The sequence below is a fragment of the Rhizobium viscosum genome (assembly GCF_014873945.1).
In the GTDB taxonomy this organism is placed as follows: Bacteria; Pseudomonadota; Alphaproteobacteria; order Rhizobiales; family Rhizobiaceae; genus Rhizobium; species Rhizobium viscosum.
Genome location: NZ_JADBEC010000003.1, coordinates 109,870 through 220,991 on the forward strand (window position 1 = coordinate 109,870; position 111,122 = coordinate 220,991).

The 111,122-nt window shown below is 61.3% G+C and carries 111 protein-coding genes, 1 pseudogene and 1 riboswitch (2 of these 113 only partly in view); of the genes and pseudogenes, 59 read left to right on the forward strand and 53 right to left on the reverse strand.

Annotation, left to right across the window (positions count from 1 at the left end; all coding sequences use genetic code 11):
• Together H4W29_RS32570 and moaA are read right to left on the reverse strand one after the other, a co-directional pair.
• Positions 1-48, reverse strand: partial view of an SDR family NAD(P)-dependent oxidoreductase gene (locus tag H4W29_RS32570; RefSeq protein ID WP_210332486.1) — the beginning only. It extends 735 nt beyond the left edge of the window; 48 of the gene's 783 nt are visible here — the first part of the coding sequence; it begins with the start codon at positions 46-48; its stop codon lies off the left edge, out of view.
• A gap of 185 nt (positions 49-233) precedes the next feature.
• The gene (gene moaA / locus H4W29_RS32575) at positions 234-1,280 is read right to left on the reverse strand and encodes a GTP 3',8-cyclase MoaA (RefSeq protein ID WP_192732987.1); all 1,047 of its coding nucleotides are present in this window, start codon (positions 1,278-1,280) and stop codon (positions 234-236) included.
• Positions 1,281-1,416: 136 nt separating this feature from the next.
• Here moaA and H4W29_RS32580 point away from each other — a divergent pair, with 136 nt between their 5' ends.
• Positions 1,417-1,791 (forward strand): gamma-butyrobetaine hydroxylase family protein, encoded by a 375-nt coding sequence (locus H4W29_RS32580; RefSeq protein WP_192732988.1) that lies wholly within the window; start codon positions 1,417-1,419, stop codon positions 1,789-1,791.
• Positions 1,792-1,858: 67 nt separating this feature from the next.
• On the forward strand, positions 1,859-3,046 hold the full coding sequence (locus H4W29_RS32585; RefSeq protein WP_192732989.1) for a low temperature requirement protein A: 1,188 nt from the start codon (positions 1,859-1,861) through the stop codon (positions 3,044-3,046).
• Here H4W29_RS32585 and H4W29_RS32590 read toward each other — a convergent pair whose 3' ends face one another.
• Positions 3,047-3,514, reverse strand: coding sequence for a MarR family winged helix-turn-helix transcriptional regulator (locus H4W29_RS32590; RefSeq protein WP_192732990.1), 468 nt, complete (start codon positions 3,512-3,514; stop codon positions 3,047-3,049).
• Positions 3,515-3,559: 45 nt separating this feature from the next.
• Between H4W29_RS32590 and H4W29_RS32595 the strand changes: the two genes are divergently transcribed.
• Together H4W29_RS32595 and H4W29_RS32600 are read left to right on the forward strand one after the other, a co-directional pair.
• Positions 3,560-4,510 (forward strand): alpha/beta hydrolase, encoded by a 951-nt coding sequence (locus H4W29_RS32595; protein ID WP_192732991.1) that lies wholly within the window; start codon positions 3,560-3,562, stop codon positions 4,508-4,510.
• 33 nt (positions 4,511-4,543) lie between these two features.
• On the forward strand, positions 4,544-5,155 hold the full coding sequence (locus H4W29_RS32600; RefSeq protein WP_192732992.1) for a pyridoxamine 5'-phosphate oxidase family protein: 612 nt from the start codon (positions 4,544-4,546) through the stop codon (positions 5,153-5,155).
• Between the two features lie 42 nt (positions 5,156-5,197).
• On the opposite strand, the gene metG is transcribed toward H4W29_RS32600, so the two are convergent.
• On the reverse strand, positions 5,198-6,745 hold the full coding sequence (metG, locus tag H4W29_RS32605) for a methionine--tRNA ligase (protein ID WP_192732993.1): 1,548 nt from the start codon (positions 6,743-6,745) through the stop codon (positions 5,198-5,200).
• 258 nt (positions 6,746-7,003) lie between these two features.
• Here metG and H4W29_RS32610 point away from each other — a divergent pair, with 258 nt between their 5' ends.
• On the forward strand, positions 7,004-7,402 hold the full coding sequence (locus H4W29_RS32610) for a GFA family protein (protein WP_192732994.1): 399 nt from the start codon (positions 7,004-7,006) through the stop codon (positions 7,400-7,402).
• Between the two features lie 12 nt (positions 7,403-7,414).
• Here H4W29_RS32610 and H4W29_RS32615 read toward each other — a convergent pair whose 3' ends face one another.
• The gene (locus H4W29_RS32615) at positions 7,415-8,569 is read right to left on the reverse strand and encodes an ROK family transcriptional regulator (RefSeq protein ID WP_192732995.1); all 1,155 of its coding nucleotides are present in this window, start codon (positions 8,567-8,569) and stop codon (positions 7,415-7,417) included.
• A 190-nt stretch (positions 8,570-8,759) separates the two neighbouring features.
• On the opposite strand from H4W29_RS32615, the gene H4W29_RS32620 reads away from it, so the two are divergent.
• The 6 genes from H4W29_RS32620 (at position 8,760) to H4W29_RS32645 (ending at position 14,767) form a co-directional block, all read left to right on the forward strand.
• Entirely contained in the window at positions 8,760-10,070 is a 1,311-nt protein-coding gene (locus H4W29_RS32620; RefSeq protein ID WP_192732996.1) for an extracellular solute-binding protein, read from the forward strand.
• A gap of 61 nt (positions 10,071-10,131) precedes the next feature.
• Positions 10,132-11,022 (forward strand): carbohydrate ABC transporter permease, encoded by an 891-nt coding sequence (locus H4W29_RS32625; protein ID WP_192732997.1) that lies wholly within the window; start codon positions 10,132-10,134, stop codon positions 11,020-11,022.
• Between the two features lie 9 nt (positions 11,023-11,031).
• Positions 11,032-11,949 carry an ABC transporter permease subunit gene (locus H4W29_RS32630; RefSeq protein ID WP_192732998.1) on the forward strand — a complete coding sequence of 306 codons (918 nt, stop codon included), beginning with the start codon at positions 11,032-11,034 and terminating at the stop codon, positions 11,947-11,949.
• A 1-nt stretch (position 11,950) separates the two neighbouring features.
• Positions 11,951-13,048, forward strand: coding sequence for an ABC transporter ATP-binding protein (locus tag H4W29_RS32635; RefSeq protein ID WP_192732999.1), 1,098 nt, complete (start codon positions 11,951-11,953; stop codon positions 13,046-13,048).
• 11 nt (positions 13,049-13,059) lie between these two features.
• Positions 13,060-13,890, forward strand: coding sequence for a glycerophosphodiester phosphodiesterase family protein (locus tag H4W29_RS32640; protein ID WP_192733000.1), 831 nt, complete (start codon positions 13,060-13,062; stop codon positions 13,888-13,890).
• A gap of 16 nt (positions 13,891-13,906) precedes the next feature.
• Entirely contained in the window at positions 13,907-14,767 is an 861-nt protein-coding gene (locus H4W29_RS32645) for a glycerophosphodiester phosphodiesterase family protein (protein ID WP_192733001.1), read from the forward strand.
• Between the two features lie 54 nt (positions 14,768-14,821).
• On the opposite strand, the gene H4W29_RS32650 is transcribed toward H4W29_RS32645, so the two are convergent.
• Positions 14,822-15,220 carry a cupin domain-containing protein gene (locus H4W29_RS32650; protein ID WP_192733002.1) on the reverse strand — a complete coding sequence of 133 codons (399 nt, stop codon included), beginning with the start codon at positions 15,218-15,220 and terminating at the stop codon, positions 14,822-14,824.
• A gap of 131 nt (positions 15,221-15,351) precedes the next feature.
• Positions 15,352-16,212 carry an NmrA family NAD(P)-binding protein gene (locus H4W29_RS32655; RefSeq protein WP_192733003.1) on the reverse strand — a complete coding sequence of 287 codons (861 nt, stop codon included), beginning with the start codon at positions 16,210-16,212 and terminating at the stop codon, positions 15,352-15,354.
• A gap of 165 nt (positions 16,213-16,377) precedes the next feature.
• Here H4W29_RS32655 and cax point away from each other — a divergent pair, with 165 nt between their 5' ends.
• From cax to H4W29_RS32685, 6 genes are all read left to right on the forward strand, one after another.
• Complete coding sequence (gene cax, locus H4W29_RS32660) at positions 16,378-17,523, forward strand: calcium/proton exchanger (RefSeq protein WP_192733004.1); 1,146 nt, start codon at positions 16,378-16,380, stop codon at positions 17,521-17,523.
• Between the two features lie 69 nt (positions 17,524-17,592).
• The gene (locus H4W29_RS32665) at positions 17,593-17,973 is read left to right on the forward strand and encodes a potassium channel family protein (RefSeq protein ID WP_376776618.1); all 381 of its coding nucleotides are present in this window, start codon (positions 17,593-17,595) and stop codon (positions 17,971-17,973) included.
• Between the two features lie 89 nt (positions 17,974-18,062).
• Positions 18,063-18,392, forward strand: a complete 330-nt coding sequence (locus H4W29_RS32670; protein WP_192733005.1) for an ArsR/SmtB family transcription factor — start codon at positions 18,063-18,065, stop codon at positions 18,390-18,392.
• On the forward strand, positions 18,389-18,886 hold the full coding sequence (locus H4W29_RS32675) for an SRPBCC family protein (protein WP_192733006.1): 498 nt from the start codon (positions 18,389-18,391) through the stop codon (positions 18,884-18,886). The genes H4W29_RS32670 and H4W29_RS32675 overlap by 4 nt, the downstream gene beginning before the upstream one ends.
• A gap of 17 nt (positions 18,887-18,903) precedes the next feature.
• On the forward strand, positions 18,904-19,317 hold the full coding sequence (locus tag H4W29_RS32680) for a GFA family protein (protein ID WP_192733007.1): 414 nt from the start codon (positions 18,904-18,906) through the stop codon (positions 19,315-19,317).
• A 92-nt stretch (positions 19,318-19,409) separates the two neighbouring features.
• A complete protein-coding gene (locus tag H4W29_RS32685) occupies positions 19,410-19,946 on the forward strand; it encodes a 2'-5' RNA ligase family protein (protein WP_192733008.1) in 537 nt (178 codons plus the stop codon).
• A 14-nt stretch (positions 19,947-19,960) separates the two neighbouring features.
• On the opposite strand, the gene H4W29_RS32690 is transcribed toward H4W29_RS32685, so the two are convergent.
• On the reverse strand, positions 19,961-20,122 hold the full coding sequence (locus H4W29_RS32690) for a DUF1127 domain-containing protein (protein ID WP_192733009.1): 162 nt from the start codon (positions 20,120-20,122) through the stop codon (positions 19,961-19,963).
• A gap of 169 nt (positions 20,123-20,291) precedes the next feature.
• On the opposite strand from H4W29_RS32690, the gene H4W29_RS32695 reads away from it, so the two are divergent.
• Complete coding sequence (locus tag H4W29_RS32695; RefSeq protein ID WP_192733010.1) at positions 20,292-21,182, forward strand: LysR substrate-binding domain-containing protein; 891 nt, start codon at positions 20,292-20,294, stop codon at positions 21,180-21,182.
• A gap of 17 nt (positions 21,183-21,199) precedes the next feature.
• Here H4W29_RS32695 and H4W29_RS32700 read toward each other — a convergent pair whose 3' ends face one another.
• The gene (locus tag H4W29_RS32700) at positions 21,200-21,589 is read right to left on the reverse strand and encodes a YkvA family protein (protein ID WP_192733011.1); all 390 of its coding nucleotides are present in this window, start codon (positions 21,587-21,589) and stop codon (positions 21,200-21,202) included.
• Between the two features lie 166 nt (positions 21,590-21,755).
• Between H4W29_RS32700 and H4W29_RS32705 the strand changes: the two genes are divergently transcribed.
• Complete coding sequence (locus tag H4W29_RS32705) at positions 21,756-22,052, forward strand: hypothetical protein (RefSeq protein WP_192733012.1); 297 nt, start codon at positions 21,756-21,758, stop codon at positions 22,050-22,052.
• A gap of 90 nt (positions 22,053-22,142) precedes the next feature.
• On the opposite strand, the gene H4W29_RS32710 is transcribed toward H4W29_RS32705, so the two are convergent.
• The 4 genes from H4W29_RS32710 to H4W29_RS32725 form a co-directional block, all read right to left on the reverse strand.
• On the reverse strand, positions 22,143-22,292 hold the full coding sequence (locus H4W29_RS32710) for a hypothetical protein (protein ID WP_113308362.1): 150 nt from the start codon (positions 22,290-22,292) through the stop codon (positions 22,143-22,145).
• Positions 22,293-22,369: 77 nt separating this feature from the next.
• Positions 22,370-23,248, reverse strand: coding sequence for an NmrA family NAD(P)-binding protein (locus H4W29_RS32715; RefSeq protein WP_192733013.1), 879 nt, complete (start codon positions 23,246-23,248; stop codon positions 22,370-22,372).
• 63 nt (positions 23,249-23,311) lie between these two features.
• Positions 23,312-24,208 carry a helix-turn-helix transcriptional regulator gene (locus H4W29_RS32720; protein WP_192733014.1) on the reverse strand — a complete coding sequence of 299 codons (897 nt, stop codon included), beginning with the start codon at positions 24,206-24,208 and terminating at the stop codon, positions 23,312-23,314.
• Positions 24,209-24,299: 91 nt separating this feature from the next.
• Positions 24,300-25,853 carry an acetolactate synthase large subunit gene (locus H4W29_RS32725; protein WP_192733015.1) on the reverse strand — a complete coding sequence of 518 codons (1,554 nt, stop codon included), beginning with the start codon at positions 25,851-25,853 and terminating at the stop codon, positions 24,300-24,302.
• A gap of 154 nt (positions 25,854-26,007) precedes the next feature.
• On the opposite strand from H4W29_RS32725, the gene H4W29_RS32730 reads away from it, so the two are divergent.
• Complete coding sequence (locus H4W29_RS32730) at positions 26,008-27,231, forward strand: alpha/beta hydrolase family protein (RefSeq protein ID WP_192733016.1); 1,224 nt, start codon at positions 26,008-26,010, stop codon at positions 27,229-27,231.
• Here the strand turns inward: H4W29_RS32730 and H4W29_RS32735 are convergent.
• Positions 27,169-28,098 (reverse strand): LysR family transcriptional regulator, encoded by a 930-nt coding sequence (locus H4W29_RS32735; RefSeq protein ID WP_192733274.1) that lies wholly within the window; start codon positions 28,096-28,098, stop codon positions 27,169-27,171. The two genes, H4W29_RS32730 and H4W29_RS32735, sit on opposite strands and share 63 nt — an antisense overlap.
• Before the next feature lie 97 nt (positions 28,099-28,195).
• Here H4W29_RS32735 and H4W29_RS32740 point away from each other — a divergent pair, with 97 nt between their 5' ends.
• The gene (locus tag H4W29_RS32740) at positions 28,196-28,942 is read left to right on the forward strand and encodes a sulfite exporter TauE/SafE family protein (protein ID WP_192733017.1); all 747 of its coding nucleotides are present in this window, start codon (positions 28,196-28,198) and stop codon (positions 28,940-28,942) included.
• A gap of 10 nt (positions 28,943-28,952) precedes the next feature.
• Here H4W29_RS32740 and H4W29_RS32745 read toward each other — a convergent pair whose 3' ends face one another.
• A complete protein-coding gene (locus tag H4W29_RS32745; RefSeq protein ID WP_192733018.1) occupies positions 28,953-29,345 on the reverse strand; it encodes a RidA family protein in 393 nt (130 codons plus the stop codon).
• Between the two features lie 135 nt (positions 29,346-29,480).
• Between H4W29_RS32745 and H4W29_RS32750 the strand changes: the two genes are divergently transcribed.
• Together H4W29_RS32750 and H4W29_RS32755 are read left to right on the forward strand one after the other, a co-directional pair.
• Complete coding sequence (locus H4W29_RS32750; protein WP_210332488.1) at positions 29,481-30,374, forward strand: LysR substrate-binding domain-containing protein; 894 nt, start codon at positions 29,481-29,483, stop codon at positions 30,372-30,374.
• A 109-nt stretch (positions 30,375-30,483) separates the two neighbouring features.
• The gene (locus tag H4W29_RS32755; RefSeq protein ID WP_192733019.1) at positions 30,484-30,795 is read left to right on the forward strand and encodes a hypothetical protein; all 312 of its coding nucleotides are present in this window, start codon (positions 30,484-30,486) and stop codon (positions 30,793-30,795) included.
• A 163-nt stretch (positions 30,796-30,958) separates the two neighbouring features.
• Here the strand turns inward: H4W29_RS32755 and H4W29_RS32760 are convergent, their stop codons facing one another.
• Entirely contained in the window at positions 30,959-31,123 is a 165-nt protein-coding gene (locus H4W29_RS32760) for a hypothetical protein (RefSeq protein WP_192733020.1), read from the reverse strand.
• A 521-nt stretch (positions 31,124-31,644) separates the two neighbouring features.
• Between H4W29_RS32760 and H4W29_RS32765 the strand changes: the two genes are divergently transcribed.
• A complete protein-coding gene (locus H4W29_RS32765; RefSeq protein WP_192733021.1) occupies positions 31,645-31,842 on the forward strand; it encodes a hypothetical protein in 198 nt (65 codons plus the stop codon).
• A gap of 39 nt (positions 31,843-31,881) precedes the next feature.
• On the opposite strand, the gene H4W29_RS32770 is transcribed toward H4W29_RS32765, so the two are convergent.
• The 3 genes from H4W29_RS32770 to H4W29_RS32780 form a co-directional block, all read right to left on the reverse strand.
• Complete coding sequence (locus H4W29_RS32770) at positions 31,882-32,823, reverse strand: DUF2950 family protein (protein WP_192733022.1); 942 nt, start codon at positions 32,821-32,823, stop codon at positions 31,882-31,884.
• 34 nt (positions 32,824-32,857) lie between these two features.
• The gene (locus H4W29_RS32775) at positions 32,858-34,270 is read right to left on the reverse strand and encodes a DUF3300 domain-containing protein (RefSeq protein ID WP_192733023.1); all 1,413 of its coding nucleotides are present in this window, start codon (positions 34,268-34,270) and stop codon (positions 32,858-32,860) included.
• 201 nt (positions 34,271-34,471) lie between these two features.
• The gene (locus H4W29_RS32780) at positions 34,472-36,304 is read right to left on the reverse strand and encodes a chloride channel protein (protein ID WP_192733024.1); all 1,833 of its coding nucleotides are present in this window, start codon (positions 36,302-36,304) and stop codon (positions 34,472-34,474) included.
• An 85-nt stretch (positions 36,305-36,389) separates the two neighbouring features.
• Here H4W29_RS32780 and H4W29_RS32785 point away from each other — a divergent pair, with 85 nt between their 5' ends.
• The 4 genes from H4W29_RS32785 (at position 36,390) to H4W29_RS32800 (ending at position 40,739) form a co-directional block, all read left to right on the forward strand.
• Positions 36,390-36,836 carry a winged helix DNA-binding protein gene (locus H4W29_RS32785; RefSeq protein ID WP_192733025.1) on the forward strand — a complete coding sequence of 149 codons (447 nt, stop codon included), beginning with the start codon at positions 36,390-36,392 and terminating at the stop codon, positions 36,834-36,836.
• Positions 36,837-36,930: 94 nt separating this feature from the next.
• Complete coding sequence (locus tag H4W29_RS32790; protein ID WP_192733276.1) at positions 36,931-37,296, forward strand: MarR family winged helix-turn-helix transcriptional regulator; 366 nt, start codon at positions 36,931-36,933, stop codon at positions 37,294-37,296.
• Positions 37,297-37,524: 228 nt separating this feature from the next.
• Positions 37,525-39,189 (forward strand): arylsulfatase, encoded by a 1,665-nt coding sequence (locus H4W29_RS32795; RefSeq protein WP_192733026.1) that lies wholly within the window; start codon positions 37,525-37,527, stop codon positions 39,187-39,189.
• Between the two features lie 104 nt (positions 39,190-39,293).
• The gene (locus tag H4W29_RS32800; protein WP_246517649.1) at positions 39,294-40,739 is read left to right on the forward strand and encodes an MltF family protein; all 1,446 of its coding nucleotides are present in this window, start codon (positions 39,294-39,296) and stop codon (positions 40,737-40,739) included.
• A gap of 41 nt (positions 40,740-40,780) precedes the next feature.
• Here H4W29_RS32800 and H4W29_RS32805 read toward each other — a convergent pair whose 3' ends face one another.
• The 3 genes from H4W29_RS32805 to H4W29_RS32815 are packed head-to-tail and all read right to left on the reverse strand — an operon-like array spanning position 40,781 to position 42,620.
• Positions 40,781-41,590, reverse strand: coding sequence for a bestrophin-like domain (locus H4W29_RS32805; protein ID WP_246517650.1), 810 nt, complete (start codon positions 41,588-41,590; stop codon positions 40,781-40,783).
• 24 nt (positions 41,591-41,614) lie between these two features.
• Positions 41,615-42,193 carry an OmpA family protein gene (locus H4W29_RS32810; protein ID WP_192733028.1) on the reverse strand — a complete coding sequence of 193 codons (579 nt, stop codon included), beginning with the start codon at positions 42,191-42,193 and terminating at the stop codon, positions 41,615-41,617.
• Between the two features lie 4 nt (positions 42,194-42,197).
• Positions 42,198-42,620: a hypothetical protein gene (locus H4W29_RS32815; protein WP_192733029.1), complete on the reverse strand. Its 423-nt coding sequence runs from the start codon at positions 42,618-42,620 to the stop codon at positions 42,198-42,200.
• A 313-nt stretch (positions 42,621-42,933) separates the two neighbouring features.
• Here H4W29_RS32815 and H4W29_RS32820 point away from each other — a divergent pair, with 313 nt between their 5' ends.
• The gene (locus H4W29_RS32820; RefSeq protein WP_192733030.1) at positions 42,934-44,427 is read left to right on the forward strand and encodes a DUF1254 domain-containing protein; all 1,494 of its coding nucleotides are present in this window, start codon (positions 42,934-42,936) and stop codon (positions 44,425-44,427) included.
• Between the two features lie 71 nt (positions 44,428-44,498).
• Here the strand turns inward: H4W29_RS32820 and H4W29_RS32825 are convergent, their stop codons facing one another.
• Positions 44,499-45,134: a LysE family translocator gene (locus H4W29_RS32825; protein WP_192733031.1), complete on the reverse strand. Its 636-nt coding sequence runs from the start codon at positions 45,132-45,134 to the stop codon at positions 44,499-44,501.
• Between the two features lie 120 nt (positions 45,135-45,254).
• On the opposite strand from H4W29_RS32825, the pseudogene H4W29_RS32830 reads away from it, so the two are divergent.
• Both H4W29_RS32830 and chrA read left to right on the forward strand, forming a co-directional pair.
• Positions 45,255-45,656: pseudogene (locus H4W29_RS32830) on the forward strand (EamA family transporter); the annotation flags it as partial.
• 86 nt (positions 45,657-45,742) lie between these two features.
• Positions 45,743-46,954 carry a chromate efflux transporter gene (gene chrA, locus H4W29_RS32835; RefSeq protein WP_246517651.1) on the forward strand — a complete coding sequence of 404 codons (1,212 nt, stop codon included), beginning with the start codon at positions 45,743-45,745 and terminating at the stop codon, positions 46,952-46,954.
• 15 nt (positions 46,955-46,969) lie between these two features.
• Here the strand turns inward: chrA and H4W29_RS32840 are convergent, their stop codons facing one another.
• Positions 46,970-47,839, reverse strand: a complete 870-nt coding sequence (locus H4W29_RS32840; protein ID WP_246517654.1) for an acyl-CoA thioester hydrolase/BAAT C-terminal domain-containing protein — start codon at positions 47,837-47,839, stop codon at positions 46,970-46,972.
• 59 nt (positions 47,840-47,898) lie between these two features.
• On the opposite strand from H4W29_RS32840, the gene H4W29_RS32845 reads away from it, so the two are divergent.
• Positions 47,899-48,678 (forward strand): class I SAM-dependent methyltransferase, encoded by a 780-nt coding sequence (locus tag H4W29_RS32845; protein ID WP_192733033.1) that lies wholly within the window; start codon positions 47,899-47,901, stop codon positions 48,676-48,678.
• Positions 48,679-48,726: 48 nt separating this feature from the next.
• Here the strand turns inward: H4W29_RS32845 and H4W29_RS32850 are convergent, their stop codons facing one another.
• Together H4W29_RS32850 and H4W29_RS32855 are read right to left on the reverse strand one after the other, a co-directional pair.
• Entirely contained in the window at positions 48,727-49,539 is an 813-nt protein-coding gene (locus H4W29_RS32850; protein ID WP_192733034.1) for a class I SAM-dependent methyltransferase, read from the reverse strand.
• A 54-nt stretch (positions 49,540-49,593) separates the two neighbouring features.
• On the reverse strand, positions 49,594-50,325 hold the full coding sequence (locus H4W29_RS32855) for an ROK family protein (RefSeq protein WP_192733035.1): 732 nt from the start codon (positions 50,323-50,325) through the stop codon (positions 49,594-49,596).
• Positions 50,326-50,499: 174 nt separating this feature from the next.
• Here H4W29_RS32855 and H4W29_RS32860 point away from each other — a divergent pair, with 174 nt between their 5' ends.
• Together H4W29_RS32860 and H4W29_RS32865 are read left to right on the forward strand one after the other, a co-directional pair.
• Positions 50,500-52,923: a glucan 1,4-alpha-glucosidase gene (locus H4W29_RS32860; protein WP_192733036.1), complete on the forward strand. Its 2,424-nt coding sequence runs from the start codon at positions 50,500-50,502 to the stop codon at positions 52,921-52,923.
• Positions 52,924-53,049: 126 nt separating this feature from the next.
• Positions 53,050-53,703 (forward strand): LysE family translocator, encoded by a 654-nt coding sequence (locus H4W29_RS32865; RefSeq protein WP_192733037.1) that lies wholly within the window; start codon positions 53,050-53,052, stop codon positions 53,701-53,703.
• Positions 53,704-53,796: 93 nt separating this feature from the next.
• Here the strand turns inward: H4W29_RS32865 and H4W29_RS32870 are convergent, their stop codons facing one another.
• Positions 53,797-54,867, reverse strand: a complete 1,071-nt coding sequence (locus H4W29_RS32870; protein ID WP_192733038.1) for a GGDEF domain-containing protein — start codon at positions 54,865-54,867, stop codon at positions 53,797-53,799.
• 354 nt (positions 54,868-55,221) lie between these two features.
• Between H4W29_RS32870 and H4W29_RS32875 the strand changes: the two genes are divergently transcribed.
• Positions 55,222-55,458, forward strand: coding sequence for a hypothetical protein (locus H4W29_RS32875; protein ID WP_192733039.1), 237 nt, complete (start codon positions 55,222-55,224; stop codon positions 55,456-55,458).
• A 16-nt stretch (positions 55,459-55,474) separates the two neighbouring features.
• Here H4W29_RS32875 and H4W29_RS32880 read toward each other — a convergent pair whose 3' ends face one another.
• Together H4W29_RS32880 and fumC are read right to left on the reverse strand one after the other, a co-directional pair.
• On the reverse strand, positions 55,475-57,082 hold the full coding sequence (locus H4W29_RS32880) for a fumarate hydratase (RefSeq protein WP_192733040.1): 1,608 nt from the start codon (positions 57,080-57,082) through the stop codon (positions 55,475-55,477).
• A gap of 245 nt (positions 57,083-57,327) precedes the next feature.
• Positions 57,328-58,719, reverse strand: a complete 1,392-nt coding sequence (fumC, locus tag H4W29_RS32885) for a class II fumarate hydratase (RefSeq protein WP_192733041.1) — start codon at positions 58,717-58,719, stop codon at positions 57,328-57,330.
• A gap of 429 nt (positions 58,720-59,148) precedes the next feature.
• On the opposite strand from fumC, the gene H4W29_RS32890 reads away from it, so the two are divergent.
• Complete coding sequence (locus tag H4W29_RS32890) at positions 59,149-61,047, forward strand: L,D-transpeptidase family protein (RefSeq protein ID WP_192733042.1); 1,899 nt, start codon at positions 59,149-59,151, stop codon at positions 61,045-61,047.
• Positions 61,048-61,360: 313 nt separating this feature from the next.
• Here the strand turns inward: H4W29_RS32890 and H4W29_RS32895 are convergent, their stop codons facing one another.
• Entirely contained in the window at positions 61,361-62,083 is a 723-nt protein-coding gene (locus H4W29_RS32895; RefSeq protein WP_192733279.1) for an HAD family hydrolase, read from the reverse strand.
• A 188-nt stretch (positions 62,084-62,271) separates the two neighbouring features.
• Between H4W29_RS32895 and rpiA the strand changes: the two genes are divergently transcribed.
• From rpiA to gor, 3 genes are all read left to right on the forward strand, one after another.
• Positions 62,272-62,970: a ribose-5-phosphate isomerase RpiA gene (gene rpiA, locus H4W29_RS32900; protein WP_192733043.1), complete on the forward strand. Its 699-nt coding sequence runs from the start codon at positions 62,272-62,274 to the stop codon at positions 62,968-62,970.
• A 17-nt stretch (positions 62,971-62,987) separates the two neighbouring features.
• Positions 62,988-63,560, forward strand: a complete 573-nt coding sequence (locus tag H4W29_RS32905) for a DUF2059 domain-containing protein (protein ID WP_192733044.1) — start codon at positions 62,988-62,990, stop codon at positions 63,558-63,560.
• A gap of 108 nt (positions 63,561-63,668) precedes the next feature.
• Complete coding sequence (gene gor, locus H4W29_RS32910; protein ID WP_192733045.1) at positions 63,669-65,054, forward strand: glutathione-disulfide reductase; 1,386 nt, start codon at positions 63,669-63,671, stop codon at positions 65,052-65,054.
• A gap of 7 nt (positions 65,055-65,061) precedes the next feature.
• On the opposite strand, the gene H4W29_RS32915 is transcribed toward gor, so the two are convergent.
• Positions 65,062-66,345 (reverse strand): TadE/TadG family type IV pilus assembly protein, encoded by a 1,284-nt coding sequence (locus tag H4W29_RS32915; RefSeq protein ID WP_192733046.1) that lies wholly within the window; start codon positions 66,343-66,345, stop codon positions 65,062-65,064.
• 193 nt (positions 66,346-66,538) lie between these two features.
• On the opposite strand from H4W29_RS32915, the gene H4W29_RS32920 reads away from it, so the two are divergent.
• Positions 66,539-67,912 carry a class II 3-deoxy-7-phosphoheptulonate synthase gene (locus tag H4W29_RS32920; protein ID WP_192733280.1) on the forward strand — a complete coding sequence of 458 codons (1,374 nt, stop codon included), beginning with the start codon at positions 66,539-66,541 and terminating at the stop codon, positions 67,910-67,912.
• Between the two features lie 116 nt (positions 67,913-68,028).
• Here the strand turns inward: H4W29_RS32920 and H4W29_RS32925 are convergent, their stop codons facing one another.
• A complete protein-coding gene (locus H4W29_RS32925; protein ID WP_192733047.1) occupies positions 68,029-68,841 on the reverse strand; it encodes a hypothetical protein in 813 nt (270 codons plus the stop codon).
• A gap of 79 nt (positions 68,842-68,920) precedes the next feature.
• Between H4W29_RS32925 and H4W29_RS32930 the strand changes: the two genes are divergently transcribed.
• Positions 68,921-69,415, forward strand: coding sequence for an NUDIX hydrolase (locus H4W29_RS32930; RefSeq protein WP_192733048.1), 495 nt, complete (start codon positions 68,921-68,923; stop codon positions 69,413-69,415).
• A gap of 178 nt (positions 69,416-69,593) precedes the next feature.
• Complete coding sequence (tyrS, locus tag H4W29_RS32935) at positions 69,594-70,868, forward strand: tyrosine--tRNA ligase (protein WP_192733049.1); 1,275 nt, start codon at positions 69,594-69,596, stop codon at positions 70,866-70,868.
• 49 nt (positions 70,869-70,917) lie between these two features.
• Here tyrS and H4W29_RS32940 read toward each other — a convergent pair whose 3' ends face one another.
• Positions 70,918-71,676, reverse strand: a complete 759-nt coding sequence (locus H4W29_RS32940; RefSeq protein WP_192733050.1) for an NUDIX hydrolase — start codon at positions 71,674-71,676, stop codon at positions 70,918-70,920.
• Complete coding sequence (locus H4W29_RS32945; RefSeq protein WP_192733281.1) at positions 71,673-72,155, reverse strand: HIT family protein; 483 nt, start codon at positions 72,153-72,155, stop codon at positions 71,673-71,675. The genes H4W29_RS32940 and H4W29_RS32945 overlap by 4 nt, the downstream gene beginning before the upstream one ends.
• A gap of 93 nt (positions 72,156-72,248) precedes the next feature.
• On the opposite strand from H4W29_RS32945, the gene H4W29_RS32950 reads away from it, so the two are divergent.
• Complete coding sequence (locus tag H4W29_RS32950) at positions 72,249-72,698, forward strand: NUDIX hydrolase (RefSeq protein ID WP_192733051.1); 450 nt, start codon at positions 72,249-72,251, stop codon at positions 72,696-72,698.
• Between the two features lie 97 nt (positions 72,699-72,795).
• On the opposite strand, the gene H4W29_RS32955 is transcribed toward H4W29_RS32950, so the two are convergent.
• Positions 72,796-73,545: an aminoacyl--tRNA ligase-related protein gene (locus H4W29_RS32955; protein ID WP_192733052.1), complete on the reverse strand. Its 750-nt coding sequence runs from the start codon at positions 73,543-73,545 to the stop codon at positions 72,796-72,798.
• Positions 73,546-73,816: 271 nt separating this feature from the next.
• Between H4W29_RS32955 and H4W29_RS32960 the strand changes: the two genes are divergently transcribed.
• Positions 73,817-74,191, forward strand: a complete 375-nt coding sequence (locus H4W29_RS32960) for a nuclear transport factor 2 family protein (protein WP_192733053.1) — start codon at positions 73,817-73,819, stop codon at positions 74,189-74,191.
• 17 nt (positions 74,192-74,208) lie between these two features.
• Here H4W29_RS32960 and H4W29_RS32965 read toward each other — a convergent pair whose 3' ends face one another.
• Positions 74,209-75,945 carry a pilus assembly protein TadG-related protein gene (locus H4W29_RS32965; RefSeq protein WP_192733054.1) on the reverse strand — a complete coding sequence of 579 codons (1,737 nt, stop codon included), beginning with the start codon at positions 75,943-75,945 and terminating at the stop codon, positions 74,209-74,211.
• A gap of 1 nt (position 75,946) precedes the next feature.
• Positions 75,947-76,369: a TadE/TadG family type IV pilus assembly protein gene (locus H4W29_RS32970; RefSeq protein ID WP_192733055.1), complete on the reverse strand. Its 423-nt coding sequence runs from the start codon at positions 76,367-76,369 to the stop codon at positions 75,947-75,949.
• Between the two features lie 288 nt (positions 76,370-76,657).
• Between H4W29_RS32970 and H4W29_RS32975 the strand changes: the two genes are divergently transcribed.
• On the forward strand, positions 76,658-77,056 hold the full coding sequence (locus H4W29_RS32975) for a GFA family protein (protein WP_192733056.1): 399 nt from the start codon (positions 76,658-76,660) through the stop codon (positions 77,054-77,056).
• Between the two features lie 60 nt (positions 77,057-77,116).
• On the opposite strand, the gene H4W29_RS32980 is transcribed toward H4W29_RS32975, so the two are convergent.
• The 9 genes from H4W29_RS32980 to H4W29_RS33020 form a co-directional block, all read right to left on the reverse strand.
• Positions 77,117-78,058, reverse strand: a complete 942-nt coding sequence (locus H4W29_RS32980) for an MBL fold metallo-hydrolase (protein WP_192733057.1) — start codon at positions 78,056-78,058, stop codon at positions 77,117-77,119.
• A gap of 109 nt (positions 78,059-78,167) precedes the next feature.
• Positions 78,168-78,884: a glutamine amidotransferase gene (locus H4W29_RS32985; protein ID WP_192733058.1), complete on the reverse strand. Its 717-nt coding sequence runs from the start codon at positions 78,882-78,884 to the stop codon at positions 78,168-78,170.
• Positions 78,885-79,006: 122 nt separating this feature from the next.
• Complete coding sequence (locus tag H4W29_RS32990) at positions 79,007-79,837, reverse strand: alpha/beta fold hydrolase (protein WP_192733282.1); 831 nt, start codon at positions 79,835-79,837, stop codon at positions 79,007-79,009.
• Positions 79,838-80,234: 397 nt separating this feature from the next.
• Positions 80,235-81,026, reverse strand: a complete 792-nt coding sequence (locus tag H4W29_RS32995) for an aminoglycoside phosphotransferase family protein (RefSeq protein WP_192733059.1) — start codon at positions 81,024-81,026, stop codon at positions 80,235-80,237.
• A gap of 83 nt (positions 81,027-81,109) precedes the next feature.
• Positions 81,110-82,348: an MFS transporter gene (locus tag H4W29_RS33000; RefSeq protein WP_192733060.1), complete on the reverse strand. Its 1,239-nt coding sequence runs from the start codon at positions 82,346-82,348 to the stop codon at positions 81,110-81,112.
• Positions 82,345-82,983 (reverse strand): ArsR/SmtB family transcription factor, encoded by a 639-nt coding sequence (locus H4W29_RS33005; RefSeq protein ID WP_192733061.1) that lies wholly within the window; start codon positions 82,981-82,983, stop codon positions 82,345-82,347. Before H4W29_RS33005 ends, H4W29_RS33000 begins: the two co-directional genes overlap by 4 nt.
• Before the next feature lie 64 nt (positions 82,984-83,047).
• Complete coding sequence (locus H4W29_RS33010; protein ID WP_192733062.1) at positions 83,048-83,581, reverse strand: type 1 glutamine amidotransferase family protein; 534 nt, start codon at positions 83,579-83,581, stop codon at positions 83,048-83,050.
• An 82-nt stretch (positions 83,582-83,663) separates the two neighbouring features.
• Positions 83,664-86,396, reverse strand: a complete 2,733-nt coding sequence (locus H4W29_RS33015; RefSeq protein ID WP_192733063.1) for an ATP-binding protein — start codon at positions 86,394-86,396, stop codon at positions 83,664-83,666.
• A gap of 110 nt (positions 86,397-86,506) precedes the next feature.
• On the reverse strand, positions 86,507-87,046 hold the full coding sequence (locus H4W29_RS33020) for a DUF1003 domain-containing protein (protein WP_192733064.1): 540 nt from the start codon (positions 87,044-87,046) through the stop codon (positions 86,507-86,509).
• On the opposite strand from H4W29_RS33020, the gene H4W29_RS33025 reads away from it, so the two are divergent.
• From H4W29_RS33025 to H4W29_RS33035, 3 genes are read left to right on the forward strand one after another with little or no spacing between them, the layout of a single operon-like run.
• A complete protein-coding gene (locus H4W29_RS33025; protein WP_192733065.1) occupies positions 87,045-87,242 on the forward strand; it encodes a hypothetical protein in 198 nt (65 codons plus the stop codon). The genes H4W29_RS33020 and H4W29_RS33025 overlap by 2 nt on opposite strands.
• 5 nt (positions 87,243-87,247) lie before the next feature.
• Positions 87,248-88,927 carry an NAD+ synthase gene (locus H4W29_RS33030; protein ID WP_192733283.1) on the forward strand — a complete coding sequence of 560 codons (1,680 nt, stop codon included), beginning with the start codon at positions 87,248-87,250 and terminating at the stop codon, positions 88,925-88,927.
• 27 nt (positions 88,928-88,954) lie between these two features.
• Entirely contained in the window at positions 88,955-89,788 is an 834-nt protein-coding gene (locus H4W29_RS33035; RefSeq protein ID WP_192733066.1) for a TolB family protein, read from the forward strand.
• Positions 89,789-90,298: 510 nt separating this feature from the next.
• Here H4W29_RS33035 and H4W29_RS33040 read toward each other — a convergent pair.
• Positions 90,299-91,366, reverse strand: coding sequence for a 3-deoxy-7-phosphoheptulonate synthase (locus H4W29_RS33040; RefSeq protein ID WP_192733067.1), 1,068 nt, complete (start codon positions 91,364-91,366; stop codon positions 90,299-90,301).
• 429 nt (positions 91,367-91,795) lie between these two features.
• Positions 91,796-91,987: riboswitch (cobalamin riboswitch) on the forward strand.
• A gap of 42 nt (positions 91,988-92,029) precedes the next feature.
• Here H4W29_RS33040 and bluB point away from each other — a divergent pair.
• Entirely contained in the window at positions 92,030-92,731 is a 702-nt protein-coding gene (gene bluB / locus H4W29_RS33045) for a 5,6-dimethylbenzimidazole synthase (protein WP_192733068.1), read from the forward strand.
• Between the two features lie 17 nt (positions 92,732-92,748).
• On the opposite strand, the gene H4W29_RS33050 is transcribed toward bluB, so the two are convergent.
• Positions 92,749-94,293 (reverse strand): MFS transporter, encoded by a 1,545-nt coding sequence (locus H4W29_RS33050; RefSeq protein WP_192733069.1) that lies wholly within the window; start codon positions 94,291-94,293, stop codon positions 92,749-92,751.
• 124 nt (positions 94,294-94,417) lie between these two features.
• Between H4W29_RS33050 and H4W29_RS33055 the strand changes: the two genes are divergently transcribed.
• Positions 94,418-95,281: a LysR family transcriptional regulator gene (locus H4W29_RS33055; RefSeq protein ID WP_192733070.1), complete on the forward strand. Its 864-nt coding sequence runs from the start codon at positions 94,418-94,420 to the stop codon at positions 95,279-95,281.
• 29 nt (positions 95,282-95,310) lie between these two features.
• Here H4W29_RS33055 and H4W29_RS33060 read toward each other — a convergent pair whose 3' ends face one another.
• Entirely contained in the window at positions 95,311-96,396 is a 1,086-nt protein-coding gene (locus H4W29_RS33060) for a DUF2865 domain-containing protein (RefSeq protein WP_192733071.1), read from the reverse strand.
• A gap of 199 nt (positions 96,397-96,595) precedes the next feature.
• On the opposite strand from H4W29_RS33060, the gene H4W29_RS33065 reads away from it, so the two are divergent.
• Positions 96,596-97,129 (forward strand): ribonuclease H family protein, encoded by a 534-nt coding sequence (locus tag H4W29_RS33065; protein ID WP_192733072.1) that lies wholly within the window; start codon positions 96,596-96,598, stop codon positions 97,127-97,129.
• Between the two features lie 48 nt (positions 97,130-97,177).
• Here H4W29_RS33065 and H4W29_RS33070 read toward each other — a convergent pair whose 3' ends face one another.
• Positions 97,178-99,490 carry an NADP-dependent malic enzyme gene (locus tag H4W29_RS33070; RefSeq protein ID WP_192733073.1) on the reverse strand — a complete coding sequence of 771 codons (2,313 nt, stop codon included), beginning with the start codon at positions 99,488-99,490 and terminating at the stop codon, positions 97,178-97,180.
• A 234-nt stretch (positions 99,491-99,724) separates the two neighbouring features.
• Between H4W29_RS33070 and H4W29_RS33075 the strand changes: the two genes are divergently transcribed.
• The 3 genes from H4W29_RS33075 to H4W29_RS33085 all read left to right on the forward strand — a co-directional run bounded on the left by H4W29_RS33075 (position 99,725) and on the right by H4W29_RS33085 (position 103,650).
• A complete protein-coding gene (locus H4W29_RS33075; protein ID WP_192733074.1) occupies positions 99,725-101,164 on the forward strand; it encodes an FAD-binding oxidoreductase in 1,440 nt (479 codons plus the stop codon).
• Between the two features lie 263 nt (positions 101,165-101,427).
• A complete protein-coding gene (locus tag H4W29_RS33080) occupies positions 101,428-102,240 on the forward strand; it encodes a UDP-2,3-diacylglucosamine diphosphatase (RefSeq protein ID WP_192733284.1) in 813 nt (270 codons plus the stop codon).
• A gap of 189 nt (positions 102,241-102,429) precedes the next feature.
• Entirely contained in the window at positions 102,430-103,650 is a 1,221-nt protein-coding gene (locus H4W29_RS33085) for an MFS transporter (protein WP_192733075.1), read from the forward strand.
• Here H4W29_RS33085 and dgcA read toward each other — a convergent pair.
• Positions 103,602-104,585 (reverse strand): N-acetyl-D-Glu racemase DgcA, encoded by a 984-nt coding sequence (gene dgcA, locus H4W29_RS33090; RefSeq protein ID WP_192733076.1) that lies wholly within the window; start codon positions 104,583-104,585, stop codon positions 103,602-103,604. The two genes, H4W29_RS33085 and dgcA, sit on opposite strands and share 49 nt — an antisense overlap.
• 101 nt (positions 104,586-104,686) lie before the next feature.
• On the opposite strand from dgcA, the gene H4W29_RS33095 reads away from it, so the two are divergent.
• From H4W29_RS33095 to H4W29_RS33115, 5 genes are all read left to right on the forward strand, one after another.
• The gene (locus H4W29_RS33095; protein ID WP_192733077.1) at positions 104,687-105,856 is read left to right on the forward strand and encodes an MlaE family lipid ABC transporter permease subunit; all 1,170 of its coding nucleotides are present in this window, start codon (positions 104,687-104,689) and stop codon (positions 105,854-105,856) included.
• A gap of 1 nt (position 105,857) precedes the next feature.
• On the forward strand, positions 105,858-106,721 hold the full coding sequence (locus tag H4W29_RS33100; protein WP_192733078.1) for an ABC transporter ATP-binding protein: 864 nt from the start codon (positions 105,858-105,860) through the stop codon (positions 106,719-106,721).
• 9 nt (positions 106,722-106,730) lie between these two features.
• Positions 106,731-108,101 carry an MlaD family protein gene (locus H4W29_RS33105; RefSeq protein WP_192733079.1) on the forward strand — a complete coding sequence of 457 codons (1,371 nt, stop codon included), beginning with the start codon at positions 106,731-106,733 and terminating at the stop codon, positions 108,099-108,101.
• A gap of 79 nt (positions 108,102-108,180) precedes the next feature.
• On the forward strand, positions 108,181-108,795 hold the full coding sequence (locus H4W29_RS33110) for an ABC-type transport auxiliary lipoprotein family protein (protein ID WP_192733080.1): 615 nt from the start codon (positions 108,181-108,183) through the stop codon (positions 108,793-108,795).
• 34 nt (positions 108,796-108,829) lie between these two features.
• Positions 108,830-109,270, forward strand: coding sequence for a hypothetical protein (locus H4W29_RS33115; protein ID WP_192733081.1), 441 nt, complete (start codon positions 108,830-108,832; stop codon positions 109,268-109,270).
• A 62-nt stretch (positions 109,271-109,332) separates the two neighbouring features.
• On the opposite strand, the gene H4W29_RS33120 is transcribed toward H4W29_RS33115, so the two are convergent.
• Positions 109,333-110,199: a D-alanyl-D-alanine carboxypeptidase family protein gene (locus H4W29_RS33120; RefSeq protein ID WP_192733082.1), complete on the reverse strand. Its 867-nt coding sequence runs from the start codon at positions 110,197-110,199 to the stop codon at positions 109,333-109,335.
• 181 nt (positions 110,200-110,380) lie between these two features.
• A protein-coding gene (locus H4W29_RS33125) for an apolipoprotein A-IV repeat region-like domain-containing protein (protein WP_192733083.1) crosses the window boundary here: on the reverse strand, positions 110,381-111,122 show its end. It continues 6,206 nt past the right edge of the window; the window shows 742 of its 6,948 coding nt (coding positions 6,207-6,948); its start codon lies beyond the right edge, outside the window — the gene reads right to left on this strand; it ends in the stop codon at positions 110,381-110,383.

Sequence of the window (111,122 nt, forward strand, 5' to 3'; positions counted from 1 at the left end):
CTTGCCCTGCATTTCGGGATAACGTTTTGGGCCGGTGTCAGTGGGCATTCGGCGATTCCATGTTCACACAGTCATGGCATATGAGCGTGCCTTGCGGCTCACCGCAAGATCAGATGCTCGATGACTGAAGGGAGGGCGCCATGCCGCACCTGCCGGCCCTTCGCATGGCTTCGGGCGTTCGATCCTGCAATCGATTCACTGGATCGATTGCTGCTGCTTTGCAGCGCCGGATCTCACCCCCCAGTCACACTCATATGCCGGGCGACGGCGGGACGCTTGTGGGTGCGGTCGATGATGAAGTCGTGGCCCTTGGGCTTGCGGGTGATCGCCTCGTCGATCGCCGCATGGAGCAGGCCGTCGTCTTCGGTGGCGCGCAGTGCGGCGCGCAGGTCGGCGGCGTCGTTCTGGCCGAGGCACATGTAGAGCGTGCCGGTGCAGGTGAGGCGCACGCGGTTGCAGCTCTCGCAGAAATTATGGGTGAGCGGCGTGATGAAGCCGAGGCGGCCGCCGGTCTCCTCGACCCGGACATAGCGGGCAGGGCCGCCGGTCTGGTAATCGATATCGGTGAAGGTGAACTGTTGCGCCAGGTCGGCGCGCAACTGGGAGAGCGGCAGGTACTGGTCGGTACGGTCTTCCTCGATCTCGCCCATCGGCATGGTTTCGATGACGGTCAAATCCATGCCGCGGCCATGCGCGAAGCGCAGCATGTCGGGCATTTCCGCTTCGTTGAAATCCTTCAGCGCCACGGCATTGAGCTTGATCTTCAAGCCGGCCTTCTGGGCGGCATCGATGCCTTCCATCACCTTGGCGAAATCGCCCCAGCGGGTGATCCTGCGGAATTTTTCCGGATCGAGCGTGTCGAGCGAAACATTGATCCGGCGCACGCCGCAATCATAGAGCTCTTCGGCATGGCGGGCGAGCTGCGAGCCGTTGGTGGTAACCGTCAGTTCGTCGAGGCCGGAGCCGATCTGCTTTCCGAGCTGGCGCACCAGATGCATGATATTCTTGCGCACCAGCGGCTCGCCGCCGGTCAGGCGGATCTTGCGCACGCCCTTGGCGATGAAGGCGGAACAGAGCCGGTCGAGCTCTTCCAGCGTGAGCAGATCCTTCTTCGGCAGGAAGGTCATGTTTTCCGCCATGCAATAGGTGCAGCGGAAGTCACAGCGGTCGGTGACGGAGACACGCAGATAGGTGACCGCACGACCGAAAGGGTCGATAATCGGTGCTGCATCTGCCACCAGCGGCGAGGCATTGCCAATCGTTCCGACACTGCTGTTCACGTCTGTCTCCGTACTCGTTCCTATGTGTGCATATGCTATTGTGGCGTCAAGGGAAACAGGCCGCGGCATCAAGCGAATTTGAGCTTGCGCCGAAAAAGATCAGCGCCTACTCCTCGCAGAAGAAGAGGACAAAAGAATGAGCGATATCTGGCCGACCGAAATCAGGGTCTCGAAAGACCGCCAGAGGCTGGCGGTAAGCTTCAATGACGGGCAGAGCTTCGATCTCTCGGCCGAGCTTCTGCGCGTGCTGTCTCCTTCGGCCGAGGTGCAGGGGCATGGGCCGGGTCAGAAGGTCACGGTGCCGGGCAAGCGCAACGTCGCCATCATTTCCGTCATACCGACCGGCAATTATGCCGTGCGCATCGGTTTCGACGACATGCACGATACCGGCATCTACACATGGACCTATCTGCGCGAACTCGGCGAACGCGGCTTCGAGCTCTTCTCGGCCTATGAGGAAGAGCTGAAGGAAAAAGGGATGAGCCGTGAGGTGGCCGAACGGCCGCGGTAGAGCTTTTGCGCAGTTCCGGACGTAAAAGCTGGAATTGCTTTGGATTTCACCAGCTGCCGGGGGGCACATGACGCAAACGCATAACAAGAGCTGGCTGCGAGCCCACGGGCATACCGGCAGCAGGGTCACATTCCTGGAACTCTTCTTCGATCTCGTTTTCGTCTTTTCCGTCTCCCAGCTCTCCCACGCACTCTTTGCGCATTATACGCCGCTCGGCGCTATCGAAGCGGCGCTGATGATGTTTGCCGTCTGGTGGGTGTGGATCTTCACCGCCTGGGCGACGAACTGGCTCGATCCGGAGCGCATGCCGGTGCGCTCCATGCTGATCGCGCTGATGCTGCTCGGCCTCGTGCTGTCGGCTTCCATTCCCGAAGCCTTCGGCGAGAAGGGCCTGCTGTTTGCCTCAGCCTATGTGCTGATGCAGGTCGGCCGCTCGGCCTTTACCACCTATGCGATGCGGGCTTCCGGCCGTTCGGCAACGATCAATTTCGTGCGCATCACCACCTATTTTGCCGTTGCCGGCGTGTTCTGGATCGCGGGCGGCTTTCTGGAGCATGAGGCACGGCTGATCTGCTGGGTGATCGCGTTGCTTATCGAATATTCCGGGCCGGCTCTCGGTTTTGCAGTGCCCGGCCTCGGCAAATCCAGGACGGAGGAGTGGGACGTCTCTGGCGCCCATATGGCGGAGCGTTGTGCACTCTTCATCATCATCTGCCTGGGCGAAGCGATCCTCGTATCCGGCCGCACCTTTTCTGAAATGGAATTCTCGGTCATGACCGGTGTGGTCTTCCTGATCGGCTTTGTCGGCACGGTCGCGATGTGGTGGCTCTATTTCCGCTTCGGCCATCAGCGGGCGGCGCATCGAATCGAGCACGAGGATACGCCCGGAAGCCTCGCGCGGCAGGCCTTCACCTATGCGCATATACCGATCCTGGCCGGCATCATCGTGCATGCCGTGGCGGTGGAATTCATGTTCGAACATCCGCATGAGACCGGCAATCTCGCGGTCGCGGCCTCCGTCCTCGGCGGCTCGGACCTCTTCCTGATCGGCAATCTCTGGTTCAAGGGAGCAACCAGCGGCCGCCTGCCGCTCTCCCATCTCGCCGGCATCGTGATCCTGATCCTCTGCGCTTTCCTGGCACCCTTCATGCAGGTCTATGTGATGGGCATTCTGGCGGCGTTGGTGCTGATCATCGTCGCGGCCTGGGAGTACAAATCGCTAACGCGCGGGCCGGCTGGGCCGGCTCTGCACTAGCTAGTCCTCGTCGCGCAGATCCTGCAGCAACACGCCGATGATGCGCTCCATCGAATCGGCGGTTGCCATGCATTGCTCGATCGGCTCTGATGACAGCGTGCGTTCGATGAGGCCGGTCTGGATGGCCATGGCCTCTTCGGTCAGCTTGCGGCCCTCTGATGTCAGGTGCAGGCGCAGCACGCGCTTGTCGCGCTCGTCGTCGCGGCGCAGGATCAGGCCGCGCTTTTCCATCTGCGGCAGGAGCATGCTCATATTGGAGCGGCCGACGAGCAACTTGCGCGCCAGTTCCTGCTGCGAAATGCCTTCGAAGCGGTAGAGATTGATGAGGATATCGAGATGCGGCGGCTTGATATCGAGATCGGATAGCGCGCGCGCCAGAGACTGTTGCATGAGCTGGCAGGCGCGAGCCACCGCGATCCAGCTGCGAAAACGCGGGTGATCCCAGGGTAGGGATTGATTTTTGTTCATCGTTGTACTTTATTGTTCAGTGTTGAACATTATCGGATTCCCATCATGGCAAAATTTGTGCTGGAGGTCACGCGCCTCGGATTTTCGCTCATGCAAACCGTTTCCCCGCATCTTGCCGGCGAAGCGGCCTTCCGGCTGTTCTGTCGAACGCCGTCCGTCAAGCCGAAGGGCGGGAAGGCAAAGGCGGCGCATGCGGCGGGTGTTGCCAGGCTTGCAGGCGCGGAACGCTTCCTGTTGCCGGTCGAGGGCAGGCGCGCCCATGCCTACCGGCTGAATGGCGGGGCAATCGGGCGGCGCAAGCGTTACCTCGTCACGCATGGCTGGGGCTCCGGCATGACCTATATGGCCGATCTGGTGACGATGCTGGCCGATACCGGCGCGGAAGTGATCGGGCTCGATTTTCCCGGCCACGGTCGCGCTGGCGGACGCTTCCTGCATATGGGATTGGCGGTTAAGGCGATTGCGGCGGCGGAAGCGCGTTTCGGCCGCTTCGATGCCGTCATCGGCCATTCCTTCGGCGGCGCTGCGCTCATGGTCTCCGCCTCCGCCATACTGCCGGACGTAAAACCCGTTTCTGCCGAGCGCATGGTGCTGATCGGTTCGCCCAGCGAAATGCAATGGCTGTTTACCGATTTCGGCCGGATGCTGCGGCTGAAGCCGTCTGCGCAGGCGGCGCTCGAGAATGTCGTGCAGCGTATCACCGGTCGGAGACTTGAGGATTTCGACGCAGGAAAAACCGCCGCAGGCATCGGCAAGCCGGTGCTGGTCATCCATGCCGAGGACGACAAGGAGGTCAGCGCGGCCCATGCGCGGCGTTATGCGGCCTCTGGCGGGCAGGTGCGGTTGTCCTGGGCGAACGGTTTTGGCCACCGGCGCATCATCTCGGCCGCCCCTGTTCTTGGCAAAGTCGCGGCGTTTCTGGCTGAGGAAGATATCAAAAAACCTGCTGAGATCATTCCGATTTTTGAGCTTCCGGCACGCCGCGCATCGGTGTAGCGTCCGGCCGGTCGTCAATAGGACTGGGTAGCGATGAAGATCATCAGCACTATCGAAGAACTCAACGAAATCTATGGCGCGGGCCTGTCGCAGGCATCCGTCGACAAGGTGACGAAACGGCTGACACCGCTCTACCGCCATATGATCGAGATCTCGCCCTTTACGGCGCTTGCGACCGTCGGCCCGGAAGGGCTCGACTGTTCGCCGCGCGGCGATATCGGCGGCGTGGTGCGCATCATCGACGACACGACATTGCATCTTCCCGACTGGCGTGGCAACAACCGCGTCGATTCGCTTTCCAACATCGTACGTGATCCACGCCTGTCGCTGATGTTCCTCATTCCCGGCTCGAATACTGTAATGCGCATCAACGGCCGCGGCGTGGTGTCCAATGACGAGGCGCTGCTTGAGAGTTTCGAGATGGACGGCAAACATCCGCGCACCGTTGTCGTCATCAGCATCGTCGAGGTTTATTTCCAGTGCGCGCGTGCGGTGATGCGCGCCGAACTCTGGAATGCCGAGCATTTCGTTGACCCGGGCAGCCTGCCGACGCCCGGCCAGATGCTGAAAGATGCGACGGGTGATTTCGACCATGAGACTTATGATCGCGAGTGGCCGGTGCGGGCTACCAAGACGATGTGGTGAGGTGAGGGCGCCACCGGGTGGTGACGCCGGAACGGGCAGCCTTTATGCCGCCACCCTTCTCGGAAAGAGCACGGCGTCCGGAGCCGCTCTGACCTCGTCGACGACAAACGGCGCCCCATAGGCTTCGGATACCTCAAGCCCGAGCCTTGAATGCAGCACCGCAGCCGAGCGGGGCAGGAAGGGCAGGAGGCAGCGCGCAATCACCGCCAACCCGTAAATCTGCTCCGCGAGGCAACCACCAAGACGATCAACAGTCGCCCGCCTCTCTGCGGGCGTCAGCTCACCGGCTAGCGCCTTCGCATCCGCCCATGGAGCGCGTTTGGCAAAACGCCGGTTCGCATCGCCGACAAAGGCGAAGATATCGGCAAGGCCGACATGCAGCTCATAAGCATCGAAGGCCTCGGCTACTTTCGCTGGAAGACGCGCCGCCTCCTGCGTGAAATCACTCTCCTGCAACGGCGGAACGACTCCTCCGAAAGCTGAAGAGACGAGCGCCAGCACCCGGTTGGCGAGATTGCCGAGTTGGCCGCCGAGCTCTCCTGTCCAGACGGCTTCCAGACGCTCGGCCGAGAAGTCGCCATCATCGCCCGAGCGGATATGCCGGAGCAGGTAATAGCGCAGTGCATCCGGCGTACCATAGGCATCGACGACGCTATTGGGGTCGATGCCATTGCCGGCGGATTTGCCGATCTTTCTGCCGTCGACGGTGACATAGCCATGTACCAGGAGCGACGACGGCGGCGGCAGACCTGCCGAGAGCAGGATCGCCGGCCAATAGATGGCATGGAATTTCGAGATGCCCTTGCCGACGACGTGGATGCGCTCGCTGCTGACAGTCCAGTAGCGATCGAAGAGTTCCTCACCGGTGCCATAGCCGAGCCCGGTCAGATAGTTTGCCAGCGCATCGAACCAGACATAGACGACCTCATCGCTCTCAGGCACGGGAACACCCCACCCCCGCGCCCGTTCAGCGCTGCGCGAGACGCTGATATCCCCAAGGCCACGCCGCAGCAGCGCCAGGACCTCGTTGCGCCGATGAGCCGGAGCGATCTTCAGTTCGTCGCTCTCGATAAGGTGCAACAGCCGGTCGCCATAGCGGGACAGTCGGAAGAACCAGTTCTCTTCCCGGACGAGTTCGAGAGGGATGCCATGCTCCGGGCAGCGGCCGTCGACGAGGTCGGAGGGCTCGTAAAACTGCTCGCAGCCGACGCAATAGAGGCCTTCATAGGCTTTGCGATAGAGGTCGCCATTCTCAGCACAGGCATTCCACAAGGCATGCACGCAGGCGATATGCCTCGGGTCGCGCGAGGTACGCACGAATTCGTCGTTGGAAATATCGAGCCGCGTGCCGAGCCGCTCGAACCTGTCGGCATTGGCATTGACGAAATCCGCCACGGGAAGGCCGGCGGCTTCCGCCGAGCGGACATTCTTCAGGCTGTTGTCATCGGTGCCGCACTGAAACCGCACATCACGGCCAAGCAGGCGGAAGTGGCGCGCATAGGCATCGGCCTGCACGAGCTCGAGCGCAAAGCCCACATGCGGGGCGGCGTTCACATAGGGGATCGAAGTGGTGATATAGGTCCTGTTCATCGGTTGATCCTTTCGAGGGCTGGTTGCCCCGCGAGACGGATCGCCAAATGAAAAGACCGCCTCGAGGGCGGTCGCTGGTGCATTCTGGACGCACGAAACCCGCCACGCTATGAGCGCGGCATCATCATCACTGACGTGTTGATCACGGTTTTGTCCATGCGGAATTGGTACCACCCATAGCCGCTTCGGACAAGCGGGCTGTATTCGATGCCATATCGGCTATTCTCGACGGCTTGACGCGATTGCGCGGAGGAAGCGATGGCAGGGGAAACGGTGAGAATGGGCGGCTGCGCGTGTGGCGCGGTTCGGTATGAGGTTGAAGGCGAGCCTTATCAATCCGGGCTCTGCCATTGCACCAAATGCCGAAAGCTGACCGGCTCGATCTTTTCGGCGACGGCGAACTGGCGCCGATCGAAGTTCAAGATGGATGGCGAGATCAGCACTTTCGACAAGCGGTCCTTCTGCCCGATCTGCGGATCGCGGCTGTTTTTCATTTTCGATGACGCCGTGGAAGTCTTCCTCGGAACACTCGATCCGGCGCCAAACGATATCAGACCGATGGTCGAGGTCTGGACGGTCAGGCGTGAGCCCTGGCTGCCCGCCGTTCCCGACGTGCGGCTCTATGACGAAAACGAGGTGGCGCCGTCAGACGGTTAGGCGGCGGCCTCGTCAGTAAAACGTCGATTTGAAGGGAACAATCGCCGAGCCCATGGCAGCGGCGTCGCCTGATATGTCGGAGACGATGAGCTTGGGGTGCGGGCGGGGTACGCCGTAGCGCGGGCGGCCGAAAAGTTCGGTGCGTTCGCTCAACATCTGTGCCAGTCCCGGTGGCACCTGGCCGCCGAAGACGATCGCCTGCGGGTCGTAGATCGCCCAGATGGCGTTGACGAGGCGGTTATAGGCGGGCGTGATCTCCTCGACCCATTCCACCACGCCCGGCCATTTCGGATCAAAATGCCTGCGCAGATAGGGGATCGACGGCACGTCGACATTGTGGCGCTTCAGTTTCTCCAGAAGCAGCTGCAGGGCGGGACGGCGGGTGGTCTCCTCATCGTCAAACATCCCCGAGAATTCGCCGGCATTGCCGTTGCCGCCGGCCAGGAGTTCGCCGTCGTTGATCAAGCCGCCGCCGAAGCCGTAATTGAAGCTGAGATAGGCGAAATGCTTGATGAAACGCCCGACGCCGAACATCGCCTCGGCGACGGCGCCGGCGCTGCCGCCGTTCAGGAGCCAGACGGGCTTTTTGAAAGTATCGGTCAGCAGCGGCCCGAGCTCGATCAGCGACCATTCGTGCAGCGGCATCGAGGCATTGTATTTCGTCCCTGATATCAGGGCACCGGCAATGCCGAAGCCGATGCCGAAGAAAGTCTCGTCGCCCAGGCCGTTCAGTTGCTGGAGTTCGGCAATGCGTTCGCGCACGCGATCCAGCGCCTGGTTCATGCCCAGCTCCCTCAGCGAGATGTCGCTTTCGCCGAGCACATTGCCTGACAGGTCCACCAGGCAGATGTCGACCACGTCGGAATTGACGGAAATGCCGACCGAATAGGCGTGTACGCCGTTGAGGCTGAGCATGGGACTCGGCTGGCCGCGGCCGAGGCCGGGTTTGGGAGACCCCAGCGAAACGATACCGCGCTCGACGAGCTGGTCGATGATGCGATGGACCGACTGTTGCGTCAGATCCGTATGGCTGGTGATCTCGGATCGCGACAGGCCGGGATTGCGCCAGATGAGTTTCAGCAGGCTGCGTTCATTTGCGGAGACGACGATTTCTTCTCCCGGACGTCGAAAGCGGGATGCAATTAACGGCTCGGGAAAATAAGGCATGACTCACTCTGAATATACTACAAAAGTGTAACTGCAACACCGACGGCAACCGCAGATGCCTGCATAACGGGCTTTGTGCCCTCAATCAAGTCGGACAACGTCATCGATTTGTTACACATAAAGTGTATTAAGCCGGCCGTTCACGATCCGGACGCTGATCCGGCGGGTCTCAAATTCAGGTGAGGGCAAAATGAAGATTTCCATTCTGGCGGCTGCGGCCGCCCTGATGACGGCTGCGTGCTCTTCTGCGCAGGCCGCCAATTTCGAATTCTGGTACGGCAATACGGGAAGCGTCGAAAAGGCGATCCTGGCGCAATGCGACGCCTTCAATGCGTCGCAGTCGGCCAATCACGTCACCTGCGTCGGGCAGGGCAGCTACGAAGTTTCCATGCAGAAGGCGATTGCCGCCTATCGCTCCAACAAGCATCCGGTGCTGATCCAGTTCTTCGACGCCGGTACGCTCGACCTGCTGTTGTCGGACGCCGTCGTGCCGGTGCAGGACGTGCTGCCCGATGTCGACTGGAACAGCTACATCAAGGGTGCGCGCTCCTACTATGAAACATCGGGCGGCAAGCTCTATTCGCAACCCTATAATGCCTCGACGCTGCTCTTCTACGTCAACAAGACAGAGCTTGAGAAAGCCGGCGTCACCGAGATGCCGAAGACCTGGGAAGACATCATCGAATCTGCCCGCAAGCTGAAGGCATCAGGCCACGAATGCCCCTATGTCACCAATGGCGAACCCTGGTCGATGTTCGAGCAGTTTTCCGCCCGTCACGGCCTGCCGATCGCTTCGCAGCATAACGGCTATGACGGTCTCAACGCCGAATATGTCTTCAACACCACCTTCTTTGCCAAGCACCTGCAGAACCTGATCGATTGGCGCAAGGAAGGTCTCGTCAAGATCGCCAGCGACACCAAGGCCGGCAATTACACGGCCGCCTTCAATTCCGGCGAATGCGCCATGATGGAAAATTCCTCCGGCTCCTACACGGACTCTTCAAAAGCCTTTGCCGGCAAGTACGAGCTCTCCGTCAGCCTGACGCCGATGTACAAGGGCTACGAGCGCCACAACACTTTCGTCGGCGGCGCGTCCATCTACATCATGAAGGGTCATGACCAGTCGGAGATCGATGGCGCCAAGGCCTTCCTCGATTTCCTGCGCAAGCCCGAGCAGCAGATGTTCATGACGGCCTCGACCGGTTACGTGCCCGTCACCAATGACGTGCTCGACGCCATCGCCAAAAGCCCGGATGCGGGTACCACCAAATATGCGACGGCTGCCGTCGGCATCGAATCCATGAACGAACCCGGCACGCCCGACACCCGCGGCATCCGTCTCGGCTTCTACGTGCAGTTCCGGTCGATCTTCATGGAAGAAACGCAGAAGGCATTTGCGGGCACGCAGACGATGCAGGTGGCGCTCGACCATGCCAAGAAGCGCGGCGACGAGCTGCTGCGCCGCTTCGAGCAGACCTACAAGACGGCAAAGCTGCCCTGATCCTTGACCGGTGCGGCGTCCCCCGTCGCCGCACCGGTTTTTCTCGAAATGGACATGCGTGATGACGTCGGAATCCTCACTTTTCAGCCATCGCTGGCTGCCGGCTTTGCTAGCCGCACCCTTGCTGCTGTTGATCCTCATCTTCTTCTATGCGCCGATCGTGCAGGCCTTCTATTGGTCGTTCTTTCTGGAAAGGCCATTCGGCGGCGGCTCGGAATTCGTGGGGTGGGATAACTTCCGCCGGGTACTGTCAGATCCGGAATTCTGGGATGCCGGCTGGCGCACCGTCATCTTTATGGTGTTTGCCTCGTCGCTCGCAGTCGCTCTGCCGCTGATCCTGGCGGTTGCCGCAGACCGAAAGATCCGCCTGTCGCTGACCGCGCGTAACGTGCTTGTCTGGCCGAAGGGGGTAGCGGGTGCTTCGATCGGCGTCGTCTTTGCCTTCATCTTCAACCCGTTCGTCGGCATTCTCGCGCCAATCAACCATTTCTTTCCGGGAGCGTGGGCGCCCGGCCTCGATGGTACCGACGCCTTCATCACGCTCATCGTTGCCCATGTCTGGGGCGGCATTCCCTTCAATTTCGTCATCCTGCTTGCCGGCCTGCAATCCATCCCGCGCACCATGTTTCAGGCGGCCGCCATGGATGGGGCAGGGCCATGGCGGCGGATCTTCGACGTGCAGTTGCCGCTGATCATGCCGCAGCTCTTCCTGACGCTGGTGCTGGAATTTACCGAAAGCGTCACCTCGGCCTTCGCACTGATCGATACGATCACCAAGGGCGGACCGGGCGGTTCGACCAACTTGCTGGTCTACAAGATTTATACCGATGGCTTCAGCGGCTACGATCTCTCGGGCGCTTCCACACAGACGGCCATCCTGATGGTCTTCGTCGTCATCCTGACCGCCGCGCAGTTCCTGCTTCTCGGCGGTAGCGTCAATTATGAACGGTAGGAGCCAGCCATGATCGAAAACGCCCGCTCGCTCAATTTCGCCGCCAGCGCCATCCTGCTTATCGGCATCGTCTTCATCCTCGGGCCTCTCTACCTGACGCTTGCCAATGCATCGCAGTCCTATGAGTTTCTGCTTCTCAACGGGCTCGCCTGGTATCCGGGCGACCAGTTCGTCGCCAACGTCATGCGTGTCTTCAACGAGACCCGTATCCCGATCCAGATGCTGAACAGCATGCTGGTCGCGCTTTACGATGCTTTCTTTACCTGCGCGCTGTCCTTCCTCGCGGCTTATGCGCTCGTCTATTTTCGCATCCGCTGGGCAGGTATCGCCTTCGCGGTGATCCTGGCAACCATCATGCTGCCGATCGATATTCGCGTCATCACCACCTATCAGGTGGCCGCTAATATCTTCTCGCCACTGAATGGCCTGCTCGATCTGTCCGGGGCGAACGCCTTGATCGAAGGCCTGTTCGGCGCGCCTGTTCATCTCGAGCTCAGCGTGCTCGACACGCATTTCGGCCTTGTGGCGCCGCTTGTTGCCCATGGAACCGGTACCTTCCTGTTCCGGCAGTTCTTCCGCACGCTGCCGTCTGATCTCTTCAAGGCAGCGCGCATGGATGGGGCAGGGCCGATTCGCTTCCTCTTCCATATCCTGCTGCCGATCTCGCGCAGCAGCTTCGCAGCCCTCTTCGTGCTGACCTTCCTCAGCGGCTGGACGCAATATCTCTGGCCGCTGGTCGCTGCCTCCAAGCCTGAGAAGACCACCGCCGTCGTCGGCCTGGCACGGCTCGCGCCCGACATGGAAGGCGAAATTCCCGACTTCCCGATGATCATGGCCGGTGTCGTGGTCGTCTCGATCATTCCCCTTGTCATGATTGCGCTCCTGCAGCGCTATCTCGTGCAGGGCCTCGTTCTTTCGGAGAAATGACGTGAACGCCATCGATACCGCCATCCGCAGCGCGGCCACTAACATCACGCTCGCAGGCGTCACCAAGGCCTATGATGCGAAATCCACCGTCATTCCGCCACTCGATGTCGAGCTGCGTGCCGGCGAATTCACCGTCGTGCTCGGCCCGTCCGGCTGCGGGAAATCCACGCTTCTCCAGATGATCGCAGGCCTCGAGGCCGTCAGCGGCGGCAAGATCCTGTTCGGCAGTCGCGAGGTGCAGGGCCTGGAACCCAAGCAGCGCGGCTGCGCTATGGTCTTCCAGAATTATGCGCTCTATCCGCATATGACCGTGTTTCAGAACATGGCCTATAGCCTCAGAGTCGCCGGCCTTCCCAAGGCCGAACGCCATGAACGGGTCGGCACCGTCGCCGAGATGCTGGGGCTGTCAGCCTATCTCGACCGCAAGCCGGGGCAGCTCTCCGGCGGGCAGCGCCAGCGCGTGGCGATCGGCCGGGCGATCGTGCGTGAACCCGGCGTGCTTCTCTTCGACGAGCCGCTCTCCAACCTCGATGCGCAGTTGCGCCACGACATGCGCGTCGAGCTCGCGGATCTGCACCGGCGCATTGGGGCGACCACCGTCTTCGTCACCCATGATCAGGTGGAGGCGATGACGCTTGCCGACCGGATCCTGATCCTTAACAAGGGCAGCGTCGAGCAGTTCGATACGCCGAAGGCGATCTATCATCGCCCGGCCTCGGTCTTCGTCGCGAAGTTCATCGGCGCCCCGCCGATGAATATCCTGCCGGTGACTGGCGACGGTTCGGTGTTGCGGCTTGCAGACGGGCAGGTGGTTGCGGAGTACCACAAGGCGGGCAATTTCCAGCTCGGCATCCGCCCGGAAGATATCGTCATCAGCGCCGATGGTACGATCAGGGGCCGGCTCAGGCATTTCGAGGACCTCGGCTCGCATGCGGTACTTGCCGCCGATCTCGCGGGCACTTCCATCCGCATCGCCACGCCCTTCGGTGCCGACATCGATACCGCGGCAGAACTTTCCTTCTCCTTCCCACGATCCCGGTTACACCTGTTTGTCAGCGAGACGGGGCGCGCAATTGCGGATGCATTCGCCGGCCATTGAAAGACCTCCCCATGAATTACACAGACTATGTGCGGGACCCGGGCAGGGACTGCGCAGTGGTGGCGCATCGCGGCATATGGTGCGATGCTCCCGAAAACAGCCTCGTTGCCATCGAAGCAGCAATCCGAGCCGGCTGCAATGTCGTCGAGATCGACGTGCGCCGCAGTGCGGATGGCGGCCTCTTCCTGCTGCATGATGGGACGCTGCAGCGCATGGCCGGCATAGATGAAGCACCGGAGGCTCTGAGTTCAGCTCGGCTCGCCGGCATCACGCTCAGAAACCGCGACGGCGGCGAGAGCAATGAGATGACCGGCGAACGACTGCCAAGCCTGCGGCAGCTCTTCGATCTGACGCGGGATCGCATCTTCCTGCACCTCGACGTGAAGGACAGGGCCATCATCCCTGAAGTCATCGCCTGCGCTCGCGACATGGGCGTCGCAGGACAGGTGGACTTCTGGGGCAGTCTTCGCTCGTCCGATGATCTTGCCTGGATACGCGAAACCGTCAGCCCGCATGGCGTGCTGTTCATGGCCAAGTCACGGATCGGCGCTAAACACGCGAAAGCCGAGCTGGATCTCCTGTTCCGGCTCGGGCCTGCCATCTGCGAAGTCTGCTTCGACCATATCGAGGATATTGCTGCCCTCCGTGCCCGCGCCGATCCGGCGGGCATCGCGCTTTGGGCCAATACGCTCGATTCCGTCGCCTTTGCCGGCTTCACCGATACGGCAGCCATTGAGGATCCCGACGCCATCTGGGGCCGGCTCATCGAAGCCGGCATTTCCCTGATCCAGACCGACGAACCGATTGCCCTGAAATCATACCTCGCCAGCCGTCATGGCTGACACATAAGGAAAGACCATGAACTACAAAGACTTCATCGCCGACCCGAACCGTTCCTGCGCCATCGTCGCCCATCGCGGCGCCTGGCACGGGGCGCCGGAAAACAGCCTGGCAGCGATCGAGAAGGCCATTGCCGTCGGCTCCGATATCGTCGAGATCGACGTGCGCAAGAGTGCGGATGGCGAGCTTTTCCTGATGCATGACGATACGCTCTTGCGCATGGCCGGCATCGATCGCGATGCCGAGACTTTCACCATGGCCGAACTCCAGGCGATTGCGCTGCGCGAAGACAATGGCGGCGAGGGCCGCGCCTTCACCGACCAGCGCATTCCGACGCTGAAGCAGGTGTTCGAGACCATTCGCGGACGCATCTTCGCTGATCTCGATCTGAAGGATCGCGGCCTGTTTTCGGAGGTGGCAACCTGTGCTCGTGAGATGGGTGTCGCATCCTCCGTCGATCTGAAGACAACAGTCATGACCCGCGAAGATCTCGACTGGGTACGCGCCCAGAACATCGAGGGTGTACCCTTCATGGCGATGGCCTATTTCACCGCCGGCGATGTCAGCGAAAGACTTTCGCTGCTCTCCGAGATCAAGCCCTTCATGTGCGAACTGCGCTTCGATCATCTCGACACGATCGCCAGCAACCGCCAGCTCTTCAGGAACGCCAATATGGCGATCTGGTTCAACACGCTGGATATGGCCGCAAGCGGCGAGTGGACCGATCCAAGGGCGCTCATCGAGCCTGATGCCGTCTGGGGCCGTCTGATGGGTGCCGGCGTCAGCACTATCCAGACCGATGAACCGGCCGCTCTGCGGGCCTATATCAAGACGCGGACAGCGGCGCGAAATCCGGCTGAAACCCTCGTCGCGGGTTGAACCTGTGCCTGAGGCCGGCCACCCGCCAGAGCGCGTGGTGGCCTGTGTTTGCCGTCACTTCACCGGCACCACGAGCGGGGAGCCCTTCGTTACGATATAGGTTGCGAGTTCCGAAGCCTTGCCGTCGCCGACATTTCGCGCCGAATGGGCAACGCCCGAGGGGATGAACAGCGACTGGCCGGCCTTCAGCGTCACCGGCTTCCGGCCATCGAGCTCGTATTCCAGCGAACCTTCGATGACATAGGCGATCTCTTCGCCCGGATGATGGTGCTTGGGTGCGAAGGCACCGGGGGCGAAGTCGACGCGGACCTGCACCGCCTCGTGACCGGGCACGTCGATGTCGTTCTGAACGAGATCGGTACGCTGGATGGGCTGGTCGGCATTGGCCTTGGTCAGCTGCATTGCACCCGCAATGAGGATTGCGCCTGCTGCCATGATCATGATGGTCCTCATCTGTCTGTCCTTCCGTCAGATGGCTAAGGCCCGCAATCGGGCGACGGGGTTATTTGAACAGAGGGATGAATTGGAAATGTTTCAGCAAAAAGCGCTTTTTGTATCGCCGTATATCTGCGGAGACGCTTCCGTCACTGATTTTCCTGAAGTGCTTCGAGATGCTGATCCAGCGTCGTCCTGCCCCAATGACGACGGGTGGGCATTTCAAAGCCGGTGTCGATGGTGACTTCGGCCATCTTCGCATAGCAACGGGCGGCCGCCCAGGAGAAACCAAGTCCGAGATAATATTCCTCGAACCTTTCGCGAGGGATCGTCTCGGCCGTGACGGGGCGGCCGAGACGCGCTGAAAACGCCTTGGCGACATCGGTGAAGGAATAGCGCTCAGGACCTTCGACATGGTCTATCCCGATATCGTCGATCGGGCTCTTGAGGCGCGCGACAGCGGCTTCTCCGAGATCCCTTGGCGAAACCATCGGTATCTTTATGTCGGCGGGGAAGGGGGTGAGCAGGCGTCCGGTCTCTTTCGCGGGCTGCAGAAGCATGTCGAGGTTGGTGAAGTAATATGCACCGCGGTTGATGGCGGCTGGAATACCGGTTGCCTTCACGAGGCGTTCGAATTCGTACAGCACCGAGAGATCGCCGATGCCGGCGCCATCAAGCGCTCCATAGGTCGACGCCACGACGAGCTTCTCGAGCCCGGATCCTTCGAGGGCGGCGGTAATGCTCCTGGCGGTCTTCAGTTCCTCGGCGTTCGTGTCGCCTTTGATATCGCCCGGCGGGTTCAGCAGAAAGGCGCGGCGTCCCTTTTGCAGGATGGAACGAAGCTGTCCGGTATCGGCCACATCAGCAATGACGGGTTCGACGCCGCCTTGTTTGATGGCGGCGGCCTTTTGCGCGCTGTGAACGACGGCAATGACTTTCTCGCCCGACGCCCGCAATGCGTCGATAACGGCAGAGCCTATGTTTCCGGATGCGCCGAGCACGACATACATGGTGAAACCTCGCAGACGCTCACATGCATAACTGTGCACACCGGCCTGAGGTTCCGTACGGACACCGCCGAGCGTCGGCAACAACACGGGCGAGGGCGCGCCGCGACAGCAATCATGAAAGGTGGTAAAGTCCGCGGCAGGTTAGCTCCTGCGAGGAGAGGGAGCATGGGCAATCTTGGAGAGCCGCCTTCAGCCGTCCCGTCGCTTTCCGTGGGAAAGGCCATTGCGGAGGAAGTCCGTCAGGCGCCCATTCTTGCGCTCATCATTTTCGTGCCTGTCGTCATCGTTCTCGAACGGACCATGGCCGATGCACATACGCTTCTGTTCATCATGTCCGTCGTGGCGATCGTGCCGCTGGCGGCGCTTTTGAGCCGCGCGACCGAAGCGGTCGCTTCCAGGACAGGGGATGCGGTCGGCGGCCTGCTCAGCGCCACTCTTGGAAACCTGACTGAACTCGTCATCTCACTTGCGGCCCTGCATGCGGGCCAATATCTGCTGGTCAAGGCGTCGCTTGCAGGCGCAATCGTCACCAATACGCTGTTCATGCTGGGAGGCTCGTTCCTGCTCGGGGGCCTCAGGCATCACGTTCAGCAATTCAACAGGATCAATGCTCGCTTTCAGGCCGGCATGCTGTTCCTTGCAACGATTGCCATTCTGGTGCCGTCGCTGATCAGCGAGGCGGATCAGCCCCCTGCGCCAGAGGTGTCCCAGACGCTCAGCCTCGGCCTGGCAATCCTTCTGATCGTCGTCTATGCGCTCGGCATGTTGTTTTCGCTGCGCACGCACCGGGAGCTTTTTACCAGCGTCAGCCACGCCGCCGAGGAAGAAAAACCCTGGCCGCTTGCTTTGGGCATTGGCGTGCTTGTCATCGTCACACTGCTGGTCGCGCTGGTGAGCGAGATTTTCGTCGGTTCCGTTCAAGCAGCCGCGGAGAATCTCGGCATGACGCCGGCTTTCGTGGGCTTCATCGTCGTGGCGCTCGTTGGGGCGGCGGCGGAAATGACCACAGCCTTTTCGGCCGCCCGCGCCAATCGCCTGGATCTCAGCGTCTCGATCGCGCTCGGCAGTGCGGCGCAGATCGCGCTCTTCGTCGCGCCGGTGCTGGTGCTGGTCAGCTATTTCGTCGGTCCCGAGCCCATGACACTGCAGTTCTGGCGGGGCGCCGTGACGATGATGGTCGTCGCCACGGTGGGTGCCGCACTCCTCTCGAATGGCGGGCGCGGGGTCTGGTATGCGGGCGTCATGGCTCTGGCGCTCTATGGGATTTTTGCCTTCACCCTGTTCGTCCTGCCTCCCGCAAGTCCGTCCTGATCACCCGCGCTGCCAAGCGGCAGTTGGGTGAGGCATGCCGGGGATCGCGGGAAGGGAAAGGCACTGGACATGGCAACAAAAATCAGCGTGAAACGTCAATCGAGCGCGCGGATGAGGCGGCTGTTCTTCGCTGCACTCTTCCGGCAGGTTCGCCTCCTGTGGCCGATCTTTTCCGGTGTGCTGGTCATGATGATCGCATCCGGCCTTGTCATCGGGCGGATCGAAGGCTGGGGCATCGGGGAAAGCCTGTATTTCACCTTCGTCACCGGCCTGACGATCGGCTACGGCGATCTTGCGCCGAAGCAAACGGTGGCGCGGATCTTGATCGTGCCGATCGGCCTTTGCGGCATCATACTGACAGGCCTTGTCGCCGCCATCAGTGTGCAGGCGCTCGATGCGGCGAGCCGTGCCCGAACCGCGCAGGATGATTTCACCGATACCGGATCGTAAGCGTCACGCGGGTTGCATTACCCGTTTTCTATGTGCGACAAAATACAATAGTGTTGACTAATTGATTAGTGTTAGCTATTTGATTTTCCATGATCGAAGCCGAAACCATAACCGCTGTCATGCGTGCCCTTGCCGATCCCACGCGGCGGGCCGTGTTCGAGCGCATCGTCAATTCCAAAGAGATCACCGTGGTCGAGTTGACCCGCGGCAGCAATGTCACGCAGGGCGCCATCTCTCAGCATCTCAAGTCCCTGAAACAGGCCGGCCTCGTCAGCGAGCGCCCGGAGGGGCGCAATGTCTATTACCGCGCCGAGCCAGGCGGTCTGGAGCCGCTGGCCGACTGGATGGGCCATTACGGCACCTTCTGGCGCGAACGCTTCACCGATCTCAGAAAGCTCTTGAAGGAAATCGACCCATGAACCAAGCCATGAATCCCGAAAGACACGCCTCCGACACGCAGGCCATCGTGGTCGATGAAGTCTTCCCGCATGCGCCTGATATCATCTGGAAGGCGCTGACGAGCGGCGAACTGATCGGCCGCTGGTTGATGCCGCCTGATGGATTTGCGCCCGTGCCCGGCAACCGCTTCACCTTTCAGACCAAACCGGCCGGCGAATGGGACGGCACCATCCATTGCGAGGTGCTCGATGTCGTGCCGAATGAGCGCCTGTCCTATGCGTGGAGGGGCGGCCATGAGAGCAATGATGACGGCTATGGCTCCAAACTGGAGACGGTGGTCACCTTCACCCTTGCCAGGGCCGAGGAAGGCACGCGCCTGCGCCTCGTCCATTCCGGCTTTGTGCTTCCGAAGAACGACACCGCCTATCGCAACATGAGCGAGGGCTGGAAGAAGGTTGTCGAGCGGCTCGACGCTATCGTCGCTGAAGAGGCGTCTTCGCAGACACGGCATTGAACGAGGAGGAAAGCGACATGACCAAGTCCTATACCGGTGGCTGCGCCTGCGGCGCGATCCGTTACGAGATATCAGGCGAGCCGGCCGTCATGGTCGACTGTCAGTGCCGGCAATGCCAGCGCTCCAGCGGCACCGGACATCAATCGCATCTGACTTTCGTGGCAGCGGAGGTGAAGGTCGAGGGAGAGGCATCCCTATGGCAGACCGTCGGCGACGGTGGAACGGTCAAGCAGCGCGGCTTCTGCCCGGCATGCGGTTCAGCCGTCTACATGACCTTTCCCGACATGCCCGAGGTCTTCATCGTCACGCCGGCAAGCCTCGACGACCCAAGCCGCTATCAGCCGCAACTGGTGTCCTGGACTGCGGCCGGATATGCCTGGGACCACGTCGATCCGGCCGTGCCGAAATTCGAGAGGATGCCGCCGGCGTGAAAGCGAGCGTCCTGACTTTGCCTTGCGCCGGAACAGGGATTGTTGCTCTCGCATTCGCCTGACATAGTGCTGCAAGCACAGCAGGTGATGTCTTGCCCTTTGCCGTTTTTATGGAACTCGACCCGTACGGTGTAGCGGAGCTCCAGCCGATCATCGAGCATGTGGAGCGTATCTCGCCCGATGCCGCCACTCCTCGCCGTGTGAAGGTTGAGCCGCATATATCGCTCGCCGTCTATGACGGGCTCGACCCCGAGCCTATCGCAAAGGCGCTTGACCGGTTCAGCGCAGATATCAGCACTCCCAGCATCAAACTTTCGAGCATCGGTCTTTTTCCCGGCCCGGCATCGGTTCTGTTCGCGGCGCCCGTCGTCTCGGAGGAACTGCTCGCTCTTCATCGGGACTTTCATGCCGCGGCCGCCACGGCAGGCGTGGCGTGCTGGCCACATTATCTGCCGGGAAACTGGGTGCCGCATGTCACGCTCGGCGAACAGTTGAGCCCCGAGGAGGCCGGGGCGGCAATCAGCGGTGCGATGGCCCTCTGGCAGCCGGTGGCCGCACGCCTGCACCGGATCTCGCTCGTGCGCTTCCATCCGATCGAGCTGTTGTGGCACCGGCAATTGCCGGGCTGAACCTATTCGGTGGCTTATGCGCGCCAGAAGGGCCGATGGCTCTGCTCGTAGGCGGCTTCACGCGTCATGCCGAAATCCCGGAGCGTTTCGTCGGGCAGGGTATTCAGTTCGCGGGCGAAGAGGCGGCGTTCGCTCCAGCGTTCACGCCACAGGCGGAGCGCGTCTGTCATGTGCATGAAAAAGTTTCCTTTCTCTGTTGGCAAAACTCACCTATGATTGACAAGGGCGGAGGCGGGGATTTCCACTCTCTTTGCTCTTGTACCATGGTTTTATGCCCATATCTGAATTCGAAAAAGCGCGTTATCTTCACATCATCCGTTAGAAAAACTCACATAATAGAAAGCCATGGCCCGCCATCTGCCGCCACTCTCCTATCTCAGGGCCTTCGAGGCCACCGCACGTCTCGGCTCGGTGACACGGGCGGCCGACGAGCTGGGGCGCACGCATGGGGCCATCTCGAAGCAACTTCAGCTTTTGCAGGAGCAACTTGGGCTTCCGGTGTTCGAGAAGTCAGGCACCGGCCTTCGGCTGAATGAGGATGGGGCGGCCTTCTTTGCCACCGTCTCGCGGGCCTTCGATCTTCTGGAGGAGCGCTATCAGGAGCTGAAGGCGAGCCGGAACGAGGCGAGCGTGCACCTGTCCTGCAGCGCCACCTTCGCCATGGTCTGGCTGGTGCCGCGTCTGGCGGAATTCTACAGCCTCTATCCGAATTGCCGCGTGCAGCTGACGATGTCATCGAGCGCGCGCGACGGCGGCACGAACCAGGCGAGAGACGGGATGGATATCATGCTGAGCTGGGATCGCCTGTCACGGCCGCAGTTCAGGCGCGAGCATATCCCGCTCGCCTCGGTCTCCTTTGGCCTGGTGTCTGCACCGAATTATCCGTTCAGCGCCAATGGCGATGATTTCAGCTTCCCGACCCGCATTTCGCCCGACAGTTTGAGCGAGCAATGGACAAACTGGCAGGCGGCGACCGGGCACAGGATCTCGGCGCAGTCGGAACTCTATTTCCCGCATATGTATCTTTGCGTCAGCGCCGCCGTAAGCGGGCTCGGCGTGGCGCTGGTCGAGCGGCGTTTTGCGCTGAACGAGCTGAAAAGCGGCAAGCTGGTGGAGCGGTCGGAATTCCTGACTTACGAGAACGGTTTCGTGGCTGTCATTCAGCCTGGCCGAGCGCTCTCGCCGGCAGCGAGCCATTTCCTCGATTGGCTGCGCAGCGCCTTCGTGCGGGAATAGCCTGGCGGAAACTCACTTCAGCGACGAAACAGGTCCCAGGCAAGCCAGATGCAAAGGGAAGCTGCAAGCAACCAGATGATCACGATCCCCACAAAGCCCGAACGGCTGACCGGGTGCTGCGCGCGCTGCATGGCCATGTCCCTGAATTCCGACATCAGAGGCGCGGGAATGAGGCGGATGGCGAGGAGGATGCCGAGCGGGACGATGATGAGATCATCGAGATAGCCGAGTACCGGCACGAAATCGGGGATGAGATCGACCGGCGAAAGCGCATAGGCAGCAACCGCACCGGCGACGATCTTGGCCACTACAGGCGTGCGATCGTCACGCGCGGCAATCCAGAGCGCGACGACATCGCGTTTCACGCTCCGCGCCCATTGTTTTGCCGCCTTCAACCATTCGCCCATTACATCGCCTGTCGATTGGAGAATTGGGATTTTCACAGGTGCAGTTTAACATTTGATCTATCAAGCGGGGCGAGGCGGAGCCCAGATGTTTTCTGTTTGTTCTTTTTCGCCGTTCAGTTACATTGCTCTCGTACGCGACGCCGATTTTCGCGAAAAGGGAGTTTGCATGAAGGCGGTTTTGTTTGGGATTTTCTTGCTGGCCGCCGGGAACGCGTCTGCTTCCTGCGATCTGGTCTCGGCTCCGTGTTCTACCGACAGTTCAGGCAATACCTATATCAGAGAGCAGAATCTCGGCGGCGGTTACAACACCTATCGAAACGGAGATCTCTATTCGCAGACGCATCAGCAGCTCAATGGCACCTATCGAGAGACCTATTCGAGCGGCGGCTATCGGACATACTACACCGACCCCAACCGAAGCGATCCTTATCGGGACGATCCGAAGGGCGTGGTTGGCCGCTGAGGCGAAGCCGGCTAGGGCATTTCCGTCATTGCCCCAAATGCTCTCACGCAATTGCCGACGCAAAACCACTCAGCACTTTTGGGTATTGCTCTAGTGATGCTTGAAGTACTGCACTTCGCGCTCATGTTTTTCGGCCGCTTCCCGGGTCTTGAAGGTGCCGAGGTTCTTGCGTTTGTGCGTCTTCGCATCGGGTTTGCGGGAATAGAGACGATATTCGCCTGACTTCAGTTTGCGGATCATCTGAACCTCCTGTGCTAAGGGGTAAATCCCCTCAGCCTCATCCGGTTCCCCGCTTGCACGGACGATCTTTTCCAAAGTCACCGTACGGCGACAAGAGGCCCGAGCGCGTCGATCAACTCGGTGGAGCCTCTGCGGACATCGCGCGCATTCGGCTCGATATCGATGAGGCCGCCCCTGCTGTGAACCTCGTAAAGCTCGGTCAGGAGATCGGCAGCGCTGGCGCTCATCATGCGGCCGAGGCTTTCGCTCCATTGCAAGCGGGGCAGGACCTCAGCGGTAATCGTGCGCCCCAGCAGCTGGCTCAGCGCTGCGGCCACGTCGCTTGCGCTATAGCGGCGCGGGCCTTCCGCGTGAACGATCTGCTCGCGCGTTTCGATGTCAGGCCGAAGCAGGAGATCTGCGGCGATCCGGCCGACATCCTGCGCCGAGACGTTGGGTATCTGCTTTTCGACCGGGTCATGAAAGCTGGGCAAAATGCCGGTTGCGATCGCTATCGGCGCGACGCGGCCCCAGCCTTCCATATGTTCGGCCGAGCGCAGGAATATCCGGCGGATATCCAGTTGGCGAAGGCGCTGTTCGAACATGTGGAACATGCTCGGCATGGCGAAGCCTTCGCCGAGATGGGCGCCATAGTCGGAAATGGCAAGCACGAGGGCGGGCCGCGCCTCTTCCAATGCCTCGGCGATGCTTTCGATAGAGCGGCGCATGTCGCCTTTTATATCTTCGGCCCGCGGGTTAGGCGGCAGAATGACCTGGACGCTATCCGTGCCTGATATCGCTCTGGCAAGCGCCCTGGCATCCTGCAGATCGGCAAATGCGACTTCGCAGCCGATGGCGCTCAGGCAGTCAGCTTTTGCCGGATCGCGCAGGACAGCGCGCACGGGCACATCTGCTTCGCGCAGCGCCCTGGCGGTCGAATAGCCGATCCTCCCGGCTGCACCGAGGATTGCAATCATCTTGTTTCTCCTTGCTGATGATGCGCAAGGACTAGGGGGCCGCTCCGAAGGCGTCGCACAAGTTCAGGCCGGCCTTTGCAGTTTCGGGCGGAATTCGCCAACTTCGCGCAGGACTTCGCCGGGCGTCTGGCCGGTGAGCCGGCGCATGGTCGTTGCCATATGGCTTTGATGGGCAAAGCCCGCGGCAAACGCAATCTCGCTTGCGGCCATATCGGTCGTTGTCATCAGGGCGCGGGCATATTCGACGCGGCGGCGGATGACATATTGGTGCACGGAAATGCCCGTGCTGTTGCGAAACAGGATCTTCAGCCGTGTGACGCTGACACCGGCAACGACCGCAAGGTCGGCCAGATGCAGCTTCCGGTCCAGATTGGTCTCGATGAATTCCGTCAGCGTCCGTAATTGCCGGGCCGAGAGTTTCGGTTCGCCGCCGATCTCGGGCCGGGGAGCGCCGTCGCTCGATGTCTCTATCAGACGGATGGCGAGGGCGTTGGCGAGAAGATCGATGTAGAGCGGGTCGGAGGGCGTATCAGCCTCCAGATCCGCCTTGATTGCCCGGCAGATCGCCTCGATGCCGGTGTCACGCAGCTGAAATCTCGCCTGCAGCTCGATTTTGCCGGCGTCCCGGCCGAGTTCTTCGGCGACCTGATGAAGCCTGGAGGGATCAAGGCTCACGCGCAGGATCCGGCAATCGGCATCATCCTCCCAGGATCCGTCGAGGCCAGCCGGGATGACGTCAATATCGCCAGGCTTCTGGACGCGGCGCATGCGCCGGCCGCCGCAGTGGCAATCGGCATTGACGGGCGGGCCGAAATGGATGCCCAGACGATGCATGTCACCACCCGGAACACGGGAGACGCCGCGCGGAATATGCAGCAATTCGGCCGCGAGCCCGCTCCACGTCCGTCCGGCGCTGGTCAGCAGGATCTGCGGCGAGGTCTGCTGGAATGAAACTGTCATGATCTGTCTTTGCTTTTGGCTTGGGGCTTTCGGCTTAGAGCCGGATGCTACGTCTCAATCGCCGCCTTGCCAACCAGCCATACCCGAAAGCTCAGATGATCGCCTCGATGAGAAAGGGTCCGCGGCGCCTCAGCGCGCTTTGGAAGAGATCGGCGAATTGCTCGCAGCTGTGTGCGCCTGCGGCATCGACGCCCATGCCCTTGGCGATCGACACCCAATCCCAGGCGGGGTGATCGAGGTCCATCATCCGGCGGGCGTTTTCGCCGATGCCGTTCACGCCCACATTGCGCATTTCGGCATGAAGCACGGCATAGGCGCGGTTGGCGAAGATGATCGTGATCACGTCGAGATCTTCACGCGCCTGCGTCCACAGACCCTGGACCGTATACATGGCGCTGCCATCCGCCTGCAGGTTGATGACCTTGCGGTCAGGACAGGCGACCGCAGCACCCGTCGCAAGCGGTATGCCGCAGCCGATCGAACCGCCGGTGTTCATCAGGTAGTCGTGTGGCGCCGAGTCGGCCGAAAGCTCGAAGAAGCGGCGGGCCGAGGTGACACCCTCGTCGCAGATGATGGCATTGTCGGGAAGTCTTGCCGCCACCATGACGGCGATCGCATCTTCGGTCAGATGCCCGAAAGGAACGATATCGTCGGATAGGCGCTGTGATCGCGTGGGAGGCGGTGACTGCCGGACGTCGAGTTCGTCCCTGAGTGCTTCCAGCGCGCCCTTCAGATCGTCGCCATGGCTTGCGAGGGTCAGGACCCTGCAACCTTTGCGCACCAGCCGCCCAGGCTTGCCCGGATAGGCGAAGAAGGCGACCGGCTCGGGCGCGCCTACCAATACCAGCACATCAATATCGGCAAGCAGATCCAGGGCGGCGTCGATCGGGTAGGGGATGCGGGTCAGGGCGACACGGCCGTGGCCGCGCTCGACCCTTGGCAGTTGCATCTCGCAGAAGAGACGCACATCCCTGGCAGCCGCAATTGCACCCGCAATCTCCAGGCAGTCTGCACGGGCAGCTGCGCCGCTGACGAGAATGCCGACCTCGCCGGGCGCATCTCTGATGGCGGCGGCTACCCCGCGCACGCTGTCCATATTTACGGCATGAGGCTCCGGCCGGGACAACCTGATCGGCCGATCCGCTTCGACGTCGCCCCAGGCGGCATCTGCCGGCAGGATGAGCGTTGCAACACCGGGCGGTGACAAGGAGGCACGGTAGGCGGCCTCCGTCGCGCCGACAATATCTTCCGGGCTGCGGATGCGGTGCACCCAGTTGGACATCGTACCCGCCAGGCCCTCGATGTCAGATGTCAGCGGCGCGTCGAGGGGAAGATGATAGGAGGCATGATCGCCGACGATGTTGATCATGGGTATCCTGGCGCGGCGGGCATTGTGGAGATTGGCAAGACCATTGGCGAGGCCCGGCCCGGTGTGCAGCAAGGTCGCGGCAGGGTGATCGGTCATGCGCGCATACCCATCGGCAGCGCCTGTCACGACGCCCTCGGAGAGACCGAGAATGCAGCGCATTTCGGGCTTGCGGTCGAGCGCCGCCACGAAATGCATTTCCGACGTACCGGGATTGGCAAAGCACACTCTGACGTCGTTTGCCAGCAGCGTATCACACAGGCTGTCTGCACCGTTCATGACAGTTACCTCCCGCTTACAGCAGCCTTGCACGGGAAGAGCATGAGCACAACCTTGAATGATGTATCCGATCCGCGCGTTTTCGTGACAGGGCCGGAAGCCACCACTATAATCATCGCGATCACAGCCGCAGCAGCCACTGGTGGAGTCGGCGATGAGCATGCTGTTCAGGAATGAGTTGCATGAGGATTTCGGCAGTTGGCCGATTGCCTATATTCCCTATGGCGGGGCGGATTTCGGCGAGATCCGGGCCGTGGCGGAAGCCGTCGGCGATGGCGATCACTCCGCCTTTTACGAAGCGTGGGTTTCGGCCGGCGACCGGCTGAAAGGCGAGGCCGAAGCCGCGCTTTCCGGGGGGCATAAGGTCAGCGCGCGCGAGCTTTATCTGCGGGCAAGCGTCTTCTACGCCGCCGCCTATCATCCGCTCTACGGCGCACCTGTCGATCCGCGGCTGCTTTCCGCCTTCCGCAAGCAGACGGATGCCCTGGAGATGGGGCTTGCGCTCTCGGCGCCGACGATCGAGCCGCTTTCCATTCCGCTTGCTGAGACGCCGATGCCTGGATATTTCATTCCCGCGCAGGGGCTCGAGCATGAGATGCGCCCGCTCATCATCTTCAACAACGGCTATGACGGCACCATCACCGACACCTATTTCGCCTGCGCCGTCGCAGCCTCGCGGCGCGGCTATCACAGCCTGCTCTTCGACGGTCCCGGCCAGGGCGCCATGCTCTACGAGCACGGCATTCCGCTGCGGCCGGACTGGGACGTAATCATCAGGGCGGTGGTGGATTTTGCGGTGAACTATCCGCTCGTCGACCCTGATCGCATCGCGCTCAGCGGCTGGAGCCTCGGCGGGTTTCTCGCTCCGCGCGGGGCGGCGGGCGAGCCGCGCATTGCTGCGCTGATTGCCGATCCCGGCACCTGGAGCATTGCCGACGGTTTCCGCAAGGTCATCGTCCAAAAGTTCGGCGTGCCTGCGGAAGCGACGGCCGATCTCGGCGCCCTCGATCAGACACTGCTCGATACGATGGACGCCTTCATCCACAGCAATCCGGTGCTGAACTGGAAGGTGGTGCAGCGGGGATTCTGGGTGCATGGGGTGGATAATCTGCGCGCCTTCCTCGCCTCGGCCGAGCTTTTCACCATGCGGGGACATGCGGAACGCATCCAGTGCCCGACCTTGATCACCCAGGCGGAGAATGACGGGCTTGCCGCCGATGCCGGGCTTTTCTTCGATACGCTGCGCTGCCCCAAGACGCTGATGCGGTTCACCGCCGAAGAAGGCGCGGACGGCCATTGCGAGATGAAGAACCGGTCACTGCTCAACAGACGGGTTCTGGACTGGCTCGACACGCAATTCGGGCCGGGCAGCAGCTAGATGGTCCAGAAGGCTGCGGGTATGGACGGGCAGTTCCGCCCCTTCCGCCGTGCAGACCACCAGGTGCCGCGTCGCCCACTCATCCGACAGGCGGATGATGGCAATGCCGGATGATCGTTTTTGGCGGCGGGCCGCCGTATCAGGCACGATGCCGATACCGACGCCGGCACCGGCCAGCCGGCAGATGGCCCCGAAATCGCGCAGCCGCACGCGGGTCTTAAGCCTGATACCGATACGACCTGCCTGCGCGTCGATATGATCCTGCAGGGCGCCAGCGGCGAGGCCGATGAAATGCTCATCGACGAGATCGGCGAAGCGGACGCTGCTCTCCAATGCCAGAGGATGGCCGCTACTCACAACGACGACGAGCCGGTCTATCGCGAAAGGTCGCACCGTCAGTCCGGCCATGTCGGCCGAGGCAGAGAGGATGCCGATCTCTGCATGGCCGGCCGCCACGCTTCTGGCAATCTCGACGCTCTGGCGCTCCTTCAATTGCAGATCGACCCGCGGGTTGGCCGCCATCCAGTCCGCCAGCTTTTCAGGCAGATGTTCCGACATGGCGGCCGTGTTGGCAAGAATGCCGATCGTCGAACGCAGCCCCCGCGCATATTCGCCGAGCTCGCCATGCATCTGCCTGATCTGGGCGAGGATCACGCGGGCATGGTGGGCCAGCGCTTCGCCTGCCTCCGTGGGAGCGACACCGCGCCGGCTGCGTTCCAGCAAGGTAACCTCGCCGAGCGCTTCCATGTCACGCAGGCGCTCGCTGGCAGCGGCAAGAGAGAGGCCCACATCTGCGGCGCCGTGGGTGATGCTGCCGGCATCGACGACGGCCAGGAACAGGCGAAGGTCGGTCAGATCGAAACGCATTTTGCGAGGATAGGGCATTTTCAGCCTTCGGACCAGCCGAAGGCTGGGAGAGGGACTTCCGCATTGTGCCGGTATCGGAAGCTGCTAGCGATGCGGCATGTCCGATCTTTCCATCACCTTCGTGTCAGCCGTCACCGCCACCTTCTTTGCCGCCGGCATCGTCAAGGGTGTCACCGGTATGGGACTTCCGACGGTCGCCATGGGCGTACTGGGTGTTTTGACTTCGCCGCTGACGGCGGCAAGCCTGCTCATCGCGCCGTCGTCAGTCACCAATATCTGGCAATTGTTTGCAGGGCCAAGCTTCGTTCCTCTTCTGCGGCGGTTCTGGCCGATGATGACAGCCATCATTGCGGGAACGATGCTCGGTTCGGCATGGCTTGCGAGCGGCGATACCAGCCTTACGACGAGAGGGCTTGGCGCAGCACTGGTGCTCTATGCGGCCTATTCGCTGTTTGCCCGTCAACTCCGCGTGCCGGAGGTAATGGAACCATGGCTTTCGCCGGTCATCGGTGCGACGACGGGACTGATAACCGGCAGCACCGGCGTCTTCGTCATCCCCGCTGTACCCTATCTGCAGGTGCTGGGGCTCGCGAAGGATGATCTGGTACAGGCGCTCGGCCTGTCCTTCACAGTCTCCACCATCGCGCTGGCAGCCGCGCTCGGACTGCGCGGCGCTTTCGACGGCGGCAACCTTGTACTCTCGGTACTTGCGATTGTGCCAGCACTGGCGGGCATGTGGGTCGGGCAGGGGCTGCGCGGGCGGATTGCTCCTGAAACCTTCCGCCACTGGTCTCTCGTCTGCCTTCTGCTGCTCGGCGCGGAGATGTGCCTGGGGACGCATTGAGGCCACGCGTTCAGCGGCTTCCATTCCCGATTGCGGCGATCGCTTCGATTTCGATCATGGCCTTGGGATCGTAGAGCGCCTTTATCTCCGCGATCGTGTCAGCGGGGTAGGGTTCGGAGAAGTATTTGCGGCGCAGTTCGACGACATCGAGGAAATGGCCCATGTCAGTGACGAAGATCGTCACCTTGACGACGTCTTCCAGGCTTGAGCCGCCGGCCTCCAGCGCGCGGCGCAGATTGGCAAAAGCCTGTTCGCCCTGGGCGCGGAAACCGCCATCGACGATCTGACCGTCATCATTGGCGCCGGCTTGGCCGGAGATGAACAGCAGATTGCCGAACCTGATGCCCTGCGACAGCAGGAAGGGGGCATAATTGTCCGGCTCGGTGACGACGCGTTCCAACATTGATTCACTCCTTGCGAAAAGCCGATGATCAAGATGGATTCATCTTTTGAATCTCGGCGACATGAAGAGAATGAACAAATGTAGTTGCCTCGACAAACTCCAATTCGTCAGCTATCGAATGAATAAAACTCATCCATGGGGATCATGCGCAGACTTCCGCCGCTTTCCGCGCTCCGTGCCTTTGAGGCAGCTGCCCGCCTGCTGAGCTTCAAGCGCGCGGCGGCGGAACTCGGCGTCACGCCCACAGCCATCAGCCACCAGATCAGGTCTCTGGAAGAGCACACCGGCCTTGTCCTGTTCAGCCGGCAGGTGCGCAAGGTGATGCTGACCGAGGCAGGCGCGCAGCTTTACCCTGTTCTGCGGCATGGATTCGACACTTTCGAGGCGGCGCTCGATCGACTGATGCAAATCCGCAAACGCGCCAGGGTAACGATTTCGGCGACAAACGCGTTCACTGCCAAATGGCTGGTGCCGCGGGTTGCACGTTTCCACGCCCTCCATCCGGATATCGACCTTCAGCTGCATGCCTCAGACGAAGCGGTGGAGCTTGCGGAAAGTAGCGTCGATATCGCCATCCGTTACGGCCGCGGGCCGTATCCCGGCCTGAGCGCGGAGGTGATGTTTGCCGACGACTTTGCGCCTGTGGCCAATCCGCGGTTCGGTGCGCTGGATATCGGGAATCTCGGCACCGTGCCGCTGATCCATTTTCAGTGGCGGCGAAATCACCCGCTCAATCCCACCTGGGAACGCTGGTACTCGGCAGCCGGTCTTGTCCGGCCGCCGCCTCAGGGACAATTGCATTTTTCCGACGAGAGCCATGCGATTCAGGCCGCGGTCGCCGGGCAAGGAATAGCGCTGCTGAGCCTGGCTCTTGTACGGGACGAGCTGGCAGCCGGGCATCTCGTCCAGCCGTTCGGCCCGACGGTTCCCGGCCATACGTACCATCTGGTCACGAACACTGATCCGCCGCCCGGTGCCAGCGTCCGCGCCGCGGCCGATTGGTTGCGTGCTGAGGTTGCACGCGGTTGATCATTTGGCCGCGTGAAGCATCCTACCGCCTTCTTTTGGCCCCGCTCGCTCATCACTAAACTGGCCCCACGCGATGCGCGATTCCTTTCCGTTCAACGAGGATTTGAGAATGATCAAGACAATGACGATTGCGGCAACCGCCATGCTTGTTTCGGCTCACTATGCCGGCGCCTCCAGCGATGCCGCGTGGAATGCGCTCTTCGCCAAGGTGAACGGCACCTGTATCGGCCAGTCGGGCATGGATACGCCAGAGGCAACCGCTCCTGTTGTCTTCGACGATGCCACGGGCAAGGTCGCCGTGCTGCTGCGCGGCTCGATGGGCAAGGGCAAGAGCAAGGTCAAGAACGTCAACCTGATCTGCCTCTACGACAAGAAGACCGGCAAGGCGTCGATCGAGGAGTATCGCTGGCTCGGTCGGTAATGCATTGCGGCCATCGTGTGCGCGCATGATGGCCCGCTGTCGGCACAAAAATATGCCGGTCGTGTCGGAACATGCACCAGCCATTCGTCCTTTGCGCGAGACCGACCAGATGGCGCATTTTGCTGCGGCAGACTGAGCAGGACCCGCGCTGGAAAGCGGCATCTCAAGCGGCCAGCCGGATGACGATGGCGCCGGCCAGCAGAACGACGAGGACGCCTGTGGTCATCAGGCTCGTCAGAAAGTGACGATAGGTCTTCCCGGTTCGGGCGCGGCCGGCAATGATCTCGCGTTCACGCGCCAGGTAGGTTACGCCGCTGCGGCCGAACATGGGTTTCTTCCTTGAGGTTATCGACAGGATACGTGAGTGAGTCTGACGAAAAGCCCATAGGAAATCGATATTGCTGCGGGGCAGGGAATATAGGAATTGCATTAAGGCCGGCAGGCCAACGACGATCCCGTTTGTCTTTATGGGAAGCCTATGCCGGCGCCCTTCCGTCCCAATCGAAAACATATGCCCGAACCAGTAGCTTTGCTCGACGCGGATGATCCTTCGTCTGCTCCGACAATGCGAAAGGAAAAGGCGATGTATGGTCGTTGGTGGGCTTATTACATGCAAGCGCGTATGCGCCATGTGGCTCGGTCTCATCCATCCTTAAACGCGCAGCAGCGCAGAACCGAAGTGTCGTTCGATCACACGGACGATCTGTGGATTTTTCTGAGACTCGCGCTGGTTCTCACGGTCTTCTCTGCCGGCCTTGCCTGCATCCTCTGGGTCGCGAGCTGACTGCACGATGAAGTCAATCGAACTAGACGCGGTATCGAGGGCGACGGTCAGGCGCTTCGTCTGGAGTGTTATATCGCTTTGGCCACGCCGTCTCTGCACGGTCGAACATTCCTGAGACGGCATCGAAATGCCTGCTTCTCTATGCCGCCCTGATGATCTTCGTCGCTGCGTCTATGCGCCAGCGCTACTACGCCGGCAGCTTCAACCATTGGAGCGCAGCGCTCTGGCTCGCCTTCGTTGCCGCCCTGCATCTGCTGCAGTGAGCTGGCTCTCCGCTGGCAGAAGATCGAGGACGGCCTGCCTCAATCCTCCGTCACGGTCCACTGGTCGCCGGGGTTGAACTGGTTGATCCTGGGCGCAATCGTGCCAGTATCGGCGCCGAGATCGGCCTGGTAGACGATGCCATTGCGGTTGACCACGAAGGTATTGACGCCGGTCTCGCCATATTTCACCGGCCAGGCGACAAGGGCGAAGCCGGCGATCATGTTGCCGTTGATGACATAGTCGTAAGCGCCGCCGGCTATGTTGTCGCCCTGGCGGGTCAGGATCTTGTAGCGGTAGCCGAAATAGCCCTTTTCATCCCTGTTGCTGAACTGGACGAAATCGATGAAGGGGGCAGCCGGGCTTTGGCCGAGACCTTCGCTTTCCGGCCAGTAGAGGCCATCGGCGCGACCGGGCGTGCTCACCAGTTTCTGCGCATATTCGAGCACGCCGTCGCCGTCGTGATCCTCTTCAGCATATTCTTCCTGCGCATCCACATAGCCGCGAACAGTCTCGATCGTCTGGATCTCGTTTTCGCCGACGCGACGGTTGATGATCTCCTCGATCCCGATGACCGGATCGAAGGCATATTTGCCGTTTTCCTTCTTCTCGATCGGGAAGGGGAACGGCCACATGATATCGCCGACATCGATGATGCTCCGGTTTTCCTTTGTCTCGAGGCCGATGCGGCGCGAGACGCCCTCCTTGATCACGGCAAGCGTCTCGTTGACGCCCTCGGTCGCCTTGAGGCGATCCGGCTTGACGCCGAGAAGGGCTGCGAGCTTGTCCAGATCGGAGGCAGTCACGGTTTCCTTGAAAGCGGCCATCGCTTCCTCCGGCGAGGCGAATTCCTGCGGGGGCGCATCGGCAACCAGATCCTCCAGTCTGTTATCTTCGACGGCATAAGCCGTTCCGACCAGCAGGCAGGCGCCGGCGGCAAGGGCTGCAATCAGGTAGTATCTGCAACGGGTGTTCAAAGCCATGGCAATGCTCCCTCTGTCCAATCTACGGGCCGATCTACCGGCGGCGTCCGCCGCCGCCGCGCGCATGACCGCCACCGCCGCCGCGCCGGACGCCCATCTGATGGCCTCCACCGCCGCGGGGACCGCTGAACTGGTGGCCGCCACCCATGGCGCGGCCACCCCGTTGCGACGCCAGATTGGCGGAGCTGCGCGGGCGCACTTCGCCGAGGCCGGAAGGCTTGCTGGGGCGTACATCGCGCTTGCCGGCCATGGCAGGACGCTTGGCGTCGCGGTTTCCGCCGGGCCGTTTTCCGACTTCGCCGCGACGGGCATCGGCCGGCCGATTGGCAGCGCGATTACCGATATCGCCGCCGCCGGCGGGTCGGCTGGCGATCTTGCTGCCAGCGCTGCCGCCGTCAGGCCGCACCTTGTTTGCCCTGACATCCTTGATCGCGGAAGGTGTCACGCGGGCTCGGTCGATTTTGGCATTGTTGGCGCGGACCGATTTGGCCTTGGCCCTGATATCGGTATTGCCGCCGGCCTCCAGCCGATTGCGGATATTGGTCTTGTCGATATTGGCGAACTGGTTGTGGTCGAACTTGATCTTGCTGCGATCGACATTCTTCCAGTCGACATCGTTGAAATTGACCTTGCCGTTGCGGCCGTTGAGGCAATTGTCGCAGTCGATATCGATGTCGTTGCCATTGAAACGGCCGCCCCAGACACCCCAGCGATCCCAGTCGACGACAGCGCCGAACACGGCGCCGGTGACGAAGCCGGCAAAGAAGGTCGCAGTCGGATAGAAATAGTTCGGATAGGGTTCGGGATAGTAACCGATGGGTTCGGCCGCATAGCCCTCTTCATAGAGCATTCGCGGCTCGTATTGCGGGACGTAGATCTTCTCGGGATTGGCGGCCTGGATGACGATATTGTCGGCCTGCTGAACCACCTTCACTTTGTCGTCGCTCTTGATGATGCCATCGGCGACGGCCTTGTCGCGCAGCGTCTGGATGGCTATCAGCATGTCCTTCTGCTGGTCGGCCACGACATCGCCGAGCTGCTGGGTCCAGTCGAGGTCGTTGCTCATCATCTTGACGATGTCAGGGTAGTTCAGCAGTGAGACCACGCTGCCGTCCCAGTCGTCCTTGGGTTTGAGCGACGAATTGCTCTTCAGCTGATCCAGAAAGCGGGAGGCCTCGACGATCTGCAGCGGATAGAGGGAGGCCGTCGTTATCAGCGCCACGAGTTCGTCGGGATAGAGCGCGATGCGGGCGACCAGCACCTGCATATCGTCATCGCTCAAGGTACTGGATGGTGGGGTCGTGGAGGGCTCATCCTGTGTTGCGGCAGTAGCTGGCTGGCTCGCCTGCTGGGCTTGCAGAGTGCCGCCGCCCGTCGCCAGAAACGCCGCGGCGACAAAATAGATTGTTGCGATCCGCCCGTAGGCGACTGCGCTGCAGATTGCCATCGACACATCTCCTCACCGTCCGATGTCCGCGTGAGACACGAGCGGACATGCGCTCAGCATCGGATGGAAGGGCATCAGAAAAGCCGCGGCGGCGTAAGTACGTTACGGTAAATCCTGGGGTAAATGCGTGGTGCCGCCGTGAGGTAACGGAACTCGAAAGGGCGCTGCCCCGGCGTTTGGGACCGGGGCGGGGTTCCAGCATTACATGCGTCCTTCGCCGAGGTGCCCTTCGCCCGTTTGCCGGCGCGATCCGAAATAGGGCTGGCGCTCCGTCTCGGTTGCCCTGAGCGAATGGCGCAGCCGCAGCAGGTCCTTGCGGGCGACGAGGCCACGCAACTGCCCGTTTTCCGGATCGACGATCGGGATGCGGCCGGCATCGGTCGCCAGCATCAGATCGGCGACATAACCGACCGTATCGTCGGGATGGGCTGTTGGCAGCGAGGCGTCGGACACGAGATCGCCGAGCGTCTGGTCTGCAAGCGTGCCATCCTGCTGCCAGCGCAGCGCATCGCCACGCGAGACCAGCCCTTTCACGATGCCTCTGCCGTCGACGACGGGATAGACGCGGTGGGTCTTCGGCGTCGCCATGAAGAAATTGGTCGCTTCACCCACCGTCATCTCGGCCGGGAACGTATCGACTTGCCTGATCATGATGTCGCGGGCGCGGGAGAACTCGAAGGGATCGATGCCGTATTCACGGGTAATGTGCTGGCCGCGGCGGGCGATCTTCTCTGTCAGGATCGAGCGGCGCAGCAGGAGCACGGTCACGGCATAGGCGGCAACGGTGGCCGCCAGAAGCGGCAACAGCGCCGAGACATCGCCCGTGAGCTCCACGGCGAAGAAGGTTCCTGTCAGCGGCGCGCGCATGGTGCCGCCCATCATCGCTGCCATGCCAAGCAGCGCCCAGAAGCCGGGATCGCCGGGAAGGAAAAGGCCGACCAGCCAGCCGAGCGCGCCGCCGAAGATCAAAAGCGGCGCCAGCACACCGCCCGAGGTGCCTGAGGACAGGGCAACCAGCCAGATCGCGGCTTTCACGAGCAGGATCGTCAGCACGGCCGCCGGCAGAATGGAGCTGTTCAGCAAGCCGTCGATGATGTCGTAGCCGACGCCGAGCACTCGCGGCTCGATCAGGCCGCCGAGGCCGATGAAGAGGCCGCCGAGGGCGGGGCACCACATCCAGTGGATCGGCAGGGCCTCGAAGAGATCCTCGATCCTGTAGAGCAGCGTCGTCAGGATGCCGGATTGCAGGCCGGCGATGATGCCCATGGCGGCGCACAGCAGGATGCCCCACCAGGGCAGGTCCATGTGGAACTGTTTGGGAAAGAGCGGGCCGGCCTGAAACAGGAAGGGGCGCCAACAGATCGACACGCAGGCGGCGACCGCGACCGGAATGAAGCTGCGCGGTTTCCATTCGAACAGCAGCAATTCGACGGCGAGCATGACGGCGGCGATCGGCGAGCCGAAAATCGCCGTCATGCCGGCGGCGGCGCCGGCGACCAGCAGCGTCTTGCGCTCGGCCGAACTCAGGTGGAAGCACTGGGCAAAGAGCGAGCCGATCGCGCCGCCCGTCATGATGATCGGGCCTTCCGCGCCGAAGGGACCCCCGGTGCCGATCGAAATCGCCGAGGAGAGCGGTTTCAGGATCGCCACTTTCGGCGACATGCGGCTGCCGCCGATCAGGATCGCCTCGATCGCTTCGGGAATGCCGTGGCCACGGATCTTCTCGGAGCCGAAGCGCGCCATCAGTCCGATGACGAGGCCACCGAGGATGGGAATGAGCACCATCCAGACCGAGCGCGGCGCCTGCGCCATCGAAACCGCCGCAATGCTGAAGCGGTGAAACCAGACGAGGTTCGTCACCAGCGAGATGAGGCTGACCAGGACCCAGGCGGCAAAGGCGCCGCCGGTGCCGACGATCAGCGCCATGCCGACGAGGGCGAGAACACGCTTATCCGTGGTGAAGTCCCCAGCCTCGCGCCGGGAGAGGCCGCCCATGAAATCATGGGGGCGATGTGCGTTTTTTTGGGGAGGCATTGCTGGTCCTGTTGACGACTTCGTTCTCGCCGCAAATATATCGTAGTACGATATAAATCAACAGCCAAAATCAGGAGCTGGAACCATGCCGAACATCGACCGCGCTCTATCGGAAATCGAATATGAGGCACTCGCCAATCTGAGATACAGGATCCGCAAGTTTCGCCAGTTCAGTGGGAAAGCGGCCGAAAAGCTTGGCCTGACGCGCCAGCAGCATCAGGCGCTGCTGGCGATCAAAGGGCTCGGTGTCGGTGGGCGCATGAGCCTGCCTGACCTCGCAAACAAGCTCTTCCTCGCGCCTGACGAGGCCGCAGAACTTGCGACTTCGCTGCAGGAGGCCGGCCATGTCACGATCGAGGCGAAACAGAAGCGCCGGCCGGCCGTCATGTTGACAGCACAGGCGGAAGCGCTATTGCGTCGCCTGACATCGGCCCATCTCTATGAGATCCGCGAGATGGCGCCGGAACTCATGCAGGCGCTGCGCATGCTGCAGGATCACCGGCAGATGGAAGTGACCGCATGGATGCAGTGAGAGCAGGGGACGCGTGGTGAAAAAGCGGGAGAATGATCTGACCGATGCCGATTACGAGGCGCTTTCCAACCTGCGCTATACGCTACGCCGCTTCATGGATTTCAGCGCCTCGGCCGCGCAGGAAGAGGGGCTACCGGCGCAGCAGCATCAGGCGCTGCTCGCCATCCGCGGCCATCGCGGTGAAGACGCCATGACGATCGGCCTGCTTGCCGAGCGCCTGCTCATCGCCCCGCACTCGGCCACAGAACTCGTCGGCCGGCTGGTTGCCGCAGGCTATGTCGCTCGCCGGGCGGATCCGGCCGATAAACGGCGGCAGACGCTGGAGCTGACGGAAAAGGCTGACGATGTGCTGAGGCGACTGACGGCCATTCATCTGACCGAAATCCGGGAGATGGCGCCGCGGCTCATCAATATGCTGCAGAGCCTTCAGCAGGGCAGCGAACTCGAGCCCGATACCTGATCCGCCCGACCGGCGCTCAGGCCCGCCTGTTATTCGCCTAGTCATTGCTTCGCGCAGGGCAATAGCGCGCGGCGGCAAAGGATATGTGACGAGCTGATATCAGCGGCTGCAGAAAGCCCAGACTGTTAACGCGGCCGTTTACGCCCGATGTTTACCGTAACGTACTTCCGCGAGCGTGGAATTTGGCAAAGCATTCACGTGCAGGTTTCATCTCAAGGAGGGAATTCGATGAAAGACGTCGAAATTCGAAAGCAGGATGACCCGATTGCCCCCGTCAGCCGCCGCGATCTTCTGCTCGGTGGCACGTCGCTTGCACTCACGGCACTCACCGTTGCTTCCACTGTCGATCAGGCTGCTGCACAGACACAGCAGGCCGCACCCGCCCAGGGAGGCGGTTCTGCCAAACCGCCGAATATTCTCGTCATCTTCGGTGACGATATCGGTATTCCGCAGATCAGCGCCTATACGATGGGCCTGATGGGCTATCGCACGCCGAATATCGACCGGATCGCCAAGGAAGGGGCGATCTTCACGGATTCCTACGGGCAGCAGAGCTGCACTGCCGGCCGCGCGTCCTTCATCCTTGGGCAGGAGCCGTTCCGCACAGGCCTGCTGACGATCGGTATGCCCGGCGATCCGCATGGCATTCAGGACTGGATGCCGACCATTGCCGACGTGATGAAGACGAAGGGCTATGCAACCGGCCAGTTCGGCAAGAACCATCTGGGCGACCAGGACCAGCACCTGCCGACCAAACACGGCTTCGACGAATTCTTCGGCAATCTCTATCATCTCAACGCCGAGGAAGAGCCGGAAGGCTATTTCTATCCGAAGGACCCGGCCTTCCGCCGGCAGTTCGGCCCGCGCGGTGTCATCAAGTCGACGGCCGACGGCAAGATCGAAGATACGGGCGCGCTGAACACCAAGCGCATGGAGACGGTCGACGAAGAATTCCTGGCCGCGGCAAAGGATTTCATCGACCGGCAGGCAAAGGCGGAAAAACCCTTCTTCTGCTGGTTCAACTCGACCCGCATGCACGTCTTCACCCATCTGAAAGCCGACTCCATGGGCAAGACTGGCAAGGGCATTCATGCCGACGGCATGGTGGAGCATGACGGCCATGTCGGCCAGTTGCTCGATCAGCTCGACCAGCTCGGGATCGCCGAGAACACCATCGTTCTCTACACGACCGACAACGGCGCCGAGCTCGCGCTGTGGCCGGATGGCGCGCAAACCATGTTCCACGGCGAAAAGGGCACCACATGGGAAGGCGGCTTCCGCATCCCCATGATGGTACGCTGGCCAGGTGTTGTGAAGCCGGGAACCGAGGTCAATGACATCGTCACGCTGATGGACTGGATGCCGACATTTGCGGCGGTAGCCGGCATAGACGATCTCAAGGAGCAGATGAAGGCCGGCTTTCAGTCCGGGGCCAAGACCTTCAAGGTTCATCTCGATGGCTACAATTTGATGCCGATGCTGAAGGGCGAGGTGAAAAGCGGTCCGCGCGAGACGGTCTATTATTTCGATCAGGGCGGAAACCTCAATGCGCTGCGCTGGAACGACTGGAAACTGAGCTTTGCAACGGCAAGCCACGGCAATATCGCCACGGCGACCCGCGAGGTGCCGAGCTGGGCCGTCATCGCCAACCTCAGGATGGACCCCTATGAACGCGGCATGGAGGACGGCGGAGGAGCGATCGAGTTCCTTGCCCGCAACATGTGGCTGCTTGTGCCGATACAGGGGAAGATCAAGGAGTTCTTCGCCGACTTCGATCAATATCCCTATCAGGAAGGCAGCTCGCTCAATGCCAGCGGCATCAACTACGGCCTGCTTCGGCAACAGGCGGCCCTGAAACGTCTAAACGAACTGGAACGACTATCACCGCAATAGATCCTGCCTGACCGTCGCGGGAGTGCGGCCGGAGCTCCCGCGGCGGTAAAGCGAAAACCGCAGACAGAGTGAATGCGTTCATGGCCGTTGCTGGGGAGGCCTCGATGAGCTCGTTTCCGAAAGCGCTGTTCGTCCTCATCGTGCTTGTCGTGTCCCTCGGGATGACGCAGGCGATGGCGCAGCAGGCAGATGCTCCGCGCCTTCTGCAGAAGCACATCATCGACTTCGATGCCATGAAGGAGCGGCGCATCGTGCGCGTGCTCGTGCCCTACAGCAAGACGATCTATTTCGTCGACAAGGGGCGGCAGTTCGGCACGGCTGTCGCCTTCGGGCTAGAACTCGAAAAATCTCTCAACAAGGATCGCAAGAAGCAGATCGACCATATCCATATCGTCTTCGTGCCGATGCCACGCGACCGGCTGCTCGGCGCGCTCAACGAGGGCTATGGTGATATCGTCATGGCGAACCTGACGATCACGGATGCGCGGATGAAGGAGGTGGACTTCACCGATCCCTTCTATGCCAATGCGAAGGAGGTTCTTGTCGCCGCACCAGACAGTCCTGTCGTCGCAAGCCTCGACGAACTCTCCGGCAAGAGCGTCGCGGTGCGGGCATCGAGCAGCTACTACGAGCATCTTCTGGCCCGCAACAAGGAGCTCTCAGCGGCGGGAAAACCCGAGATCGGCGTCCATGTGATGGACGAGAGCCTCGAGGATGAAGACCTGATGGAAATGGTCAATGCCGGACTGCTGCCCTTCACGGTCGTCGATGTCTACAAGGCGGATATCTGGCTGCATGTCTTTCCCGACATGAAGGTGCGCCATGATATCGTGCTGGCTTCTGAGGGCAAAATCGCCTGGGCGATCCGCAAGGACAGCCCAGAACTGAAGGCCGAACTCAATGCATTCGTTACGACCCACAAGATCGGCACGACCTTCGGCAATATGCTGCGCAACACCTATTTCAAGCAGGACAAGATCGTCAAACGCGCCTATGCGCCTGATGATGTCGCCCGTTTCCAGACGCTGATCGAGATCTTCCGAAAATATGGCGGCAGCTATTCCTTCGACTATCTGATGCTGATGGCGCAGGGCTACCAGGAATCGCAGCTCGACCAGTCCCGGCGCTCGCCGCGCGGCGCCGTCGGCGTCATGCAGATGCTGCCGTCGACCGCGAGAGACAAGGCGATCGGCATCAGCGGCATCGACAAGGACGCCGATCGCAACGTCGAGGCCGGCGCGAAATATCTCAGGCACCTGATGGATACCTATATCGACGACGAGGGACTGGATGCCAAGGACAGGCAGCTCTTCGCTTTTGCCGCCTATAATGCGGGCCCCGGAAACCTCAGGAAATTCCGCGACAAGGCGAAGACCATGGGCCTCGACCCGAATGTCTGGTTCGGCAATGTGGAGAATGCCGCCGCGGAGATCGTCGGGCGGGAGACCGTTCAATATGTCAGCAATATCTACAAGTACTACGTCGCCTATTCGCTGCTGGTGACGCGCATGGGGGAACGGGTGGAAGCTGGCGGGGCGGCCCAGAAATAGTCACCGGTCGGTGATGGCAGGGCGGGCGCAGGGCGCACTCCTCATTGCGATGCAGCTGGCGGCCCACCCATGCCGGCAAAGCCCTGACGCGTCCATTCGTAGACGACGGCATTGGTGCGGAAATTGCCGATCCTCGGCGAAGCCAGATCGAGGATGTTGACGACAATGGCCGTCCAGATCACCGTCAGCAGGAGGGTAAGAATGCGTACCGGACGTCCTCTCAATCCGAATTGATAGCCGAGTGCCGCCATGCTGAGCAGCATGACGCCGGCAAGCAGCCAGAATATCTGTGGCGGCAAACGCATGCCCATGGCGAAACGCTCGCTGGTGCCGGCATCGAAGGCCTCGTTGACCGCGGCCATCAGCGAGGCCGAAACCGGATCCGGCCGCTCCCGCACAATGGCGCTGACGCCACCCCAGATCGATTGCTGCAGGCGCGACGTATCCCTGTTAGCGGTGGCGATCGCGTCAGAATCGAGGCCGGCATTGACGAAATCCTCCCGCGCTTTCAGATAATCCTCCAGCAGCCGCGCCACGTCGACTGCCTGCGGCGAACCAATAGCCGTTGCCCGCAGCCAGGCCGTGCCGATGGCATTGGCTTCGGCGAGCGTTCCCTGCCGCCGCTCGTTGAAACGGGCCGTCGAATAGGAAAGCGTCAGGGCCAGAACGAAGGCGAGAAGGCCAAGCATGCCGGCCACCACCACGCCGACATTTTCTGCCTGGCCCGGAACGCCCTTCTTGCTGACGGTGCCGAGGCGATAGCCGATTTCATGCGCCAGCAATTGCACGATCAGCAATATCGCGGCGATGGCGAGCGTGCTCCATGCGGCAAGATCGCGAAGGACGTCCATGAATGCCATCCCCGGTTTCCCTGCTCACGGCTTCTTTGTGAAGACGCCGAGATTGTAGAGCTGGACGCGCCGGTTGTTGGCAGCTTCCGATTTGGAACCCTCGATCGGGAAATATTCGCCGACGCCGACAGCATAAAGACGCCCGGCATCAACCGCGAAGGTAGTCGACAAGATTTCCTTGATCGCTTCGGCCCGCTGTTGGCTGAGGTCGAGATTGTGCTGGTCGCTGCCGGTGGAACTGGTATGGCCGACGACGAGGAACTTGTAGGCCCAGAGGTTCGGATGGTGCAGGGCATCGGCGATCATGCCGAGCGTGCGGTAGGATTCGGGCTCGATGGCGACGGAGTCGTTGGCAAAGGCGATCTCGACCACCATCTGCGGCAGGCGCGCGACCTTGCTCCAGTTCGGCAGGCCGGACATCTCTTTGCCTGATCCGTTCATCGCCTCCTGCCGCAAGAGTTCGACATCGACGATCGGGGCAGCGCCCTGCAGCTTTGCCAGGCCGTTGATGATGCGCTGTTCGGAGACCTGCTGTGCAAGCGCAAGGGCAGGCAGGAGGAAGGCGGCGGCAAAGCCGGCGAGGGCGATTTTCCTCATCTTCATGACCTTACCTCCATCCTGCATCTGATATGACCTGATTGCACTGGGCGCTGATCGTTTTCTGTTTTTTAGCCAAGCATGCGAGAATATAGCCGTCGCCGACAACGCCATTGCAGCGCCGCGCCATGTCGGTGGCGCATACCTTGCTGTAACTCGTTTGCGCCTGCTCGCGCTTCTGGATCGAAGCCGACACGCTTGCGAGCGTGGAGGTGCAGGTCGGCGAGACCTTGGCGGAATTCTGCGCCAGGCAATCGGCAATCCTGTTATTGCCGAGGTTCAGCCCCTTGCAGAGCTTCTTGATATCGGCGCCGCAATCCTTGGCGAGCACGGTGATCGCATCGGCATAGCTGATCGTATCGGCCTTTGCGGCACAAGTTCCGGCGATGACGGCAATCGCCGCCGCGCCAATCAGTCTCCAACCTTTCTGCATGCGTGAGCCCTCCTGCTGCGGCCGCCGGAATGGCGCCCCCTCGCGGGCCATTGAATGCAGATCGGGAGAGTTCGGATAAGTACGTTACCGTAAACTCGCTGTAAATCGCCGGGCGAAGCCAATTACATGTTCGTCGGCAGCGGCGTTTACTTCTCCGTTTACAGTAACGTACTTCCGGAGACAGACGCCATGTGTTTCGATTTTTCCTTCGAGGGGGGCCGTAATCCTCCATGCCCCGGCTGTCGCGCTTTCGACGAGAACGTGCGGCCGGAAATGGGCTGCGGGGTCTTCATTCGTTATTGGGAGGGAACACATGACAATCGGATTTGCCCAGTCCGGGATCAAATGCCTGTTGCCTGCGAAGATGTCGTTGGCTTTCCTGGCGCTTGCTTCGATGGCCATTTCCGCCGCTTCCGGGGCCGCAGCCGCGTCGCTGACGGAAGAGGAAGCGCACACCATCGGCATCGAAGCCTATGTCTATTTTTATCCGCTGATATCGATGGACGTCACGCGCAAGCAGCTGACCAACATGGAACCAAAGGAGGGGGCGATCGGCGGGCCGGCCAACCGGTTCGCCAATATCAGGGAATTTCCACCGGCGGATATGAAGGCTGTCGTTCGGCCGAATTTCGACACGCTCTATTCCAGCGGCTGGCTCGATCTGACGAAGGAACCGGTGGTGATTACCGCACCGGATACCGGTGGCCGCTATTACCTCCTGCCGATGCTGGACATGTGGACGGATGTCTTTGCAGCGCCGGGCTGGAGGACGACGGGAACGGCAGCCGGACATTTCCTGGTCGCGCCGTCCGGCTGGAGGCCCGAACTTCGCGACAAGTTCGATGAGTTCAAGCTGCCGGAAGGGACCGAAAGGATCGATGCCCCGACGCCCTACGTCTGGGTCATCGGGCGCACCAAGACGGATGGCCCTCAGGATTACGACGCCGTTCACAAGATCCAGGACGGCTACAAGATAACGCCGCTGTCGCAATGGGGGAAAAAGCCAGACAAGGCAGAGGTCAAGATCGACCCATCCGTGGACATGAAGACGCCACCGAAAACCCAGGTCGATACGGCTTCGGCGGAGAAGTATTTTGCCTATGCCGCCGAGCTCCTGAAGCTTCATCCGCCGCACAGCACGGACCAGCCGATGATTGCCCGCATGAAGCGGATCGGCCTCGAGCCCGGCAAGAGCTTCGATCTTTCCAAGGCTGATCCTGTCGTCCAGAAAGCGCTGGCGAGCGTTCCGCAGGATGCCCAGGCTCTCATGGGCTGGAAGCTGAAGACCCTGGCGCGGGTCGTGAACGGTTGGTCGATGAATACCGACACGATGGGCGTCTACGGGAACTACTATCTGAAGCGGGCGATCGTCGCGCAGCAGGGGCTTGGCGCCAATTTGCCCGAGGACGCCATCTATCCGCTCAATCTTGCGGACGAAACCGGCAACCCGCTGGACGGACGGAACAATTACACGATCCACTTCGAAAAGGATGACATTCCGCCTGTCAACGCCTTCTGGTCTATCACGCTCTATGACAATGACGGGTTCCAGGTCGCCAATCCGCTCAATCGGTTCGCAGTCAGCAGCTGGATGCCGTTCCAATTCAACGCCGATGGCTCGCTCGATCTCTATTTCCAGACAGAGAGCCCCGGCAAGGACAAGGAATGGAACTGGCTGCCGGCGCCCAACGGTCCCTATAATCTGACGATGCGGCTTTATGCGCCGAAGGCGACCGCCCTTATCGGAAAGTGGAACCCGCCGCCGGTGACAAGTGCGGCTCCGGCGGCTCCGCTCGCGGCACAGTAACTGGACCGCAAGCAGCAATCCGGCAGAGCACATGAAGCGCGCCGGGCTCTTTGAGCCCGGCGACTGTCGGTTCAGGCGCTGGCGCGGCGATAGAGCGCGAGAGAGCCGGCAAGCGTCAGCAAGGCGCCGCCGCAGACGCGGTCGAGCCAGAGCGCGCCCGATTTCCGCAACAGCCGGACGGCCTGCGAGCCGAGCAACGCGTAGCCGAACATGACCATGAAATCGATGGCTGCGAAGACGAGGGCGAGCACGGCGTATTGCTCGACCTGCGCGCCCGCGGGATCGATGAATTGCGGCAGGAAGGCCGAGAAGAAGAGGTAGCCCTTGGGATTGGTGACGGCGACGAGAAAGCTCTTCAGGAAGATCGTCACCGGCGAAGCGGATGCGTTCCCGTTTTCAGAGCGCAGCGAGATATCCAGCGTTCCCTTCGAACGCAGCAGCATGACGCCGAGGAACGCGAGGTAGCAGACACCGACCCATTTGACGACGGTGAACCAGAATTCCGAGGCAGCCAGCAGAGCACCGAGGCCGAGGGCCACGGCGCCGATCAGCACGAAGTCGGACATGACAGCGCCGATCATGCCCGATATCGCCCTGCGCACCCCGAATTTCGAGCCGTTGGTCAGGGCGAGAAGCACGGTCGGGCCGGGCGTGGCGATGCCGATGAATGCCACCAGCGCAAATGCAAGAACCGTCATTTCAGTCATATCATCCTCCTCCATTGCCAACACCTATGACACCAGCCGGGTATTTACGGAAGAGGTTTCGCAACTCCCTGGATCTCTTGTTTCCGAACGTCGACAGTTCGGTCCGTATCGAAGCATTCCGCCCCCCAAGCCGCCGGCTCGCTGATATCGGGGGCGGTAATCCTGATCCCGGTCAGCGCCATTTCCGATCGTCCCTAGACATCGCAGCCGAGCCTGCATTCCGTGCTGGCGCTTCTTGCTCTCTCCGTCTTCTCGACAGCGCTCGCCTTCGTGATCTATTTCCGTCTCATGCAGACGCTCGGTTCGATCGGCGCCACGGCACAGGCCTATCTCAGGGTCCCGATCGGCGTTGCGATCGGTGTCGTCTTCCTCGGCGAGCGGCTGTCTTCCACGGCAGGGCTTGGTCTTGCCTGCGTCATGGCCGGTGTCATCGCAATGACGCTCCCGCACGAGCGCGGGTTCGTCGAGTTGCCTGATCCGTGGCACCACGACCACAAGATCTGCAAAGGCTTATTCGACTGACATCAAAAATCGCCTGTTGTCATCGCGCTGTCATTAATGATGAGGATATGGGGCGGCGAATGGGGGATGTTGGCGGTGCAAAAGAAATGACCGAGGAGAAGACGGCGGCTTCGCCGGCAGGTACGCCTGCGGAGGTCTTCGGCGCCTTCCTGAAGCTTGGCCTCACCTCTTTCGGCGGACCGATCGCGCATCTCGGTTATTTCCGCGACGAGCTCGTGACGCGTCGCAAATGGATCGACGAGAAGGGTTATGCCGATCTCGTCGCCCTCTGTCAGTTTCTTCCCGGTCCCGCATCGAGCCAGGTGGGCTTCGCCATGGGCCTGCTGCGCGGCGGGCCACTGGGGGCGCTTGCGGCGTGGAGCGCATTCACGCTTCCGTCCGCGCTGATCCTGTTCATCTTCGCAACCGCCGCCACCGCGCTCGACAATCCTCTCGGACAGGGCCTGCTGCACGGATTGAAGCTCGTTGCGGTCGCTGTCGTAGCACAAGCCGTCTGGGGCATGGCACGATCGTTGACGCCCGACAAGCCGCGCGCAGGCATCGCGCTGGCCGCGATTATCATCGTGACATTGGGGGGAGCGTTCGGCCAGCTCGCCGCGATCGCGCTGGGCGCGGTTTCCGGGCTCATGCTTTGTCGCGAAGCCGCCGCCGAGCACAAGGCAAGTTTTTCGTTCGGAATATCGCGATCAGCAGGTCTTACCTGCCTGCTGATGTTCCTGCTCCTACTGTTTGGATTGCCGCTTCTCGTTTCCGTCATGGATTGGCAGGGGCTGCGCCTCTTCGATGCCTTCTATCGCTCAGGCGCCCTCGTGTTCGGCGGCGGCCATGTCGTCCTGCCGCTGCTCGAGGCGGAGGTCGTGCGGCCGGGCTGGGTTTCGGAAAACGCGTTTCTCGCCGGTTACGGTGTCGCGCAGGTCGTGCCTGGTCCGCTTTTCACGTTTTCGGCCTATCTCGGGGCGGTTATGGGGCCGGCTCCCAACGGTGTCGCGGGCGCAGCCATCGCTCTGGTCGCCATCTTTCTGCCCGGCTTTCTGCTGCTGCTCGGCACCCTGCCTTTCTGGGACAGGCTCAGCACCTATCCGCTGGCGCAGGCGGCCATGCGCGGCGCAAATGCTGCCGTGGTCGGCGTGCTGGGTGCGGCCCTCTACAATCCGGTTTGGACAAGCGCAGTTCTCACATCGGCGGATTTTGCTCTTGCCTTGTCCGGCTTCCTTCTGCTGGTGGTCTGGAAGGCACCGCCATGGATCGTCGTGGTGCTGATGGCGGCATGTGCGATCCTGCTGCAGCTTTCCGCCTGAACCGTATCGGACCAGTCAATCCTTTGGCGACAAAGCGGCTTCTATCGCCGCCCATGCCATCAGGCCAAGCTTTGCATCTGAAACGTCGCTGCCTCCATGGGCATGAAGGCGCGACCGCGGCGTGATTTCGCCTGGAAGCAGCACCCGATGGCCCGCTTCGGGGTCAACGACCAGTGACACCGGCCTGCCGCTTTTTTCGCGTCGGCTGGCAAGCTCACGCGCAAACCTCTCCGACGGCCAGAGTGCATCATCTCCGCCAGCCACGAGGACGAGGTCTGCGGTGGCTTTTTCGATGGGGATCTGCGCCCGCCACAGCGTTTCCCCGTCGGTCTCCAGGCATCGTTCGAAGAAGGAACGATAGGAAACCAGCCCGTCGCGATAATCCCGCTCCCAGGCGGGATCGGCGGGAACGAAATCCAGCGGCTCTCCCTTCCAGGACCAGGATGATCGTTCGGGCCATTCTCTGCCGTCCTTGCCGGGACCGATATTGCCCCAGACAACCGAGCTTGGGCTTATCGCTATAACAGTGTTCACGCGAGGGTCCAGGGTGGCGACAAGCAAGGCCGCCTCTGCGCCTTTCGAGGTTCCAACGAAGACGATGCGCCGGCATCCCCGTGACATCAGGAAGTCCGTGGCGTCACAGAAGGTTTCCAGCGGGATCTCGCAGATGCCGGGCGACTGTCCCGCTGCGCCGAACCACCGCAGCGCCAGTGCTTTCGCACCGGTCTCGGCAAACAATCTGGCACGATCGATATCGACCCTGCCGCTGGAACCACTGAGCACGACGACCCCGATCTCCGCCGCGTCGGAGCGGGAGACGAATGCGCCGTTTATCCGGCCTTCGAGCCGTTCGATTTTGCAGCCATCCGCCATGCTTGTTACCATGCTGACATCTTCTTGATCTATCGGATGGTTCTCGACTGTCACCGAGGACGGAGCCTATCATGGTCGAGTATGCGCGTGCAGGGGCATCTTTCGAGGATGCCGATGTCGTCAGCAACTATCGCTACCGTCCCCCGTACCCCGAGGCGATCCATGAGAAGCTGCTGGCCATCGCGCCGAAACGCAGCTGTCTGCTGGATATAGGCTGCGGCCCCGGCAAGATTTCACGGCCGCTCTCACGGCATTTCGAAAAGGTCATCGCCGTCGATCCGTCCCGCCACATGATCGAGCTTGGCCAGAGCCTGGAGGACGGGCGGGCACGCAATCTTCACTGGATCGTCGGTTTCGCCGAGGATGTCGATATCCCCGATCGTCCCGACCTCATCGTTGCTGCCGCGAGCATCCACTGGATGGATCACAAGCGGCTTTTCGCGCGGCTGAAAACCTATGCCGCCGCCGATCACAGGATGGTCGTCGTCTCTGGGGATGCGCCTTTCCAACCGGCCTGGGAAGCAGACTGGCAGTCTTTTCTGACCAGATGGGTTCCTGCCATAACAGGCGAGGCGTTCGATCCCATTGGCAAGCGGGAAAGCTGGTCGGCCTACAAAGCGTTCCTCGACATCGAAGGCTCCGAACATTTCCACTCCGCTCCATTCGAGCAAAACGTCGAAGACTTCATTCGTAGCCAGCATTCGCGCGATACGTTCGCGCCATCCCGTCTGGCCGGCAGGATGACCGAGTTCGACGGGCAGCTTGGCGAGATGCTCGCTCCCTATGCTCGCGAGGGAAAACTGAGTTTCATCGTCAGGACGAAACTGGTCTGGGGCTCGATCGCCTTGTGATCTGCTTGTGCCCAAACCCGCATTCCGGCCAGTCAAGATGTTGAACCTCTAGGCCACTGCCATGATGACGTGTGCCTGAATTTTGGCGACAACCTCACTGTCGCCATGCCGGTCGGCAATCGCGGATGCGGCACAGTCGGTCGCAACATCCAATTTTCCGGGAGCTCTGGCCTCGATTTCGCTGCGAAGGACGGTTCCCTGGCAATAGGCGAGGGCAGGAATCCGGGGCGAGCGTGCGCGGCTTTGTTCGGCTTTGGTTTCGATCACCGCATGGGAGAAACCCGCCTCTTTCAGCTCGGCGCGGATCAGCGCCTTGTCATGATAGCCATGCGGCGTGCGTGCCAGGAAGCGTGGCGGATCGTCCGGAAACACCGTCGCAAGGGCATTCGTCACATCGTCGGCAAAAACATTCTCCTCGATGCGGTCCCATACGTTGAACAGGAAATGTCCGCCGGGCTTCAGGACACGCTTTGCTTCGCGGTAACCGGATATGCGATTCGGGAAGAACATCGCGCCGAACTGACAGCAGACGAGATCGAAGGCAGCATTTTCAAACGGCAGCGCCAGAGCATCCGCCTGGCGCCATTCCAGACGGTTATCGGAGCCCTGTTGCAAAGCGGCGTAGTCGAGCATCGGCTGGTTGAGATCGGTGATGATATAGCGTGCGCCCGACGACAGTTTCGGCACCAGTGCACGAGTGACAACACCGGTCCCTGCTGCGGTTTCCAGAACGGCGCCGGGTGACAGGGAGGCCGCTCTCTGCGCAAGATCCACGGCGAAGGGCTCGAAAATCAGCGGCACCATATAGCGATCGTAGTTTTCCGGGATCGAGCCGGCGAACAGCTTGTCCGTCTCCAGCATTGTCATCACCTTCCGCCGCCCAACAGGGCTTCGAGCACATCGGTTTCAGCCCGCTCACAGTCGCAGGCTGTCGTCCAGCCAGACCCGGAAGCCGCCGCGGAAGGCGTTGTCGTTGCTGCCGCGCCGGCATTTGGGCGGCAGATCCTTCAGCTTTTCGACGTTTCCGCCACCGATGACGATATAGTCGGGCAACAGGGCAGCAGCCAGGCGGTCGGCGACGTCGAAGACCGATTTTCGCCATCTGCCCTTACCGCGACCTTCCAGGCCACGTTCGCCGACATAGTCCTCGAAGGTCGCCTTCTTGTAGGGCATGTGCGCCAGTTCCAGCGGCATGCAGACATTCTCGGCGATCATCGCCGAGCCGAGGCCCGTGCCGAGCCCAAGGAAGAGCATACGGCCAGCCTCGTAGCTGCCGATCGCCTGCATCAGCGCATCGTTGACCATGCGCACGGGCTTGCCGAGGGCTTTTTCGAAATCGAAGCCCTTCCATCCCGGGCCGAGGTTGAACGGATCGGCCGCGGGGCGGTGGGCAGCGATGGGGCCGGGGTAACCCATGGCGACGACATCATAATGCCAGTCGGCGGTCAGATCGGTGAGGGCTGCGACCATCTTCGCCGCCGTCATCGCGCGCCCAGATACGACCGAGCGTCGCTCGCTGCCGCTGCTGAGTTCCGCCTTCACATGCGAGCCGCCGATATCGACGGCGAGCACGATGCGTCCGGCCGGCGCCGCAACCTTCGGCTTGGCTCGCTCACGCGTCTGCTTTTCTTCCATTGTGTCAGCCATGGCTGCCGCTCCTCTCCGGCTGTACCCTTATTTCTTCCCGCGCTATTCTATAGGGCCCGCGCTATTCTATCGGGCGCAAGATCGTAGCCGGCTGTCAAGCCGGTATATTGCAGATCGCTTAATTTCATCTCAGGATGGCAGAGAAGACGAGCCAATAGAGCGGAGGAACAGCACTTGGCCTTTCCGACACGACCACCCGGTGCCGTCGAGCCGCCAGGTGCGCCGGGCATCGAGCCCCGATGGACGTCCAGCGACAAGAGTGCCGTTGGTACCGCCGTCAGTTCGGCGAGCTGCGTCTGGTTCACGGCAAGTCATGGCATCCTCAACGAGATCTACGCGCCACGGCTCGATATGGCCTGCGTGCGCGATTTCGGTTTCATCGTCACGGCTGCGGGCTATTTCTCCGAGGAGAAGCGCGACGCCGATCACAGCGTACAGGCGATCGAGGACGGCGTCCCGGCCTTCCGCCTCATCAATACCGCCCGCGACGGGCGTTATCGCATCACCAAGACGATCTTTTCAGACCCTGAGCGCGAAGTGGTGCTGCAGGACATCCGCTTCGAGGCGCTGATAGGCAATCTCTCAGACTATCGGCTGCATGCGCTTGTTGCTCCACATCTCGTCAATGGCGGCGCCGACAACAACGGCTGGTATGATGATTTCAAGGGCAGGCAGATGCTGTTTGCCGAGGGGTCAGGGCGGTCGCTCGCCATTGCCGCTTCGGTGCCCTGGCTTGCGCGGTCAGTGGGCTATGTCGGCTTTTCCGATGGCTGGCAGATGCTGTCGCGCGGCGAGGGGCTGAATGAGGAATACAGTTGCGCTAAATCCGGCAATGTCGCGCTGTCGGGAACACTGGATATGCGGGCAGGCGAGGGCCAAGCTGACCAAGGAAGGGCGCTGATCGCCATCGGCTTCGGCACACAGCCGGAGGAGGCTGCCCTGCGCACGCTGCTCAGCCTGGAACAGGGTGCCGAGCCGGCGCTGAAACATTATCGCAGCGGCTGGCGGGAGTGGCAGTCCGGCCTGCTGGCGCTGGACGAGCCGCATGATCCCGATAAGCTGAACCGCTATCGCGTCAGCACCGGCGTGCTCGCCACCCATCGCGACGATGCCTCCGGCGCCATCATCGCCAGCCTTTCCATCCCCTGGGGCTTCAGCAAAGGCGATGACGACCTTGGCGGTTATCATCTGGTGTGGACGCGCGATCTTGTGGAAACGGCAGGCGGTCTGCTTGCAGCTGGGGCCACGGCGGATGCGCGATCCGTGCTCGACTATCTCGCCGTCATCCAGGAGGCGGACGGCCATTGGGTGCAGAATGCCTGGCTCGACGGCAGGCCCTACTGGTACGGCATCCAGATGGATGAGACGGCCTTTCCCATCCTGCTCTATGACATGCTGCTGCGTGCGGGCGCGATCGATGCCTCGGAGAGGGGACGTTATCTGCCCATGGTCGAGGCGGCTGCGGGCTATATCGTCAGAAACGGCCCCGCCACCCAGGAGGATCGCTGGGAGGAGGATGCCGGCTACTCGCCGTTTACGCTTGCCGTCGAGATCGCCGGGCTGCTTGCGGCGGCCGATGCTGTGGAAGCGGCGGGGCGGCTGGATGCGGCGCACTATCTGCGCGAGGTCGCCGACGGCTGGAACGAGCGGATCGAGGAGTGGACCTATGCGACCGATACCGAACTGTCGCGCCGTCTCGGCGTCGAAGGTTATTATGTGCGCATCGCCTCGGCGACCGACGGCAGCCTGTCACTGCGGCGTGACTTCATTCCGATCCGTAATCGGGACGATCTCGGAGAGGTGCTTGAAGCGGATCTGCTGATCAGCCCGGATGCGCTGGCGCTGGTGCGCTTTGGCCTCCGGGCCGCCGACGATCCGCGCATGCTCGGCACAATCGCGGCAATCGATGCAGAGCTGCGCCGCGACCTTCCGGCCGGTCCCTACTGGTACCGCTACAATGACGACGGCTACGGCGAGCGGGTCGGCGGCGCGCCCTTTGCCGGCAGTGGTGTCGGCAGGCTCTGGCCGCTGCTGACCGGTGAGCGTGCCCATTATGAACTTGCAGCCGGGCGAGTGGAGGAAGCACGGCGAATGCTTGCTGCGCTGGAAGCCTCGGCGAGCGAAGGCGGGCTCTTGCCCGAGCAGATCTGGGACAGCGAGGACGTGCCGGAGCGTGAGCTTTTCCTCGGGCGCCCCTCGGGTAGCGCCATGCCGCTCGTTTGGGCGCATGCCGAGCATATCAAGCTGCTGCGCTCGCTTCGGGACGGCGTTATCTTCGACATGCCGCCCCAGACCTTTGCCCGCTATGTCGCGGCAAAGCCGGCGCCGGCACCATTCTCCTGGCGGCTGACAGCCCGACGCGACCAGATGCCGGCGGGCCGGCGGCTCCGCATCGAACTGCCCGAGCCCGCTATGGTGCGCTGGTCTACCGACGGCTGGACACGCGCCGCCGACAGCCCATGCCGCGACACTGGCTTCGGCACCCATGTCTTCGACCTGCCGACGCAGGCACTCGGCCCCGGCATGATCGACTTCACGATCTTCTGGAAGGATGCGCAGCGCTGGGAGGGCGCGGATTTTCGGATCGAGGTGGTTTGAGGAAGTGTCCGTCGCCTGCATAGCCCTGTCGCGGTCGCTGATGGCGGCCCGCCGGCCAGTTTGCGCGTGGCCTCAGGCATGCTATCGGCTGTGTCCGAAGGTGCTGCCACCTCCAGGGAGTTCGAAATGTTCGTTTCAAGCACGCTGATCCCGTTTTTCCTGGCGCTTCTTGCCCTGCAGCTCTCGCCGGGTCCGGACATGCTGCTGGTTATCGGGCGCGGCATAGGACAGGGCCGGCGTGTGGCATTTCTGACAGCCGTCGGCGGAACGCTCGCCGCAGGGCTGATCCAGCTTCCGCTTTTGGCGCTTGGGGTCGCATCGATCATCCAGAGTTCGCCTCTCGCCTTTGCGATTCTTCGCTGGGTTGGTGCGGCCTATCTCATCTGGCTTGGGTTGAAGCTTCTGCTGAAAACGCGTGGAACGCTTGATCCGACTGTCGAACGCAATCCTGTCTCCGGCTGGACGGCGCTCCGCGAAGGCATGGTCAGCAATCTTACGAACCCGAAGGTGCTGGTTTTCATGCTGGCTTTTCTTCCGCAGTTCGTTGATCCGCACAATGGCTGGCCAGTCGCCGCCCAGCTTCTGATCCTTGGAGGGATGCAGAAACTCTCCGGTTTTGTCGTGCTTGCGCTTGTGGCTCTCGGCGCCGGCGGTCTCGGCAACTGGCTTTCCCGCCGCCCGCATCTGCTCGTCTGGCAAAAGCGCTTTACCGGGATCGTGATGCTTGGGCTCGGCCTCCGCCTGGCACTGACGGGCGACGCGCGGCCAGTCAGCGCGTGACGCCGGAACATAAGCGGCAGGGCCTACCCATTGGGAGAACACCAGCCAAACCATGTCCTGGATATGCTCTACGCCGGAAAGTCCATCCTGATATCAGGACTTGTAGATCAGCCAGCTCTTGGTGAATTCCTTCTGCATGCCGTCTTCATAGACGACGGTGCAGTTGCGGCCGGCGTTTTTGGCGCTGTAAAGCGCGATATCGCTCTTGGAGTAGAGCTCGCCGGCATCGTCGGCGTTCGAGGCCATGCAGATGCCGATGGAGACCGTGACCGGGCCGTAATTGACGCGGGTGCGGGAATTCTTGAAGGGGGTGGATTCCAGCGTCCGGCGAATGCGCTCGGCGATCGCCGTCACTTCGTCCAGTGTGTTGCCGTCGATGATGAGCGCGAATTCCTCGCCGCCGGTGCGGGCGACGAAGACGTCCCGGCGGACATTGGTGCGGATGACGGAGGCGACCGTCGCCAGAACCTTGTCGCCGACCGGATGGCCGTAGGTGTCGTTGATCTTCTTGAAATTGTCGATGTCGGCGAGGAGCAGGGCGGTTACCGGGCGCAACGTCGGATTGTTGAAGACGGCGGCCAGCCGGTCGTCGAAGGCGCGGCGGTTGGAAAGGCGCGTCAGCGAGTCGGTATTGGCGATACGCTTGTATTCGTCGAGTTCCTTGCGGACCTGATCCATCTCCTGCGAGCGCTGAACCATGTCTTCGACGGTCTTTTCGCCATGGGTGATCGTATCGCCGGTTGCCTGGGTGAGCAGATCGATGGCGTTTTCGATCAGGTCGGCACTCGTCGTGCTCTTGGAGCTGATGCGCTTGCAGGTCTCGTTGAGCAGCCGGTTATAGCTTTCGAGCGAGGTCTGCTCCTGGCGCAGCACGCGCAGCAGGCCTTCCAGCTCGCCGGCGATGCGGCTGTGGGCGTCGTCGAAGATCTTGGCCGGTGCCGTGTGGGAGCAATGCTGCGTGCCGAGCGCATCGAGCTCCGCCTGCGTCGCCTGACTGCCGAGAGCAGCAAGGTCGCGGGTGAGTGCGGGGTTGGAACCGATATAGGCTTCGTAGAAGAGTTCATAGTTGCGGGGAATTGGTGCAACGCCCATGGAGCGCATGGCATAGGTGATCTGACCCGCCACATCGGGAACCTGCACCTTGGGCGCAACAGCCGTGTTCATTCCGGCAACTCCTCATCCAATTCTTAAGCAATCTTCTATTTGTTATCTTAGATTTCTTGGGAAATGATTAAAGCGATATATACCAAAGATTACATACGATAAGTTTGATGGGCATCAATACTACGATCAGCCCTATGATTTTTCTCAAATATTTGTAAGTTCGACTGTAATGGAGACACCTCTTATGCGCGAGGTGCTCCAAAAAAGTTCAATTGTTTTCTCTTTTCAGGGATTGTTTTCGTTTTGTTGACGGTCGGTATCTTTTGTCTGGTCCACTGGCGAGCAGGGCAAGGTGACAGATTCTGTCTCAAAAGAGGGCCGGATCGCGGTCCTCTGCCGAAGGCATGAAGGATCATGGGATCGCCTCGCCACACGTCACCCGTCATTCTCGCATTCGCCATCCTTGCCGGCTGTGCTTTTCTTTTACAGCAGACCGGCTTCTTCAACGGCATCTTCAGCACGGATATCCTCGCCAGCGTGAAGGCGGAGGATATTCTCAGCGCGTCCGATATCGCCGCCATGGAAAGACCAGCAGTCCTGCCCATGGCGGCGACCAATATCGATCCGGCCGAGACGGCTTCGGTGCGATAGCCGGCAGCCTCAGGTCTCAACCGAGGTTCAGCTCCTGGAAGAAGTCGTTGCCCTTGTCGTCGATGACGATGAAGGCCGGGAAGTCCTCAACCTCGATCTTCCAGACGGCCTCCATGCCGAGTTCGGGATATTCCAGCACCTCGACCTTGCGGATGCAGTCCTGCGCCAGCCGGGCGGCCGGACCGCCAATGGAGCCGAGATAGAAGCCCTGGTGCTTCTTGCAAGCCTCGCGCACGGCGCGCGAGCGGTTGCCCTTGGCGAGCATCACCATGGAGCCGCCGAAGGACTGGAACTGGTCGACATAGGAATCCATGCGGCCGGCGGTCGTCGGGCCGAAGGAGCCGGAAGCATAACCGGAGGGCGTCTTGGCCGGGCCGGCATAATAGACCGGGTGGTTCTTCATATAGTCGGGCATGCCCTCGCCCTTTTCCAGCCGCTCGCGGATCTTGGCATGGGCGAGATCGCGGGCGACGATGATCGTGCCTGATAGCGACAGGCGCGTCTTGACCGGGTGCTTGGAAAGCTCGGCGAGAATATCGGCCATCGGCTGATTGAGATCGACACGGACCATGGATTCGGAGAGCTTCGCCTCGTCGATCTCGGGCATGTATTTCGACGGATCGGTTTCCAGCTGCTCGATGAAGATGCCGTCGCGGGTGATCTTGCCCTTGGCCTGGCGGTCGGCGGAACAGGAGACGCCGAGCCCGATCGGCAGCGAGGCGCCGTGGCGGGGCAGGCGGATGACGCGCACGTCATGACAGAAATACTTGCCGCCGAACTGGGCGCCGACGCCGAGGCTCTGCGTCAGCTTGTGGATCTCCTTTTCCATCTCGATGTCGCGGAAAGCGTGTCCGTTTTCGGAACCTTCGGTCGGCAGCTCATCGAGGTAGCGGGTGGAGGCGAGCTTGACGGTCTTCAGGTTCATCTCGGCCGAGGTGCCGCCGATGACAATTGCCAGATGGTAGGGGGGACAGGCTGCCGTACCGAGCGTCAGGATCTTCTCCTTGAGGAAGTCGAGCATCCGGTCATGCGACAGAAGCGAGGGCGTGCCCTGGAAAAGGAAGGTCTTGTTGGCCGAGCCGCCGCCCTTCGCGACGAAGAGGAAGTCGTAGCTATCGGTGCCTTCCTCATAGATATCGATCTGGGCCGGCAGATTGTTCTTGGTATTCTTTTCCTCGAACATCTTGATAGGGGCGAGCTGCGAATAGCGCAGGTTCTTCTTTTCATAAGCGTCGAGCACGCCCTTCGAGAGCGCTGCGGTATCGCCGCCTTCGGTCCAGACTCGGCGGCCCTTCTTGCCCATGATGATCGCCGTGCCGGTATCCTGGCACATGGGCAGCACGCCGCCGGCGGCGATATTGGCGTTCTTCAGGAGGTCATAGGCGACGAAGCGGTCATTGTCGGTCGCTTCGGGATCGTCGAGGATCGCGGCGAGCTGCTTCAGATGGCCGGGGCGCAGGAGGTGATTGATGTCGGCAAAGGCCGTTTCGGCGAGCAGACGGATACCTTCCGGATCGACCGAGAGGATCTCCTGGCCCTTGAACGTATCGACAGAGACATAGTCGCTGCTGATCTTGCGATAGGGGGTGTTGTCGGCGCCGAGGGGGAAGAGATCGTCAGCCATCGAAGTGACCTTTCTAGGTGGGATAGTTTGGAACCGGTCTAGATGTGGCTGGGGGTAAAAGCAATTGCGAAGGAGGCGGGATTGGCGGCAAAAATGACGCGGTCGTCCGCTTCCTCATCAAGTCAGACTGCAAGCAATGTCGTGCTCCACGGCCCCTCATCCGCCTGGCAAAGGAGGAAGCTCGCTGCCCTACCAAACAAAAAAAGGCCGGCTAAGCCGGCCCTTTCTCACGTCAATGCACCAGCTCACTTCGGGCTGATCATCGTCTCCGCGCGCACGATCGCGTCATATTCCTCCGACGTCACCAGCCCACTCGCCAGCGCCTCTTCCTTCAGCGTCGTACCATTCTTGTGCGCCGTCTTGGCGATCTTGGCGGCGGCGTCGTAGCCGATCTTCGGCGCAAGGGCGGTCACCAGCATCAGCGAGCGTTCGAGGCCGGCCTTGATATTGTCCTCGCGGGCCTCGATGCCGACGACGCAGTTGTCGGTGAAGGAGACGGCGGCGTCGCCGAGCAGCTGCACCGACTGCAGGAAGTTATAGGCCATCATCGGATTGTAGACGTTGAGCTCGAAATGGCCCTGGCTGTCGGCGAAGGTGAGAGCCGCGTGGTTGCCGAAGACGTGGATGCAGACCTGGGTCAGGGCCTCGCACTGGGTCGGGTTCACCTTGCCGGGCATGATCGAGGAGCCGGGTTCGTTTTCGGGCAGGGCCAGTTCGCCGAGGCCGGCGCGCGGGCCGGAGCCGAGCAGGCGGATGTCGTTGGCGATCTTGAAGAGGGCGGCCGCTGCCGCATTGATCGCGCCATGGGCGAAGACCATCGAATCATGCGAGGCGAGGGCCTCGAACTTATTCGGCGCGGTCACGAAGGGCATGTCCGTGATCACAGCGATCTCTTCGGCAACCTTTTCGGCAAAACCGACCGGTGCATTCAGCCCGGTGCCGACTGCGGTGCCGCCCTGGGCGAGTTCGCAGAGGCCGGGCAGGGTCATTTCGATACGCTTGATGGCGGAGCCGACCTGCGCTGCGTAACCCGAAAACTCCTGGCCGAGGGTGAGCGGTGTCGCATCCTGCGTATGCGTGCGCCCGATCTTGATGATGTGGCTGAATTCCGTGACCTTCATGTCGAGCGCGGCATGCAGATGCTTCAGTGAGGGCAGCAGGTGATGGGCGATCTGTTCGGCGCAGGCGATGTGCATGGCCGTCGGGTAAGTGTCGTTCGACGACTGGCTCATATTGACGTGATCGTTGGGGTGCACAGGCTTCTTGGAACCCATGACGCCGCCGAGCATTTCTATGGCGCGATTGGAGATCACCTCATTGGCATTCATGTTGGATTGCGTGCCTGAACCCGTCTGCCAGACGACCAGCGGAAAATGGTCGTTCAGCTTGCCGTCGATCACTTCCTGGGCGGCATCCACGATAGACTTGCCGATGCTGGAATCGAGCTGGCCGAGCGCCATGTTGGCACGCGCCGCCGCCTGCTTGACGATGCCGAGCGCACGCACGATCGAGAGCGGCTGCTTTTCCCAGCCGATCTTGAAATTACCGAGAGAACGCTGCGCCTGCGCGCCCCAATATCGGTCGCTGGCGACTTCGATCGGGCCAAATGTATCGGTTTCGGTGCGGGTGGAACTCATGGCTTCGTGCCTTCCTGTCACATGCTGTTGAGGGCAGTCTTTGGAGATGAGGGACTTATAGGGTGGAACGCTTTCCAAGAAAACCGGACGCCATGCGAAATATTGAAAATGGATCTCATGTTTTGCATCGCCATCGCGGGCGCCTTACGGCGTGTTTTTTCGGCCACGCCGGAAAATTAATGCGAGGAGCGACAGAAAGCGCCCTTTCTCGGACAAGAAAATTCGGTAAAAAATTAACTAATAATTTCATAATTTTGTGTGAACTACTGCGCGGCGTTCGCGTTTGACCCCGTCACACAAAGTTGAGCCTGAAAACGCTGGCGGCACAGGCCGATTTCTGATGAAAGAGCCGCGGCTGCCGGGAATTCTGGAAGAATAGATCTGAGCCTTTTTGCTCGACACAGCATGATACTGGAACTGGAAAACAAGATGAAATTCGTTTTGAAAAGCGCGGTTTCCGCATTGGCATTTTCCTGCGTGATGGGCGCGGTTCCTGCGCATGCCTATACGCTGATGGACATGCTGCGCGGCGACCGGGCAAGAAGCGGCCAGAGCACGATCTTCATGGATCCTTCGGCTCCGGTTCGCGGCAATCCCGGCAATCGCAACGGCCTTGGCGGCGATATCGATCCGGAAGCCGCAATGCCGAAGGTTTCCAGCCCGCGCTACTACACCTACAAGGCTGAAACCTTGCTGCTCGTCGATACCGCGAAGTTTGCCGATCCTGTCATCACCGGCGCGGTCGCCGACGTCTCCGGCACGGCCACGACCGACGGTGCTCCGCAGCGCCACTTCCTGACGGAAGCCAAGGTTCGCGCCAATGCCGATGTCGCCAAAGCCCTGCAGGCCTATTACGGTGACGGCAAGAACCCGCTCATCTGGGTGTCCGGCGAGGGCGTCAATGAGCACGGCAAGGCAGCCCTCAGCGTGCTCGCCGATGCGGCAAGCGTCGGCCTCGACCCGGCCGATTATGCCGTCTCCGAGCCGACAATCGATCCGGCCAATCCGGATCCTGATGTCCGCGACCGGGCGCTGACGCAGTTCGAACTGGCGCTTTCCTCCAAGGTTCTCGCTTATGTGCAAGACACGACGCGCGGCCGCGTCGACCCGAACAAGCTTTCCGGCTACCACGACTTTCAGCGCAAGGTCGTCAGGCTCGATCCGGTGCTGAAGCTTTCCCGCATGAGCCCTGACGTCGCTGCCTATCTCTCCAGCCGCAACCCTGATGGCACGCAGTTCCAGGCGCTGAAGGCCGAACTTGCCAAGCTGCGTGCGGCCGACGGCGGCAATGAAGAGCGGATCACGATTTCGCTCACTTCCCTGCTGCGCCCAGGCGACAGCTCGCCGGAAGTGGCCAACATCGTCAAGGCGATCCAGAAGAATGGTTCGGAAGAGCTGAAGACCGCGCATGCGACAACATTTGCAGCGTACACGGGCGGCAGCGATTATTCGCCGGAGATCGTGTCACTGGTCGAGGACTTCCAGAAGGAACATGGTCTGAAGCCCGATGGCGTGATCGGCCAGGCGACCGTGCGCACCATGACCGGCGGCGACACCAACGGCTCCAAGATCGACAAGCTCGTCGTCGCCATGGAGCAGGCCCGCTGGCTGCCTGACGATCTCGGCCCACGCTATGTGATGATCAACCAGCCGGCCTTCATGGCCTATTACTATAACGACTCCAAACAGCAGCTTGCGATGCGCACCGTCGTCGGCGGCAAGAACAACCAGACCTATTTCTTCAACGACGAGATCGAGACGGTGGAGTTCAACCCGTTCTGGGGCGTGCCGCAATCGATCATCATCAACGAAATGCTGCCGAAGCTGCGCGCCGACCCGAACTATCTGGATCAGATGGGCTACGAGGTCGAAGTCGGCGGCCATGCCGTTCCGTCCTCCAGCGTCGATTGGTACGGCTCGACGCAGAACATCTCGGTCCGCCAGCCGCCGAGCAGCGACAATGCGCTGGGCGAACTGAAGATCCTGTTCCCGAACAGCCATGCCATCTACATGCACGACACGCCCTCGAAGAGCTTCTTCAAGCGTGACATGCGTGCGCTCAGCCACGGCTGCGTGCGCCTTGCAGACCCACGCGCCATGGCGGCCGCCGTTCTCGGCACCACTGTCGACGATGTCGCCAAACAGATCGCCACCGGCCAGAACCACGCCGTGAAGGTACCGCAGAAGATCCCGGTCTATGTGTCCTATTTCACCGCCTGGCCGAACAAGGATGGCGTGATCGAGTATTTCGATGATGTGTACGGTCGGGATGCCTATGTGGAAAAGGCGTTCGATGTGACGACCAAGTCGCGTGAGGCCCAGATCTGACGTTGGCGTTTACAGAGTGTTTCGACGGGCGGTCTTCGGGCCGCCCGTTTTCGTTTGGGGGGTAGATCAAATACCGAGAGGGCATGCCGTGGGGGACACCCCCCTCTGGCCTGCCGGCCATCTCCCCCACAGGTGGGGAGATTGGCTGGGGGCGCCGGTTTCCCCAAACAATTGACGTCACAAGCTGCGCGACGTCAATGATGTGCGAAGGTCAAGCCTCTGGCCGATCTCCACCCTTGTGGGGGAGATGGCCGGCAGGCCAGAGGGGGGTGTCCCACGGCACGCCGGTAGATGATATGGAACAGCGCCGTCCTTACACCGCAACCTTCGTTGCAGAATCCCGCAACAAATCTTCCACCAATTCCACCGTCAACTCATCGAAATGCGTGATGATCACATCTGGGTCGAGGCTCGAAACCGGCACATCCGAATAGCCGAAGGGCACGGCGATGGAGGGCACGGCGGCATTCTTCGCCACCGCAATGTCATTGATACTGTCGCCGATCATCACCGAGCGGGAAACATCCCCACCGGCGCGTTCGATCGTGCCGGTCAGATGCCGTGCGTCCGGCTTGCGGTGTTCGAACGTATCGCCGCCGGTAATGGCATCGAAATAATGCGTCAGGCCGAGCTTCTCGAGCAGACTGGTCGCCAAGCCTTCCAGCTTGTTGGTGCAGACGGCGAGGCGATAGCCCGACGCCTTCAGGCGATCCATGGCGGCGACGAGGCCAGGGTAGGGCTCGGTATGACCCGGCATGTTTGCACTATAATGGGCGACGAAGCGCTCGACGAGCGGGGCAAGTTCCTCCGACGAGATCGGCCGGCCTTGCAGTTTGCAGGCACGCTCGATCATCACGCGGGCGCCCTGGCCGACGAGATGCGTGAGATCGTCATAGGTAACGGGCTCGAGATCAAGCGCTGCGATCGTGTAGTTCAGGCTTTCGACCAGATCGACATGGGTGTCGAGCAGCGTGCCGTCGAGATCGAAGACTATAAGGGCTTGGCCGGCATTTTCGGGAGCGGGGGTCAAAGTGATGCCTCTTTGCAGGGTAGGATTTTCAGGGAGTAGGCGATGAACCGGCGAAAAGCAACGCTGGGACGGCAGACGGAAAAGTCGCAGCCGAAACGCGTGGCTTTCAATCGCAGGACGATGATTTTGGCTTTCGTTTGCAATACGAGCCGTGTAAACAGCACATCCAACGCAATATCAGGAGCTGGCGGCGCATGGATGCCCGCGAAATGAAGATCAAGGCCGCCGAGGCAGCACTCGTCCATGTTGAGTACGGCATGCGCCTCGGAATCGGGACGGGAAGCACGGCGGAGGAATTCGTCCGTCTGCTCGCCGAAAGGGTTGCAGCCGGTTTCAAGGTCGAGGGCGTTCCGACGTCCGAGCGCACCGCGCGGCTCTGCGTCGAACTCGGCGTTCCCCTGAAATCGCTGGATGAGCTGCCACAACTGGATCTCACCATCGACGGCGCCGACGAAGTCGATGCAGGCTTGCGGCTCATCAAGGGAGGCGGCGGTGCGCTGCTGCGCGAAAAGATCGTCGCTGCAGCCTCGACGCGGATGATCGTCATTGCCGACGAGAGCAAGCTGGTCGAGACGCTCGGCGCTTTCGCATTACCGATCGAGGTCAATCCCTTTGGCCTCGTTTCGACGCGCATGGCGATCGAAAGGACGGCCTCGCGCCTTGGTCTCTCCGGCGAACTGACGCTGCGTCAGTCCGGCGACGGAGAGTTTACCACCGACGGCGGACACTACATCATCGATGCATCTTTTGGCCGCATTCCTGATGCAGAGGCGCTTTCGAGGGAACTGAATTCCATACCCGGTGTCGTGGAGCACGGGCTTTTCATCAACATGGCGGCGCTTGCGATCATTGCTGGTCCTGCAGGTGCCCGCACGCTGCAGGCAAACAGATAACAGGAGCATAGAAACTCATGATGAACATTGCAGGTCTTGGCCGTCTTGCCGCTGCGACCATCGTTCTTTCCGGGCTTGCCTTCGGCTCTGCCGCAAGAGCGCAGGAAGTTTCCGAAGAGCAGCTGAAGGCTGCCCGCGCAGCCATGGATGCCATCGGCGCAACCACCCAGTATGACAACATCCTGCCGGGTCTGGCCGAGCGGCTGAAGGCCGGCCTCATCCAGGATTCGCCGAACTATCAGGACGTGATCACGGCGACCGTCGACAGCCAGGCTCTGGCTCTGGCACCGCGCCGCGCCGACCTCGAGAAGGAAGCGGCTCTAACCTATGCCAAGGCCTTCACGGTCGACGAGCTGAAGGCGATTGCCGATTTCTACAATTCCGACGTCGGCAAGAAACTGCTGCGCGACGGCCCGGTCGCCTCGCGCGAGACCGCCAAGGCTGCCGATATCTGGGCGCAGGGCATTTCCCGCGATCTGGAAAAGCAGAGCAATGCCGAGCTTTCCAAGGTCATCAAGGCTCCGCCGCCGGCAACCGACAGCCCGGCGAACCCGGCTCCGGCCGCTGCACCGGCACCCGCCAAGCCGTAAGGCCGCCTCCACCTTTCGCAAAAGCCCGGCTTCGTCCGGGCTTTTGTTTTTCTATAGCTCACTCCTATATGTGAACCACCCATCCAGCGATTCCCTCCGGAGATCATCATGCCATCCTACGACTACGACCTCTTCGTCATCGGCGGCGGTTCGGGCGGCGTGCGCAGCGCGCGCGTTGCAGCCTCGCTCGGCAAGAAGGTGGCGATCGCCGAGGAATATCGCTATGGCGGCACCTGCGTGATCCGCGGCTGCGTGCCGAAGAAGCTTTTCGTCTATGCCTCGCAATTCCACGAGCATTTCGAGGATGCGGCCGGCTTCGGCTGGACGGTTGGCGAAAGCTCGTTCGACTGGAAGAAGCTGATCGCGGCCAAGGACGTTGAGATTTCGCGACTGGAGGGGCTCTACAAGAAGGGGCTTGCCGGCGCCAATGCCGAGATCCTGGAGACGCGCGCCGAACTCGTCGATGCACACACGGTCAAGCTCCTGAAGACCGGCGAAACGGTGACGGCCAGGACCATTGTGATTGCGACCGGCGGCAGACCGAATCCGCATGAGGCGCTGCCCGGTCACGAGCTCTGCATTTCCTCCAATGAGGCCTTCCATCTGGAAGAGCTGCCGAAATCCATCCTGATTGCAGGCGGCGGTTATATCGCTGTCGAATTCGCCAATATCTTCCACGGGCTTGGCGTCGAGACGACGCTGATCTATCGCGGCACCGAAATCCTCTCGCGCTTCGACGAGGATCTGCGGCGCGGGCTGCATGAGGCGATGGCCGCCAAGGGCATCCGCATCCTCTGCCAGGATGTGATGCAGCATGTCTCGAAGGGTGAAAACGGTCTCGTCATCGAGACGCTGAAAAACGGCACGCTCAATGCTGGTGTCGTCATGCTGGCGCTCGGCCGCGATCCGAATACGAAGGGGCTCGGGCTCGAACAGGCGGGTGTTGCGCTGAACGAGCGCGGCGCCATCATCGTCGACGATTTTTCGCGTACCAATGTCGAGAACATCTATGCACTTGGCGACGTCACCGACCGGGTACAGCTGACGCCTGTGGCGATCCATGAGGCCATGTGCTTCATCGAGACGGAGTACAAGAACAATCCGACCAAGCCGGACTACGACCTGATCCCGACGGCCGTCTTCTCGCAGCCGGAGATCGGCACGGTCGGCCTTTCCGAGGAAGAGGCAGCCAAGCGCTACAAGGAGCTGGAAGTCTACCGCGCCCAGTTCCGGCCGCTGAAGGCCACACTTTCGGGCCGGGCCGAAAAGATGATCATGAAGCTGATCGTCGATGCCGCAAGCCGCAAGGTTGTCGGCGCCCATATTCTCGGCCACGACGCCGGCGAAATGGCGCAGATCCTCGGCATCACGCTGAAGGCCGGCTGCACCAAGGACGATTTCGACCGCACCATGGCGCTGCACCCGACGGCCGCCGAAGAGCTGGTGACCATGTATGCGCCGAGCTACCGTATCCGCGACGGGAAGCGAGTCTAAGCAAACCTTAACTGGTAATGCGCGGCGCGCGGATGACCTTCAGGAACAGCGCTTTCATAGCGTCGGCAATGCCTTCGGTCGGCGACACCTCGAAATAGAGACCGGGGGAGGCGCAGGCGGCCATGCGCGAGGGTATCTCGCTCTGGAAGGGCCTGATCCAGTCATTGTACCAGTTGTTGCTCGGCAGTGGCAGGTAGGTGGTGTAGAGCACGGCGATCTTGACGCCACGATCCTTCAGTGGCTTGCAGAAAGATGTATCGATCGGCTCCTGGCAGCGGCCGCCGGTCGTCTTCTTGGTGCATGTCGAGGGCTTGTAGCTGTCGCCGACACCATCCGATACGAAGAACAGGATCTTTTCCGGACTGATATTCGACGTTCCGTCGCCGGCCGGGTCGATGATCGTATTCATCTGCGTCATGGCGCTGTCGAAGCTGGTGAGCTGGTCCTGATTGTAGTTCTGCTTGGGAATGGTCATCAGATCGACGGCGTCGGTATAGTTCTTCACCGCCGTCAGATCCGAGGTGAGGCTCGATATCGTCGTCAGCTTGGCATCCTCGGCCTTGGTGCCGAAGGTGTAGACGCCCATGCGGAACTGGTCGGCGCTGACGCGCTCGGTCTTGGCCGTATCGGTCAGCGCCTGGGTTGCCTTGCGCACGACGTCGATGCGCATGGCGACACCGAGGTCCTTGGCAATCGTATAATTGTTGACGCTCTTGTCCATCTGGTGGCAGGCAAAGGCACAGCCGGTCTTGGCCTCCATCTTGGAAACATCGGTCGGGGTCGCGGCGACGCCCATCGACGGCGTATTGTCGAGCAGGATGTAGAAATCCATGAAGGAGGCGGTCTGATATTCCGCCGTCGCCGTGCCCGATATGGTGATCGAGTCCTGGCCGAGGACATGCATGAAGGTGGTGGGCACGGAGGCGCTGAAGGTGACCGTCGAATTGAGCTTGTTGGCGGTCTTGGTGACGTCGATGCTGAGCTCTACCGGCACCGGGGTCAGTTCACCGGACATCTGTGAGAAGAAGATATTGCGCGCATCCGTCTTGGCAACGGTGATGGTGCCGTTGCCCTGCATGGTCATGGCGGCTATCACCGCATCCGATTTTTCGGAAACGGCGCCGACGGCTGCGGCATCAGCGGCGGCATAGAGCTGGGTACGCAGGCTCAGCGCATGGGCATAGTCCAGCGCCAGACCGGCAGAGCCGACCAGCGGCACCATCAGCAATGCCGTCATGATGCCGAAATTGCCGGACCGGTCCGAAAGGAAAGCGGACGAAAGGATACCCATGCTCAACCCCTATATTATTAGGGTCTTCTGTACATTTGAAATCTAAATTAGCTGGAAAATAGCATGGTATATATCGCCTTAACGCCAGTTTCGATGCGCTACTAGGCAAGGGGAGCCGAAAGGTTTATAAGCCGCCGCATTCTTTAACGGGCAGGCATTCGGGGTAAACCGGATGGGGAAGCAGATGAGCGACATGGCACAGAATTGGACCCCGAGCAGCTGGCGGAGCAAGCCAATCCAGCAGGTTCCGGAATATCCCGACGCGGCCGCGCTGGCGGCAACGGAAGCCGTGCTTGCCACCTATCCGCCGCTCGTTTTTGCCGGTGAAGCCCGCCGCCTGAAGAGCGCGCTTGCCAATGTGGCCGAAGGCAACGCCTTCCTGCTGCAGGGCGGCGACTGCGCCGAGAGCTTCCTGGAGCATGGCGCCGACAATATCAGAGACTTCTTCCGCGCCTTCCTGCAGATGGCGGTCGTGCTGACTTTTGGCGCCCAGCTGCCGGTCGTGAAGGTCGGTCGCATCGCCGGCCAGTTCGCCAAGCCGCGTTCGGCACCGATGGAAACGCAGGATGGTGTCTCGCTGCCGAGCTATCGCGGCGATATCGTCAATGGTATCGAATTCACGCCGGAAGCCCGTATCCCGAGCCCGGAGCGCCAGCTCGACGCCTACCGCCAGTCGGCCGCAACCTTGAACCTGCTGCGCGCATTCGCGATGGGCGGCTATGCCAATCTCGACAACGTGCACAAGTGGATGCTCGGCTTCGTCAAAGACAGCCCGCAGGGCGAACGCTACCGCAAGCTTGCCGACCGCATCAGCGAAACCATGGATTTCATGAAGGCGATCGGCATTACCTCGGAAAACAATCCGAGCCTGCGCGAGACCGATTTCTTCACCAGCCACGAGGCGCTGCTGCTTGGCTATGAAGAGGCGTTGACCCGTGTCGACTCCACCTCGGGCGACTGGTACGCGACGTCGGGTCACATGATCTGGATCGGCGACCGTACCCGCCAGCTCGACCATGCGCATGTGGAATATTTCCGCGGCATAAAGAACCCGATCGGCCTGAAATGCGGCCCGTCGCTGCAGCCCGACAACCTGATCGAGCTGATCGACGCGCTGAACCCGGCCAACGAAGCCGGTCGCCTGACGCTGATCTGCCGCTTCGGCCATGACAAGGTGGCCGACAGCTTGCCGAAGCTCATCCGCGCCGTCGAGCGCGAGGGCAAGAAGGTCGTCTGGTCCTGCGACCCGATGCACGGCAACACGATCACCCTCAACAGCTACAAGACGCGCCCCTTCGAGCGGATCCTGTCGGAAGTCGAAAGCTTCTTCCAGATCCATCGCGCCGAAGGCACGCACCCGGGCGGCATCCACATCGAGATGACCGGCAAGGACGTGACCGAATGCACCGGCGGCGCCCGCGCCGTGACGGCCGAGGACCTGCAGGACCGCTACCACACCCATTGCGACCCGCGCCTCAACGCCGACCAGGCACTGGAGCTGGCATTCCTGCTGGCCGAGCGCATGAAGGGCGGGCGTGACGAGAAGCGGATGGCCGCAAGGGCCTGAGGCGAGTAGCCGATAGAGTTTGAAAAGCCCGGCCTAGCGCCGGGTTTTTTTGTGGAGCCGTATGCATTGCCATTCTCGTTCCCGTGACAAGCACACTGATGAGGGAGGCAAGAGCATTACCGCAATTGAACATGAAGATGGTCGTCGTGACGCGCAGCGCGACATCCCTGAAACCGCACATGCTCGTCGGTGATGCCGAGCGCATTTTTCAGATGCGGTTCAAGAAATACCTTCTCCACTCCGAAACGGCTCACGCCCTCGGTGGTAAGCCAATTCACCGCCTCCACCATCCGCTGCTTCTGAAGCCGATAGGCATGAAACAGCGGCTGGAGAATGTCGAGGTCCCAACGCCCCGTCAGCCAGTCATTCCGCCCCCTGCATGGCTGCTCATCACTATTGGCGGGCTGTTCGAATGCGAAATAGCCGATTGGGGAGCGGGTGACACCATCAAGGAAATTGCCGCTGGAATCCTCGTAATAATAGGCGAAGTCGAGCTTCCTGCCATCAGTATGCGACAAATGCGGCAATAGCGGAAAGCCGGCCAGGAAGGGGAAATTGGCATCCAGTGCGATCGTTGTCGTGCCGGGGAGTTGCCTGTCCATGTTGTCGGCAAGGGCATGGGCCAGATCGCGCACTGCAGGCGTGACATAATTTCGATTGAGGGCGCAGTAGATCGGTGAACGGACGACAAGCTTGTCTGCAGCGTCTGCCAGACAGGACAGGGGAACACGCCCAAAGATCGGCGCAATGATGCTGGTGACAATCGTCAGGCTGGTATAGACGAGCAGGAAGATTGCAAGCTTCGGCGCAAATCTACGCACGCCCCAGAGACGTGCAACCGCAATGCCCACAAGATAAGCGACACCGCCGATCTGGGTGAGCAGGGTCAGAAATACGACGATTGCGAAGCGAAAGCCGAAACGAAGCATCTAATGCTTTTTTTTCACCGGAGGTTGCGATTTTCTTCCATTGCCATTCTCATGAGCGATGACACAAGAGGTAAGTTTGATGCGAACACGTCCGGCCGCGCGGCTGCTTCTGCTCGATCAGTTCGGGTGCGTCCTGCTTTTCAAATTTGTCTTCAGATCTGGCGCGCTTGCGGGGCGGCAATATTGGGCGACGCCGGGCGGCGGGCTTGAAGAGGGCGAGACGTTCGAGGCCGCGGCCTTGCGCGAGCTCAGGGAAGAGACCGGCCTCTATGTGGATCAGGTGGGATCATCGATCGGCAGCCAGTCTTTCGAATTTCAGCTCTACAATGGCGAGATGGTGCGCGCCGAGGAGCAGTTTTTTGTCGTGCGCACCGAGCGCGGCGCGATCTCCGATAGCGGCTGGACGGATCTGGAACGAGAGGTCATGGCGGATCACCGCTGGTGGTCGACCGAAGAACTGCTTGCCAGTGCCGACGTCATTTTCCCGGATGGTATCGTCGATCTCATGAAGTCGGCAGTCTCGCAGCCTGCACTGCCGATCGCCAGCGCTGGTGACCAAAGGCCCTTGTCGTGACACCACGCGCCCTGTATGCATTCCGCATGACCCGCGTACCGACCCTGTCCGGCCTGTATTACGCGCTGCTCCCATAGAGCGGCGACGGTCATCTATTCGAAACCCGAAACGCCGCACGGTCGGCGGCGCGTGTTTCAGCAGAAGGTCTCCGGCCTGATTGGCCCTCATGGAGACCCTTATGACCATCAATTTCCAGCCTCCCACCAAGCTTCGATCGGAGTTTCTGCGGGTTCTCGCGGAGCGCGGATTCATCCAGCAATGCACTGATCTCGAAGCCCTCGACAACCGGCTCGGCACCGGGATCGCGACAGCCTATAACGGTTTTGACCTCACGGCCGACAGCCTGCATGTCGGGCATCTCATCCCCATCATGATGTTGCGCTGGTTTCAGAAGACCGGCAACAGGCCGATCGCGCTGATGGGCGGGGCCACGACCCGGCTCGGCGATCCGAGCTTTCGCGATACGTCGCGCCCGTTGCTCAGCGAAGAACAGATCGCCGGCAATCTCGCCGGTATCAAACGCATCTTCGAACGGTTCCTGACCTTCGGCGACGGGCCGACCGATGCGCTTATAGTCAACAATGCCGACTGGCTTGGCAGCCTGAGATACCTGGATTTCCTACGTGATGTCGGCCCGCATTTTTCCGTCAACCGGATGCTTACATCCGAAAGCGTGCGCCAGCGGCTGGAGCGGGAGCAATCGCTCTCGCTGCTCGAATTCAACTACATGGTCATGCAGGGCTATGATTTTCATGTGCTTGCCGGGATGCATGGCTGCCTGCTGCAGCTCGGCGGTTCGGACCAATGGGGCAATATTCTCAGCGGCGTCGAGTTCGGGCGGCGGGCCGGCGGGCGAACACTGTTCGGATTGACGGCGCCGCTGCTCACGACCGCGTCGGGTGCGAAGATGGGTAAGAGTGCATCGGGAGCGGTGTGGCTGAACGCCGATCGGCTGTCGCCCTACGAATTCTGGCAATTCTGGCGCAACACCGAGGATGCCGATGTCGGCCGTTTCCTGCGGTTTTTTACGGAACTGCCACTCGACGAAATCGCCCGGCTGGAGGCGCTGCAAGGCGCCGAGATCAATGTCGCGAAGAAGGTGCTTGCCGATGCGGTGACCGCGCTCTGCCACGGTGCAGATGCGGCGACAGAGGCCGCCGAGACATCGCGGCGTATGTTCGAAGAGGGCGAGACGGCCGCCGGCCTGCCGACGATCGCAGTGGATGACAATGTTCTCCGCAACGGTCTATTGCTGCCGGATGCGCTTGTTATGGCGGGGCTTGCGAAATCCAAGAGCGAGGCGCGGCGGCTGATCCTCGGCGGTGGCGTGCGCATCAACAGCCGTAACGCCGGCGATGAGGCCCTGCAGCTTGGGCCTGCGGATGCGGAAGACGGCGTCATCCGTCTATCGGTCGGCCGCAAGAAGCATGTGCTGTTGCGGCCGGAACGGTGATGCCATCGCGAGCGGGCCGCCTATATGAGTGCCGGCCCGCTCGCGGATGTCAGAGAGCATGGTGCCGGCGGAAATGTTCTTTCAGGAAAGCCTGCGCCTTGAGGAAGCTCCATGTCCTCGCGGAACCCGGCATGAAATCCTCGTCGTTCAGAATGTCACTCAGCGGTGATGCGAAGAGTTCGGCCGCCTCGTTGCGGTCCGGCGCATGACGGGCGCCGTGAAGGATTTCGGCCGATGCGGAGCGGCTTGATGCCAACAGGAAGAGTTCCGGATGGCAATGGACCGGATCGTAGGCAAGGCCGATGGCGAAGGCGATGGCGCGGTCGATATCGGTGACGGCAACCTCCTCGGCAAGCTCGCGGGCTGCCTCCCCGAAAAGATCGATCTCTTCGCCTTCCGCCGGCTCCGCATAGCCGCCGATCAGATAGAGGGCGCCGGGATTCTGCTCCGCGGTGAGGCTTCTTCTGGTGACGATCACCTGCTGGTCTGCGGTGACAAGAACGACGGTGAGCCCGAGCGGGTCGGCGCGCTCGGCCAGCGGGTGCTCCTCGGCAAAGGCGGCATGGCGGGTCACGACATAGGCGGAAAAGCATGTGCTCTGCGCCGTGATGGTCAGCCTGTTATCTTCGATTCTATGCGCGGCCATGCGCAGGAGCTGTCCGTCGAAGGCGGCAGGGTGTCTGGCGAGGAAACGATCCCAGTCCGCCTTCCGCAACGCCTCGACCGGATCGGAGAGGTGGAAGCTTCCGGCAAGACGGCAATGGATATGATCGACTGGTATCGTGAATGCCTGATCCGCAAATGTCATGGGCGCAATGTCTTCCTCAGCAATTCGATGGTCTCGGTAACCGATAGTCCCTTTATCGGCGGCGGGTCAGCCCGCTCGCAGAATTCCCGCCAGACGAAGAAGGTCAGCTCTGCGCCATCGGTCGGCGTTTCGCCGGAACCTTCGGCGAAGGTCTGCAGCAGGCGATAGCGCTCGTCCTGCCAGAAAAGGTCTTCCACCCAGTCGTAGATCGGAATGATATGGAAATGGATGGGGTAACCCGGCGCGTGGCCATAGCGGCCGATGTAGACGCGTTTTGCGCCGAGCACCGTGCCGAGAGCGGTCTGCGCCTTTGCCAGCAACGGGCCGAGTTCGGCGAGGGCTTCAGGCGAGAGTTCCGACAGGTCGTTGGTGAAGCTTCGCGAGCTGACCATGAGATAGCCGGGCAGGGCGGAATTGATGCGATGGTTCACCAGCCAGGCTGATGTTTCGGATACATGAAACTGTTCGGGGATTTCCAAGGACTGTTTCTCCATCGCCTGGCGCCTGCGCGGATTCGCACTGTGGCCGACGATGGCAGGCTTCGGCAAGGCAAGAGGAGGTGACTTTCGCCTGTGGTCGAGGCAGATTACGGATGCATCGAAGGGGAAATATTTTTGACTGATATTGCATGCGCCATCTTCTGGCGGGAGGGCCGGGTTCTGCTGGTCCGGCGAGCAGGGCACAAAGAGCGCTTTCCGGATTGCTGGGATCTGGTCGGCGGCCATGTTGAAACCGGCGAAAGGCCGGAGGCGGCAATGGTGCGCGAGGCAAAAGAGGAGATCGGCCTGACCCCGTTGCGGCTCAGAAAGGTCGCCGAGCATCTCGAACAAGGCACGACCTACCATCTCTTTCTAGTGAGCGAATGGCGGGGCGGAGATCCGGTATTGCTTGGTGATGAACATACGGCGATGCAATGGGTCACGCCTGGTGAGGCCGAAGCCCTTCATGATATGGGGCACCCGCAATGGTGTTCGATCTTCCGCGAGCTTCAGGAGCGGTCTCTATTTGGTGACATTTATTGACAGCTGAAGCCGTCGCTTAAGATGCGCAAATACATATAAATAAAGCTATATTTAAAAATGCGAACCGGGTCCCCTAGTAAACCCGGCCCGTATTCCCTTAAAGGCTCGTCGCCATGTTCCAGTTATACACGCAACGATCAAGGCCGATGGCGATTTCGAGGACGAGAACCTCGTGCTCGACGGCCGGTCCCTTTTTGGGCTGCGTCCTGTAACGCTCGGGAAAATCCGTACGGCGGGAGATCGAGCAGACCTCCATCCATTTGTCGCCGTTATCCACCTCCACATCGACGGTCGTCTGCGAATAGGCGGGCAGCCGGTCGGAAGGCACGATGCGGGTCGGCAGCGGGATGAGCGCGGCGATCATTCGGCGCACGGGCTCCAGCGAGGCGGCATGATAGTCGTTGCCGCTGTCAGCCGTGTAGGCGCACTGGAATTCCAGCTGCCAGAACTCCTTCAGGCGCATATGCTTGGTCGGCTGCTCCTGCTCGCGCCGGTAGGATCGGCCGGCCTGCCAGACGCAGAGGGGCAGACGCGTTCTCGAATGATTGCCGAGAATGTGCTGCATATAGACGTAGGTCGAGGGCGTCGTTTCCGGCCTCAGCACGAGAGGTGCTTCGGTCTCGGTCAGTTGCTCCTGCGCCCAGATATCGGCATTGGTGTAGGCGTCCGAAATGAGGGCGCGCGGCGTCAGCGCCGGCGCCTCGACCCTTCTGACATCCCAGGCGGGGTTGACCGCTCGGAGGAAGGTTCGCACCTCCTCGGAAAAGAAACGGACCATGTGGTCACGCATGTTGATTTCGCGCTCTTCCCAGTGGACGAGCGAATTGACATTGAAAAGATTGAGCACGGTGCCTGTCTCCCTGGCAGCCCTAACAGAAGGATGGGGGCTTTACGTCCAGCAGTTCGCCGGACGCATCAGGGCATCCGGACGCTACGGCTGGACGCGGAGACCTCGTCCGCCAAAAGCGCGCAGAACGGCAACCTGCAGGCAGGTGCGGTCGAGACGGGAGAGAGGCGCGCTGTTGGAACTCATGGCTGACGTCGTATCCGCGGGACCGGCGCTTGTCAAATCAGCCGCTCGCCTTGCGAGCAACGCTTCATCCATGCATTCTGCTGTCATGAGCGACATGGATCTGGACCATATTCTTAGAGAACTTGCGGCCCGCGAGCCGATCTTTCACCGGCGCGAATTCGGCACGTCGCGTGCCGATCTCGAACGGATGACCGATAGCAACTTCTGGCAGATCGGTGCGAGCGGAAAGGTTTATCAGCGCGGCTATGCGATCGAAACGTCGCTTGCGCGCTACGAGAAAGGGCCAGAGCCGCATGATTGGCCCTGCCGGGATTTTACCATCACGGTGCTGGCGGACAGGCTCTTCCTTCTCTCCTACATACTCGAGGAGCCGCAGCGTGTGACGCGCCATTCGACTATCTGGCGCCGGACAGATGAAGGCTGGAAGATCGTCTTCCATCAGGGCACAGCAACGGGGTGAGCAGACGAAGCCTGCTTCTATTGCACCAACACTGATTGCTGGCAGCGTACGTCGGTGACGCGGACATCGGCTTCGCCGATCTTGATGCCTAGCAGGGTCAGCGTGTTGAAAAGCAGTTCGTCCAGCGGCTTGGTGAGTCCGGTCAGTGTATCGGCGACAGCACCCTGGATCACCGCTTTCGGCAGACCGATGCCGAGACCGAGGATCGTGACCTGGATATCGGCATTGGCAAGCAGGCTGGTGACGGTCGAGGTCAGCGTATCCTTGGTCGAAACATTCTTGATGGTCTTGGCGGCAATGTCCTGCGGCCGGAAGGTCAACCTGGTCTTGGTCTGGTTGGTGACATTGACCTGCGCCAAAGCGGAAACGTCGAGCAGCGTCGCATCGATGATCTTGGCACGACTTACACGCGGCTTGCTGCCAAAATTGGCGAAGGCGCTGGTATCGACATCGCCGAGATCGAGCTCGGCGACACCGGGTACGACATCGATGCCGACATTGGCGTTCTGGATCCCGCCGAGGCAGGAAATGCTGGCGAGCTTGGCTTCCGCGTAGGCGACCTCGACATAGAGCGGGACGCGCAGCTTGATGCCGGCAATCGAGCTGATGCCAAGAACATTCAGTTCGATTGCGAGCCGCACCTGGGCGGTGCGTACGACCGTGCCCGTGGTGCCGACGGCGTTGGAGGCCATCTCCTTCGGCGGCTCGCCGATCGCGAGCGTCAGTTTCGTGCCGGCAATGCCGGGGATGGCGGCATTCAGATTGACGGCGACCTGCTTCTTCTGGTTGGCGGCGATTGCGGCAGCCGAGAGGATATCCATTACGCTGGCATCGACCGAAAGATGCGAGCCGCTGCCCACAACCCTTTCACCTGTCGAGCCGAGATTCAACAGGTCTTCCAGCTTCAGTTTGACCTGGGTAGTGCCGAGCGCCTTCTGCATCGTATCCAGCGCCTTCGTCACCGTGGGCGTCAGGCCGCTGGTCTTCTTCAGCGTGGTGAGCAGACGGGGATAGGTGATTTCGGTCGCGAGCACGTCATTATAACTGCCGGCGGTGAGATTGAGATCGGTCGCCAGCGTATCCAGGAAGGAGAGCAGCTCGACATTGGCATCCGCAAGCGCGGTATAGTCTGCGACCTTGAGGGAAAGCGTCGTGCCGAGCAGGCTTCCGAGCAATGCGTTCAGCACCCCGTCATTGAGGCTAGCAAGGCGCGAGCCGACGGAAAAGGCGGCAAGCTTGGCGGCAGAGGCCGTGCCCGTGGCACTCAAGGTCGGAGCAGCGGCGAAGGCAGCGGCAAACGTCAGCTCGGCCTTTTGACTGAGGTCCACTCTCGCTGCATCGTAAGGTTGCATCCCAGGAGAGAAGCGGCTGCCAAGCGCCGTGGATGGATCGGCGAGGTAGGTGCCCGGCACCAGGTTTGCAATCGCATCGAACGTCTGGAGGTCGGCTTCCGAAAGCTGCTTCATTCCCTCTTTCGTCTCATAGCCGCTTGCCGTTTTCACGGCGACGTTCAGGCCATTCTGGCTGAAGTTGGCCACGAGGTTTTCAGCCGCGTGGTTGATATCGGAGGCGGCGACGATGGCGCCCAAATCGCTCAATTCCTGCAGGCGGCGCTGCTGCAGCGTCATCATGCCGTAGTCGATGCCGAGGCCGAGCGTATAGAGGATGAGCGGCGCGCAGAGAGCTGCAGTGATGGCAATATTGCCTGCCGCATCGACCACGAAGCAGCCCAGCCAAACCCGAAATGTCCGCATGTCAGATGCCTCCCATCCGGATGGTGGCGAAACGACGGATCACATGGTCGGGGAGGGGAAATGTGTAGAGATTCCAGAGCGGAAGATTGGACGTGTCATAGGCAGCGGAGACGGTGAACTGGTTGGTATTGGTCGGATCGGTGGCGACGCTGATCTGCAGTTTCGAAAGGTCGAGCAGCGGATGGTCGATCGTCGACCGGGAGATGAAATCGTTGACGAGTTGCGTGCGTTCCTGGCTGGTGAGACCCGCGACAGCGGTGCGCGCGGCATCCGCGGTCAACTGCTGAACGGCATGGGCTGCGCTTAGATAGATACCATAGGCAATCATCGTCAGCACGATCAGTATGAAGAGCGGTGCGACGATTGCAAATTCAATGGCGGCAGCTCCCGTGATATTGGCGTGGAAACGACGATGCAGCTTCATATTTCACCTCGCTTGCCGCCGAGTTATGTTCTCGATCAGTATCCGGATCGTAAATCAGAATTTGTTAATTTTGGTTTATCTAATAAACGTATTGGCTGCATTCACGAGGAATGATGCCATACCAAAGGCATTGATATGAGCCAGGAAGGTCTTCCTGATCCGGCCCGGAACCAATGATGCTCTGCCCGTCCAGAGCATCAATTTTCCTGAAACCTTTGATCAGCGCTTTGGATTTGACTGGCGGTTGTACCGACGTCACTCTGCCTGCTGCTTCGGGGGAGAACGGAAATGAGCGAACATCATGCAGGCGGGTGCCTGTGCGGCGCGGTGCGGTTCGAAGCGCTGGAGAAGCCCGATGTAGTGGTCGGCTGCCATTGCTCGCAGTGCCGGCGGCAGACCGGGCTTTATTACGCCTCGGCCGACGTGCCGGTTTCGGCGCTGACCATCACCGGCGAGGAAAACCTGCGCTGGTATGAGTCGAGCAATGAGGCCAGGCGCGGTTTCTGCTCGCAATGCGGTTCGGCGCTGTTCTGGCAGAGGCTCGGCGGACCGGCCATGTCCATCCTGGCCGGCGCTTTCGACGAACCGAACGGGCTCCGCTTCGGCTATCATATCTTCTGTGCCGACAAGGCCGATTTCTACGAGATCCCCGATGGCGTTCCGCAATATGCTGCAGGACGGCCTTAGAGGTTTTTGTTTCACGCAATTCCGGACGCAAAACCGCTGCACACTTTTGCTGGAATTGCTTTAGGCCTTCACGAAGCGGTAGGCGCTGTCCCTGCGCTCGGCATAACCGACGCCGGGATAGGACCAGTGATAGCCGAGCAGCTTGATCTTTTCCGAAGCCGCGCGGTCGAGCAGCATGCGGCGGTTTTTAAGGGCGGTTTCGGGATCGGTGTCGAAGCCGAAATGCCAGGCGGGATGTGCAAAGAAGATCACGTCATTGGTGCAGGCGTCACCCGTGATGAGGAGATTGCCGTCGCCGGCGAGCTCCAGCGAGATGTGACCCGGTGTGTGGCCTGATGTTTCGATCACCTGCATTCCGGGCAGGATTTCCTGTCCCGGCTTGACGAGGGTAAGCCTGTCCTTCACCGCGAAGAAGTCGCGCTGTGCGCCGCGGGCGAAATCGTGCAGGACTGATGGCATATGGGTCTCGTAGTCCTTGTCGGTCCAGAAATTCCATTCAGTCTCGCTGACGAAATATTGCGCATTCGGATAGAGCAGCTTGCCATCGGCCACGGTCGTGGCGCCCGAATGATCGGGATGGGCGTGGGTGAAGATGACCTTGGTGATGGCTTCCGGCTCGATGCCTGCCGTCTTCAGGTTGGCAGCGAGCTTGCCGGCGCTTGCCTGGAAATGCGTGCCGGAGCCGTTATCGATGAGGATCAGGTCGTTGCCGTGGCGGATGAGCGGAATATTGGCCTGGACTGGGGCATCTGTCGCATCGCCGCCGAGCTGCGCCAATATCGGCCGGCGTTCTTCGGGCGTCGCATCGGGAAGCAGGACTTCGGCAGGCAAGGTGATGAAGCCATCGCTGACAACGGTGATGTCGAAGGCGCCGTGCGCGAAGCGATAGGATTCCGCTGCACGGGTGCTTCGCGGCAAGGCAAGGGCCGCCACGCCCGACAGGGCACCGGCCAGCAGCTGACGTCGTGTGACTGATAGGCCGAAATCATCCAGGTTGCTCATCCGCTCGTCTCCTCTTCGGTATCACCATGAGGAGACAATAGCAGTACGGCGATAGGATTTCGCCTATAAAGTTGAACATTATCAATAATTTACATTGATTTTCAGCGCTTTACGGCTGGTGTTGGGAAATCGCGCCGGACAACCATTCCCTGATGACGGCGCGGCCAGCCTCCTTCAGCGCGGGGCCGAATTTTGCGGCATCCTCACGCAGCGTAACGATATCGATCCTGGCGCCCGAAAGCTCTGCGGCATGGCCGACCAGCCAGCGTTCGAAGCGGTGGTCGCACTCGGCCTCAGGATGGAACTGGAAGGCGAGTACGTGGCTGCCGATCGTATAGGCCTGTTGCTCGACGAGATCAGACGTGGCGAGATTGATGGCGCCGGCCGGCAGGTCGTAGGTATCGCCGTGCCAATGGAGCACGAACACACCGCCGAGATGGCGAAGCGGGCTCTCCATGCCGGCAGAAGTCAGCGTGATCTGCTTGAAGCCGATCTCCTTGATGCCCGAGGGGAAGACGCGGCCACCGGAGGCAGCGGCAATCAGTTGGGCGCCGAGGCAGATACCGAGGATCGGTTTTCGCGCTTCGAGCCGCCCGGCAATGTAGGCTTTTTCGGCCGTGAGGAAAGGATAGATGTCATCCTCGTAGACGCCAATCGGGCCTCCGAGGACGACGAGCAGGTCCGGCTCCAGCGGATCGGCGGTCAAGAAATCGGCGTCGCCGACGGTGAAGTAGGTGATCGCGTAGCCGGCTTGTTCCAGCACTTCGCCGAAGGTTCCGAGATCCTCGAAATGGACGTGTCTGAGAACGAGGGCCTTTGCCGGCATGATACGCATTCTCCCGTAGCTGCGGTGGCGGCGATCTTATCTGCGTCCTTGCGGGTGGCCAACCGGATATCGGGATGAGAAAGGCGCGCCACAAGGGCGCGCCTAAGTCTTCGAGAGAAAACTCAGCCCTTGATGAAGGCCAGGAGGTCCGGGTTGATGACTTCCGGATGCGTGGTGCACATGCCATGCGGGAAGCCGGGATAGGTCTTCAGCGTGCCGTTCCTGAGCAGCTTGGCGGATAGCGGCGCGGAATCGGCATAGGGTACGATCTGGTCGTCATCACCGTGCATGACGAGAACGGGCACCGTGATCTTCTGAAGATCTTCAGTGAAGTCGGTTTCGGAGAAGGCCTTGATGCAATCGTAATGGGCCTTGGCGCCGCCCATCATGCCCTGGCGCCACCAGTTTTCGATGACACCCTGGCTGACCTTGGCGCCCGGACGGTTGAAGCCGTAGAAGGGGCCGGTCGGGATGTCGAGGAAGAACTGAGCGCGGTTGGCGACGAGGGCTGCGCGGAAGCCGTCGAAGACTTCGAGCGGCAGGCCGCCGGGGTTCTTGTCGGATTTCACCATGATCGGCGGCACGGCGCCGATGATCACGGCCTTGGCGACCCGACCTTCCTTGGCACGAGCGACATAGTGGACGACCTCGCCGCCGCCGGTCGAGTGGCCGATATGGACGGCATTCCTGAGGTCGAGGTGGTCGGTCAGTGCGGCAACGTCGGCCGCATAGGTGTCCATCTCGTTGCCTTCGAAGGTCTGGGTGGAGCGGCCATGGCCGCGGCGGTCATGGGCGATGACGCGGAAACCCTTTTCGAGGAAGAACATCATCTGCGCGTCCCAGTCGTCGGCGCTGAGCGGCCAGCCGTGATGGAAAACGATCGGCTGGGCATCCTTCGAACCCCAATCCTTGTAAAAGATTTCAGTTCCGTCCTTGGTCTTGATGAAAGGCATGGTCTGGCTCCGATTTTCTAGTGATGTTGGACTGGTTGCGGCAAGCGCGGCTTTCGGCAGGGCGATGGCCGCAATGGCTGCGCCCCCTGCCAGAAGAACGTCCCGCCGTGTGGCATCCGCAGTCCGTGCAAAGCTGCGTTCATTCTCAGGTGTCGGCATGATCGCCTCCGTTTGGGCTTCTCCGCGCCTCTTCGACGAGAACAAGCTGACTCACTTCAAGCCGCGATGCGAGTTAACCGTCGTAAATTGATGCAAAGTTAAAATGACGCAATGCGCCATTGGACGTACTAACCTCATGAAGACAGTATGTTATCCGCGAGCATTTTATTCTCGAAGCTGCCGGCGCCGGCGGGGTTGCCGCGTTCGGAACGTCAGCAAGCTGGATTGCCCGAAGCGATCATTGCAGATTGCGCCAGATGACCGGCCGGTTCTCGCTGAAAGATCTGGCCTCCTTCTTCCAATGATCAAAGTGTCCGCCTTCTCGCAGCCTGATCGCCGCGTCCCGACCGATCATCTTCGCAACCGCCGTCTCGTCGCCCATGTGGTTCAGTACCTCTAAGACCATCTCGAGCAGGCCGACATAGTCGCTGGTGCCATAGGCTGAACAGAGCAGCTTCAGTCGGCTGCTGCCATTGGCAAGGTCGCGGGCGGATGATTCGGCCAGGTCTTGGGAGGAAAAAGAAAGCGGTGCGAACCAGTAGGCGAGGTAAGCGAGGTCTCGCAGATGCGGCCCCGGACCTGCGAGGTCGAAATCGATGATCGCTACCGGGAGGCCATCCCGGAAGATCATGTTGTAGGGAGCAAAATCATTGTGGCAGATCACGTCATTGCGTTCTGCAAGAGGGTAGGTATAGGCCCAATTGCCGTCAGGGACGAAGTCCAGGCTTCGGGTAGCATCGTGCAATTTCCGTAACATTGTGGCGGATTCGGTGAGGGCGGCGGTATTCTCCCAAAGCGTCTCCGGAATCGTCGCCGTGCCTGCCATGTAAGAGAGGATTTCTCTTCCGCTGTCATCGATACCCAGGAAACGAGGCGCATAGGCAAAACCCAACCGCTCTAGGTGCTGCAGCAGCTTATGCACGTTCCGGCTATTCGAGCTGGTTGAACGACGTACCGTATCGGCGACCCTGACAACGCCTGCATTGATATTACCGCCTGCGAGCGGCGTTTCGTCATCTGATGTCGGCATCCTTGCTCCCCAGCAATCATGATCGCACTTGCAACCAGATAGCGGAAATAGACAGAGTTGCCCACGAACAGTTCGGCAGTTGCTCAAGAGGGATTGGCGTCGGCGATCTGCCGCTTTTCGAAGCCACGGAAGCTGCCATGCGCCAGCGGGGCGAGCGTGGTTGCGAGATAGGCGAAGCCGGTGAGCAGCAGTGCGGCGGAGAGGCCCCAAGTATCGACCAACGCGCCGCCGACAAGCCCGCCAAAAGGGATCAGCGCCCAGCAGAGGGCGGCATTGAGCGAGGTGACGCGGCCCATCAGGGGTTTCGGTACGCGCTCGAAGAGCACGGCTGAGAGGATGGGATTGAGGAAACCGGAGGCAAAGCCGCCGATGGCGAGTGTTGCGAACACGAGGGTGAGCGGCGTCTCAACGGCGAAGACCAGAAAGCGCGGAAAACCGGTGAGCAGGAAGGCCACCGTATAGACGATGAGACGCGGCATCCGCTCGCCGATCATGGCGGCAATCGCCGCGCCGAGGATGGACGCGCCGGAGAAGACAGCGAACAGGGTTCCGAGCAGAGCGGGGCCGTGGCCCGAATCTTGAGTCCAGACAGGAATCAGGACCGAGAAGAAGGCCTGATCGAGCAGATTGGTGGTCGCCACCATCAGCACGATTGCGACCAGTACCGCATCCCGGCGCAGAAAGCGCCAGCCATCCGACAGCTCCCGGCCATAGGCGGCGACGCCGGTCTCTTCGGCTTTCGGGGCACGCCGCAAAGCTGGAATGCCGGCTGCGACGATTGCCGCGGCAGCGGCGAAGGTGAGGGCGTTGACGGCTAGCGCCTGGCTCGGTCCGACAAGGGCGATCAGCGCGCCGGCGCCGGCCGCTCCTGCGGCCGATGCCAGGCGCTCGATGGCGCCGACGACGCCGGTCACGCGCTCCAGCGGTACGGAGGCGAGTTCCGCAATGTCGGGGACCATGGATTGCTTGGCGGCATCCGAGGGACCGCGCAGCACGCCCATGGCGAAGACGATCGGCAGCAGGACCGGCATGGTGAGCAGGTCGAGCAGATGCAGCAACGGCACGAGGCCAACCGCGATCACCGAGGCGCCGTCACAGATGATGGCGATACGCTTCGGGCCGAGGCGGTCGATCAGGGGGCCGCCAAGCGCCTTGGCGACGACATAGGGCAGCATCTCCATCATGGCGACGAGGCCGGTCAGTACGGGGCTGCCGGTCGTGCTCAGCACCAACCAGGGGATGGCAACACTGGATAGCCGCGTGCCCGAAATGGAAAGCGTTTCGGCGACCGCGAGTGCGATGAAGGGACTGCGGCGGCTCATGGCACGCTCTCTTCCTCGCCATGCGGCAGGCGACCCGGATAGGGAAAGGCGTGCAGCATGACAGTGAAAGGCACCGTACCTGATGGCAACGGCTTGCCCAGCGGCGGGGCCTCGCTCATCACCTCCATGAGAAGGTCGTTCAGCCGCTTCGTCAGGGCCTCGGCCTTTTGAGGGGTCAGCGGAATGATGATGTCGCTTGCGGTGCTGGCCTTCCGCCATGCAAGCGGCAGCTCGGCATATTCCTCGACTGCTCTCTGCATCTGATCGACCTGCAGGGAGAGGATCGCCTGCGTGAAGGCGACGTCCATATCGAAAGCCTCGCCTTCGGTTTCCGCCGGCGGCACCGAGGTGATCTCGTGGCATGCCCTCCACCAGCGGTCACGACGGGATGGCCCCGGCGCATCCTCGATGAAACCATACTGGGCGAGCTGGCGCAGGTGATAGCTCGTCGCGCCGCTGTTGAGGCCGAGACGTGTCGCGAGCTGCGTTGCCGTTGCGGGACCATCGATGCGGAGCATGCCGAGCATGCGCAGGCGCACCGGATGGGCGAGCGCCTTCAGCGCCGTAACGTCGGGGACGGCCCGACTGACGTTGCGGGATGTAGATGACGCAGGTGTAAGGACAGGTGTTTTCATGGCGGCAGCTTAGTGCCGCAAAGGAATATTTGCAAAGATTTCTTTGCGGATTTTGCGGTAACTGTCAGTCCGCCGACGTCACGGTCTTGCGGCCTTCCAGCACGACCTTGAGAAGTGCATGGGCTGATAGCAACGGGGACGCTTCGCCATTGCCAAGGATCAGCAGGCCGGCGGCGGCACCTTCGGGTGTTGTGTCCAGATGCCGGCCGGGGTTGACGGCGACCGGCTTGCCCGATGTCAGGAAGGCGCGGATCGTGGCTGCAACGCCCTCGGCAGACCAGAGCGGGCCGGAAAGGCCGATGCAGAAGGCGGCGTCGAAATCCTCTGTCACGATCTGGTCGAGGCGCAGCGTATCGGCGAGATCGTCGCGTGCAGCGCGATCGGCGAGAAAGCGCCCGACAGTAGGCTCCTTATGGTTGGTCTGACGCAACTCGCCGGTCAGATCGGGGAAGCCGCCTGATGGCGTCGCGAGGACGACTTCCGCCGGTGCATCCTTGAAAAGGTAGTAGGCGGGTGCGAGGCGCGCGATCCTGACCTCGCTGTTATCCCCATCCGCTACGAGAATAATCAGAAAACGGATGGGTATTTGGCCGTCCATGGGCATGCCTCCTCTTGGAGGGCAATGATGCATGGAGCGCGCGAAGCGGACGAGTTGATCGTTGTAAATCGGTGTAAAGGGTTTAGCCCGCCGCGCCCGAAAGCTGTGCTGGTTCATGGCCGAGGGCTTCGAGATCCACATTGATGCGGCGTTCCCAACCGACCGCACCATCCTGCCTTGCGGCCAGACGCGCTGCCTCGAGGATAGCGGAAGCGGCATCCAGCGCTTCCGGGCTTTGTCCCTTTGCGGTGACCATTGCCTTCACCCGCAGGAGTTCGGGCAGGCACCAGCGTTCGCCCGAGGCATCGCCATGCTCCAAGGCGCTGTCGATCACCGCATGGGCTTCCGCATGTTGACCGAGGCCGGACAGGGCCTGCGCCTCGATGGACTGGAAGTAGGTGCGGAAGAGGTTGAAGCCGGCACGATCGAGGATGTCCATCGCCGGGCGCAGCTTTGCGAGGCAGAGCCGGTATTCGCCGTCCCGCAGATGCAGTTCCGCTTCGAAACCGTCGGCATAGGTGTGCCAGACATCAAGCGACAGGGCCTTGGTATGGTCACGCAGAAGCCGGATCGCGGCAGCCGCTTCGCCGTCGTTGCCCGAGAGGAGCGCCAGCGGGCAGGCGGCTTCGGCGAGAAGATTGCTGATCGAATGGTTGTGGCCGATATCGCGGGCGTAGCGCATGGTCTCTTCGACCTCGTTCAGCGCGGCCTTCTCATCGCCCAGTATCCAGAGGCAACGAGCGATGATGATGCGCGCCGTAACGCGCTGGTCGAACTGGAAGCGCACGGAATGGCGGGCCTGCGGCACATGCGCGTAGTCCGCCAGCATCGCCAGAAGTTCCTCGCGGGCCTCGGCATGGCGACCGAGCCAGTGCAGCGTGGCGGCCTTCATGCGCCTGCCGATGATGGCATCGGTCGGATCGGAGGAGGACGGAGCAAGGGCTGCGAAGCGCTCCGCCAGCTCCAGTCCCTGACGCGGTTCGGCGCGGTTCACCAGATCGACCCAGAGCGCCCAGATGGCGCGAAGCTGGTGGTCGACATCGCCGAGTTCCTCGGCGATCCGCCGGGCCGTCGTCCAGGCGGCAACGCCGTCTTCGGGTGCATTGGTGGCACGAAGCTGCGGCCAGCCGAGCGCAGCATAGAGCTTCATGCGGCTCTTTTCATCGAGGCCGGGGCGGGCATCGAGGAAGGTTATTGCATGGGTGAGGGCCGCCAGGCATTCGTCGAGCAGTGACAGGCGGAAGAAGAGCGGCAATGCGGCGACGGTCAGCCGCACGCCGAGCAGCGCATCGCCGCCAGATGGACCAAAGGCCCAGTCGAGGGCTGCGCGCAGGCCCGGCACCTGCTGGGCGAAATCATCAGGCCACTCCTCCGGCGGGGCGGCATAGAGGCCCTGCTCGGCGCTCTCGAGCGCGACAGAGAGCCAGGCGGAGAAGCGGGCCATGACATCGGGCAGTTCGCCCGAGGCGGCAAGCTTTTCGCCGGCATAGAGGCGGGTCGTATCGAGCAGGCGGTAGCGCGTTTCGTCGCTCGCAGTCTCGACCACGACCAGCGATTTGGCGACGAGCGCGGCCAGCAAATCCTCGGGTTCGGTGCCGGAGAGAACCGCGGCTACGGCCCTGCCGCTGAAGCGGCTGCGGAAGACGGAGAGTTCTCGCAGCGCCTGCTGCTCTTCCGGCGACAGGATGAGGTAGCTCCAGTCGAGCGTGGCGCGTAGTGTCTGGTGGCGGGGCAGGGCCGTGCGCCGGCCGCGGGTCAGCACGCGGAAGCAGTCGGAGAGCGAGCGGGAGAGGGCGGCGATGCCCATCGCCTCCAGCCGGCCGGCGGCAAGCTCGATTGCGAGCGCAATGCCATCGAGCCGCGTGCAGATATCGACGACGTCGGCGGCGTCCTCATCCGTCAGCTCGTAACCGCCGAGGCAGGCATCGGCGCGTTCGACGAAAAGCTGGACGGCGGGCGAGGCAAGGGCAGCCTCCGCTGTCACGGCGGATAAAGGCAGGTCTAGCGGCAGCAGGCGGTGGACACGTTCGCCTTCGGCGCGCAGCGGCTCGCGGCTGGTGGCGAGGATATGCAGATCGGGCGCTTCCGCCAGCAGATCTTCGGCGAGCTTGGCGATATCGGCCACTACATGCTCGCAGCTGTCGAGCACGAGCAGGAGATTGCATGACCGCAGATGGGCGGCGATGTCCGTTACGATATCGTCGCTGCGCGAGAGGATGCCGAGTGCAGACGCCACGACCGTCGGCACGAGATTACCTGTCGCGACTTCCGACAGGTCGATCCAGACGATTTCGCCCTCGAAGCTGCCGCGCGCGATCACGGCGCGGGCGACGGTGGATTTGCCGATGCCGCCAGGGCCGGCGATCGTTACCAGTCGGCCCTTGGTCAGCTGCCCGGTCACGGCTGCGATCGTCTGTTCGCGGCCGAAGATACGGGCGGGAAGGCGTTCGGGGCGGAATCTCTGGAGTGTGGGCCGAGGGGCGGGCGCTGCGCCATTGGCTCGGCGGTTAACCGGCGCGATGAAAGTATAGCCGCGGCCGGGCACATTGGCGATGAATTGCGGCTCGCGTTTGATGTCGCCCAGCGCCTTGCGCAGCGCCGAAACGTGAACGCGCAGATTGGCCTCGTCCACGAACGTATCCGGCCAGACCTGCTTGACGATCTCCGCATTGGTCTTCAGCTCGCCCGGATGATTGAGCAGAAACAGCAGGATATCGACGGCGCGGCTGCCGAGGGGCACGGCCGACCCTTCCCGCAACAGGCTGCGCCTGGCGGGCACTATCGAAAATGCACCGAACTGAAGCTCTTCTTCCAAGCATGCTCCCTGCGTGATGTCGGCAGGTTGGCCAAATGCCTGCGCCCTGTCAAATGAAACGCGATGACAGGGCTGGAATTGCGACGAGATTTCAGACGTTTAAGGTCGCGCTATTTTAGCGGCCCGCGCTCTGCGAGGATGGCGTTCAGGCGAGAGACATCCTCTCGCAGCGCAGTCAGTTCCGTCAGCACCCGCATATCGATCTTCTGGTGCAGCGACAGAACCTCAAGCTCGGCCTTCAGATTGACCTCGTAATCCTTGGCGGCCTCGAAACGATCGCGCTCGGCCTGACGGTTCTGCGACATCATGATGATCGGCGCCTGGATGGCCGCGAGCATGGAGAGGATCAGGTTCAGGAAGACGAAAGGATAGGGATCGAAGGCGCGGCTCAGCAGAATGACCGTGTTGATCAGGGTCCAGACAACGAGAAAAGCGAGGAAGGCGAGGATAAAGGACCATGAACCGCCGACGCGAGCGATGCCATCGGCCACCCGCTCGCCGAAGGACGCCTCAGCGGCAATTGCGGCGTTGACGTCGGTGGAGATGATCTTGCGTTCATGCGCCTTGGCGAGCACGCGCTTTTCGATATCGCCCAGTTCTTCGGCCGGCTTGCCGAAATGCAGGTGGACGAAATTCGGAAGATTAGACATGGCATTGTCCCGGGAATGGATCGAATTGGGGCGCAGTATTCCGCCGTTGCCGAAAATTGCAATGCGTATCGGCGTCGCGCAAGGCAAACAGAAGGATAGGCACAGTGACGAGGCTGCCGTTCATCAAATTTTCGCCGCAGATCGCTACGGCTTTCGAAGCGGCTTATTGCGGTGCACGAAGGGGCGGATTAAATGAATGACATGACACAGGAAAACGCTATCTCCCAGACCTTCAATATCGCCATCGCCCAGTTGAACCCCACTGTGGGCGATGTCGCCGGAAACCTTGCCAAGGTGCGTGAGGCGCGCACTGACGCGGCGCGGCAGGGCGCGCATCTCCTGATGATGACCGAGCTTTTCATCTCCGGTTACCCACCGGAAGATCTGGTGCTGAAGCCGGCCTTCATCCACGCCTGCTGGAAGGCAGTCGAAAGCCTTGCGGCCGACACCGCCGATGGCGGGCCGGGCATCGTCATCGGTTTCCCGCGCCAGGACGAGACGGGCCGCTACAATTCCATCGCCGTGCTCGACGGCGGCAAGGTCATCGCCGTCAGAGACAAGATCGACCTGCCGAATTACGGCGAGTTCGATGAGAAGCGCGTCTTCGACCAGGGCGCCATGCCGGGTCCGGTGAATTTTCGCGGCGTGCGCATCGGCATTCCGATCTGCGAGGATATCTGGGGCGATCTCGGCGTGTGCGAGACGCTTGCCGAAAGCGGCGCGGAAATCCTGCTCGTGCCGAACGGCTCGCCCTATTATCGCGGCAAAGTCGATATCCGTCATCAGGTGGTGCTGAAGCAGGTGATCGAAACCGGCTTGCCGATGGTCTATGCCGCCCAGCTCGGCGGCCAGGACGAGCTCGTCTTCGACGGCGCAAGCTTTGCCTTCAATGCCGACAAGTCGCTCGCCTTCCAGCTCAGCCAGTTCGAAACGGCATTGGCCGTGACCACCTGGAAGCGGACAGAAAAGGGCTGGCATTGCTCGCAAGGGCCGATGGCGCGCATCCCCGAGAGCGAGGAGGCCGACTACCGCGCCTGCCTGCTCGGTTTCCGCGACTATGTGAACAAGAACGGTTTCAAGAATGTCGTGCTCGGCCTCTCCGGCGGCATCGATTCGGCAATCTGCGCGGCGATTGCCGTCGATGCGCTCGGCGAGGAACGGGTGCGCACGGTGATGTTGCCCTACCGCTATACATCGGAAGATTCGTTCAAGGACGCCGCCGATTGCGCCAAAGCGCTTGGCTGCCGCTATGACATCGTTCCGATCGAAGAACCCGTCGCTGGCTTTTCATCCGCACTCTCGAATCTCTTCGAGGGCACAGACAGCGGCATCACTGAGGAAAACCTGCAGAGCCGCGCGCGCGGCGTCATCCTCATGGCGATCTCCAACAAGTTCGGCTCGATGGTGGTTACCACGGGCAACAAGTCGGAAATGTCGGTCGGTTATGCGACGCTCTACGGCGACATGAACGGCGGCTTCAACCCCATCAAGGACCTTTACAAGATGCAGGTCTATGCGCTGTCGCGCTGGCGCAACGAGAATGTGCCGCCGGATGCGCTCGGCCCTTCGGGGATAGTCATTCCGCAGAACATCATCGACAAGGCGCCGTCGGCCGAACTCCGCCCCGATCAGAAGGATCAGGATTCGCTGCCGCCTTATCCTGTTCTGGACGACATCCTCGAATGCCTTGTCGAGCGGGAAATGGGTGTCGAGGAGATCGTGGCGCGCGGCCATGATGTCGAGACGGTCCACCGCATCGAGCATCTGCTCTATCTCGCCGAATACAAGCGCCGCCAGTCGGCGCCGGGCGTGAAGATCACCAAGAAGAATTTTGGCCGCGACCGGCGCTACCCGATCACCAACCGGTTCCGGGATCGCTGAGGCGCCTCAAAAGTCTGGGAGGGATGAATGCGCAGCTCAGTTGAAATCTACAACGTGCGGCGGGGCGAGAGCCGCGTCGTCTGGCAGACGGAGGCGCTGGTGGAGGCGCCGAATTTCTCGCGCGACGGCGCCTATCTGCTGATCAATGGCGACGGGCTGCTCTATCGGCTGCGGCTCGATGGCAGCGATCTCGTCGAGCGGGTCGATACCGGTTTTGCCGTGCATTGCAACAATGACCATGGCATTTCGCCCGATGGCGAGGAGATCGTCATTTCCGACAAGACCGAGTTCGGCAAGTCGGCGATCTACATCCTGCCGATCGAGGGCGGCAAGCCGCGGCTGATCACCAAAAACCTGCCGTCCTACTGGCACGGCTGGTCGCCCGATGGGCGCGAGCTTGCCTATTGCGGCATCCGCAATGATCTCTTCGATATCTACACGATCTCGGTCGACGGCGGCGAGGAGAAGCGGCTGACGCATGGCGAGGGCCGCAATGACGGGCCGGACTGGTCGGCCGACGGGCAGTGGATCTATTTCAATTCCAGCCGCACCGGGCTGATGCAGATCTGGCGCATCCATCCCGATGGCACGGGTCTTGAGCAGGTGACATCGGACAATTACGGCAACTGGTTTGCGCATCCGTCGCCGAACAATGACAAGGTGCTGATCCTTTCCTACGATCCTGACGTCTTCGATCACCCGCGCGATCTCAACGTGCGCCTGCGGATGATGGACATGGATGGCGGCAACCTGACGGAATTGTTCGAACTCTTCGGCGGGCAGGGCACGATCAACGTGCCGAACTGGTCGCCGGATGGCGAGGAATTCGCTTTCGTGCGGTATTTTCCGGTGAAGTCTTAAGAGCGGCGCACCGCCATTTGATGAGTGAGCGGTGGGGAATAGCTTCGGACTGCAACTTAGCGTACGTCTACAGATTAAACACACAACATAATACAGCGCATCCGCGAGATAGGGCCTTGCGTAAAATTCATTTCATAAGAAAATCGATGATCATAATATCTATAATATACTTCGTATCTCTCTACATTTTAGCGAGAATACCGATGTCATATTACAGTATATATGAAGAGATTTCCGACGCTGCCGAATTAAGAGGCCCGTTGCGTGGAATGCTTCTAATCTCCCCGCAAGCTTACCCCTTATTTATATTGTCACTGTTAATGCTCGTCCTGAGAAAAAACGAGCGCGCCCTAAAAGAAGCGATGTGGCTCTGGACAGTGATATTTGTAATTGGTTCGGCGTGGACCGCTCTGTTCATCTACGCAATCGAAAACTCGTAGTTTCCTAAAACCCTCTATAGCAGATTGGGAACGGGCGGCGGGGTTTTCCCGCCGCGCTGAATGCGGCCACTCAGGCAGCGACGGCTGCCTTCCGGCGGTCGCGGACGGCCTTGGCGAGATCTTCGAGTACCTCGACGGACGTATCCCAACCGATGCAGCCATCGGTAATGGACTGGCCATAGACGAGCGGCTTGCCGGGGACGAGATCCTGGCGGCCGGCGACGAGATTGCTCTCGATCATCATGCCCTTGATATGGCTATTGCCGGCGACGATCTGGCCGGCGACGTCGTGGACGACCTTCGGCTGGTTCATCGGATCCTTGCCGCTGTTGGCGTGGCTGGCATCGATCAGCATGCGCGGGTCGACACCCAGCTTGGTTGCCTCGGCGATGACGGCCTGGACGTCGGCAGCTTCATAGTTGGGCCGCTTGCCGCCGCGCAGGATGATGTGGCAGTCCTCGTTGCCACGCGTGGAGGCAATCGCTGCCTGTCCGTCCTTGGTGACAGCCGGGAAATGATGCGGCTGGGAAGCGGCCATGATCGCGTCGAGCGCGACACGCGCGCCGCCATCCGTGCCGTTCTTGAAGCCGATCGGGCAGGAGAGACCCGAGGCGAGCTGGCGGTGGATCTGGCTTTCGGTCGTGCGCGCGCCGATGGCGCCGTAGCTGACGAGATCGGCGATGTACTGCGGCGTGATCGTATCGAGGAATTCGCAGCCGGCCGGCAGGCCCATGGCGTTGATGTCGAGCAGCAGACGGCGGGCGAGGCGCAGGCCTTCCTCGATACGGTAGCTGCCGTCGAGATGCGGGTCGTTCATCAGGCCCTTCCAGCCGACGGTGGTGCGGGGCTTTTCGAAATAGACGCGCATGACTATTTCGAGATCGCCGGACAGGCGTCGTCGCTGCTCGACGAGACGAGACGCATATTCGCGGGCGGCTGCCGGATCATGGATCGAGCAGGGGCCGATGACGACCAGCTGACGGTCGTCTTTACCGGTCAGGATATTGTGGATCGTGTCGCGCGTGCTGGTCACGGTGTGCGTGACCGCGCGGTCACGCGGGATTTCCTTGATAATATCGGCAGGCTTGGTCAGCGGGGTGATCTCGACGATGCGCAGATCATCAATAGTGTCAGTCACGGTATGCTCTCCTGTTTGGTCATACCGTGCGGAACAAAAAAGCCGCCAGGTAGACTAGCGGCTGTTCGGGTTGTCGTCGCGTTAGTTTCGGTTACGCACAGACCCGCATCCGCTGGAAGCAGCGGTACGAATAAAATCGCGATGCGTAAACGGACGAAATCGACATGCCGCCTATGTAGACATGCGAATTGGAATTGTCACGTGGAATCTGTGAGGAAAAATGACAGAGCTGTGAAGTTTTATCGGCTTTCGGCCAGGGCCTCTTCCGGTTCGGTCGCTTCGGCATGTCTGTTCCTGCGGCGTCGGGTCGTCGGCTCCTCACCGGCATTGGTGGGGCGTCGGTTGGATTCGGGTTTCGCTTTAGGACAGCGTTTTCAGCCTGTCCACGAAATGAATGTCGCATGCGGCTTGCGGCCATGCCGTTTCCGCGCCATAGATCGCCCGTCAGGTGCCTGCTGTCACAAGCGGGAGAATCGGGAATCCGGTGCAAGACCGGAACGTGCCCAACGCTGTAAGGCTGACGCTCGCCGTTTAAACTACGCCACTGGCTTTCCGGCCGGGAAGGCAACGGCGAGGCGGATGACGCCAAGTCAGAAGACCGGCCTGGCAAGATAGACCCAACCCGCGCGGACGGCGGGCGGTTGCGTTGTTGGGGATTTGACGATGCGACCCATTGATGATGCCGTTTGCCCGGCATCCAGCTTTTCTGCGGCCGAACGCGAGGCCGTCTATCACGCAATCATGACGCGGCGCGACGTGCGCAGCCAGTTCCTGCCCGATCCCTTGCCGGACGATCTGGTAACACGGCTTTTGACGGCGGCCCATCACGCTCCCTCGGTCGGCTTCATGCAGCCGTGGAATTTCATTCTGGTGAAAAGTGCCGAGGTGAGGGCGCGAGTGCGCGATGCATTCCTCAGGGCGAATGAGGAAGCGGCTCGCATGTTCGATGGCGAGCGGCAGGAAAAGTATCGTTCGCTGAAGCTCGAAGGCATTGTCCAGGCGCCGCTCGGCATCTGCGTGACCTGCGATCCGACCCGCAGCGGCAGCGTGGTGCTGGGGCGCACGCATAATCCGCGCATGGACAGCTATTCCACCGTCTGCGCCATCCAGAACCTGTGGCTCGCGGCCCGCGCCGAAGGCGTCGGCATCGGCTGGGTCAGCATCTTTCGCGAGGGCGACCTCAAGGAGATACTTGGCATTCCCGATCATATCGAAGTCGTCGCCTGGCTCTGCGCCGGCTTCGTCGACCGGCTCTACGAGGAGCCGGAACTGGCGGTCAAAGGCTGGCGGCAGCGGGTGGCGCTGGAAGAGCTGGTCTACCACGACGGCTGGGGACAGGTGGAAGGCGAGGCCGCGCCGGTTTGAGCCGGCGCGCGTGTGTGTCACTCGGCCGGCTGGGTGCTGCAATCCTTGGCGCAGGCCGGTGTCCTCCAATGGCCAAAGGTGAGGAAGCTTGCGGCGGCGAGAAGCCAGACGCCGATGGCGCCATAGAGCATGACACCGCCGAAGCCTGCGACCAGCGCATCATGCACCGTCTCGGCCGGAATGTCTGGCAGGGCAGTGATGTTGCCGGCGGAGATCCGTTCGGCAAGCAGGCGCAGGTCATCGGCATCCATCGCGTTCGGCAAGGCGCTCTTCAGATGGGAGAGCACGCCGCTGAACAGGATGAAGCCCATGACGGCGATGTTGATGGCGAGCGAGATCATCCGGGCGCTCATGTCAATGCCGGAGGCCATGCCAGCGCGATCGCTGGAGACGGCGCCCGTCGTCGTATTGGTGACCGGGGTGTTGGTGAAGCCAAGTCCGATGCCGGCAAGCAGCGCACCGGGCAGCATCGTCAGCCAGCTTGGCGCAGCGGCAGCACTGCCTGACTTCATCAGCAGGAAGCCGAGCCCGATGGTGAAAAGGCCGCCGGGAATGATGATGCCCGGCCGGTAGCGCAGCATAAGCCGTTCGGCCAGCGGCGGCACGACGAGCGTCGGCAGCGTATAGGCAAGCAAGGCGATGCCGGCGGTCACACTGCCATAGCCGAGACCGGCCTCATACCAGATGGGCAGATAGATCATGAAAGGCCAGAAGCTGATATTCATGGCAGCCGAGCCGATGATGGCACCCGAGAAGGCGCGAATGCCAAAGACCGAGACATCGAACATCGGTCGCGGATTCAGCCTTTCGGCAACGACGAAGGCGACGAGGCTTGCGGCGCCAAGTCCGATAGTGCCAAGCGCAGCGGGGCTCGCAAAACCGAGAGCTGGCCCCTGGGTGATGAAGAAGGCAAGGCAGAAGACCGCCAGCGAAAGGGTAGCGATGCCGGCGATATCGAGCCGTCCGGCTGCGGGATCGCGCGATTCCTGAATTCCCGTCAGCGCGAGAGCGACTGTCACGGCCGCCAGTACAGCATGGATGAGGAACACCCATTGCCAACCGGCCACCGCCACGATTCCGACGCCGACGATCGGGCCGAAGCCCAGGCCGATGCCGAAAATGATACCCCACCAGCCGAAGGCGATGCTGCGGGCGCGGCCCTCCTGGAATTGATGGGAGAGGACCGCTACCTGGCAGATCAACATGAAGCCGCCGCTCATTCCCTGCAGAAAACGAGCAACGATCAACAGCGAGACATCCTGCGCGAGTCCGGCAATCAGCGAGGTGAGGCCGAAGACGGCAATGCCGATCAGGAAGACGCGCTTGCGGCCGTAACGGTCGGCCAATGTGCCTGCGGCCATCAGCACCGTCGTAACGGCGATCGTATAGGCGTTCATGATCCATTGCAGGGCACTGAAATCGGCGTGAAGCACTTTTTCCAATGTGGGCAGGATTGCCGGCACGCTCGATATTTCGAGACCGAACATCAGCGAGGACAGACAGGCAGCCAGCAGCGCAATGATGCTGCGTGCACGAGAGGATGAAACGGAATCAGGGGGCATGCTTTGGCCTTTCGACGTTGAGGCGGACAACGTGACATCCGCTATGGTCCATTTGCGTCAGCATAGGCAGGACTTGATCATTACAGAATTGGATGATCACATATTTCAGACACAACAAATTCGAATGATTGGTTTCACCATGCTCGATGTCGATTCCGTTCAGGCCTTTGTGGCGATCGCCGACAACAAGAGTTTCACCCGTGCTGCCAACGAACTCGGCAGCACGCAAGGAGCGATCAGCGTCAAGCTGAAGCGGCTGGAGGAGCGGCTCGGCCACCGGCTGATCGAACGCACGCCGCGGCTGGTGCGGCTCTCGGCGCAAGGGGCAGTGTTTCTACAGGCCGCACGGGAATTCCTCGAAGCCCATGACCGGGCCGTTGCGGCGCTTTCCTCGTCGCGCCGCCATTTCACGATCGGCATTGCCGCGCATGTAGCAGGGCCGGAGGTTCCGACACTGCTTGCGCGCCTCAACGCCCATGATCCGGGTCTGACGATCGAGGTGCGGATCGATAATTCCTGCACCCTGCTTGCCGCCTTCGATCGCGGCGAACTGGATGCGGCGATCATCCGCCGAGACGAAGACCGGCGCGACGGCGAGGTTCTGGGGCCCGAGCATTTCGGCTGGTTCGCCACGCCGCAATTCGAGTATCGCCGCGGCGAGCCGTTGCGTCTTGCAGCACTCTCGCCAACTTGCGGAGTACGGGCTGTCTGCACCCGCGCGCTCGATGCAGCCGGCATCCCCTGGACCGAAGTCTTCCTCGGCGGCGGCTCTTCGGCTGTGACAGCAGCCGTTTCGGCCGGGCTTGCCGTTTCAACCTTCTCCTATCGGCTGGCCCCCGTCGGCACTGTCGAGGTCAGCGAGCGCTTCGGCCTGCCGCCGTTGCCGTCTTCTGAGATCGTGCTGCATTCGACGCTGACGGATGCCAAATCGCGCGCGGCCCTTCGCACGCTGGCAGCTGCCTTCAAGGAGCATCGCTCGTCAATTTGAAGACGCGATCTCGACTGCCGATACCGTGATTATTGTTGCTGCTGTTGGGGCTGCGGGCCTGATGTCGCTGGATTGGTGAGATCGATCTTGCCCTGGTCGCCGGCCAGGAATTGCGGGCCGACCTGACGCACCTTGTTGCTCGCAGGATCATACGGACGATCCGGTACCTGGGCCTGCGGGGCAGGCGGGGTACTTGCGGCTTTCGGGGCTTCGGTGTGGATCGTGGTGATCGAACCCTTCGGCTCGGGCGCCGGCGCGTAGGCTGCCTGGCTCTTGCGCATTTCCTCGTAATAGGCGCTGAGATTGCAGGAGCAGGCGGATTTTTCGCCGGGCGCGCGGGTCTTGTAGGCGAACGCGTTCTTCATCGTCCCATAGGGGGCGCCTGTTGCCGTCGAGATCATGTTCGAGGCTTCGGTGCTGGAAATATCGCGGTAATAGAGTTCCGTCTCCACACCGGGGCACATTTTCGAGCAAGTCGCGGCATCGCGGCCGAAATCGATCGAAGTGGCATTGTTGCTGATCGGGAAGAAGCCGCCGTCGCAGGTGCGAACGCAGATGGTGCTGACGGGCGAGAGCATTTCCGCCCGCGGCAGTCCGTAACGCTCACCGCCGCCGAGCGGGATGAAGGTATCGCCGCGCATCGCCTGCTCCTCGATGGAAGGAGCGGGCGCATAGGCGTCACCGTGTGCGGATTCGGTAAAGCTGTCGCTGTTGCAGCCATTGTCCTCGAGGGCCGCCATCAGGCCTTCGCGGGCTGGATCGGCGCCGGACTGGCGCAATTCGTTACGGCGGTCCTGCAGGTAACGGACATTGTCCACCATCCTGGCTTCGGATTGAACGAGCTCCTGGCAGAAGCCGGCATTCTCGCCGCCGAGGACGACCATGCTGCCGGAGGTGCAGCCATACCGGCGCAGATCGCTGCGCACCTTGCGCAGTTCGAGATTCTGCTCGGCAAGCGCGCCTGCATATTGGCGCATCTCGGGACCATTGTTGCCGAAGGTTTGCGGCAGGTCGGCCAGGCGCCCGCGCAGATCTTCACAGATCGCGTTGGTCTCAGCTGCTGCCGGAACCGCGAATGCCAGAAAGAAAACAAGATACAGGTTTCGGCGCTTCACGACGTCGTCCCGGAGTGAGAAAAAGCTTCTATCGGTGAATTGCGGCTTCAATTCACCGCGCTTTGTCTTAACGCATTTCCCTTAATAAGCTCGCAGTAATTCCTAGCGCATTTTTGCATTCTTATCCAGCAAGCCTGACGCTTCCATCCCTTCGCTCCTGCAATCAAGCGGGGAGCCCATTGATCTCTAGACAGCTGATATGACAGGTATTTCCGACGAAATCCGCCCCACCGAAACGACATCAGGAATACCGGAAACCGGGCACGGCCTGCACCTCTTCGTGGATGGTTGTTTTGAGCCTCGCTCGGGGCACGGCGGGTGGGCCTTCATCGCCTATCGCGACGGGGTGGAAATAGGCACCGGTTTCGGCGGCGTGGAGAATGGTGCCAACAACACGATGGAACTGACCGCGGTGCTTGAGGCGGTGATCTGGATCAGCCGCACGGTACCCGGCACAGCCGCGATCATCTGGTCCGATTCCGTCTACACCGTCGAAGGCTGCAACATCTGGCGCCCCATCTGGAAGAACAACGGCTGGAAGAAAAGCAACCCGAACGGCAGGGCCAGAAACAGAACGATATCAGATGCCAAACTCTGGAAAGCGCTCGACATCGTGCTATCCCGGAATCCATCGATAACAATTGCCTGGTGCAAGGGCCATTCCGGCATTGAAGGCAACGAACGCGCGGATGAACTGTCGGATCAGGGACGCCGTTCGATACGGCGTGCCTGATATGCCTGATGTCAGCGGCCGTCGCTTCACAGACGGCCGCAGCGAGAATTACGCCGGCTGCGATGCCTCGACGACAGCAAGCGCTGCCATATTGACCACACCGCGAGAGGTGACCGACGGCGCCAGGATATGGGCCGGCATCGCCGTGCCGAGCAGGATCGGGCCAACATGCAGGCCGTCGGTCATCGATTTCACGACGCCGAGGGTGATATTGGCCGCATCGAGGTTCGGGAAGACCAGCAGGTTGGCTTCGCCATGCAGCGTAGTATGCGGCATGACGCGGCGGCGCAGTTCCTCGGAGATCGCGCTTTCGCCGTGCATTTCGCCGTCGACTTCGAGTTCGGGAGCCGCCTCACGCACCAGCTGCAGCGCATTGCGCATCTTCGTGGCGCTTTCGGATTCGCGCGAGCCGAAGTTCGAATGCGAGACGAGGGCAGCGCGCGGGGTGATGCCGAAGCGCTTGATTTCTTCGGCAGCGAGAACCGTCGCCTCGGCGATTTCCTCAGCCGTCGGGTTGAAGGTCACGTAGGTGTCGGTGAAGAAGGTCGCGCCGCGCTGCGAGATCAGCAGGCTGAGCGCGGAGAAATCGCGCACATTCGGACGCTTGCCGATGATCTGGCGCACATCGCGAAGGTGTTTCTCGTAACGCCCTTCGAGGCCGCAGATCAGCGCATCGGCTTCGCCGCGCTTCAGCGCCAGCGCCCCGATGACGGTCGTGTTCGTGCGTACGATGGTGCGGGCTGCTTCCGGGATGACGCCGCGGCGGCCGACCAGCTGCAGATAGAGATCGACATATTCGCGGAAGCGCGGATCGTCCTCGGGGTTGATGACCTCGAAATCCGACAGGGGGCGGATGCGCAGTCCGTAGCGCTTCAGGCGCGTTTCGATGACCTGCGGACGGCCAATGATGATCGGCTCGGCGATGCCTTCTTCGATCAGAACCTGGGCGGCGCGCAGCACGCGCTCGTCCTCGCCTTCGGAGAAGATGACGCGCTTGCGTTCTGCCGTCTTTGCCGCCGTGAAGATCGGCTTCATGATGAAGCCGGAGCGGAAGACGAAGCGGTTCAGTTGGTCGAGATAGGCATCGAAGTCGGCGATCGGGCGACGCGCGACGCCGCTTTCGGCCGCAGCCTTTGCCACAGCAGGGGCGATGCGCAGGATGAGGCGCGGATCGAAGGGCGAGGGGATGAGATAATCCGGGCCGAAGACTGGGGTTTCGCCGGAATAGGCGCGGGCTGCAACATCCGACGGTTCTTCGCGGGCGAGGGCTGCGATAGCGCGCACGGCCGCCATCTTCATCTCCTCGTTGATCGTCTCGGCGCCGCAGTCCAACGCACCCCTGAAAATATAGGGGAAGCAGAGGACGTTGTTGACCTGGTTCGGGAAATCGGAACGGCCGGTGCAGATCATCGCATCGGGGCGGGCGGCGCGAGCCAGATCCGGCATAATCTCGGGCGTGGGGTTGGCGAGCGCCATGATGAGCGGCTTTTCGGCCATCTGGGCCAGGAGTTCCGGCTTCAGGACGCCGGCAGCGGACAGGCCGAGGAAGACGTCAGCACCGCCGATGTTTTCGGCAAGCGTGCGCGTGTCGCTCTTCTGGGCGTAGATGGCCTTCCACTCGTCCATCAGCTCGAGGCGGCCTTCGTAGACGAGGCCTTCGAGATCGTGGACCCAGATGTTTTCGCGTTTGGCGCCGAGCGTCACGAGCAGGTTGAGACAGGCAAGGGCCGCCGCACCGGCACCGGAGGCGACGATCTTGACTTCGTCGATCTTTTTGCCCGCGAGTTCCAAGCCGTTGAGGATGGCGGCGGCAACGATGATTGCGGTGCCGTGCTGGTCGTCATGGAAGACCGGAATCTTCATCTTCTCGCGCAGTTGTTTCTCGATGCGGAAGCATTCCGGCGCCTTGATATCCTCGAGGTTGATGCCGCCAAAGGTCGGCTCCAGCGAGGCGACTGTGGAAACCATTTGGTCGACATCATCAGCATCCACTTCGATATCGAAGACGTCGATGCCGGCGAATTTCTTGAAGAGAACGGCCTTGCCTTCCATGACCGGCTTGGAGGCAAGCGGGCCGATATTGCCGAGGCCGAGCACGGCGGTACCGTTGGAGATGACGGCAACGAGATTGGCGCGCGACGTGTAGTCGGCAGCCTGCTCCGGATTGTCACGGATGGCGAGGCAGGGGGCGGCGACACCGGGAGAATAGGCAAGCGCCAGATCACGCTGGTTGCCGAGCGGCTTGGTCGCCTGGATTTCCAGCTTGCCGGGGCGCGGATAGCGGTGGAAGAAAAGCGCCTGGTCGTCGAGGCTGCCGCCCGTCAAATTCTTTTCCGATTTGGATTTTTCCTGGTGATCCATCGCCGCCTCCGGTGCGTCGTTCGAAGTCTTTTGAAGACTTCTCCATACATCAATCGGATACGGGCGACAGTATGGAAATGCGGCGTGGGGGAAGTTTTCGTGCGGGGGCGGAGCGGCCCTTGGTGCCGAACGGCTGCCGCCAGCTAATCCTTTTGGGGAAACTTGTCTGGCGAGGGCGGCAAGCGCAGAATGCCGCGTGCGACGGTGCGGGGCGCCGGTCGCATGGAGGAAATCATGGACAACTTGAACCTCACGACCCTGCAAAGGGGTCAGACGATGGTCAATGACGTGGCCATCGATGCATTTGCCGCCGGATTTCGCGGCAGTCTCCTGACGAGCAAGGATATGAATTACAACGAGGCGCGGGCGATCTGGAATGCGATGATCGACCGACGGCCCGGCCTCATCGCGCGCTGCGCGGGCGCTGCCGATGTCGTTCGGGCGGTGCGGTTCGCGCGCGACAACAATCTTCTCGTTTCGGTGCGCGGCGGCGGACACGGCATTGCCGGCAACGCCGTCTGCGACGGCGGCGTCGTCATCGACCTGTCGACGATGAAATCGGTGCGGGTCGATCCGCAGACGCGGCGTGCCAGGATCGAGCCGGGCGCAACGCTTGCCGATGTCGACAAGGAAACGCTGGCCTTCGGGCTGGTGCTGCCGACCGGCATCAATTCCACGACAGGCATCGCCGGCCTGACGCTTGGCGGCGGCTTCGGCTGGCTGACCCGCAAATTTGGACTGACCCTCGACAATCTGCTTTCGGTCGACGTGGTGACGGCGGATGGCGAACTGATCAAGGCGAGCGAGACGGATAAGCCCGATCTCTTCTGGGCGCTGCGCGGCGGCGGCGGCAATTTCGGCGTCGTGACCTCCTTCGAGTTCAAGCTCAACCCGCTCGACACCGAGGTTCTCGCCGGGCTCGTCGTGCATCCCTTCGCCGATGCGGAAAAGGTGCTGAAGGAATACCGCCAGGCGCTGGAGGCGGCGCCCGACGAACTGACCTGCTGGGTGGTGATGCGCCAGGCGCCGCCGCTGCCCTTCCTGCCGGCCGAATGGCACGGCAAGGAGATCGTGGTGCTGGCGATGTGTTATTGCGGAGATGTCGCGGCGGGTGAAAAGGCTGCGGCCAGGTTGCGCGCGATCGGAAAGCCGATTGCCGATATCGTCGGCCCGATGCCGTTCACCGGCTGGCAGCAGGCCTTCGATCCGCTGCTCACACCAGGTGCGCGCAATTACTGGAAGAGCCAGGATTTCGCTTCCTTGTCCGATGCGGCGATCGACGTGCTGCTCAAGGCGATGCGCAGGCTGCCCGGCCCGGAATGCGAGATCTTCATCGGCCATGTCGGAGGGGCTGCCGGCCGCGTGGCCAACGAAGCCACCGCATTTCCGCAGCGCAGCTCGCATTTCGTCATGAACGTGCATGCCCGCTGGCGGGAAACCGGGATGGATGGAAGCTGCGTCGGCTGGGCGCGCGAGCTTTTCGAGGCCACCAAGCCGCATGCTGTGGGAACCGCCTATATCAACTTCATGCCTGACGACGAAACCGACCGGGTCGAAGCCGCCTATGGCGCCAACTACGCCCGCCTTGCTGAGATCAAGCGGCGTTACGATCCGAACAATCTGTTCCGGATGAACCAGAACGTGAAACCGATGGCGACGGTGCGGACTGCCTGAGGATTGATGTTTTAGGGAGGGAGTTTCGCGCCAGCGCCGGAATGTGAAGGTGTTGGCGTGAAGTCGGCCAGTGCCTCGAAGGGGGGCGGTTGACGTTCCCGGTGAAGCACCGTGGAAAGGTCGCCCGGCGCTCCACATCTAGCCTGTATGAACAGGTTTGCAGCGCTTTTCCCGCAGCCTTGTCATCTTCCTGAAACACGAGTCTGATTTTGGAAGATCAGACGAAGAACGATGGGACACGAGCGGAAAGGCTTGTGACAGACATGATGGAACCTCGGCGCTTCCGCACCCTCTTCATTTCCGATGTGCATCTCGGCTCGAAGGCCGCCAAGGCGGATTTCCTGCTGGATTTCCTTAGATATCACGAGGCAGACACGATCTACCTCGTTGGCGATATTGTCGATGGCTGGCGCCTGAAGCGCAGCTGGTACTGGCCGCAGGTCTGTAACGACGTGGTCCAGAAACTCTTGCGCAAGGCGCGCAAGGGTACGCGTGTCGTCTATATCCCCGGCAATCACGACGAATTCCTGCGCGCCTTTCCCGGCATGCATTTCGGCGGCATCGAGGTGGTCGAGCGCATCATCCATGACGGCGCCGACGGCAAGAAGTACCTGATCCTGCATGGCGACGAATTCGACGTGGTCGTGCGCAATGCCCGGCTGCTCGCCTATCTCGGCGACTGGGCCTACGACACGGCGATCCGCATCAACATCGTGCTCGCAGCCGTCCGCCGCCACCTCGGCATGCCCTACTGGTCCTTCTCGGCCTGGGCCAAGCTGCAGGTCAAACACGCCGTCAACTTCATCGGCGAGTTCCAGCGCGTGGTTGCCGAAGAAGCCCGCAAGAGCGGTGCCGACGGCGTCATCTGTGGCCATATCCATCACGCCGTGATCGAGGATATGGACGGCATCCGCTACATCAATACCGGCGACTGGGTCGAAAGCTGCACGGCGATCGTCGAGCATGAAGACGGTACGTTCGAACTCATCACCTGGCGTGCGCTGACCAGCAACGTGCCGGCCCTGACCTCTATCGAATTGCTTGAAGAGGGCGAACTCGCCCCGCAGGCTGCCTGAATAATGTGCGTCTACCGCGCCGGCCTTGCCGGTGCATCATGAATTTAGCCGTTGCCGTCGGGCGACAGGCCCCATTTATTTTTTAAATCGTTTCGAGTTATTTTCGAAACGTTACGGTTGGGCTATTTCTCGCCATAGTCGTGTTGGATTGGATGTGTTAGGCAACGCATAGTTTCCTTCAGGTCCATCATGATTCCCGCACAAAATCCCTCGACGGGTGAGGGAGCGCCGCCGCGCTTCCGGCAGCTTAGCGCGCTGTGTTACAGCGCGCCGCTGCTGGTCAACGGTATCGTTCTGCCCTTCTTCCCCGTCTGGCTTGCAACTCACCAGTTCAATGACCATCAGATCGGCACGATTCTGGCCGTACCGATGGTGGTGCGCGTTCTCGTGGCGCCGATCGTGGCAGTCTTCGCCGATCGCATGCAGGAGAGGGCACATGTGCTCCTGTGGTCAGGCATCCTTTCGCTGCTGACGGCCATCGCCCTCTGCTGGACGACGAATTTCTGGCCGGTGCTGATCGTCTTTGCACTGCAGGGCGCGACCTTCGCGCCCTATGTGCCGGTCGTCGAATCGATCGTGATTTCGGGTGTGCGCCGCTGGGGGCTCGATTATGGCTCCATGCGCGTCTGGGGCTCAGTCGCCTTCATTATTTCCACGTTGATCGGCGGCGAGTTGGTTGGCAACTGGGGCGGCGCCATGGTGCTGCCGGTGATGATCTTCGGCTTCACGCTGACAATCGTCATGGCCGTTTTCTGTCCGCGCATCGGGCCGACACGGCGGCGCGGCCAGCCGATCAATCTCCCGGCGACGACGGGCAGCGGGCTGCGCGAGCCGCATCTGCTGCTTCTGCTGCTCGGCGTTTCCATCCAGCAGGCAAGCCATGCGCTGCTCAACGCCTTCTCCTCGATCTATTGGCACCAGCTCGGTTTTTCGGGCACCGCGGTCGGTCTTCTCTGGAGCGCCGGCGTCGCCTCCGAAGTAACGGTCTTCTTCCTGTCGCGGCGGCTCAACCGCCGCTTCAATGCCTGGACGCTGATCCGTTTCGGCTGCGCCGTCAGTATCTGCCGCTGGGTGTTCTTCCCAATGGAGACGAGCTTCATCGGCTTCTTAATGCTGCAATGCCTGCACGGCTTTACCTATGCCTTCGTGCATACCGGCGTGCAGCGGCGCATCGTCGCCACGGTGCAGGAGACGCAGGAAGCCTCTGCCCAGGGTGCCTATTTCTTCTATATCGGCATGGCCTCGGGCCTGATGACGATCGCCTCCGGCTATATTTATTCCGCACTCGGCCTCGACAGCTATTATGTCATGGCCTGTGTCGCCGCCTTCGGGCTCGCACTCGTCATCATCGCCTATTATCTTCAGCCCCAGAGGCTGGCGTCAGGCGGGAATACGAGGGAGCCGGCATAGTTCAGGCCAGGTTCGCGGTCGCGGGCAAGCAACAGCGGGCCGTCGAGATCGACGAAATCAGCATCCTGCGCCAGAAGCACGGCAGGCGCCATCGCAAGCGATGTGCCGACCATGCAGCCGATCATGATGGAGAAGCCGAGCCGCTGCGCTTCCTCCTTCATTTCCAGCGCTTCCGTCAGGCCGCCGGTTTTATCAAGCTTGATGTTGATCGCGTCGTAGCGGTCGGCAAGGCTTGCGAGGTCGCCGGTGTGGTGGACGCTCTCATCGGCACAAACGAGCACGTGGCGGGCAATCTCGGCCAGCATGTCGTCACGACCGGCCGGGAGCGGCTGCTCCACCAGCGCAATATTGGCTTCGGCAGCAATGCGAAGATGATGTTCCAGCCTGTCTTCGGGCCAGCCCTCATTGGCATCGAGGATGATGGCGGAATCGGGCGCTGCGGCGCGCACCGCCAGAATCCGGCTCTCGTCATTGCCAGTACCGACCTTGACCTTCAGGACCGGGCGCTGGGCATGTTCACGCGCCTGGGCGGCCATGACATCCGGTTCTCCGAGCGAGATCGTATAGGCTGTCGTCAGGGGCTTCAGCTTGCGCAGATCGAGCCGGTCGGCAACGCTCCGGCCTGATAGTTTGGCTTCGAGATCCCAGAGCGCGCAATCGACGGCATTGCGGGCTGCTCCCGGCGGCATGGCATGCAGCAACGCAGCCCGGGAGATGCCATCCTCGATCAGCGGGCGGGCCGCTTCGATCTGCGCCATTACGCTTTCCATCGTCTCGCCATAGCGGCGGTAGGGCACACATTCGCCCAAACCCCTGGCTCCTGATTCTGTCAGCGTGCAGGTGATCACCTCCGCCGAGGTCTTTGCCCCGCGCGAGATGGTGAAGGTGCCCGCAATCGGGAATGAATTCATCTGGATATCAAGGTGGCGCGGCATATTTGCTCTCCTGCGAGCATGGAAATTGCCCGTTCGTTCTGTATATTAACGCGCCGGGCGGCGAATATTATGTTCGCGAGTCGGGACTGTCGCTGCAAGCATTGAAAGACACAAGTATTTTGAAGTCCGAGAAACGCAACGCCGCCTCGCTGCATGTGGACGACCGAGCCGAGGGCTCGGGCCAGCATGTGCATCTTGCAGGCAATTGGCGCAGCGCCAACATCCATCTCGTCCTGCAGGATTTCGACAAGCTGGCGCGCAACAATAGCGGCGACCTGACGCTCGATCTTTCCGATGTCACTGATATCGATACGGCCGGCATCTGGTTGCTTTGCCGGCTAAAGAAGAAGCAGGAAGAGGCCGGGAGGACGGTCCGTTTCGAAGGCACGAACCAGCATATCGACGAGCTGATCGCAACTTTCTCCAAGGAACCTGAAAAGCAGGAGCCTGAGCAGAAGGAGAAGCTCTCGATCGCCGAGCGCATCCTCGCACCGATCGGGCGGATGACCCTCGATGTCTGGGACAATGTCGCTGCCTCGATGTATATCCTCGGCTCGGCGGTGCGCGGCGCGCAGATGAAGTTCGGCCGCGGCAGCGGCGTTTCGCCGGCCTCGATCGTCAACCAGATCGACCACATGGGTGTGCGGGCCGTTCCGATCATCCTGCTGATGTCCTTCCTGATCGGCGCGATCATCGCGCAGCAGGGCGCCTTCCAGCTTCGTTATTTCGGTGCGGAAATCTTCGTCGTCGACCTTGTCGGCATCCTGCAGCTTCGTGAAATCGGCGTGCTTCTGACCGCGATCATGATCGCCGGCCGGTCGGGCAGCGCGATCACCGCCGAAATCGGTTCGATGAAGATGCGCGAGGAAGTCGACGCGCTGAAAGTGATGGGCCTCAACCCGATCGGAGTGCTGATCTTCCCGCGGCTAGTGGCGCTGACCGTTGCGCTGCCGCTTCTGACCGTAATTGCCAACTTTGCGTCGCTGGCGGGTGCCGCCGCCGTCGCCTATGCCTATTCTGGCATTACGTTCGCCACCTTCCTGTCGCGCCTGCATGAGGCTGTGACGCTCTCGACGGTTCTTGCCGGCATGATCAAGGCGCCGTTCATGGCGCTCGTCATCGGCATCGTCGCGGCGGTCGAAGGCCTGAAGGTCGGCGGCAGCGCCGAATCGCTTGGCCAGCATGTGACGGCTTCCGTCGTGAAGGCGATTTTCGTCGTCATCCTGATGGACGGACTTTTTGCGATGTTCTATGCAGCGATCGATTTCTGACATGGCGGACAACGTGGATCAGCAACCGATCGAAACGAGCAAGAACGGCACCGAAAATGAGGGGCGTGATGTCGTCCTTTCAGCGCGTGACGTCACGGTCGGTTTTGGCTCCAAGGTCGTGCTCGATAAGCTCAACCTCGATATCTACCGCGGCGAGATCCTGGGCTTCGTCGGCGCTTCCGGCACTGGCAAATCGGTGCTGATGCGCACCGTGCTGCGCCTGCTGCCGCGCCGCTCCGGCACTATCAAGATCTTGGGCCAGGATTTCGACGAGCTGGACGAGCCGGAGCGCAATGCGCTCGACATGCGTCTCGGCGTCCTCTTCCAGCAGGGCGCGCTTTTCTCCTCGCTGACGGTGAAGGAGAATATCCAGGTGCCGATGCGCGAATATCTCGATCTGCCCGCTTCGCTGATGGATGAGCTCGCGCATCTGAAGATCCGGATGGTGGGCCTGGCAGCCGACGCGGCGGACAAATATCCGTCCGAACTTTCAGGCGGCATGATCAAGCGTGCGGCGCTCGCCCGCGCGCTGGCGCTCGACCCGGAACTCGTCTTCCTCGACGAGCCGACATCCGGCCTCGATCCCATTGGTGCTGCGGAATTCGACGAGCTGATCGCCAATCTGCGCGATAGCCTGGGGTTAACGGTCTATATGGTGACCCACGACCTCGACAGCCTGTTTTCGGTCTGCGACCGTATTGCCGTGCTCGGAAAGAAGCGGGTAATGGTGGAAGGAACGATCGACGACATGCTGGCCTACGACGATCCGTGGGTTCAAGCCTACTTCAAGGGCAAGCGTGCGCGTTCAATCGTGCCGCAGGAAGACGCGCCGGCGGCCCGGGCGCAGCATGACAGCGGGAAGTGACCGGAGACGATGGAAACCAGAGCCAATTACACGATCGTCGGCTTTTTCACCGTTCTGGTGATCGCGGCCGCATTCGGTTTCGTCTACTGGATGGCCGAATATGGCCGCAGCGGGCCGATGGCGGAGCTAATCGTGCGCATCCCGGGCTCCGCCAACGGCCTCAGCGTCGGTTCGCCTGTCCGGTTCAACGGCATTCAGGTCGGCTCGGTGCAGACGCTCTCCATCGATGCCGACGACCCGCAATATTCGCTGGCCTTTACCGAAGTTCGCTCGGATGCACCAATCTATCCCTCGACCAAGGCTGCCCTTGAAATCCAGGGCCTGACGGGTGCGGCCTATATCGAGCTTTCGGGCGGCCGCAAGGAAGAAAAGAACATTCTCCAGCAGGCGCTGGAAAGCGGCAAACGCGCCGTGATCGTCGCCGACCAGTCGAGCGTCACCAACCTGCTCGCAACCGCCGACAAGATCCTCGACCGCGCCAATGACGCCGTCGGCGACGTGCAAGGCTTCGTGCGCGATGCGCGCGGGCCGCTGACCAAGACCCTGCAGAATGCCGAAACCTTCTCGGATGCGCTCGCCAAGAACTCCGGCAATATCGACAGCTTCCTGCAGAGTGTGGGCGATCTCTCCAACACGGTGCGCAATGTCTCGGGCCGCGTCGACTCGACTCTTGCTGCTGTCGAAGATCTGGTGAAGGCGGTCGATGCCAAAAAGATCAATACGATCCTGAGCAATGCGGAGAAGGTGAGCCGTGACATAGCCGACGCCTCCGGCGATCTGAAGGGGCTCGTCGACAAGGTCGACCAGACGGTGACGACCTACAACGAATTCGGCAAGAAGGCACAGGTCACACTCGATCGTGTCGATACGCTGGTCGCCGCCATCGACACCAACAAGGTGAAGGGTTCGGTCGACGATATCGCGCAGGCGACCAAAGATGCACGCGCCGCTGTCGCCTCGATCCGCGACGTCACCGATACCGTCAGAGATCGCCGCAAGGATATCGACCAGACGATCCAGGACGTCCAGCAGATGGCGAACAAGCTAAACTCGGCTTCGACGCGCGTCGACGGCATCCTTATCAAGGTCGATGCGCTGCTCGGCTCCGACAATACCAATTCGCTCTTTACCGAGGCGCGCGCGACGCTCGAATCCTTCAAGAAGGTTGCCGACAACGTCAACGCGCGTATCGGGCCGATCGCCGACAATCTGCAGAGGTTCTCGGGCAGCGGCCTGAGTGACGTCCAGACGCTCGTCAACGAGTTGCGGGGCACGGCGAACAATCTCAACAATGCCATCAGCAATTTCGACCAGAATCCGCAGCGGATCATCTTCGGCGGGCCGACGGTCAAGCAATATGACGGGCGTACGCGGCGCTAGCGCAATTCCAGGAAAAATGTGTAGCGGTTTTACGTCCGGAATTGCGGGAAAGAAAAACAGAGGTCAGGGGTAGCGTAATATGGGTCTATCGCATGTGATGTCGCGCCGTTCCTGGATCCGTGGAACGGCGATTATTTTGCCGCTGACGGCAGCGCTTCTTGCAGGCTGCGGAACGGCGGCGAAGAACGACACCTACGATCTCTCGGCAGCTACAGTCGATGGTACCGGTCCGTCGGCCAAGAGCAAGCAGATCCTGATCGCCGATCCGACGGCATTGAAGGCGCTGAACAGCGACCAGATCGTCATCCGCGTTTCGCCCTCGGAAATCCAGTATCTGTCGCGCTCGCAGTGGAGCGATACGCTGCCGCGGATGGTGCAATCGAAGCTCGTCCAGGCCTTCGAGAATTCCGGCAAGCTCGGCGGCGTCGGAAAGCCGGGGCAGGGACTGGCAATCGACTATCAGCTCGTCACAGACATCCGCTCCTTCGAGATCGACGCGGCGTCTGGCAACAAGGCCGTGGTGGAGATTTCCGCCAAGATCCTCAACGATCGCAACGGCACCGTGCGCGCCCAGCAGGTCTTCCGAGCCACTGCTCCGGCCGGCGGTGACAACGTGAGCTTCGTCAAGGGGCTAGGCCGTGCCTTTACATCGGTCACCGACGAGATCGTTGGCTGGACGCTGAAATCTATCTAGGTCATTCAGAGCCCTGAGGAATGCCGGGGGAAGGATGTCGCAACTGAGAACAGCGTGCAGTTTAGCATTCGCGCTCTTGCTCATTTTTGAAGCCTGGAGCAGTGCGCAAGCTCAGGATGTTCGCAACAATACGCTCGCTCCGCTGCCTCTTAACCTCGATGCCTACAAAGCCTTCGTCCAACAACTCGCGACCGAAATGAACGGAGACGAGGCCGCCATGGCCACAAAGCTCCGAGCATTGGGATTCAGCTGCACACAAGTCTCCAAATCCATTCAATTTACTTGCGTGCGATTTGGCTGCCAGAAGCGAAACTTCTGGTGGGGCTCGCTTCTTCAATGGACGGTTCAGAGAGGGAACATTGAATCGCCGGAGCTCACTTTCTCGGGCGGGGCTATCAATTATTCTGGCTGGGCTCGTTGCATTCCGGAAACAGACCGAGAGCAGGCCCAGCAGCGATTTCTTTCCAGTCACTGAACGCAATGATGCACAGGCATCGCAGCGGAAGGCAAAACTGCTGAGCAGCCTTACCTACCATGTCATTTCGTCGGTTGAGCATCCGTCATCGTCGGCGTTCCGCCCGTTGCTGAAGCAGTAGCGGTGGAGGCCGAGGGCAGGTAGCTGTCAAGCAGGCCCGCCATCTTGTCATCGCGCAGGCTGGCGGTCTTTTCGCCCATGACGACGCCGACGACGCGGCGTCCGTCCTTGGCAGCCGATGTCACGACGTTATAGCCCGACGCATCTGTGAAGCCGGTCTTGATGCCGTCGACGCCGTTGTAGCGGTACATGAGGTTGTTGTGGCCGCGCAGCTTCATGCCGCGGAACTGGAAGCCGCGCATGGAGAAGAGCTTGAACTCCTCGGGGAAGTCGCGCATCAGCGAAACGCCGAGTGTGGCCATATCGCGCGCCGTAGTAACCTGTTCCGGATCCGGCAGGCCCGACGGGTTCTTGAAGACGGTGTTCGCCATGCCGAGCTGGCGGGCTTTCTCCGTCATGAGCGTGCCAAAAGCCTGTTCGGAGCCGCCGAGTTGTTCGGCAAGCGCCACAGCGGAATCGTTGGCCGAGAGAACGACGATGCTTTCGACAGCCTCCTTGACCGTGACCTTGCGGCCGGCGCCGATGGCAAGCTTGAACGGCTCCTTGCTCTCGGCATTTTCCGACATGGTGATCTTCTGGTCCCAGGTCAGGCGTTTGTCATGCAGCGCCTGGAAGGTGAGATAGAGCGTCATCATCTTCGTGAGCGATGCCGGATAATTCAGATCGTCCTGATTGAACGCCTCGAGAACCTGGCCGGTCTGCACGTCCACCAGAAAACTTGCCTGGCCGGCTTCGGCCTTAATGAACGCGCCCAGAAGAAATGCGGACGAGAAGGCGGCGGCTATCAGCCGGGAGGTCGTCTTGGTCATCAATGTCTACGGTCTCTGTCGTGGCAAGCGGATGGCTTGGTGATGGTCTTGCGGGCCTTGATGGCCAGTTGGTGCATGCGGATCAGGGATGTTTGTGACGGAATGAAGGAGCCGGGGCAATAAAAAAGGGCCATCCACAGATGACCCTTTTTGTCTCACCACGTCAGGTTTGCCCGGCAACTCAGTTCAACCGGCCCGCCGCATGGGCCAGCATCGTATAGACCTTGCCGGTATCCGAGGTCAGGTAGGACTGGGTGACCGTGCGGTTCGGATCGGTGCGGGCGACGTCGGCGAGCAGCTTTTCAAAGTCACCGATGTAGCGATCGACGGCGGTGCGGAATTCCGGCTCGCGGTCGTACTTGCGCTTGATCTCGTCGAAGGTCTGCTGGCCCTTCAGCGTGTAGAGGCGACGGGTGAAGACGTCGCGTTCACCGCGCTGGTAGCGGCGCCACAGGTCGACCGAAGCGTCATGATCGATGGCGCGGGCGATGTCGACCGAGAGCGAGTTCAGCGATTCAACGACATGGCGCGGGTTGCGGGCGTCGTTGGCGCGCTGGGCGGGAGCTGGGGCCGGAGCAGCGGCTTCCGCTGCGGGACGGGCCGGCGCACGCGGCGCCTCTTCGGCTTCGTCACGCGAGGCGCCGCGTAGGAGATCGCTGATCCAGCCGCCACTGGTGGCTTCCGTCCGCGGCGCTTCCTGCCGAACCTGCGGAGCAGGCGCTGGCTGGGGAGCCTGGGCAACCGGGCGCTGCGGAGCGGGTGCGGAAGCTGGCGTGGGCGCAATGGTGCCGCGCAGGCCCATGGATTCGATCGACTGGCGTGCCGTCGGGGCCGGCTGCGGGGCAGGCGCCGTCGGGATCACCGGCTGGGTGACGCGGGGCGCAGGCTCGGCCTGAGCGAGCGTGCGGGCGACCGGCTCGGAG

What these genes read in the sequence shown, in the direction of transcription:
- H4W29_RS32580 (WP_192732988.1), top strand. Translation starts at nt 1,417, where the DNA reads ATGAGCGATATCTGGCCGACCGAAATCAGGGTCTCGAAAGACCGCCAG.
- H4W29_RS32585 (WP_192732989.1), top strand. Translation starts at nt 1,859, where the DNA reads ATGACGCAAACGCATAACAAGAGCTGGCTGCGAGCCCACGGGCATACC.
- H4W29_RS32590 (WP_192732990.1), bottom strand. Translation starts at nt 3,514, where the DNA reads ATGAACAAAAATCAATCCCTACCCTGGGATCACCCGCGTTTTCGCAGC.
- H4W29_RS32595 (WP_192732991.1), top strand. Translation starts at nt 3,560, where the DNA reads ATGGCAAAATTTGTGCTGGAGGTCACGCGCCTCGGATTTTCGCTCATG.
- H4W29_RS32600 (WP_192732992.1), top strand. Translation starts at nt 4,544, where the DNA reads ATGAAGATCATCAGCACTATCGAAGAACTCAACGAAATCTATGGCGCG.
- metG (WP_192732993.1), bottom strand. Translation starts at nt 6,745, where the DNA reads ATGAACAGGACCTATATCACCACTTCGATCCCCTATGTGAACGCCGCC.
- H4W29_RS32610 (WP_192732994.1), top strand. Translation starts at nt 7,004, where the DNA reads ATGGCAGGGGAAACGGTGAGAATGGGCGGCTGCGCGTGTGGCGCGGTT.
- H4W29_RS32615 (WP_192732995.1), bottom strand. Translation starts at nt 8,569, where the DNA reads ATGCCTTATTTTCCCGAGCCGTTAATTGCATCCCGCTTTCGACGTCCG.
- H4W29_RS32620 (WP_192732996.1), top strand. Translation starts at nt 8,760, where the DNA reads ATGAAGATTTCCATTCTGGCGGCTGCGGCCGCCCTGATGACGGCTGCG.
- H4W29_RS32625 (WP_192732997.1), top strand. Translation starts at nt 10,132, where the DNA reads ATGACGTCGGAATCCTCACTTTTCAGCCATCGCTGGCTGCCGGCTTTG.
- H4W29_RS32630 (WP_192732998.1), top strand. Translation starts at nt 11,032, where the DNA reads ATGATCGAAAACGCCCGCTCGCTCAATTTCGCCGCCAGCGCCATCCTG.
- H4W29_RS32640 (WP_192733000.1), top strand. Translation starts at nt 13,060, where the DNA reads ATGAATTACACAGACTATGTGCGGGACCCGGGCAGGGACTGCGCAGTG.
- H4W29_RS32645 (WP_192733001.1), top strand. Translation starts at nt 13,907, where the DNA reads ATGAACTACAAAGACTTCATCGCCGACCCGAACCGTTCCTGCGCCATC.
- H4W29_RS32650 (WP_192733002.1), bottom strand. Translation starts at nt 15,220, where the DNA reads ATGAGGACCATCATGATCATGGCAGCAGGCGCAATCCTCATTGCGGGT.
- H4W29_RS32655 (WP_192733003.1), bottom strand. Translation starts at nt 16,212, where the DNA reads ATGTATGTCGTGCTCGGCGCATCCGGAAACATAGGCTCTGCCGTTATC.
- cax (WP_192733004.1), top strand. Translation starts at nt 16,378, where the DNA reads ATGGGCAATCTTGGAGAGCCGCCTTCAGCCGTCCCGTCGCTTTCCGTG.
- H4W29_RS32665 (WP_376776618.1), top strand. Translation starts at nt 17,593, where the DNA reads ATGGCAACAAAAATCAGCGTGAAACGTCAATCGAGCGCGCGGATGAGG.
- H4W29_RS32670 (WP_192733005.1), top strand. Translation starts at nt 18,063, where the DNA reads ATGATCGAAGCCGAAACCATAACCGCTGTCATGCGTGCCCTTGCCGAT.
- H4W29_RS32675 (WP_192733006.1), top strand. Translation starts at nt 18,389, where the DNA reads ATGAACCAAGCCATGAATCCCGAAAGACACGCCTCCGACACGCAGGCC.
- H4W29_RS32680 (WP_192733007.1), top strand. Translation starts at nt 18,904, where the DNA reads ATGACCAAGTCCTATACCGGTGGCTGCGCCTGCGGCGCGATCCGTTAC.
- H4W29_RS32690 (WP_192733009.1), bottom strand. Translation starts at nt 20,122, where the DNA reads ATGCACATGACAGACGCGCTCCGCCTGTGGCGTGAACGCTGGAGCGAA.
- H4W29_RS32695 (WP_192733010.1), top strand. Translation starts at nt 20,292, where the DNA reads ATGGCCCGCCATCTGCCGCCACTCTCCTATCTCAGGGCCTTCGAGGCC.
- H4W29_RS32700 (WP_192733011.1), bottom strand. Translation starts at nt 21,589, where the DNA reads ATGGGCGAATGGTTGAAGGCGGCAAAACAATGGGCGCGGAGCGTGAAA.
- H4W29_RS32705 (WP_192733012.1), top strand. Translation starts at nt 21,756, where the DNA reads ATGAAGGCGGTTTTGTTTGGGATTTTCTTGCTGGCCGCCGGGAACGCG.
- H4W29_RS32710 (WP_113308362.1), bottom strand. Translation starts at nt 22,292, where the DNA reads ATGATCCGCAAACTGAAGTCAGGCGAATATCGTCTCTATTCCCGCAAA.
- H4W29_RS32715 (WP_192733013.1), bottom strand. Translation starts at nt 23,248, where the DNA reads ATGATTGCAATCCTCGGTGCAGCCGGGAGGATCGGCTATTCGACCGCC.
- H4W29_RS32720 (WP_192733014.1), bottom strand. Translation starts at nt 24,208, where the DNA reads ATGACAGTTTCATTCCAGCAGACCTCGCCGCAGATCCTGCTGACCAGC.
- H4W29_RS32725 (WP_192733015.1), bottom strand. Translation starts at nt 25,853, where the DNA reads ATGAACGGTGCAGACAGCCTGTGTGATACGCTGCTGGCAAACGACGTC.
- H4W29_RS32730 (WP_192733016.1), top strand. Translation starts at nt 26,008, where the DNA reads ATGAGCATGCTGTTCAGGAATGAGTTGCATGAGGATTTCGGCAGTTGG.
- H4W29_RS32735 (WP_192733274.1), bottom strand. Translation starts at nt 28,098, where the DNA reads ATGCGTTTCGATCTGACCGACCTTCGCCTGTTCCTGGCCGTCGTCGAT.
- H4W29_RS32740 (WP_192733017.1), top strand. Translation starts at nt 28,196, where the DNA reads ATGTCCGATCTTTCCATCACCTTCGTGTCAGCCGTCACCGCCACCTTC.
- H4W29_RS32745 (WP_192733018.1), bottom strand. Translation starts at nt 29,345, where the DNA reads ATGTTGGAACGCGTCGTCACCGAGCCGGACAATTATGCCCCCTTCCTG.
- H4W29_RS32750 (WP_210332488.1), top strand. Translation starts at nt 29,481, where the DNA reads ATGGGGATCATGCGCAGACTTCCGCCGCTTTCCGCGCTCCGTGCCTTT.
- H4W29_RS32755 (WP_192733019.1), top strand. Translation starts at nt 30,484, where the DNA reads ATGATCAAGACAATGACGATTGCGGCAACCGCCATGCTTGTTTCGGCT.
- H4W29_RS32760 (WP_192733020.1), bottom strand. Translation starts at nt 31,123, where the DNA reads ATGTTCGGCCGCAGCGGCGTAACCTACCTGGCGCGTGAACGCGAGATC.
- H4W29_RS32770 (WP_192733022.1), bottom strand. Translation starts at nt 32,823, where the DNA reads ATGGCTTTGAACACCCGTTGCAGATACTACCTGATTGCAGCCCTTGCC.
- H4W29_RS32775 (WP_192733023.1), bottom strand. Translation starts at nt 34,270, where the DNA reads ATGGCAATCTGCAGCGCAGTCGCCTACGGGCGGATCGCAACAATCTAT.
- H4W29_RS32780 (WP_192733024.1), bottom strand. Translation starts at nt 36,304, where the DNA reads ATGCCTCCCCAAAAAAACGCACATCGCCCCCATGATTTCATGGGCGGC.
- H4W29_RS32785 (WP_192733025.1), top strand. Translation starts at nt 36,390, where the DNA reads ATGCCGAACATCGACCGCGCTCTATCGGAAATCGAATATGAGGCACTC.
- H4W29_RS32790 (WP_192733276.1), top strand. Translation starts at nt 36,931, where the DNA reads ATGGATTTCAGCGCCTCGGCCGCGCAGGAAGAGGGGCTACCGGCGCAG.
- H4W29_RS32795 (WP_192733026.1), top strand. Translation starts at nt 37,525, where the DNA reads ATGAAAGACGTCGAAATTCGAAAGCAGGATGACCCGATTGCCCCCGTC.
- H4W29_RS32800 (WP_246517649.1), top strand. Translation starts at nt 39,294, where the DNA reads ATGAGCTCGTTTCCGAAAGCGCTGTTCGTCCTCATCGTGCTTGTCGTG.
- H4W29_RS32805 (WP_246517650.1), bottom strand. Translation starts at nt 41,590, where the DNA reads ATGGACGTCCTTCGCGATCTTGCCGCATGGAGCACGCTCGCCATCGCC.
- H4W29_RS32810 (WP_192733028.1), bottom strand. Translation starts at nt 42,193, where the DNA reads ATGAAGATGAGGAAAATCGCCCTCGCCGGCTTTGCCGCCGCCTTCCTC.
- H4W29_RS32815 (WP_192733029.1), bottom strand. Translation starts at nt 42,620, where the DNA reads ATGCAGAAAGGTTGGAGACTGATTGGCGCGGCGGCGATTGCCGTCATC.
- H4W29_RS32820 (WP_192733030.1), top strand. Translation starts at nt 42,934, where the DNA reads ATGACAATCGGATTTGCCCAGTCCGGGATCAAATGCCTGTTGCCTGCG.
- H4W29_RS32825 (WP_192733031.1), bottom strand. Translation starts at nt 45,134, where the DNA reads ATGACTGAAATGACGGTTCTTGCATTTGCGCTGGTGGCATTCATCGGC.
- chrA (WP_246517651.1), top strand. Translation starts at nt 45,743, where the DNA reads ATGACCGAGGAGAAGACGGCGGCTTCGCCGGCAGGTACGCCTGCGGAG.
- H4W29_RS32840 (WP_246517654.1), bottom strand. Translation starts at nt 47,839, where the DNA reads ATGGTAACAAGCATGGCGGATGGCTGCAAAATCGAACGGCTCGAAGGC.
- H4W29_RS32845 (WP_192733033.1), top strand. Translation starts at nt 47,899, where the DNA reads ATGGTCGAGTATGCGCGTGCAGGGGCATCTTTCGAGGATGCCGATGTC.
- H4W29_RS32850 (WP_192733034.1), bottom strand. Translation starts at nt 49,539, where the DNA reads ATGCTGGAGACGGACAAGCTGTTCGCCGGCTCGATCCCGGAAAACTAC.
- H4W29_RS32855 (WP_192733035.1), bottom strand. Translation starts at nt 50,325, where the DNA reads ATGGCTGACACAATGGAAGAAAAGCAGACGCGTGAGCGAGCCAAGCCG.
- H4W29_RS32865 (WP_192733037.1), top strand. Translation starts at nt 53,050, where the DNA reads ATGTTCGTTTCAAGCACGCTGATCCCGTTTTTCCTGGCGCTTCTTGCC.
- H4W29_RS32870 (WP_192733038.1), bottom strand. Translation starts at nt 54,867, where the DNA reads ATGAACACGGCTGTTGCGCCCAAGGTGCAGGTTCCCGATGTGGCGGGT.
- H4W29_RS32875 (WP_192733039.1), top strand. Translation starts at nt 55,222, where the DNA reads ATGGGATCGCCTCGCCACACGTCACCCGTCATTCTCGCATTCGCCATC.
- H4W29_RS32880 (WP_192733040.1), bottom strand. Translation starts at nt 57,082, where the DNA reads ATGGCTGACGATCTCTTCCCCCTCGGCGCCGACAACACCCCCTATCGC.
- fumC (WP_192733041.1), bottom strand. Translation starts at nt 58,719, where the DNA reads ATGAGTTCCACCCGCACCGAAACCGATACATTTGGCCCGATCGAAGTC.
- H4W29_RS32890 (WP_192733042.1), top strand. Translation starts at nt 59,149, where the DNA reads ATGAAATTCGTTTTGAAAAGCGCGGTTTCCGCATTGGCATTTTCCTGC.
- rpiA (WP_192733043.1), top strand. Translation starts at nt 62,272, where the DNA reads ATGGATGCCCGCGAAATGAAGATCAAGGCCGCCGAGGCAGCACTCGTC.
- H4W29_RS32905 (WP_192733044.1), top strand. Translation starts at nt 62,988, where the DNA reads ATGATGAACATTGCAGGTCTTGGCCGTCTTGCCGCTGCGACCATCGTT.
- gor (WP_192733045.1), top strand. Translation starts at nt 63,669, where the DNA reads ATGCCATCCTACGACTACGACCTCTTCGTCATCGGCGGCGGTTCGGGC.
- H4W29_RS32915 (WP_192733046.1), bottom strand. Translation starts at nt 66,345, where the DNA reads ATGGGTATCCTTTCGTCCGCTTTCCTTTCGGACCGGTCCGGCAATTTC.
- H4W29_RS32920 (WP_192733280.1), top strand. Translation starts at nt 66,539, where the DNA reads ATGGCACAGAATTGGACCCCGAGCAGCTGGCGGAGCAAGCCAATCCAG.
- H4W29_RS32925 (WP_192733047.1), bottom strand. Translation starts at nt 68,841, where the DNA reads ATGCTTCGTTTCGGCTTTCGCTTCGCAATCGTCGTATTTCTGACCCTG.
- H4W29_RS32930 (WP_192733048.1), top strand. Translation starts at nt 68,921, where the DNA reads ATGCGAACACGTCCGGCCGCGCGGCTGCTTCTGCTCGATCAGTTCGGG.
- tyrS (WP_192733049.1), top strand. Translation starts at nt 69,594, where the DNA reads ATGACCATCAATTTCCAGCCTCCCACCAAGCTTCGATCGGAGTTTCTG.
- H4W29_RS32940 (WP_192733050.1), bottom strand. Translation starts at nt 71,676, where the DNA reads ATGACATTTGCGGATCAGGCATTCACGATACCAGTCGATCATATCCAT.
- H4W29_RS32960 (WP_192733053.1), top strand. Translation starts at nt 73,817, where the DNA reads ATGAGCGACATGGATCTGGACCATATTCTTAGAGAACTTGCGGCCCGC.
- H4W29_RS32965 (WP_192733054.1), bottom strand. Translation starts at nt 75,945, where the DNA reads ATGCGGACATTTCGGGTTTGGCTGGGCTGCTTCGTGGTCGATGCGGCA.
- H4W29_RS32970 (WP_192733055.1), bottom strand. Translation starts at nt 76,369, where the DNA reads ATGAAGCTGCATCGTCGTTTCCACGCCAATATCACGGGAGCTGCCGCC.
- H4W29_RS32975 (WP_192733056.1), top strand. Translation starts at nt 76,658, where the DNA reads ATGAGCGAACATCATGCAGGCGGGTGCCTGTGCGGCGCGGTGCGGTTC.
- H4W29_RS32980 (WP_192733057.1), bottom strand. Translation starts at nt 78,058, where the DNA reads ATGAGCAACCTGGATGATTTCGGCCTATCAGTCACACGACGTCAGCTG.
- H4W29_RS32985 (WP_192733058.1), bottom strand. Translation starts at nt 78,884, where the DNA reads ATGCCGGCAAAGGCCCTCGTTCTCAGACACGTCCATTTCGAGGATCTC.
- H4W29_RS32990 (WP_192733282.1), bottom strand. Translation starts at nt 79,837, where the DNA reads ATGCCTTTCATCAAGACCAAGGACGGAACTGAAATCTTTTACAAGGAT.
- H4W29_RS32995 (WP_192733059.1), bottom strand. Translation starts at nt 81,026, where the DNA reads ATGCCGACATCAGATGACGAAACGCCGCTCGCAGGCGGTAATATCAAT.
- H4W29_RS33000 (WP_192733060.1), bottom strand. Translation starts at nt 82,348, where the DNA reads ATGAGCCGCCGCAGTCCCTTCATCGCACTCGCGGTCGCCGAAACGCTT.
- H4W29_RS33005 (WP_192733061.1), bottom strand. Translation starts at nt 82,983, where the DNA reads ATGAAAACACCTGTCCTTACACCTGCGTCATCTACATCCCGCAACGTC.
- H4W29_RS33010 (WP_192733062.1), bottom strand. Translation starts at nt 83,581, where the DNA reads ATGGACGGCCAAATACCCATCCGTTTTCTGATTATTCTCGTAGCGGAT.
- H4W29_RS33025 (WP_192733065.1), top strand. Translation starts at nt 87,045, where the DNA reads ATGGCATTGTCCCGGGAATGGATCGAATTGGGGCGCAGTATTCCGCCG.
- H4W29_RS33020 (WP_192733064.1), bottom strand. Translation starts at nt 87,046, where the DNA reads ATGTCTAATCTTCCGAATTTCGTCCACCTGCATTTCGGCAAGCCGGCC.
- H4W29_RS33030 (WP_192733283.1), top strand. Translation starts at nt 87,248, where the DNA reads ATGACACAGGAAAACGCTATCTCCCAGACCTTCAATATCGCCATCGCC.
- H4W29_RS33035 (WP_192733066.1), top strand. Translation starts at nt 88,955, where the DNA reads ATGCGCAGCTCAGTTGAAATCTACAACGTGCGGCGGGGCGAGAGCCGC.
- bluB (WP_192733068.1), top strand. Translation starts at nt 92,030, where the DNA reads ATGCGACCCATTGATGATGCCGTTTGCCCGGCATCCAGCTTTTCTGCG.
- H4W29_RS33050 (WP_192733069.1), bottom strand. Translation starts at nt 94,293, where the DNA reads ATGCCCCCTGATTCCGTTTCATCCTCTCGTGCACGCAGCATCATTGCG.
- H4W29_RS33055 (WP_192733070.1), top strand. Translation starts at nt 94,418, where the DNA reads ATGATTGGTTTCACCATGCTCGATGTCGATTCCGTTCAGGCCTTTGTG.
- H4W29_RS33065 (WP_192733072.1), top strand. Translation starts at nt 96,596, where the DNA reads ATGACAGGTATTTCCGACGAAATCCGCCCCACCGAAACGACATCAGGA.
- H4W29_RS33070 (WP_192733073.1), bottom strand. Translation starts at nt 99,490, where the DNA reads ATGGATCACCAGGAAAAATCCAAATCGGAAAAGAATTTGACGGGCGGC.
- H4W29_RS33075 (WP_192733074.1), top strand. Translation starts at nt 99,725, where the DNA reads ATGGACAACTTGAACCTCACGACCCTGCAAAGGGGTCAGACGATGGTC.
- H4W29_RS33080 (WP_192733284.1), top strand. Translation starts at nt 101,428, where the DNA reads ATGATGGAACCTCGGCGCTTCCGCACCCTCTTCATTTCCGATGTGCAT.
- H4W29_RS33085 (WP_192733075.1), top strand. Translation starts at nt 102,430, where the DNA reads ATGATTCCCGCACAAAATCCCTCGACGGGTGAGGGAGCGCCGCCGCGC.
- dgcA (WP_192733076.1), bottom strand. Translation starts at nt 104,585, where the DNA reads ATGCCGCGCCACCTTGATATCCAGATGAATTCATTCCCGATTGCGGGC.
- H4W29_RS33100 (WP_192733078.1), top strand. Translation starts at nt 105,858, where the DNA reads ATGGCGGACAACGTGGATCAGCAACCGATCGAAACGAGCAAGAACGGC.
- H4W29_RS33105 (WP_192733079.1), top strand. Translation starts at nt 106,731, where the DNA reads ATGGAAACCAGAGCCAATTACACGATCGTCGGCTTTTTCACCGTTCTG.
- H4W29_RS33110 (WP_192733080.1), top strand. Translation starts at nt 108,181, where the DNA reads ATGGGTCTATCGCATGTGATGTCGCGCCGTTCCTGGATCCGTGGAACG.
- H4W29_RS33115 (WP_192733081.1), top strand. Translation starts at nt 108,830, where the DNA reads ATGTCGCAACTGAGAACAGCGTGCAGTTTAGCATTCGCGCTCTTGCTC.
- H4W29_RS33120 (WP_192733082.1), bottom strand. Translation starts at nt 110,199, where the DNA reads ATGACCAAGACGACCTCCCGGCTGATAGCCGCCGCCTTCTCGTCCGCA.